General features: G+C 56.4%; 102 protein-coding genes, 6 tRNA genes and 1 other RNA gene (1 of these 109 only partly in view). 64 read left to right on the top strand and 45 right to left on the bottom strand.

Translation table 11 applies throughout. The features are described from left to right. Positions 1–751, top strand: the 3' portion of a protein-coding gene (gene pepB / locus ACMGGP_RS12935) for an aminopeptidase PepB (RefSeq protein WP_010257585.1). The gene continues 536 nt to the left of window position 1, outside the view; the window shows 751 of its 1,287 coding nt (coding positions 537–1,287); its start codon lies beyond the left edge, outside the window; its stop codon occupies positions 749–751. 46 nt (positions 752–797) lie between these two features. Continuing rightward, on the top strand, positions 798–1,562 hold the full coding sequence (sseB, locus tag ACMGGP_RS12930; protein WP_010257582.1) for an enhanced serine sensitivity protein SseB: 765 nt from the start codon (positions 798–800) through the stop codon (positions 1,560–1,562). Positions 1,563–1,602: 40 nt separating this feature from the next. Here the strand turns inward: sseB and sseA are convergent, their stop codons facing one another. Beyond that, positions 1,603–2,445 carry a 3-mercaptopyruvate sulfurtransferase gene (gene sseA, locus ACMGGP_RS12925; protein WP_010257579.1) on the bottom strand — a complete coding sequence of 281 codons (843 nt, stop codon included), beginning with the start codon at positions 2,443–2,445 and terminating at the stop codon, positions 1,603–1,605. Positions 2,446–2,591: 146 nt separating this feature from the next. On the opposite strand from sseA, the gene ACMGGP_RS12920 reads away from it, so the two are divergent. From ACMGGP_RS12920 to ACMGGP_RS12860, 13 genes are all read left to right on the top strand, one after another. Then, complete coding sequence (locus tag ACMGGP_RS12920) at positions 2,592–7,487, top strand: alpha-2-macroglobulin family protein (protein ID WP_498798504.1); 4,896 nt, start codon at positions 2,592–2,594, stop codon at positions 7,485–7,487. Between the two features lie 38 nt (positions 7,488–7,525). Next, positions 7,526–9,826, top strand: a complete 2,301-nt coding sequence (gene pbpC, locus ACMGGP_RS12915; protein ID WP_498798503.1) for a peptidoglycan glycosyltransferase PbpC — start codon at positions 7,526–7,528, stop codon at positions 9,824–9,826. Positions 9,827–10,001: 175 nt separating this feature from the next. Then, on the top strand, positions 10,002–10,433 hold the full coding sequence (ndk, locus tag ACMGGP_RS12910; protein ID WP_003848684.1) for a nucleoside-diphosphate kinase: 432 nt from the start codon (positions 10,002–10,004) through the stop codon (positions 10,431–10,433). Positions 10,434–10,620: 187 nt separating this feature from the next. Next, on the top strand, positions 10,621–11,790 hold the full coding sequence (gene rlmN, locus ACMGGP_RS12905) for a dual-specificity RNA methyltransferase RlmN (protein WP_010257560.1): 1,170 nt from the start codon (positions 10,621–10,623) through the stop codon (positions 11,788–11,790). 80 nt (positions 11,791–11,870) lie between these two features. After that, positions 11,871–12,605 (top strand): type IV pilus biogenesis/stability protein PilW, encoded by a 735-nt coding sequence (gene pilW / locus ACMGGP_RS12900; RefSeq protein ID WP_029519436.1) that lies wholly within the window; start codon positions 11,871–11,873, stop codon positions 12,603–12,605. Further along, a complete protein-coding gene (gene rodZ, locus ACMGGP_RS12895) occupies positions 12,595–13,614 on the top strand; it encodes a cytoskeleton protein RodZ (protein WP_498798502.1) in 1,020 nt (339 codons plus the stop codon). The genes pilW and rodZ overlap by 11 nt, the downstream gene beginning before the upstream one ends. A gap of 37 nt (positions 13,615–13,651) precedes the next feature. Beyond that, the gene (gene ispG / locus ACMGGP_RS12890; RefSeq protein ID WP_498798501.1) at positions 13,652–14,773 is read left to right on the top strand and encodes a flavodoxin-dependent (E)-4-hydroxy-3-methylbut-2-enyl-diphosphate synthase; all 1,122 of its coding nucleotides are present in this window, start codon (positions 13,652–13,654) and stop codon (positions 14,771–14,773) included. Positions 14,774–14,878: 105 nt separating this feature from the next. Then, on the top strand, positions 14,879–16,153 hold the full coding sequence (gene hisS / locus ACMGGP_RS12885; RefSeq protein WP_010257545.1) for a histidine--tRNA ligase: 1,275 nt from the start codon (positions 14,879–14,881) through the stop codon (positions 16,151–16,153). Between the two features lie 39 nt (positions 16,154–16,192). Further along, a complete protein-coding gene (locus tag ACMGGP_RS12880; RefSeq protein WP_010257542.1) occupies positions 16,193–16,810 on the top strand; it encodes a YfgM family protein in 618 nt (205 codons plus the stop codon). Positions 16,811–16,829: 19 nt separating this feature from the next. Then, positions 16,830–18,011 (top strand): outer membrane protein assembly factor BamB, encoded by a 1,182-nt coding sequence (gene bamB, locus ACMGGP_RS12875; protein WP_033769690.1) that lies wholly within the window; start codon positions 16,830–16,832, stop codon positions 18,009–18,011. 174 nt (positions 18,012–18,185) lie between these two features. After that, complete coding sequence (gene der, locus ACMGGP_RS12870) at positions 18,186–19,676, top strand: ribosome biogenesis GTPase Der (protein WP_010257536.1); 1,491 nt, start codon at positions 18,186–18,188, stop codon at positions 19,674–19,676. A 62-nt stretch (positions 19,677–19,738) separates the two neighbouring features. After that, on the top strand, positions 19,739–19,960 hold the full coding sequence (locus tag ACMGGP_RS12865) for a zinc ribbon domain-containing protein (protein WP_010257531.1): 222 nt from the start codon (positions 19,739–19,741) through the stop codon (positions 19,958–19,960). Positions 19,961–20,273: 313 nt separating this feature from the next. After that, a complete protein-coding gene (locus ACMGGP_RS12860) occupies positions 20,274–22,715 on the top strand; it encodes a glucose/quinate/shikimate family membrane-bound PQQ-dependent dehydrogenase (RefSeq protein WP_498798500.1) in 2,442 nt (813 codons plus the stop codon). Positions 22,716–22,986: 271 nt separating this feature from the next. Here ACMGGP_RS12860 and ACMGGP_RS12855 read toward each other — a convergent pair whose 3' ends face one another. The 3 genes from ACMGGP_RS12855 to xseA all read right to left on the bottom strand — a co-directional run bounded on the left by ACMGGP_RS12855 (position 22,987) and on the right by xseA (position 26,170). Then, a complete protein-coding gene (locus ACMGGP_RS12855; RefSeq protein WP_010671321.1) occupies positions 22,987–23,319 on the bottom strand; it encodes a protealysin inhibitor emfourin in 333 nt (110 codons plus the stop codon). Further along, entirely contained in the window at positions 23,316–24,329 is a 1,014-nt protein-coding gene (locus tag ACMGGP_RS12850) for a M4 family metallopeptidase (RefSeq protein ID WP_498798499.1), read from the bottom strand. The genes ACMGGP_RS12855 and ACMGGP_RS12850 overlap by 4 nt, the downstream gene beginning before the upstream one ends. 446 nt (positions 24,330–24,775) lie before the next feature. Then, positions 24,776–26,170: an exodeoxyribonuclease VII large subunit gene (gene xseA, locus ACMGGP_RS12845; protein WP_498798498.1), complete on the bottom strand. Its 1,395-nt coding sequence runs from the start codon at positions 26,168–26,170 to the stop codon at positions 24,776–24,778. 147 nt (positions 26,171–26,317) lie between these two features. On the opposite strand from xseA, the gene guaB reads away from it, so the two are divergent. The 3 genes from guaB (at position 26,318) to ACMGGP_RS12830 (ending at position 30,517) form a co-directional block, all read left to right on the top strand. After that, entirely contained in the window at positions 26,318–27,784 is a 1,467-nt protein-coding gene (guaB, locus tag ACMGGP_RS12840) for an IMP dehydrogenase (RefSeq protein ID WP_010671324.1), read from the top strand. Between the two features lie 68 nt (positions 27,785–27,852). Next, positions 27,853–29,433: a glutamine-hydrolyzing GMP synthase gene (guaA, locus tag ACMGGP_RS12835; protein WP_022624130.1), complete on the top strand. Its 1,581-nt coding sequence runs from the start codon at positions 27,853–27,855 to the stop codon at positions 29,431–29,433. A 310-nt stretch (positions 29,434–29,743) separates the two neighbouring features. After that, positions 29,744–30,517, top strand: a complete 774-nt coding sequence (locus tag ACMGGP_RS12830; RefSeq protein ID WP_163798867.1) for a DUF3750 domain-containing protein — start codon at positions 29,744–29,746, stop codon at positions 30,515–30,517. Between the two features lie 30 nt (positions 30,518–30,547). On the opposite strand, the gene ACMGGP_RS12825 is transcribed toward ACMGGP_RS12830, so the two are convergent. Further along, positions 30,548–30,727, bottom strand: coding sequence for a GDFGVC terminal motif YodC-like protein (locus tag ACMGGP_RS12825; protein ID WP_498798497.1), 180 nt, complete (start codon positions 30,725–30,727; stop codon positions 30,548–30,550). A 193-nt stretch (positions 30,728–30,920) separates the two neighbouring features. Between ACMGGP_RS12825 and ACMGGP_RS12820 the strand changes: the two genes are divergently transcribed. Both ACMGGP_RS12820 and ACMGGP_RS12815 read left to right on the top strand, forming a co-directional pair. Then, the gene (locus ACMGGP_RS12820) at positions 30,921–31,166 is read left to right on the top strand and encodes a hypothetical protein (protein ID WP_010671328.1); all 246 of its coding nucleotides are present in this window, start codon (positions 30,921–30,923) and stop codon (positions 31,164–31,166) included. 20 nt (positions 31,167–31,186) lie between these two features. Continuing rightward, entirely contained in the window at positions 31,187–31,684 is a 498-nt protein-coding gene (locus ACMGGP_RS12815) for a helix-turn-helix transcriptional regulator (RefSeq protein ID WP_022624132.1), read from the top strand. Between the two features lie 3 nt (positions 31,685–31,687). Here ACMGGP_RS12815 and mgtE read toward each other — a convergent pair whose 3' ends face one another. The 5 genes from mgtE to ppk1 all read right to left on the bottom strand — a co-directional run bounded on the left by mgtE (position 31,688) and on the right by ppk1 (position 37,797). Continuing rightward, positions 31,688–33,121, bottom strand: coding sequence for a magnesium transporter (mgtE, locus tag ACMGGP_RS12810; RefSeq protein ID WP_010260086.1), 1,434 nt, complete (start codon positions 33,119–33,121; stop codon positions 31,688–31,690). A 140-nt stretch (positions 33,122–33,261) separates the two neighbouring features. Continuing rightward, positions 33,262–33,447: a YfgG family protein gene (locus ACMGGP_RS12805; RefSeq protein WP_340278655.1), complete on the bottom strand. Its 186-nt coding sequence runs from the start codon at positions 33,445–33,447 to the stop codon at positions 33,262–33,264. A gap of 101 nt (positions 33,448–33,548) precedes the next feature. After that, positions 33,549–34,163 (bottom strand): tellurite resistance methyltransferase TehB, encoded by a 615-nt coding sequence (tehB, locus tag ACMGGP_RS12800; RefSeq protein ID WP_010671332.1) that lies wholly within the window; start codon positions 34,161–34,163, stop codon positions 33,549–33,551. A gap of 41 nt (positions 34,164–34,204) precedes the next feature. Then, positions 34,205–35,731 (bottom strand): exopolyphosphatase, encoded by a 1,527-nt coding sequence (gene ppx, locus ACMGGP_RS12795; protein WP_010260078.1) that lies wholly within the window; start codon positions 35,729–35,731, stop codon positions 34,205–34,207. A gap of 5 nt (positions 35,732–35,736) precedes the next feature. Then, complete coding sequence (ppk1, locus tag ACMGGP_RS12790) at positions 35,737–37,797, bottom strand: polyphosphate kinase 1 (RefSeq protein ID WP_010260075.1); 2,061 nt, start codon at positions 37,795–37,797, stop codon at positions 35,737–35,739. Positions 37,798–37,947: 150 nt separating this feature from the next. Here ppk1 and ACMGGP_RS12785 point away from each other — a divergent pair, with 150 nt between their 5' ends. Genes ACMGGP_RS12785 through pstB form a run of 3 tightly spaced genes read left to right on the top strand, consistent with a single transcriptional unit; the run spans position 37,948 to position 42,446 of the window. Next, positions 37,948–40,035 (top strand): ABC transporter permease subunit, encoded by a 2,088-nt coding sequence (locus ACMGGP_RS12785; RefSeq protein WP_498798496.1) that lies wholly within the window; start codon positions 37,948–37,950, stop codon positions 40,033–40,035. Then, positions 40,032–41,666, top strand: coding sequence for a phosphate ABC transporter permease PstA (pstA, locus tag ACMGGP_RS12780; protein WP_498798495.1), 1,635 nt, complete (start codon positions 40,032–40,034; stop codon positions 41,664–41,666). The genes ACMGGP_RS12785 and pstA overlap by 4 nt, the downstream gene beginning before the upstream one ends. A 12-nt stretch (positions 41,667–41,678) precedes the next feature. After that, on the top strand, positions 41,679–42,446 hold the full coding sequence (gene pstB, locus ACMGGP_RS12775) for a phosphate ABC transporter ATP-binding protein PstB (protein WP_010260068.1): 768 nt from the start codon (positions 41,679–41,681) through the stop codon (positions 42,444–42,446). A gap of 109 nt (positions 42,447–42,555) precedes the next feature. Here the strand turns inward: pstB and purN are convergent, their stop codons facing one another. Together purN and purM are read right to left on the bottom strand one after the other, a co-directional pair. After that, positions 42,556–43,194, bottom strand: a complete 639-nt coding sequence (gene purN, locus ACMGGP_RS12770) for a phosphoribosylglycinamide formyltransferase (protein WP_498798494.1) — start codon at positions 43,192–43,194, stop codon at positions 42,556–42,558. Further along, entirely contained in the window at positions 43,191–44,231 is a 1,041-nt protein-coding gene (purM, locus tag ACMGGP_RS12765; protein ID WP_010671337.1) for a phosphoribosylformylglycinamidine cyclo-ligase, read from the bottom strand. The genes purN and purM overlap by 4 nt, the downstream gene beginning before the upstream one ends. 230 nt (positions 44,232–44,461) lie before the next feature. On the opposite strand from purM, the gene upp reads away from it, so the two are divergent. The 3 genes from upp (at position 44,462) to hda (ending at position 47,328) form a co-directional block, all read left to right on the top strand. Further along, positions 44,462–45,088 (top strand): uracil phosphoribosyltransferase, encoded by a 627-nt coding sequence (gene upp, locus ACMGGP_RS12760; RefSeq protein ID WP_009088774.1) that lies wholly within the window; start codon positions 44,462–44,464, stop codon positions 45,086–45,088. 144 nt (positions 45,089–45,232) lie between these two features. Next, positions 45,233–46,519 (top strand): uracil permease, encoded by a 1,287-nt coding sequence (gene uraA / locus ACMGGP_RS12755; protein WP_498798493.1) that lies wholly within the window; start codon positions 45,233–45,235, stop codon positions 46,517–46,519. 107 nt (positions 46,520–46,626) lie between these two features. Further along, positions 46,627–47,328: a DnaA inactivator Hda gene (hda, locus tag ACMGGP_RS12750; RefSeq protein WP_195719715.1), complete on the top strand. Its 702-nt coding sequence runs from the start codon at positions 46,627–46,629 to the stop codon at positions 47,326–47,328. On the opposite strand, the gene arsC is transcribed toward hda, so the two are convergent. Both arsC and bepA read right to left on the bottom strand, forming a co-directional pair. After that, positions 47,325–47,666 (bottom strand): arsenate reductase (glutaredoxin), encoded by a 342-nt coding sequence (gene arsC, locus ACMGGP_RS12745; protein ID WP_498798492.1) that lies wholly within the window; start codon positions 47,664–47,666, stop codon positions 47,325–47,327. The two genes, hda and arsC, sit on opposite strands and share 4 nt — an antisense overlap. A gap of 32 nt (positions 47,667–47,698) precedes the next feature. Further along, positions 47,699–49,162 carry a beta-barrel assembly-enhancing protease gene (bepA, locus tag ACMGGP_RS12740; RefSeq protein ID WP_010260049.1) on the bottom strand — a complete coding sequence of 488 codons (1,464 nt, stop codon included), beginning with the start codon at positions 49,160–49,162 and terminating at the stop codon, positions 47,699–47,701. Between the two features lie 754 nt (positions 49,163–49,916). On the opposite strand from bepA, the gene ACMGGP_RS12735 reads away from it, so the two are divergent. From ACMGGP_RS12735 to ACMGGP_RS12695, 9 genes are all read left to right on the top strand, one after another. Then, positions 49,917–50,522: a DsrE family protein gene (locus ACMGGP_RS12735; RefSeq protein ID WP_010671340.1), complete on the top strand. Its 606-nt coding sequence runs from the start codon at positions 49,917–49,919 to the stop codon at positions 50,520–50,522. A gap of 31 nt (positions 50,523–50,553) precedes the next feature. After that, a complete protein-coding gene (locus tag ACMGGP_RS12730) occupies positions 50,554–51,162 on the top strand; it encodes a DsrE family protein (RefSeq protein WP_010671341.1) in 609 nt (202 codons plus the stop codon). Between the two features lie 124 nt (positions 51,163–51,286). Beyond that, positions 51,287–52,312 carry a LacI family DNA-binding transcriptional regulator gene (locus ACMGGP_RS12725; RefSeq protein ID WP_371006823.1) on the top strand — a complete coding sequence of 342 codons (1,026 nt, stop codon included), beginning with the start codon at positions 51,287–51,289 and terminating at the stop codon, positions 52,310–52,312. Continuing rightward, positions 52,296–53,318, top strand: coding sequence for an ABC transporter substrate-binding protein (locus ACMGGP_RS12720; protein WP_033769710.1), 1,023 nt, complete (start codon positions 52,296–52,298; stop codon positions 53,316–53,318). The genes ACMGGP_RS12725 and ACMGGP_RS12720 overlap by 17 nt, the downstream gene beginning before the upstream one ends. After that, complete coding sequence (locus ACMGGP_RS12715; protein ID WP_498798491.1) at positions 53,318–54,193, top strand: ABC transporter permease; 876 nt, start codon at positions 53,318–53,320, stop codon at positions 54,191–54,193. The genes ACMGGP_RS12720 and ACMGGP_RS12715 overlap by 1 nt, the downstream gene beginning before the upstream one ends. Beyond that, positions 54,190–55,005, top strand: coding sequence for an ABC transporter permease (locus ACMGGP_RS12710; RefSeq protein WP_022624145.1), 816 nt, complete (start codon positions 54,190–54,192; stop codon positions 55,003–55,005). The genes ACMGGP_RS12715 and ACMGGP_RS12710 overlap by 4 nt, the downstream gene beginning before the upstream one ends. Beyond that, positions 55,002–55,985, top strand: a complete 984-nt coding sequence (locus ACMGGP_RS12705) for an ABC transporter ATP-binding protein (RefSeq protein ID WP_062758785.1) — start codon at positions 55,002–55,004, stop codon at positions 55,983–55,985. Before ACMGGP_RS12710 ends, ACMGGP_RS12705 begins: the two co-directional genes overlap by 4 nt. Before the next feature lie 10 nt (positions 55,986–55,995). After that, positions 55,996–56,826 carry a phosphodiesterase gene (locus ACMGGP_RS12700; RefSeq protein WP_022624147.1) on the top strand — a complete coding sequence of 277 codons (831 nt, stop codon included), beginning with the start codon at positions 55,996–55,998 and terminating at the stop codon, positions 56,824–56,826. A 161-nt stretch (positions 56,827–56,987) separates the two neighbouring features. Then, complete coding sequence (locus ACMGGP_RS12695) at positions 56,988–58,553, top strand: sensor domain-containing diguanylate cyclase (RefSeq protein WP_010260020.1); 1,566 nt, start codon at positions 56,988–56,990, stop codon at positions 58,551–58,553. Positions 58,554–58,652: 99 nt separating this feature from the next. Here ACMGGP_RS12695 and bcp read toward each other — a convergent pair whose 3' ends face one another. Further along, complete coding sequence (bcp, locus tag ACMGGP_RS12690; protein ID WP_010260016.1) at positions 58,653–59,120, bottom strand: thioredoxin-dependent thiol peroxidase; 468 nt, start codon at positions 59,118–59,120, stop codon at positions 58,653–58,655. Between the two features lie 157 nt (positions 59,121–59,277). Continuing rightward, positions 59,278–59,859 (bottom strand): glycine cleavage system transcriptional repressor, encoded by a 582-nt coding sequence (locus tag ACMGGP_RS12685; protein WP_010260011.1) that lies wholly within the window; start codon positions 59,857–59,859, stop codon positions 59,278–59,280. Between the two features lie 143 nt (positions 59,860–60,002). On the opposite strand from ACMGGP_RS12685, the gene dapA reads away from it, so the two are divergent. The 6 genes from dapA (at position 60,003) to ypfH (ending at position 66,540) form a co-directional block, all read left to right on the top strand. Continuing rightward, the gene (dapA, locus tag ACMGGP_RS12680) at positions 60,003–60,881 is read left to right on the top strand and encodes a 4-hydroxy-tetrahydrodipicolinate synthase (protein WP_010260008.1); all 879 of its coding nucleotides are present in this window, start codon (positions 60,003–60,005) and stop codon (positions 60,879–60,881) included. Between the two features lie 14 nt (positions 60,882–60,895). Continuing rightward, on the top strand, positions 60,896–61,927 hold the full coding sequence (gene bamC / locus ACMGGP_RS12675) for an outer membrane protein assembly factor BamC (protein ID WP_010260005.1): 1,032 nt from the start codon (positions 60,896–60,898) through the stop codon (positions 61,925–61,927). A gap of 145 nt (positions 61,928–62,072) precedes the next feature. Continuing rightward, positions 62,073–62,786 carry a phosphoribosylaminoimidazolesuccinocarboxamide synthase gene (purC, locus tag ACMGGP_RS12670; RefSeq protein ID WP_010260002.1) on the top strand — a complete coding sequence of 238 codons (714 nt, stop codon included), beginning with the start codon at positions 62,073–62,075 and terminating at the stop codon, positions 62,784–62,786. A gap of 130 nt (positions 62,787–62,916) precedes the next feature. Next, positions 62,917–63,786: a KPN_02809 family neutral zinc metallopeptidase gene (gene ypfJ, locus ACMGGP_RS12665; RefSeq protein WP_498798490.1), complete on the top strand. Its 870-nt coding sequence runs from the start codon at positions 62,917–62,919 to the stop codon at positions 63,784–63,786. Then, complete coding sequence (locus tag ACMGGP_RS12660; RefSeq protein ID WP_122889735.1) at positions 63,786–65,786, top strand: tRNA(Met) cytidine acetyltransferase TmcA; 2,001 nt, start codon at positions 63,786–63,788, stop codon at positions 65,784–65,786. The genes ypfJ and ACMGGP_RS12660 overlap by 1 nt, the downstream gene beginning before the upstream one ends. 73 nt (positions 65,787–65,859) lie before the next feature. Next, a complete protein-coding gene (gene ypfH, locus ACMGGP_RS12655; protein ID WP_064690306.1) occupies positions 65,860–66,540 on the top strand; it encodes an esterase in 681 nt (226 codons plus the stop codon). Positions 66,541–66,632: 92 nt separating this feature from the next. Here ypfH and ACMGGP_RS12650 read toward each other — a convergent pair whose 3' ends face one another. From ACMGGP_RS12650 to ACMGGP_RS12640, 3 genes are read right to left on the bottom strand one after another with little or no spacing between them, the layout of a single operon-like run. Continuing rightward, the gene (locus tag ACMGGP_RS12650; protein WP_003848800.1) at positions 66,633–66,821 is read right to left on the bottom strand and encodes a YpfN family protein; all 189 of its coding nucleotides are present in this window, start codon (positions 66,819–66,821) and stop codon (positions 66,633–66,635) included. A 22-nt stretch (positions 66,822–66,843) separates the two neighbouring features. Continuing rightward, positions 66,844–67,971 carry a succinyl-diaminopimelate desuccinylase gene (gene dapE / locus ACMGGP_RS12645; RefSeq protein ID WP_010671351.1) on the bottom strand — a complete coding sequence of 376 codons (1,128 nt, stop codon included), beginning with the start codon at positions 67,969–67,971 and terminating at the stop codon, positions 66,844–66,846. Position 67,972: 1 nt separating this feature from the next. Further along, positions 67,973–68,341, bottom strand: a complete 369-nt coding sequence (locus ACMGGP_RS12640; RefSeq protein WP_187492419.1) for an ArsC family reductase — start codon at positions 68,339–68,341, stop codon at positions 67,973–67,975. Positions 68,342–68,625: 284 nt separating this feature from the next. On the opposite strand from ACMGGP_RS12640, the gene ACMGGP_RS12635 reads away from it, so the two are divergent. Further along, on the top strand, positions 68,626–68,817 hold the full coding sequence (locus ACMGGP_RS12635) for a hypothetical protein (protein WP_498798489.1): 192 nt from the start codon (positions 68,626–68,628) through the stop codon (positions 68,815–68,817). Positions 68,818–68,921: 104 nt separating this feature from the next. Here ACMGGP_RS12635 and acrD read toward each other — a convergent pair whose 3' ends face one another. The 3 genes from acrD to narQ all read right to left on the bottom strand — a co-directional run bounded on the left by acrD (position 68,922) and on the right by narQ (position 74,661). After that, positions 68,922–72,038 (bottom strand): multidrug efflux RND transporter permease AcrD, encoded by a 3,117-nt coding sequence (gene acrD, locus ACMGGP_RS12630; protein ID WP_498798488.1) that lies wholly within the window; start codon positions 72,036–72,038, stop codon positions 68,922–68,924. 167 nt (positions 72,039–72,205) lie between these two features. Then, the gene (gene narL, locus ACMGGP_RS12625; RefSeq protein WP_010259976.1) at positions 72,206–72,835 is read right to left on the bottom strand and encodes a two-component system response regulator NarL; all 630 of its coding nucleotides are present in this window, start codon (positions 72,833–72,835) and stop codon (positions 72,206–72,208) included. Between the two features lie 137 nt (positions 72,836–72,972). Beyond that, the gene (narQ, locus tag ACMGGP_RS12620; protein WP_498798487.1) at positions 72,973–74,661 is read right to left on the bottom strand and encodes a nitrate/nitrite two-component system sensor histidine kinase NarQ; all 1,689 of its coding nucleotides are present in this window, start codon (positions 74,659–74,661) and stop codon (positions 72,973–72,975) included. Positions 74,662–74,915: 254 nt separating this feature from the next. Here narQ and ACMGGP_RS12615 point away from each other — a divergent pair, with 254 nt between their 5' ends. From ACMGGP_RS12615 to ACMGGP_RS12600, 4 genes are all read left to right on the top strand, one after another. Then, complete coding sequence (locus ACMGGP_RS12615; RefSeq protein ID WP_010671356.1) at positions 74,916–75,188, top strand: YdgH/BhsA/McbA family protein; 273 nt, start codon at positions 74,916–74,918, stop codon at positions 75,186–75,188. Positions 75,189–75,466: 278 nt separating this feature from the next. Beyond that, positions 75,467–76,963 carry an L-asparagine permease gene (gene ansP / locus ACMGGP_RS12610; protein WP_010259970.1) on the top strand — a complete coding sequence of 499 codons (1,497 nt, stop codon included), beginning with the start codon at positions 75,467–75,469 and terminating at the stop codon, positions 76,961–76,963. A gap of 142 nt (positions 76,964–77,105) precedes the next feature. After that, positions 77,106–77,684 carry a GDP-mannose pyrophosphatase NudK gene (gene nudK / locus ACMGGP_RS12605; protein WP_089415051.1) on the top strand — a complete coding sequence of 193 codons (579 nt, stop codon included), beginning with the start codon at positions 77,106–77,108 and terminating at the stop codon, positions 77,682–77,684. A gap of 189 nt (positions 77,685–77,873) precedes the next feature. Then, the gene (locus tag ACMGGP_RS12600; RefSeq protein ID WP_010259965.1) at positions 77,874–78,947 is read left to right on the top strand and encodes a DUF1176 domain-containing protein; all 1,074 of its coding nucleotides are present in this window, start codon (positions 77,874–77,876) and stop codon (positions 78,945–78,947) included. Here ACMGGP_RS12600 and ampH read toward each other — a convergent pair. The 5 genes from ampH to amiA form a co-directional block, all read right to left on the bottom strand. Beyond that, a complete protein-coding gene (ampH, locus tag ACMGGP_RS12595; protein WP_010259962.1) occupies positions 78,944–80,107 on the bottom strand; it encodes a D-alanyl-D-alanine-carboxypeptidase/endopeptidase AmpH in 1,164 nt (387 codons plus the stop codon). The genes ACMGGP_RS12600 and ampH overlap by 4 nt on opposite strands. A 256-nt stretch (positions 80,108–80,363) precedes the next feature. Further along, entirely contained in the window at positions 80,364–82,364 is a 2,001-nt protein-coding gene (gene tkt / locus ACMGGP_RS12590; RefSeq protein WP_010259958.1) for a transketolase, read from the bottom strand. A 57-nt stretch (positions 82,365–82,421) separates the two neighbouring features. Next, complete coding sequence (tal, locus tag ACMGGP_RS12585) at positions 82,422–83,372, bottom strand: transaldolase (protein ID WP_010259954.1); 951 nt, start codon at positions 83,370–83,372, stop codon at positions 82,422–82,424. 346 nt (positions 83,373–83,718) lie between these two features. Next, positions 83,719–84,633, bottom strand: a complete 915-nt coding sequence (gene hemF / locus ACMGGP_RS12580; protein WP_010671360.1) for an oxygen-dependent coproporphyrinogen oxidase — start codon at positions 84,631–84,633, stop codon at positions 83,719–83,721. 100 nt (positions 84,634–84,733) lie between these two features. Then, positions 84,734–85,579, bottom strand: a complete 846-nt coding sequence (gene amiA / locus ACMGGP_RS12575) for an N-acetylmuramoyl-L-alanine amidase AmiA (protein ID WP_086906227.1) — start codon at positions 85,577–85,579, stop codon at positions 84,734–84,736. A gap of 207 nt (positions 85,580–85,786) precedes the next feature. Here amiA and ACMGGP_RS12570 point away from each other — a divergent pair, with 207 nt between their 5' ends. The 10 genes from ACMGGP_RS12570 to ACMGGP_RS12525 all read left to right on the top strand — a co-directional run bounded on the left by ACMGGP_RS12570 (position 85,787) and on the right by ACMGGP_RS12525 (position 94,559). Then, complete coding sequence (locus tag ACMGGP_RS12570; protein WP_003848834.1) at positions 85,787–86,212, top strand: GNAT family acetyltransferase; 426 nt, start codon at positions 85,787–85,789, stop codon at positions 86,210–86,212. Next, positions 86,202–86,669, top strand: a complete 468-nt coding sequence (locus tag ACMGGP_RS12565; protein WP_010259942.1) for a DUF2919 family protein — start codon at positions 86,202–86,204, stop codon at positions 86,667–86,669. The genes ACMGGP_RS12570 and ACMGGP_RS12565 overlap by 11 nt, the downstream gene beginning before the upstream one ends. A 65-nt stretch (positions 86,670–86,734) precedes the next feature. After that, the gene (locus tag ACMGGP_RS12560) at positions 86,735–87,352 is read left to right on the top strand and encodes an RpoE-regulated lipoprotein (RefSeq protein ID WP_022624157.1); all 618 of its coding nucleotides are present in this window, start codon (positions 86,735–86,737) and stop codon (positions 87,350–87,352) included. A 253-nt stretch (positions 87,353–87,605) separates the two neighbouring features. Continuing rightward, positions 87,606–88,622, top strand: a complete 1,017-nt coding sequence (locus ACMGGP_RS12555; RefSeq protein ID WP_406548986.1) for a sulfate ABC transporter substrate-binding protein — start codon at positions 87,606–87,608, stop codon at positions 88,620–88,622. Then, positions 88,622–89,455 carry a sulfate/thiosulfate ABC transporter permease CysT gene (cysT, locus tag ACMGGP_RS12550; protein ID WP_010259932.1) on the top strand — a complete coding sequence of 278 codons (834 nt, stop codon included), beginning with the start codon at positions 88,622–88,624 and terminating at the stop codon, positions 89,453–89,455. The genes ACMGGP_RS12555 and cysT overlap by 1 nt, the downstream gene beginning before the upstream one ends. Beyond that, positions 89,455–90,330 (top strand): sulfate/thiosulfate ABC transporter permease CysW, encoded by an 876-nt coding sequence (gene cysW / locus ACMGGP_RS12545; RefSeq protein WP_010259929.1) that lies wholly within the window; start codon positions 89,455–89,457, stop codon positions 90,328–90,330. The genes cysT and cysW overlap by 1 nt, the downstream gene beginning before the upstream one ends. After that, on the top strand, positions 90,320–91,408 hold the full coding sequence (gene cysA, locus ACMGGP_RS12540) for a sulfate/thiosulfate ABC transporter ATP-binding protein CysA (protein ID WP_010259925.1): 1,089 nt from the start codon (positions 90,320–90,322) through the stop codon (positions 91,406–91,408). The genes cysW and cysA overlap by 11 nt, the downstream gene beginning before the upstream one ends. Positions 91,409–91,489: 81 nt before the next feature. Next, positions 91,490–92,374 carry a cysteine synthase CysM gene (cysM, locus tag ACMGGP_RS12535; RefSeq protein WP_498798486.1) on the top strand — a complete coding sequence of 295 codons (885 nt, stop codon included), beginning with the start codon at positions 91,490–91,492 and terminating at the stop codon, positions 92,372–92,374. A 167-nt stretch (positions 92,375–92,541) separates the two neighbouring features. Further along, positions 92,542–93,222 (top strand): response regulator transcription factor, encoded by a 681-nt coding sequence (locus tag ACMGGP_RS12530; protein ID WP_480276742.1) that lies wholly within the window; start codon positions 92,542–92,544, stop codon positions 93,220–93,222. After that, positions 93,219–94,559 carry an ATP-binding protein gene (locus ACMGGP_RS12525; RefSeq protein WP_064690299.1) on the top strand — a complete coding sequence of 447 codons (1,341 nt, stop codon included), beginning with the start codon at positions 93,219–93,221 and terminating at the stop codon, positions 94,557–94,559. The genes ACMGGP_RS12530 and ACMGGP_RS12525 overlap by 4 nt, the downstream gene beginning before the upstream one ends. 61 nt (positions 94,560–94,620) lie before the next feature. On the opposite strand, the gene crr is transcribed toward ACMGGP_RS12525, so the two are convergent. The 5 genes from crr to cysZ form a co-directional block, all read right to left on the bottom strand. Beyond that, entirely contained in the window at positions 94,621–95,121 is a 501-nt protein-coding gene (gene crr / locus ACMGGP_RS12520) for a PTS glucose transporter subunit IIA (RefSeq protein ID WP_010259911.1), read from the bottom strand. A gap of 42 nt (positions 95,122–95,163) precedes the next feature. Next, complete coding sequence (ptsI, locus tag ACMGGP_RS12515) at positions 95,164–96,891, bottom strand: phosphoenolpyruvate-protein phosphotransferase PtsI (protein WP_010259908.1); 1,728 nt, start codon at positions 96,889–96,891, stop codon at positions 95,164–95,166. 161 nt (positions 96,892–97,052) lie between these two features. Next, positions 97,053–97,310, bottom strand: coding sequence for a phosphocarrier protein Hpr (gene ptsH / locus ACMGGP_RS12510; RefSeq protein WP_003848868.1), 258 nt, complete (start codon positions 97,308–97,310; stop codon positions 97,053–97,055). Between the two features lie 387 nt (positions 97,311–97,697). Further along, positions 97,698–98,666, bottom strand: coding sequence for a cysteine synthase A (cysK, locus tag ACMGGP_RS12505; RefSeq protein WP_010671366.1), 969 nt, complete (start codon positions 98,664–98,666; stop codon positions 97,698–97,700). A gap of 141 nt (positions 98,667–98,807) precedes the next feature. After that, complete coding sequence (gene cysZ / locus ACMGGP_RS12500; RefSeq protein WP_498798485.1) at positions 98,808–99,575, bottom strand: sulfate transporter CysZ; 768 nt, start codon at positions 99,573–99,575, stop codon at positions 98,808–98,810. 218 nt (positions 99,576–99,793) lie between these two features. Here cysZ and zipA point away from each other — a divergent pair, with 218 nt between their 5' ends. From zipA to ACMGGP_RS12485, 3 genes are all read left to right on the top strand, one after another. Continuing rightward, positions 99,794–100,792: a cell division protein ZipA gene (gene zipA / locus ACMGGP_RS12495; protein ID WP_022624162.1), complete on the top strand. Its 999-nt coding sequence runs from the start codon at positions 99,794–99,796 to the stop codon at positions 100,790–100,792. A gap of 76 nt (positions 100,793–100,868) precedes the next feature. Further along, entirely contained in the window at positions 100,869–102,896 is a 2,028-nt protein-coding gene (gene ligA / locus ACMGGP_RS12490; RefSeq protein WP_010259887.1) for an NAD-dependent DNA ligase LigA, read from the top strand. Continuing rightward, complete coding sequence (locus ACMGGP_RS12485) at positions 102,889–103,107, top strand: DUF3820 family protein (protein WP_003848878.1); 219 nt, start codon at positions 102,889–102,891, stop codon at positions 103,105–103,107. The genes ligA and ACMGGP_RS12485 overlap by 8 nt, the downstream gene beginning before the upstream one ends. Positions 103,108–103,134: 27 nt before the next feature. Here ACMGGP_RS12485 and ACMGGP_RS12480 read toward each other — a convergent pair whose 3' ends face one another. After that, positions 103,135–104,145: a bile acid:sodium symporter family protein gene (locus ACMGGP_RS12480; protein ID WP_010259885.1), complete on the bottom strand. Its 1,011-nt coding sequence runs from the start codon at positions 104,143–104,145 to the stop codon at positions 103,135–103,137. A gap of 95 nt (positions 104,146–104,240) precedes the next feature. Here ACMGGP_RS12480 and ACMGGP_RS12475 point away from each other — a divergent pair, with 95 nt between their 5' ends. Continuing rightward, positions 104,241–105,161, top strand: a complete 921-nt coding sequence (locus tag ACMGGP_RS12475) for a LysR family transcriptional regulator (RefSeq protein WP_010259882.1) — start codon at positions 104,241–104,243, stop codon at positions 105,159–105,161. Here the strand turns inward: ACMGGP_RS12475 and ACMGGP_RS12470 are convergent. The 6 genes from ACMGGP_RS12470 to ACMGGP_RS12445 all read right to left on the bottom strand — a co-directional run bounded on the left by ACMGGP_RS12470 (position 105,158) and on the right by ACMGGP_RS12445 (position 106,301). Continuing rightward, positions 105,158–105,502: a FlxA-like family protein gene (locus tag ACMGGP_RS12470; protein WP_022624164.1), complete on the bottom strand. Its 345-nt coding sequence runs from the start codon at positions 105,500–105,502 to the stop codon at positions 105,158–105,160. The genes ACMGGP_RS12475 and ACMGGP_RS12470 overlap by 4 nt on opposite strands. A gap of 237 nt (positions 105,503–105,739) precedes the next feature. Continuing rightward, positions 105,740–105,875, bottom strand: a non-coding RNA gene (locus ACMGGP_RS12465) — RtT sRNA. 43 nt (positions 105,876–105,918) lie between these two features. Next, positions 105,919–105,994, bottom strand: a tRNA-Lys gene (locus tag ACMGGP_RS12460). Between the two features lie 4 nt (positions 105,995–105,998). Beyond that, positions 105,999–106,074, bottom strand: a tRNA-Val gene (locus ACMGGP_RS12455). Between the two features lie 34 nt (positions 106,075–106,108). Continuing rightward, positions 106,109–106,184, bottom strand: a tRNA-Val gene (locus tag ACMGGP_RS12450). Between the two features lie 41 nt (positions 106,185–106,225). After that, a tRNA-Val gene (locus ACMGGP_RS12445) sits at positions 106,226–106,301 on the bottom strand. A gap of 272 nt (positions 106,302–106,573) precedes the next feature. On the opposite strand from ACMGGP_RS12445, the gene gltX reads away from it, so the two are divergent. Then, positions 106,574–107,989 carry a glutamate--tRNA ligase gene (gene gltX / locus ACMGGP_RS12440; RefSeq protein WP_010257834.1) on the top strand — a complete coding sequence of 472 codons (1,416 nt, stop codon included), beginning with the start codon at positions 106,574–106,576 and terminating at the stop codon, positions 107,987–107,989. 33 nt (positions 107,990–108,022) lie between these two features. Here gltX and ACMGGP_RS12435 read toward each other — a convergent pair whose 3' ends face one another. The 3 genes from ACMGGP_RS12435 to ACMGGP_RS12425 form a co-directional block, all read right to left on the bottom strand. Then, positions 108,023–108,379, bottom strand: coding sequence for a YfeC-like transcriptional regulator (locus ACMGGP_RS12435; RefSeq protein ID WP_250488662.1), 357 nt, complete (start codon positions 108,377–108,379; stop codon positions 108,023–108,025). A gap of 21 nt (positions 108,380–108,400) precedes the next feature. Then, positions 108,401–108,754, bottom strand: a complete 354-nt coding sequence (locus ACMGGP_RS12430) for a YfeC-like transcriptional regulator (protein WP_010257838.1) — start codon at positions 108,752–108,754, stop codon at positions 108,401–108,403. A gap of 111 nt (positions 108,755–108,865) precedes the next feature. Then, positions 108,866–109,654: a formate/nitrite transporter family protein gene (locus ACMGGP_RS12425; RefSeq protein WP_010257841.1), complete on the bottom strand. Its 789-nt coding sequence runs from the start codon at positions 109,652–109,654 to the stop codon at positions 108,866–108,868. A 359-nt stretch (positions 109,655–110,013) separates the two neighbouring features. On the opposite strand from ACMGGP_RS12425, the gene ACMGGP_RS12420 reads away from it, so the two are divergent. Together ACMGGP_RS12420 and ACMGGP_RS12415 are read left to right on the top strand one after the other, a co-directional pair. Next, positions 110,014–110,089, top strand: a tRNA-Ala gene (locus tag ACMGGP_RS12420). A 44-nt stretch (positions 110,090–110,133) separates the two neighbouring features. Continuing rightward, positions 110,134–110,209 (top strand) — tRNA-Ala (locus tag ACMGGP_RS12415). A 326-nt stretch (positions 110,210–110,535) separates the two neighbouring features. Here ACMGGP_RS12415 and ACMGGP_RS12410 read toward each other — a convergent pair. After that, the gene (locus ACMGGP_RS12410) at positions 110,536–111,726 is read right to left on the bottom strand and encodes a NupC/NupG family nucleoside CNT transporter (protein WP_010671371.1); all 1,191 of its coding nucleotides are present in this window, start codon (positions 111,724–111,726) and stop codon (positions 110,536–110,538) included. 369 nt (positions 111,727–112,095) lie between these two features. Here ACMGGP_RS12410 and ACMGGP_RS12405 point away from each other — a divergent pair, with 369 nt between their 5' ends. Next, entirely contained in the window at positions 112,096–113,337 is a 1,242-nt protein-coding gene (locus tag ACMGGP_RS12405) for an Nramp family divalent metal transporter (RefSeq protein WP_010257845.1), read from the top strand. Between the two features lie 362 nt (positions 113,338–113,699). Here the strand turns inward: ACMGGP_RS12405 and ACMGGP_RS12400 are convergent, their stop codons facing one another. Then, the gene (locus tag ACMGGP_RS12400) at positions 113,700–114,080 is read right to left on the bottom strand and encodes a DUF2502 domain-containing protein (RefSeq protein ID WP_249654717.1); all 381 of its coding nucleotides are present in this window, start codon (positions 114,078–114,080) and stop codon (positions 113,700–113,702) included. A gap of 172 nt (positions 114,081–114,252) precedes the next feature. Further along, positions 114,253–115,242, bottom strand: a complete 990-nt coding sequence (gene mgrA, locus ACMGGP_RS12395; RefSeq protein WP_010257851.1) for an L-glyceraldehyde 3-phosphate reductase — start codon at positions 115,240–115,242, stop codon at positions 114,253–114,255. Positions 115,243–115,343 lie beyond the last annotated feature (101 nt).

Here is a 115,343-nt window from a genome sequence, read left to right as displayed (position 1 = left end):
CAACCCGACCGGCGACGACGATGCCCCGGTCTACGCCTGTCTGGTCGGTAAAGGCATCACCTTTGATACCGGTGGCTACAGCCTGAAGCAGAGCAGCTTCATGGACTCAATGAAATCTGACATGGGCGGCGCGGCGACCGTCACCGGCGCGCTGGCCATGGCGATTTCGCGCGGTCTTAACAAGCGCGTCAAACTCTACCTCTGCTGTGCCGATAATATGGTCAGCAGCAACGCCTTTAAACTGGGCGACATCATTCGCTATCGCAACGGTAAATCGGTGGAAGTGATGAACACCGATGCGGAAGGGCGTCTGGTCCTGGCCGACGGTTTAATCGACGCCAGCGAGCAGAACCCGACGATGATCATCGATGCTGCGACGCTGACCGGTGCGGCTAAGACGGCGCTGGGCAACGATTACCATGCGCTGTTTACCTTTGATGATGTGATGGCACAGTCGCTGATGGGCAGCGCGGTGAGTGAGAACGAACCTTTCTGGCGTCTGCCGCTGGCCGAATTCCATCGCAGCCATCTGCCGTCTAACTTCGCCGATCTCAATAATATCGCCAGCCCGTCACATGCGGCGGGTGCCAGTAGCGCGGCAGCGTTCCTGTCACACTTCGTCAGTAACTATCAGCAGGGCTGGCTGCACATCGACTGCTCCGCGACCTATCGCAAAGGCGCAGTTGACCAGTGGGCGGCGGGTGCAACAGGTCTTGGCGTGCGTACCCTCGCCAATCTGTTACTGAAATAAGCCGATCTCAGCGGTGGCTGATGCTGCCGCTGTTCAGAGGGAAACTATGAATCGTCTTGAAGAGGTGCTGAAGCTGGCGGCCACTGAGCCTGCCCATCGGCCCGAATTTTTTCAGCTGCTGCTGGAATCTGATGCCTGGGTGCCAGGTGAAAGCACCACGCAACAGCTTGATGCCAGCACGCCCGTTGATCTGCAGCACTGGGAAAAAGAGGATGGCAGCAGCATCATTCCTTTTTTCACGTCAGAAGAGGCGATGAGTGAAGCGGTGAGCGGTGAGCAGTCCTGGCTGCGTCTGCCGGTACGAACGCTGTTTGAGATTACGCGCGGCGAGACGCTGTTTCTCAATCCCAAACTGCCTTCCGGTAAAGAGTTTACTGCGGCCGAGATCACCCATCTGCTGGCTGAAGAGGGCAGTGCACTAAGCCAGCAAACCGTGCTGGAAGGCGGACAGTCACTCTTGCTGTCTGAGGTGGCTGAACCCCCTGCGCAGATGATCGACTCACTGACTCAGCTCTTCAGTAAGCATAAGCAGGTGCGTCGCGCGTTTATCGCCAGTATCCGTGAGCGGGCTGACGAAGCGCCCAATCTGCTGATTGGCATTGAAGCGGACAGCAACATTGAGACGATCATTCAGGCGGCGGGCAGCGTGGCAACCGATACGCTGCCGGACGATGCGCCGGTTGATATCTGTGAGGTGACGCTAAACGATCGCGGCATCAGCCACTTCTTTACCGCCCACATCACGCCATTCTATGAGCGTCGCTGGGGCAGTTTCCTGCGCGACTTCAAGGGCAGTGAGCGGATTATCTGAGACAACAAAGTAAACAGGCGGCTCATGGGCCGCCTGTTTTTTATTTCGCGATAGGTAAGTCGTCGCGACTGCCCCATTCGCCCCAGGATCCGTCATACAGCGTGACATCCCGTGCGCCCAGCGCCGTCAGCGCCAGAATCACCACCACCGCCGTCACGCCTGAGCCACAGCTGGCGACCACCGGTTGGGTAATATCGACGCCCGCATCGGCAAACAGCGTCTGAAGTTCCGCCTCCGGCTTGAGTTTTCCCTGTTCAACCAGGCTGTTCCACGGCACGTTCAGGCTGTTGGGAATGTGTCCGCGATGCAATCCGGGACGCGGCTCATCCACTTCGGCGTTAAAGCGATTGGCAGGACGCGCATCAATAATCTGTGCGCCGCCTTCATGGCTGATCAGCAGTACGTCCGTCAGGCGTTTCACCCGGCTTTCATCTGCGTGGGCCTCAAACTCACCTTCCGGCAGATTCACTTCGCCGGTTGCCAGCGCAAAACCAGCTTCTTTCCAGCCCTGCAAGCCCCCGGCCAGAATCGACACCTGAGCCACACCAAAGGTTTTCAGCATCCACCAGGCGCGTGGCGCAGAAAAGAGATTACCCTCGTCATACACCACCAGGTGCTTATCACTGCTGACACCCAGTTCACGCATCGCGACGGCAAAACTTTCGGCGCGGGGCAGCATATGGGGGTAAGGGCTGGTGTGATCGGAAAGCGCTTCAATATCGAAGTAAGGGGCGTCGGGTAAATGACCCGCCAGATATTCGGCCTGGATATCGCGAACCGCTTCCATACCGGGTGGCAACAACCGTGCATCCAGCACCTGAAGCCGCTCATCGTTGTAGTGCTCTTGTAACCAGTCGGCGGACACAAACAGTGGCGTCGTCATAACAACCTCATCTCAGCAATCTGTCATACCAGTGTCAGGGAATGTGCGCACCATCTCAAGAGAAGCGTTGATTAAATGCGAGCATTGATATGAAATTGCGCTGCGTAATCAAACGACACTCCCTGCGTCCCGGTGAAGGAACTACCATGAAGAAACGCAATACCCGGCTGCTGCTCAGCATGCTGATCGGTGGCTCGCTGCTGTCAGCGACCCTGTTACCTGTTTTGCCTCTCCAGGCGGCAGAAGCACCCGCAACCTCCCAGGTCAGCAAACCGCTGACGATTATCGATCTCTCGGAACTGCAGATCGATAATGCCGCTGCGCTGGTCTTAACCTTCAGTCAGCCGCTTGATGATAAACAGGATATCGCGCAAAAAGTCAGGCTGACCGACGATAAACAGGGCCGGGTGGATGGCGGCTGGGAGCTTTCTGCTAACCGCAAAACGTTGCGCTTCCGCCATCCCGAGCCGTCGCGTCACTTCACCGTCACGGTGGATGCGGGACTGCGCGCGGCCAGCGGAGAGACGCTTGCCGCCGATTACAGTCAGAAAATCGCCACCCGTGATATCCAGCCGATGGTGGGCTTTGCCAGTCGCGGTTCACTGCTGCCGCTGCGTATCACCCAGGGACTGCCGGTGCTGGCGCTGAATGTTGACCAGGTCGATGTCGATTTCTTCCGGATAAAGAATGCCGGCCTGGCGGAATTTCTCTCGCAGTGGAATTACGGCAACAACCTCTCAAGCTGGCAGTCGCAGGAGCTGCTGAAAAGCAGCCAGCTGGTTTATAGCGGACGCTTTGAGCTCAACCCGGCGCGTAACACGCGTGAAAAATTGCAGCTGCCGATGCGTGACATTACCGCACTTCAGCAGCCGGGCGTCTATCTGGCGGTGATGAAGCAGGCCGGTACTTATCGCTACAGCCAGCCCGCCACGCTTTTCACCCTCAGCGATATTGGCCTGTCACTGCATCGCTTCCCGACCCGGTTCGAACTGTTCGCCCAGAGTCTGGCAGACGGTCAGCCGCTTTCCGGGGTCAGCGTCAGGTTACTGGATGAGAAGGGGCAGGTGCTGCAAAGCGGTACCAGTGACAGCACCGGTCATCTGAGCCTCAAGGCGGATGAAAAAGGCAAGCTCCTGCTGGCAATTCAGGGAGAACAGACCTCAATGATCGACCTGGCGCGTCCGGCGCTGGATCTCGCTGAATTCCCGGTCGCGGGGCCGCAGGGCTATGACAAACAGCTGTTTGTTTTTAGTCCGCGCGATATCTATCGTCCTGGCGAAACGGTCATCGTGAATGCGCTGCTTCGCGATGCCGACGGACACCCCTTGCCCGCGCAGCCGATCAAAGCGGAGCTGGTGCAGCCCGATGGCCAGGTGATGCGGACTTTTGTCTGGCAGCCTGAAGCGGGATTCTACCAGCAGCGACTGGCGCTGTCCGCGTCGGCCATGACCGGCGACTGGATGTTGCGACTGAATACCGGCGATAACCTCAAGCGAGAGTGGAAGTTTCACGTCGAAGATTTTCTGCCAGAGCGTATGGCGTTAACCCTGAAAAATGACCCTCAGCCACAGGCCGCTGATGCCAGTGTTGAGTTCGGTATTGAGGGGCGCTATCTCTATGGCGCCCCAGCAGCAGGTAACACGCTACAGGGGCAACTCTATCTGCGACCGGCACGCGAGGCGGTGACTGCACTGCCAGGCTACCAGTTTGGTGACATCACCGAAGAGGGGTTAAAGCGGACGCTGGATGAGGTGGATCTCAAGCTCGATGCCAGCGGTAAAGCACAACTCACGGTAGAAAATCAGTGGGATCAGCTCCACTCTCCGCTCAATCTGATCCTGCAGGCCAGCCTGCTGGAAACCGGCGGACGTCCGGTCACCCGTCGTGCCACCCAGGCCATCTGGCCCGCTGAAGCGCTGCCAGGTATCCGGCCGCTGTTTGGTAACAAGGCGGTTTATGACTACCGCAGTGACAGCTATCACGATGAGCCGACTGTGCCGGAACAGAGCCTGGCCGAATTCGACATTGTCTATGCCAACAGTCAGGGCAAAAAACTGGCGGCAGAGAAGCTGGATGTTCGCCTGATCCGTGAACGCCATGATTACTACTGGAGCTTCTCTGACAGCGAAGGCTGGCAGTCGCAGTATAGCGACAAGGATCTGCAGGAAGATGAACGCGCCATCTCTGTCCCGGCTGATGGCAGCACCAAAGTCAGCTTCCCGGTCGAGTGGGGCCACTACCGGCTGGAAGTGCAGGCGGGCGAGAAGATCGTCAGCAGCGTCCGGTTCCAGGCGGGTTATGACTGGCAGGATAACACCAACGGCACGGGTGCATTGCGCCCGGATCAGGTCAGACTGAAGCTGGATAAAGCGGCTTACCAGCCGGGCGATACCGTGCATCTGCAGGTTGAGTCACCGGCGGCCGGTAAAGGTTACCTGATGGTGGAGTCGAGCAGCGGCACGCTCTGGTGGCAGCCACTGACCGTACCTAAGGGCGGCACAACGGTGGATGTCCCTGTTGCTGAGAGCTGGCAGCGTCACGATCTCTACTTCAGCGCCATCGTGGTGCGAGACGGCGATAAGGTCAGTGGCGCAACGCCAAAACGCGCGGTGGGGCTGTTGCATCTGCCGATGGCGACGGAGGCGCGCCGCTTAAATCTGACGCTGGATGCGCCCGATAAAATCCGTCCTGAGCAACGCCTGACGGTAAAAGTCCACGCCAGTCGTGACGGCGGCCCGCTGCCTGAAAAAGTGAATGTACTGCTGTCAGCAGTGGACAGCGGCGTTCTGAGCGTCACGGATTATAAAACCCCCGATCCGTGGCAGGCGTTTTTTGGCCGTAAACGCTATAACGTCGATCAGTACGACGTCTTTGGCCAGCTGATCGAAGGCGGTGGCCGGCTCGCGGCGCTGCGTTTTGGTGGTGATGGCGAAGATGAATCGATGACGCGCGGCGGCAAAAAGCCGGTGACGCACGTCAATATCGTGGCGCAGCAGTTACAGGCAGTCACGCTGGATAAAGAGGGCAACGGGTCGATTACGCTGCCGATCCCGACCTTTAACGGTGAACTGCGGCTGATGACCCAGGCATGGAGCGACGACAGCTTCGGCGCGGCCGAACGTAAACTGGTGGTCGCGGCGCCGCTGATCAGCGAACTGGCCACCCCGCGCTTCCTTGCCAGCGGCGATACAGCCTCACTGGCGCTGGATCTCACTAACCTGACCGATCTGCCGCAAACTCTGAAGGTGGATCTGAGCAGCAGTGGCTTAGTGGATCTGGCCGGGGCTGCCAGCCAGAGTGTGACGCTGGCCAAAGGCGCGCGTACCACACTTCAGATTCCGGTCATGGCGAAAACCGGCTTTGGTGATGGTGAGGTCGCCGTGCAGATTTCCGGTCTGAACCTGCCGGGCGAGCAGGTGAAGCCCAGCAAACAGCAGTGGAAAATCGGCGTCAGACCACCTTATCCGGCCCGGACGCTGAATTTCGATGCCGTCATCAATTCCGATCAGCCCTGGCAGGTCGCGGCAACCGCGTTTACCGGCCTTGATGCTCAGACCCTGAGTGGACAGCTGACGCTGAGCAATCGTCCGCCGCTCAATATCGCCAGTTATATCAGTGCGCTTTACGCCTATCCCTACGGCTGTCTGGAACAGACCACCAGCGGCCTCTGGCCGTCGCTCTACACCAGCCATGCCGAGCTGACCGCGATGGGGATAAAAACCAGCAGTGATGAGGCGCGCCGGGCCGCCGTCGACACCGGCGTTGCCCGTCTGGCAGGCATGCAGCGGGCCAACGGTAGCTTCGGGCTGTGGGACAAACAGAGTGAGGAGGAGTTCTGGCTGACGCCTTACGTGACCGATTTCCTGCTTCGCGCCAGCGAGGCGGGCTATGCGCTGCCGGATAATGTAGTTGATCGCGCTAACGCACGGCTGCTGCGCTATCTGCAGGATCCCGCGCAGATCAGCGGCGGCGGCAGTGATAACAACGCCGCGCTGCAGTTCAGCGTGCAGGCTTACGCCGGACTGGTGCTGGCGCGTCAGCAGCGTGCGCCGCTGGGTGCGCTGCGCGCATTGTATGAAAAGCGTGAGAAGGCCCGCTCCGGCCTGGCGCTGATGCAGCTTGGCGTGGCGCTGAAGCTGATGGGTGACGGGCAGCGCGCATCGCTTGCGATCATGCAGGGTGCCAGTCTGACGCGCTCAGATAAAGAGTGGTATGGCGACTATGGCAGCACGGTGCGCGATGAGGGGATGATGATATCCCTGTTAGCAGAGAATAAGCTGCAGCCCGATCTACAGAATAGTCTGCTGCTGTCGCTGTCAAAAGAGGTCAACGGCAAGCGCTGGTTCTCGACTCAGGAGAATAACGCGCTCTATTTAGCGGCGCATACGCTGCAGCGTGCGCAGGGCGGAAGCTGGCAGGCGCAACTGTCGGGCAATGCACAGCCTCTGCAGGGCGATGCGCCACTGAATAAAGGGCTGGGGGCTGAACGACTGTTGCAGGGCTTAGCCATCAGTAATCCGGGCAGTGCGCCGCTGTATGGTCGTCTGGATGTCACCGGTTATCCGCTGGCCGCGCCACAGCCGGAGAGCAATGTGCTCGGGATAAAACGTGAATACTTTACGCTGGATGGCAAAGCCGCCGATCTCAGCAATCTGCGCAGCGGCGAGTTGCTGGTGGTGCGTCTGACCGTTTCGTCGAAGCGCAGCATCACCGATGCGCTGGTGGTGGATCTGCTGCCTGCCGGTCTGGAGCTGGAAAACCAGAACCTGGCTGACAGCAGCGCCAGCCTCGGCGACAGTGCGGATGCGCTGAAGGAGAGCATGGGTGACATGCAGCAGGCTGACATCAGACACATTGAGTTCCGTGACGATCGCTTTGTGGCGGCACTGGCGGTGGATACTTATCGTCCCGCGACGCTGGTCTACCTGGCGCGGGCGGTCACACCGGGTCGCTATCTGATGCCACCACCGCAGGTCGAGTCGATGTATGTGCCGGAGTGGCGCGCCACCGGCAGCACGCCGTCACAGCTGCATATTCAGTAAGTGACGCGACGCGTGGTAAACGTCAGCAGCATCAAAAAGTGGTGGCTCGCGCTGCCGCTTTTTTTCTGGCGCTGTGGCTGGCGATATGGGGGCTGGATCGGCTTTTCCCGTTGCCGCTTAAACAGGTGCAGCCTGCGCGGATGGTTGTTGCCAGCGACGGTACACCATTGTGGCGCTTTGCTGACAGCAAGGGGATCTGGCGCTATCCGGTCACGCCAGAGGAGGTGGCTCCGGCCTATCTGCAGGCGCTGCTGACCTATGAAGATCGCTGGTTCTGGTATCATCCCGGCATCAATCCCCTGGCTCTGCTGCGTGCCGCCTGGCAGGATCTGCGCCATCAGAGCGTGATTTCCGGAGGCAGCACGCTGACCATGCAGGTGGCACGCCTTATCGACCCGCAACCCCGAACGCTGCGCGGCAAGCTGATTCAGGCGTGGCGGGCGCTGCAGCTGGAGTGGCATCTTTCCAAACGAGACATCCTGACGCTCTACCTTAACCGTGCGCCCTTTGGCGGCACGCTGGAAGGGGTGGGCGCGGCAAGCTGGAGCTGGCTGGGAAAAGCCCCGTCACAGCTGACGCCGGGCGAGGCGGCGCTGCTGGCCGTTTTGCCGCAGGCACCCAGCCGTCTGCGGCCCGATCGCTGGCCTGAGCGGGCAGAAGCCGCACGCAACAAAGTGCTGGATCGGCTGGCGGAATACCGCATCTGGTCTGCTGAACAGGTGGCGGAAATCCGTCAGGAGCCGGTGTGGCTGCCGCCGCGCCAGATGCCACAGATGGCGCCGCTGCTGGCCCGGCGACTGCTGTCGATCAGCCACAGCGATAAGATTGTCTCTACGCTTGACCCCTCACTGCAGCGCGAACTGGAAAGTCTGGCGCTGAATGTTAAAAATCAGCTTCCTCCACGCACTTCGCTGGCGATGCTGGTGGTGGATCACACCACCATGGCGGTTCGCGGCTACGTCGGCTCGGCTGATTTTACCGATGACAGCCGTTTTGGCCATGTGGATATGATCGCCAGCGTGCGTTCGCCAGGCTCAGTGTTAAAACCCTTTATTTACGGCATGGCGCTGGATGAGGGGCTGATTCATGCTGAATCACTGCTGCAGGATGTGCCGCGTCGCTTTGGTGATTACCGGCCAGGCAACTTCGATACCGGATTTCACGGGCCGGTCAGCGCCAGTGACGCACTGGTGCGGTCGCTGAATCTGCCTGCGGTGCAGCTTCTGGAGGCGCTGGGACCGAAAAACGTTGCAGCGCGCCTGCGCAATGTCGGTCTGAACTTACGTTTTCCCCCCGGCGCTGAACCTAATCTTTCCCTGATTCTCGGCGGCACCGGAGCGCGCATGGATGAGATCGTGGCTGCCTACAGCGCCTTTGCCCGCCACGGCAACGCCGGCCAGCTGCGCTGGATGCCCGATCAACCTTTACAGCAGCGGCCGCTGCTTTCGCCTGAGTCGGCGTGGATCATCCGGCGTATCCTGGCCGGGGAAGCGCAGCCCGCGGGCAATGGCAGCGTACCCGATGTGGTGCCACTGGCCTGGAAAACCGGCACCAGTTATGGCTACCGCGACGCCTGGTCGGTGGGGATCAATCCCCGTTATCTGATTGGCGTCTGGGTCGGAAGACCGGATGCGACGCCGGTTGCCGGGCAGTTTGGTTTTGCCTCTGCCGTGCCCGTCATGAATCAGATCAACAGCCTGCTGATGAGTCGCCTTGGCAGACGTGATGTTCCGGGCGATCCGCGGCCGGCCTCGGTGACGGTGGCGAGCATTTGCTGGCCTGGCGGTCAGCCGTTGCCCGCCGGAGACGAAAACTGTCGCCAGCGGCGGCAAAGCTGGGTCGCCGCCGACACGCTGCCGCCTACACTGCTGGCACCCGGCCAGGAGAGCCTCAGCGGATTACGCCTGGGCTACTGGCAGAATGCGCAGGGACTGCGCGTCGCAGCAGACTGCCCCGGCGCCACCCGCCATGAACGGCTGGTCTGGCCGCTGCCGCTGGAGGCCTGGCTGCCGCCTCAGGAGCGGCGGGCGCAACGTCTGCCCCCTGTCGATGCCCGGTGTCCGCCGTTACAGCAGGGCAGCAGCGCTCCGCTGATCGTTACCGGCGTGATTGAGGGGCAAATTGTCAGACCGCTGCCGGGCAGGAGCGCGCTGACAATGCCGGTCGCGGTGCAGGGAGGGCAGGGCGCGCAGCGCTGGTGGTTCCTGAATGGTGAGCCTCTGATGACGCAGAACGCCGCAGACAGCCTGTCTCTGCAGCTCGATCATCCGGGCGAGTATCAGCTGGTGGTGATGGATGAAGAGGGGCAACTTGTCTCGGTCACCTTCAGCCGGGGCTGACGCTTTTTTGCGCTAAATCATAACTATGGCGCGTCTGCTTCGACTCAGATCAAGATTTTTCATCAAATTAGGGATCTCTGATAGGCAATGCCGGACTCAGCCCCTATAATCGGCGCCGTTTCTTAACCGGGGCGGACGCCACCGGTTTCTTCAGAACGTCAAGACAGAGGTCATCATGGCAATCGAACGTACTTTTTCTATCATCAAGCCAAACGCCGTCGCTAAAAATGTGATTGGTGCTATCTACAACCGTTTTGAAAGCGCTGGCTTCAAAATCGTTGGCGCAAAAATGCTGCAGCTGAGCAAAGAGCAGGCTGAAGGTTTTTACGCTGAGCACCAGGGCAAGCCATTCTTCGATGGTCTGGTTGAATTCATGACCTCTGGCCCGGTTGTTGTTTCCGTGCTGGAAGGTGAAAATGCCGTTCAGCGTCACCGTGACCTGATGGGTGCCACTAACCCGGCAAACGCACTGGCTGGCACACTGCGTGCTGACTACGCTGACAGCTTCACCGAAAACGCCACGCACGGTTCAGATTCTGCTGAATCCGCTGCCCGCGAAATCGCTTATTTCTTTGGCGAAAACGAAATCTGCCCACGTACCCGTTAATCGCCTGGCGATAAACGTTACGTCGGCTTTACAAAAATCTGCGTAGGGGAGGTCACTCCCGCCTGTTATCAGGCTGCAGATGTTGTACAATATTGCGCCTTCATTGACTCAGCTTAATGAAGGCGCAATTTTTTTCACCTATCCCTGAACAGCGCCATAACGTGTAACAACGAGGCCAGAGAATATTATGTCCGAACAGATTGTGACGTCCGCGTCCGCATCCCCTATTGTCGTCTCCCCCAAAAGCCAGAAAATAAACCTGCTGGATCTCAACCGTCAGCAGATGCGCGAATTCTTCCTGTCGCTGGGCGAAAAGCCTTTCCGCGCCGATCAGGTCATGAAGTGGATTTATCACTACTGCTGCGATGACTTCGAGCAGATGACCGACATCAACAAAAAGCTGCGTAACCGGCTGATGGAGCTGACGGAGATCCGTGCGCCAGAAGTGGCAGAAGAGATGCGCTCTACCGACGGCACCATCAAATGGGCCATTCGCGTGGGCGACCAACTGGTGGAAACGGTCTATATCCCGGAAGGGGACCGCGCCACGCTCTGTGTCTCTTCACAGGTGGGTTGTGCGCTGGAGTGTAAATTCTGTTCGACCGCACAGCAGGGCTTTAACCGTAACCTGCGGGTGTCAGAAATTATTGGTCAGGTGTGGCGCGCGGCGAAAATTGTCGGCGCAGCCAAAATCACCGGCCAGCGTCCTATCACCAACGTGGTGATGATGGGCATGGGCGAGCCGCTGCTCAACCTCAATAACGTGGTCCCGGCGATGGAGATCATGCTGGATGACTTCGGTTTTGGTCTGTCGAAGCGTCGCGTGACCCTCTCTACCTCGGGTGTGGTGCCTGCGCTGGATAAACTGGGCGATATGATCGACGTCGCGCTGGCGATTTCCCTGCACGCGCCTAACGATAAGCTGCGTGATGATATTGTCCCGATCAACAAAAAGTACAATATCGAAACCTTCCTGGCGGCGGTGAAACGCTACATTGGCAAATCCAACGCCAATCAGGGACGCGTGACCATCGAGTACGTGTTGCTGGATCACGTCAATGACAGCACAGATGATGCGCATGAACTCGCCGCATTACTGAAAGAAACACCGTGTAAAATCAACCTGATCCCCTGGAACCCCTTCCCGGGCGCGCCTTATGGCCGTAGCTCCAACAGCCGCATCGATCGTTTCTCCAAAGTCCTGATGGACTATGGTTTTACGACCATCGTGCGTAAAACCCGTGGCGACGATATCGATGCCGCCTGTGGTCAGTTAGCCGGTGAGGTGATCGACCGTACCAAGCGTACGATGCGTAAAAAAATGGCGGGTGAAGCCATCTCTGTGAAGGCTCTCTAGAAGAGTGACTCAGAGCGTTTCCTGAAGTGATGACGCGTGGCAGGCTGCAGCCTGTCAACGTCAACCGGATGGAAACGATTATGCGTAACGGATTACCTGCAGTTTTACTGGCGCTGTTTGTTGTAAGCGGGTGTGTCAGCCAGCATCACGAACCCGGAGCAGAAGAGGTGCGTCTGCAGTTAGGGATGCACTATCTGGCGGGTGGCGACTATGCCGCAGCTGAGCGAAACTTTCTGCGGGCACAGGCCGCCGCGCCAGAGGATTACCGGGTCTCGCTTGCGCTGGCTCGACTGGCGCAGAAGCAGGGTAATCAGACAGCGGCGCAGGCACGGTTTATACTGGCACAGCAGCAGGCCCCGGATAATGGTTTTGTTGCTAACAATTACGGTGCGTTTCTCTGCGCTTTAAGGCAGTATGGCGAAGCGCATCAACAGTTTAGTCGGGCAAGCGCAGCACCGCAGTTTGATGCACGCAATGACGCGCTTGAACTGGCAGGGTTTTGTTATCTGCAGGCTGGCGATATTGCCGCTGCCCGCAGGACACTACGCCAGGCCATTGAGGCTGACAGACGCAAAGCTGATTCGCTGCTGTCGGAAGCTGAAAAGCAGATGGCAGATAACCATCTGGCGAAGGTGCAGGTTTTGCTTGATGTTTACCAGCAACAGCTGCCCGCAACGGCACGAAGTCTGGCGTTACACTTACGTTTCGCCGCGCTACAGGGAGATGCCGCTGACGTTTCACGTTATGGCGACCAGTTAGCGCGACGTTTTCCGCAATCGATACAGTACCAGCGTTATTTAGCTAATGAATACTGAAGCCACTCAAGAAAACTCTGCATTACATTCAACAGGTGAACGCCTGCGTCTGGCCCGTGAGCAGATGGGGCTGACGCAGCAGAACGTCGCTGAACGCCTGTGCCTGAAACTTTCTACCGTGCGTGATATCGAGGAAGACAAATCGCCTGCCGATCTGGCCTCCACGTTCCTGCGCGGATACATTCGCTCCTACGCGCGTCTGGTGCACATTCCTGAAGAGGAACTGCTGCCGATGATGGCGAAACAGACACCGATTCGGGCTTCAAAGATCGAGCCGATGCAAAGTTACTCGCTGGGCAAACGCCGCAAGAAACGCGACGGCTGGTTGATGATTTTCACCTGGCTGGTGGTGTTTGTGGTGGTGGGCCTGACCGGTGCCTGGTGGTGGCAGAATCATAAAGAGTCGCAGGATGATCTGGTGCCGATGACCGATCAGAACAGCAGCAGCGGTGATAGCGGCCAGTCCATTCCGCTGGGTGAATCCAGCGGTGACAGCGCGGCACCTGCCGCACCTGACGAAAGCAATACCACCAGTGACAACAGCGCAGCCAGTGCGCCAGCGAGTGCGGCTCCGGCCGCCACTGGCAGCAATAGCGCGACCACCGCACAGCCGGATACCACCAGCAATGCCGTGGTTTCACCGAGCCAGGTGCCCGTGGACAACTCAGCGGCTGCACCTGCGGCCGCTAACACGAATACCAATAACAGCACGGCACCTCAGATGCCAGTAGGTGCAGCGGCGGTCAGTGAACCGGCTGCTGACCCTAATGCGGTGGTGATGACCTTTAACGCCGACTGCTGGCTGGAAGTGAGCGATGCCACCGGCAAAAAACTGTTCAGCGGCATTCAGCGCAGTGGTGGTAAACTCAGCCTCGCAGGAACGCCTCCGTATCGTCTGAAAATTGGCGCGCCTTCCGCTGTTCAGGTGCAATATCAGAATCAGCCCGTTGATTTAAGTCGTTTTATCCGTAATAACCAGGTTGCTCGCCTGACGTTGGGTGCGCAATAACAGCGTATCGCGTACCGGGCAATTGTGGAGAAGAAATATGCATAACGAAGCACCCATTATCCGTCGTAAATCCAAACGCATTTACGTCGGCAAGGTGCCGGTCGGTGACGGCGCACCCATCGCTGTCCAGTCGATGACCAACACCCGCACCACTGACGTGGAGGCGACGGTAAATCAGATCAAAGCCCTTGAGCGAGTCGGTGTCGATATCGTTCGTATCTCGGTGCCTACCATGGATGCCGCAGAAGCATTCAGACTGATCAAACAGCAGGTAAACGTCCCGCTGGTTGCAGATATTCATTTTGACTACCGCATCGCCCTGAAAGTCGCCGAGTATGGCGTCGACTGCCTGCGCATCAATCCCGGTAATATCGGGAACAATGAGCGCATCCGTATGGTGGTCGACTGCGCGCGCGACAACAATATTCCGATTCGAATTGGCGTGAACGCCGGTTCGCTGGAGAAAGATCTGCAGGAAAAGTATGGCGAGCCGACGCCGAAGGCGTTGCTGGAATCTGCCATGCGCCATGTCGATCATCTCGACCGTCTTAACTTCGATCAATTCAAAGTCAGCGTTAAAGCCTCTGACGTTTTCCTCGCGGTTGAATCTTATCGTCTGCTGGCGAAACAGATTGAACAGCCACTGCATCTCGGTATCACCGAAGCGGGCGGCGCGCGGGCTGGCGCAGTGAAATCGGCGATTGGACTGGGTCTGCTGCTGTCAGAAGGGATCGGCGATACGCTGCGTATCTCGCTGGCCGCCGATCCGGTAGAAGAAGTCAAAGTCGGTTTCGATATCCTCAAGTCACTGCGCATCCGTTCTCGTGGCATCAACTTCATCGCCTGTCCGACCTGCTCACGTCAGGAGTTCGACGTTATCGGCACGGTCAACGCGCTGGAGCAGCGTCTGGAAGACCTCATCACCCCGATGGATGTCTCCATTATCGGCTGCGTGGTCAACGGACCCGGCGAGGCGACTCTCTCTACGCTGGGCGTGACCGGCGGCAGCAAGAAGAGTGGTTTCTACGAAGATGGTGTGCGTCAGCGCGATCGTCTCGACAACAATGACATGATCGATCAGCTGGAAGCGCGCATTCGTGCTAAAGCGTCGATGCTGGATGCCAGTCGCCGTATTGATGTGCAGCATCTGGAAAAATAATGGCGTACGCGGTTTGCGTGCGTGACTTTTTTGACTGAACCTGTGCGGTTTCATCCTCATAAGGTATGATGCCGGACAGGTTTTTTTGCATTAAGAGATTCTAACGTGGCGAAGAATATTCAGGCGATTCGCGGGATGAACGACTACCTGCCTGCGGATACCGCCCTCTGGCAACGGATTGAAGGCGTTCTCAAGCAGACGCTGGCGAGCTACGGTTACAGCGAAATTCGCTTACCGCTGGTGGAGCAAACCCCACTGTTTAAACGCGCCATCGGTGAAGTCACCGACGTGGTTGAAAAAGAGATGTATACCTTCGAAGACCGCAACGGTGAAAGCCTGACGCTGCGTCCGGAAGGCACTGCAGGTTGCGTGCGAGCCGGTATTGAACACGGTTTACTCTACAACCAGGAGCAGCGCCTGTGGTATATGGGCCCGATGTTCCGCTATGAGCGTCCGCAGAAAGGCCGCTATCGTCAGTTCTACCAGATTGGCGTGGAAGTGTTTGGTCTGCAGGGACCGGACATCGATGCTGAACTGATCATGCTGAACGCCCGCTGGTGGAAAGCCCTGGGTATCTCTGAGCACGTTCGTCTGGAACTCAACTCTATCGGTTCGCTGGAAGCACGCGCGCATTACCGCGACGCGCTGGTCGCCTTCCTTGAACAGCATAAAGAGGTGCTGGATGAGGATTGTAAACGCCGCATGTACACCAATCCGATGCGCGTTCTCGACACTAAAAATCCCGATATTCAGCAGCTACTGAATGATGCGCCACAGCTTGGCGACTATCTTGATGACGAATCACGCGAACATTTCAGCGGCCTGTGTGCCCTGCTGGATGACGCCGGGATCAGCTACACCGTCAATCAGCGTCTGGTACGCGGTCTTGATTATTACAATCGCACCGTGATTGAGTGGGTCACCGATAGCCTGGGTTCACAGGGCACGGTATGTGGTGGCGGTCGCTATGATGGCCTGGTTGAGCAGCTCGGTGGGCGCGCAACACCTGCCGTTGGCTTTGCCATGGGCATGGAGCGTCTGGTGCTGCTGGTTCAGGCGGTTAATCCTGAATTTGAACCGACGAGCAATGTGGATGTCTATGTTATCGCTTCAGGTCAGGGCGTGCAGTCTGCAGCAATGCAGCTGGCTGAGAAATTGCGTGATGAAGCGCCAGAACTGAGGCTGATGACCAACTTTGGCGGCGGCAACTTCAAGAAACAGTTTGCCCGTGCTGACAAGTGGGGCGCTCGCGTCGCACTGGTGTTAGGCGAGGACGAGGTCAAAGCCGGTCAGGTCGTGATTAAAGATCTGCGCCGTGGCGAGCAGCAAACGCTGGATCAGGCAGAGGCTGCTGCTGTCTTGCGCTCGCTGTTACAGTAAGCGTGACACAGCACCAACCATAGAAAGGAGAGGGATTGCGTGGAAGTGTATAGCAATGAGAACGAGCAGACCGACGCGCTGCGCAACTTTTTTGCCAACAATGGCAAAGCGTTAGCTATTGGCGTGGTGATCGGCATTGCTGCGCTGGGCGGCTGGCGTTACTGGAGCAGTCATCAGGACGATACGGCGAAGACAGTATCAGCGCAGTATCAGCAGCTCACCAGCGCCATGCAGGCGGGCAAACCGGAGACGCTGGAAGCGGTAAACCGTTTTGCCAGTGAAAACAGCAACACCTACGGTGCGCTGGCTGCGATGGATCTGGCGAAGCAGTATGTTGACGCCGGTCAGCTTGATAAAGCCGCGACGCTGCTGCAAAACGGACTGAAAGATACCAAAGATGCCAATCTGCAGGCGGTGATTAACCTGCGCCTGGCACGCATTCAACTGCAACAGAATCAAGCGGATGCGGCGCTTAAAACCCTTGACGGTGTGAAGGGTGATGGCTGGACAGCCATTGTGGCCGATATTCGCGGCGAAGCGCTGCTGACCAAAGGCGACAAGCAGGGCGCGCGCGATGCCTGGAGTAAAGGGGTTGAATCTGACGCCTCTCCGGCATTGAAGCAAATGATGCAGATGAAGATGAATAACTTAAGCTAAGCCAGTCAAGAGAGAGCGCATGGAATTACGTAAATACCTGCTGCCGGGACTGATTTCAGTCACTTTGCTCAGCGGTTGTTCGCTGTTTAGCGGCGAAGAAGATGTAGTAAAAATGGCCCCGTTACCGAAGGTGGAAAATCAGTTCACGCCACAGAAAGTGTGGAGCACCTCGGTAGGCGATGGTGTCGGTGATTTCTACTCAAATCTGCATCCTGCCTGGCAGGATAATACGGTTTATGCTGCCGACCGCTTTGGTATCGTCAAAGCGCTCGATGCCGCAGACGGTAAAGAAAAATGGAAAGTCGATCTCTCTGAGAAAACCGGCTTCTTCTCTAAAAATCGCTCAGCCATGTTATCAGGTGGCCTGACGGCTGATGGCGATCGGGTCTATGTTGGCAGCGAGCGCGGCCAGGTTTATGCCCTCAACAGCAGTGATGGTAGCCTGGCGTGGCAGACGAAAGTCGCCGGTGAAGCCCTGTCACGTCCGGTAGTCAGCGATGGTCTGGTGCTGGTTCATACCAGCAACGGCATGTTGCAGGGCCTGGATCAGAGCAGCGGTGCCGTGAAGTGGAGCGTTAACCTGGATATGCCAGCGTTGTCTCTGCGCGGTGAATCTGCTCCGGCTGTCGCTTTTGGTGGCGCGATTGTCGGTGGCGACAATGGTCGTGTCAGTGCCGTGGTGCTGAACCAGGGACAACTGGTCTGGCAGCAGCGTATTTCCCAGGTCAGCGGTGCCACTGAGATCGATCGTCTTAACGATGTCGATACCACACCGGTTATCGTCAATGGCGTGGTTTACGCGCTGGCGTATAACGGCAATCTGACAGCACTGGATCTGCGTTCCGGCCAGATTTTGTGGAAACGCGAAATTGGCGGTGTGAAAGATCTGATTGTAGATGCCGGCCGCATTTATCTGGTCGATCAGGACGATCGTGTGATTGCGCTCAACGCTGACGGCGGTGTCGCCATCTGGCGTCAAAGCGATCTGCTGCATCGCAACCTGACTTCGCCGGTGCTCTACAACGGCTATCTGGTTGTCGGCGACAGCGAAGGTTATCTGCACTGGCTGAACACCACGGATGGTCGTTTTGTTGCGCAGCAGAAACTGGATAGCTCAGGCTTCCAGACCGAGCCGGTGGTCGCCAGCGATAAGCTGCTGATCCAGTCGAAAGATGGTGAGGTTTATGCGATTACCCGTTAACGGGTACACGTCTGGCAGGTGAAATCCTCCGTTCCGACGGCTCCTGATTTAATCAGGGGCCGTTTCGTTTTTAGTCAGGCATGGTATTCTTTGCGCCTTAAGCCTGAACTTGACGGCCAGAGCCGTTATAATCACGCCATTCGGGCGATTAATTATTTATTGAGGCATTTTGTTATGGTACCTGTGGTCGCGCTGGTTGGGCGTCCCAATGTGGGAAAATCTACGCTATTTAACCGCTTAACCCGCACACGTGATGCGCTGGTAGCGGATTTTCCTGGACTGACTCGCGATCGCAAATATGGTCGCGCCGAAGTGGAAGGGCGCGAATTTATTGTTATTGATACCGGTGGTATCGACGGCACCGAAGAGGGTGTTGAAACGCGGATGGCCGAGCAGTCACTGCTGGCGATTGAAGAAGCGGATGTCGTGCTGTTTATGGTCGATGCGCGTGCGGGCATGATGGCCGCCGATCAGCAAATCGCTAAGCATCTCCGTTCCCGCCAGAAAGCGACTTTCCTGGTGGCCAACAAAACTGACGGGATGGATCCTGATCAGGCGGTTGTGGACTTCTATTCACTGGGCCTGGGCGAGATCCACGCCATTGCGGCATCGCATGGTCGTGGTGTGAGCAGCCTGATAGAAGAGGCACTGCTGCCATGGATGGACAAAGTTGAGACGGTCGAGCTCACGGAAGAAGAAGAGAACCAGGCGTACTGGGCTGCGCTTGAAGCTGACGAGATTGCTGAGCAGGAAGCCGCCGAGGAAGAAGAAAACTTCGACCCGACGGGCCTGCCGATCAAACTGGCGATTGTTGGCCGTCCTAACGTAGGTAAGTCAACGCTTACCAACCGTATTCTCGGTGAAGACCGCGTAGTGGTCTACGATATGCCGGGTACCACCCGCGACAGCATCTATATTCCGATGGAGCGTGATGGACGTGAATACGTTCTGATCGACACGGCGGGCGTGCGTAAGCGTGCCAAAATCTCTGACACTGTAGAGAAATTCTCGGTGATCAAGACGCTGCAGGCGATTGAAGATGCCAACGTGGTGATGCTGGTGATTGATGCCCATGCCGGTATTTCCGATCAGGATCTGTCGCTGCTTGGCTTCATTCTCAACAGTGGTCGTTCGCTGGTGATTGTGGTCAACAAATGGGATGGCCTGTCGCAGGAAGTGCGTGATGAAGTGAAAGAGACACTGGACTACCGTCTGGGCTTTATCGACTTCGCCCGCATCCACTTTATCTCTGCGCTGCACGGCAGCGGCGTCGGCAATCTGTTTGAGTCGATCACTGAAGCCTATGACTGTTCGACGAAGCGTGTAAACACCTCGCTGCTGACCCGTATCATGAACATGGCGGCAGACGATCACCAGCCACCGCTGGTACGCAGTCGTCGCGTTAAGCTCAAATACGCGCACGCGGGGGGCTATAACCCGCCTATCGTGGTAATCCACGGTAATCAGGTTAAGGATCTGCCCGATTCTTACAAACGCTACCTGATGAACTATTTCCGTAAATCACTCAACGTGATGGGAACGCCAATTCGTATTCAGTTCAAAGAGGGTGATAACCCTTATGAAGGCAAACGTAACCTGCTGACACCAACGCAGCAGCGTAAACGTAAGCGTCTGCTGGCGCATATGAAAAAGAACAAGCGTTAAGAATAGAGGGCCATCTGGCCCTCTTTTTTTTGCCCTGAATAAACCGGAGCAGGGAGAAAATAGTGACTATTATTTGCGAAAAATGTCAGCAACCGCTATCGCTCAGCGACGGTGAATTTATCTGTAATACCTGCGGTACGCATTACCCCGCACAACCCTGCTGTCCGGCGTGTCATCAGCCGCTTGAGGTGCTCAAAGCCTGCGGCGCGGTGGACTATTTTTGCCGGAACGGACATGGCCTTATCTCCCGCAAGCGCGTCCTTTTCCAGCCGCCAGGTCACTGACGCCGCTTTCAGCTACGCTTAAAACGTCTGAGAATTCAGAGCGACGACTGGCTCATTTTGTAGCAAAAATGCTATTGCGCCGTAACAAATGAGTTGTAGATGTTCACTCTGTAATGTACCAGGTGGTACAATCCTGCCGCGTCGTGGGAGGGGCAAGCCACATCCGTGTTCTTCCGGCCCCTCGATCTCACGGACGCGGGTCTGTTTATATTCGATTTGAAACCGAGCGGTGCCTGGCGCGGACTGCCTTATCGCGCCGGCGTCCGGAAGGCCATCTGTCCGGGCGCTCTGTTTATTCAGGAGAGTAAGTATTATGGCTGAAACATCCTCCCGCTCCGGAAAGGGGCTGGGAATAGCATCCGTGCTGCTCGGACTGGTGCTGCTTGCCACCGGTCTGTTTTTTGCAATTGGCGGCGGCAAACTGGTTGCACTTGGTGGCAGCGGGTACTTTTTAATTGCGGGTATCGTCACTGTACTCTCCGCAATTCAGTTCTTCCGTCGCAAATCCTCGGCAGTGATTCTGTTCCTGCTGGTCTTTGTCGGCACCCTGATCTGGTCGCTGTTCGACGCGGGCCTGGAGTTCTGGCCGCTGGTATCACGCCTGATGGTGCCTGCCGGACTGATGCTGCTTGCCTTCCTGATCTGGCCTTCACTGCGTAAGCATGAAGGTAAGCACTCACTGGCAAAACCCTCTTATGCGTTCTCTGCGCTGCTGGCGGCAGGCATGGTTGTTACGCTGGTGCAGATGTTCCAGCCACATCCTACCGTTGCAGGCACGGGCGAAGAGCTGCCGCTGATCCCGGTAGATAAAGCGAAACAGCAGAAAGACTGGGATAACTACGGTAATACTCCGCAGGGCAGCCGCTTTGTGGCGCTGGATCAAATCACCCGCGACAACGTGAAAGATCTGCAGGTGGCCTGGACTTTCCGCACCGGTGATACCCCTGTCAGCCCGACCGGCAACGGCGCAGAAGATCAGCAGACACCGTTGCAGATTGGCAACACCCTTTATCTCTGCACACCGCACAACAACGTCATCGCCGTTGAAGCCAACAGCGGTAAGCAGATCTGGAAACGTGAAATCAATGCCAAAGCGGAAGTCTGGCCGCGCTGTCGTGGTCTGGCTTACTTTGACGCCACAAAACCGCTGCAGCAGCCAGATAAGCCGGGGTCTTCACCTGTGACTGCCGCAGTGTTGCCAGCCGGTGACAGCTGTCAGCGTCGTATTCTGATGAACACCATCGACGCGCGTCTGATTGCGATCAATGCTGACAACGGTGAGTTCTGTGAAAACTTTGGCGATCACGGCATCGTTGATCTCAAAGCGGGCATGGGCAAGGCACCGGATCCGCAATATCAGCTGACCTCAGCGCCAACCCTGGCTGGCACCACTGTGGTGGTCGGCGGTCGCGTAGCGGATAACGTGCAGACGGATATGCCGGGTGGCGTGTTGCGTGGCTTTGACGTTATCACCGGCCAGATGCGCTGGGCGTTTGACCCAGGCAATGTTGACCCGAATGCGATATTGATGCCGGGTAAAGATTATACCCGCAGTACGCCGAACTCATGGGCGCCGATGTCTTACGACCCGGCAATGAACACCGTGTTCATTCCAATGGGCAGTTCGTCGGTTGACCTCTGGGGTGCGAACCGTACTGAACTGGATCACAAATATGGCGCATCGGTTCTGGCGCTGGATGCCACGACCGGTAAAGAGAAGTGGGTCTATCAGACCGTGCATAACGATCTGTGGGACTTTGACCTGCCGATGCAGCCAAGCCTGATCGACTTCCCGCAAAAAGATGGCACTACCACACCTGCGGTAGTGATTGGCGGCAAAACCGGCATGATCTTCGTACTTGACCGTATGACCGGCACGCCGCTGACCAAAGTCGAAGAACTGCCGATGCCGCAGGGTCATATCCCGAACGAGCAGTACACCAAAACGCAGCCACACTCGACCGGGATGCCGCAGATTGGCAACCAGACGCTGAAAGAGTCTGACATGTGGGGTGCCACGCCGTTTGATCAGCTGGCCTGCCGCATCGGCTTCAAATCCATGCGCTATGATGGCCTGTTCACCGTGCCGGACACCGACAAGTCTCTGAGCTTCCCGGGTTCGCTGGGCGGTATGAACTGGGGCAGCATGTCGGTCGATCCGAACAACCACCTGTTGTTCGTCAATGATATGCGTCTGGGTCTGTGGGTTCAGATGATCCCGGCTGATACCAGCAATATTGCGCGTGGCAGCAACGGCGGCGAAGCGATCAACACCGGTATGGGTGCCGTTCCGCTGAAAGGCACGCCATATGCTGTGAATAAAAATCGCTTTATGTCACCGCTGGGTATCCCATGTCAGAAACCGCCATTTGGTACGCTGTCGGCGATTGACATGAAAACGCAGAAAATCGTCTGGCAGGTGCCGGTCGGCACGGTGCAGGATACCGGACCATTCGGTATCAAGATGCGCGTGAAAATGCCGGTTGGCATGCCAACGCTGGGCGGTACGCTGGCCACGCAGGGCGGCCTGGTGTTCATCGCGGGTACGCAGGATTACTATCTGCGCGCCTTTGACTCTTCAACCGGGAAAGAGGTGTGGAAAGCACGTCTGCCGGTAGGCAGTCAGGGTGGCCCGATGAGCTACGTCTCACCGAAAGATGGTAAGCAGTACATCCTGATCTCGGCAGGTGGCGCACGTCAGTCACCGGACCGTGGTGATTATGTAATTGCTTACGCGCTGCCAGACAGCAAGTAACAACACTTAATGAAAAGGGCCGACATTGTCGGCCCTTTTTTACGGAAAAGTCTTGCCTGGTTCGCTGTAAGACCGAGCATGCTCAGGGAACACGGTCAGATCGGAAAGTCGCAAAATCGTCATCCATGACTGCTCGGCCCGCGCCGTCCATGGCGCGGGACGCTTTCCTCCTCTGAACGTGTTACCTTCGCTTTAAGCTCATTTGTCGCTAACAGATGCACATCGGATTATCAGCAGTCTGCGGGCCGACATTGTCGGCCCTTTTTTTTGCTTATTTGCCGTCGCGCCACAGCGCCTGCAACTCAGGCGGCGCCACCTGTTCCGGAATCAACAGCACTATCGTCCCGACCTCGCGGTGGGTTGCATACTGAATCTGGATGCGAAAATAGCGTTGATCGCCACTGCCCACCTGCGCGGCTTTCTCCTCCGGTTCGCCCAGCGGCATCGCCTGCTGCAGCGCATGGCAGACGCGCTCTCTTTCTGGCGGCGGCAGATCGCCCAGCATAAAGCGTCGTTCGGCGCGTAGCCCCGGAATAAAGGCCATGCCGCCTTCACGCGCGACGATGATGGTGGCGTCATCAGTGAGTTCGGGCAGGTCACTCATAGCACGCCAACCTCCTTCCACGCCTGTTCAATGGCACTGCCGACCGATTCGTTGAACCGTTTTTTACCATGCTGAACGGTGAAGCGGGCAAAGGTCTTAAAGTCAGCATCCTGTGGCAGTACGTCGTCACACACCGTATCGTACCAGGCATATCCCGCCTGTTCCCACGCATAACCACCCAGCGCTGTTGCTGCCAGATAAAAAGCCCGGTTAGGGATGCCGGAGTTGATATGAACCCCGCCATTATCTTCACGTGTCTTCACGTAGTGATCCATGTGTGCCGGTTGCGGATCTTTGCCCAGCATCGGGTCATCATAGGCCGAGCCAGGTTCAGACATCGATCGCAGACCACGCCCATTGATGCCGCTTGCCAGCAGGCCTTCGCCGATAATCCAGTCCGCCTCATCGGCGCGCTGTTTTTTACTGAACTGTTTCACCAGCGAGCCAAACACATCTGACAGCGACTCGTTCAGTGCACCAGCCTGCTCGAAGTAGATCAAGCCGGCTTCATTTTCCGTCACGCCATGCGCCAGTTCATGCGCCACAACGTCAATCGCAATGGTGAAGCGATTAAAGATTTCGCCGTCACCATCACCAAATACCATTTGCTGACCGTTCCAGAAGGCGTTCTGGTATTTGTCACCGTAGTGCACGGTACCGAGCAATTTCAGCCCCTGATTATCCAGCGAATTACGCTGATAAGCCTGCCAGAAGAAGTCATAGGTTACGCCAAGATAGTCCCATGCTTCCTCAGCCGCCACGTCGTCATTGCCGGGCTGGCCCTCCTGACGAATCAACTTACCTGGCAGGGTCTGCTGACTTTGCGCATCATAAATTTCACGATCCACGTGGCCGCCTGCCGCGGATTTTGCCACCGGCTGCTTTTGCCAGTGTTCCGCCATCAGGTGCTGGACGTGTGTCAGGGTGCGACGCGCCTGCTCCTGCTGGTGGCCGGAACCGTGCGCGATGATTTTGCGAAGGATATAGGGAGGAATAACGCAATAAGCCATCTGAAACTCCTTGGCGACAGGGAATGTGCCAGAAAGTATAGACCCGTCAGGCTGGTTAGACCTCATTAGTGAGGCCAGCGTTAAGTGTTAAAGTGTGAGCTGACGGGCAGAGTCAGGAGGCAGTTTTGCAGCGGCGCTTTTCTGAGGCAACAACGTTGGCAAGCCATCTGAAACGCCCTGGCGACAGGGAATGTGCCAGAAAGTATAGACCCGTCAGGCGGGTTAGACCTCATTAGTAAGGCCAGCGTTAAGTGTAAAAGTGTGAGCTGACGGGCAGAGTCAGGAGGCAGTTTTGCGGCGGCGCTTTTCTGAGGCAACAACGTTGGCAAGCCATCTGAAACGCCCTGGCGACAGGGAATGTGCCAGAAAGTATAGACCCTTCAGGCTGGTTAAACCTCATTAGTCAGGCCAGCGTTAAGTGTAAAAGTGTGAGCTGACGGGCAGAGTCAGGAGGCGGTTTTGCGGCGGCGCTTTTTCTCAGGCAGTAACTGCGTCACCTGGCTTTCAACCCAGCCATCATCAAGACGGGTACGGAGCAGGTCGCCGCTCTGGAGCTGTGCGGTTTTCTTCACCACCTGTCCGGCAGTGTCGGTGGTCACGCTAAAACCGCGCGCCAGCGTCGCCAGCGGGCTGACGCCTTCCAGCTGCGCCACCAACTGACCAAAGTGCTGTTTGCTGGTGCTCAGCTGTTTTGTCATGCTCTGCTGCAGGCGGTAGTGCCAGCTTTGCAGCTGTTTTTGCGCATCGAACAGCCGCTGCTGAGGCTGCTGGGCATTGAGTCGATGCGACAGGCGATCCTGCTGACGCGTGGCCTGACGCAGGCGGTTTTCCATCGCTTCTCCCAGTCGCTGCTGCAGGCGGAACAGGGCGGTCTGCTGACGGGCCAGACGCAGCTGCGGATGCTGCTGTTGCAGACGATGTTCAAGGCGGGAGTAAAGCCGCTGCTGACGTGCCAGGTAGTAATCCATCGCCATCTCCAGCCGCTGTTGCTGTGACTGCAACTGACGCAGTAACTCCAGCTGGTTACGGCTGACAATTTCAGCCGCGGCGGAAGGGGTGGGTGCACGTAAATCGGCAACGAAGTCGGCAATGGTGACATCGGTTTCATGACCCACCGCGCTGACGATGGGAATGCGGCTGGCAAAAATGGCGCGCGCCACGCGTTCATCGTTAAAGCCCCACAAATCTTCCAGCGAACCGCCGCCGCGTCCGACAATTAAGACGTCGCACTCGTTGCGCAGGTTGGCGATTTCTATTGCGCGGACGATAGCCGCTGGCGCATCGACGCCCTGAACTACGGTCGGGTAGATGACCACGGGCAGGGAGGGATCACGGCGATGCAGCACGCGTAACACATCGTGCAGCGCCGCGCCGGTGGAAGAGGTGATTACCCCGACCTGACGCGCCGGTTCCGGCAGCGGTTGCTTATGCTGCGGATCAAACAGTCCTTCGGTGGCCAGTTTTGCTTTCAGCAGTTCAAACTGCTGCTGCAGCAAGCCTTCACCCGCCGGATGCATACTTTCGGCAATCAGCTGATAGTCACCGCGTGGCTCATAGAGAGTGATGTTGGCGCGAACCAGCACCTGCTGACCATGCTGCGGACGAAAGGTAACGCGTCGGTTACTGTTGCGGAACATAGCACAGCGAACCTGAGCGCCATCATCTTTCAGCGTGAAGTACCAGTGACCGGATGCCGGTTGCGTGAAGTTGGAGATCTCGGCGCTGATCCAGACCAGGCCCATCTCTTTCTCCAGCAGCTGACGCACTGTCGTATTGAGACGGCTGACGGTAAAAATATTGGCGATGGGTGGCAGCGACATGTGACGAAGATCAAATTCCAAATCAGCAGGTTAATTCATCGATACTACAGGGCTGTCAGTTCGGATCAAGAGTTTTTCGTAAATAATGCTGGAGGCAATCGATTACGGCCTGTATAATGCCGCGGCAATATTTTATCTATTCTCAATCACCCGAGGTGGAGTATTGCCATGTTAAGAATCGCTAAAGAAGCACTCACTTTTGACGACGTTCTGCTCGTCCCTGCACACTCCACCGTCCTGCCGAATACGGCCGATCTCAGCACTCAGCTGACCAAAAATATCCGTTTAAATATTCCTATGCTCTCCGCTGCCATGGACACCGTGACCGAGTCGGGTCTGGCGATTGCGCTGGCACAGGAAGGCGGCCTTGGCTTCATCCATAAAAATATGTCAATCGAACGCCAGGCGGACGAAGTGCGCAAGGTGAAGAAACATGAAAGCGGCGTGGTGACTGAACCACAGACCGTCCTGCCAACCACCCCACTGGCTGACGTTAAAGCGCTGACCGAGCGCAACGGCTTTGCGGGTTATCCGGTGGTTAACCGCGACAACGAACTGGTGGGTATCATCACCGGTCGTGACGTGCGCTTTGTCACTGACCTTTCACAGCCTGTCTCTGCAGTCATGACCCCGAAAGATCGTCTGGTGACGGTGAAAGAGGGCGAAGCGCGCGATGTGGTGCTGCACAGGATGCATGAAAAGCGCGTTGAGAAAGCGCTGGTGGTGGATGACAGCTTCCATCTGCTGGGCATGATCACCGTTAAAGATTTCCAGAAAGCCGAACGTAAACCTAACGCCTGTAAAGATGAGCAGGGCCGTCTGCGTGTCGGTGCGGCAGTTGGCGCAGGTGCAGGTAACGAAGAGCGTATCGATGCGCTGGTTGCAGCGGGCGTTGACGTGCTGCTGATTGACTCTTCACACGGCCATTCTGAAGGCGTGCTGTCACGTATCCGTGAAACCCGTGCCAAATACCCGGACCTTGAAATCGTCGGCGGCAACGTAGCCACCGGTGCCGGCGCACTGGCGCTGGTTGCGGCAGGCGTCAGCGCCGTTAAAGTGGGTATCGGCCCGGGCTCTATCTGTACTACCCGTATCGTAACCGGCGTGGGCGTTCCGCAGATCACTGCTGTCTCTGACGCAGTCACTGCGCTGGAAGGCACCGGTATTCCGGTGATTGCCGATGGCGGTATCCGTTTCTCCGGCGACATCGCGAAAGCGATCGCCGCCGGTGCGTCCTGTGTCATGGTCGGTTCGATGCTGGCGGGGACCGAAGAGTCACCGGGCGAGATCGAACTCTATCAGGGCCGTTCGTTCAAATCCTATCGCGGTATGGGTTCACTGGGCGCGATGTCTAAAGGCTCTTCTGACCGCTACTTCCAGACCGATAACGCCGCTGACAAACTGGTGCCGGAAGGTATCGAAGGTCGCGTGGCCTATAAAGGCCGTCTGAAAGAGATCGTGCATCAGCAGATGGGCGGACTGCGCTCGTGCATGGGCCTGACCGGTTGCCCGACCATTGATGACCTGCGCACTAAGGCGGAGTTTGTCCGCATCAGCGGCGCCGGCATCAATGAGAGCCACGTGCATGATGTGACCATCACCAAAGAGTCACCGAACTACCGCATGGGTTCATAATCCCGATTTCCCGCCCGGCTTCAGCCGGGCGCTTTTATTGATTAAGTCACCGTTCTGGAAAACCCTCAATGACGACGGAAAATATCCATAAGCATCGCATTCTGATTCTCGATTTCGGCTCACAATATACTCAGCTGGTTGCACGTCGCGTGCGCGAGCTGGGCGTTTACTGTGAACTCTGGGCATGGGATGTCACCGAAGAGCAGATTCGCCAGTTCAATCCAAGCGGCATCATCCTTTCCGGTGGCCCGGAGAGCACCACCGAACTGAACAGCCCGCGTGCGCCTGAATATGTCTTCAGCGCTGGCGTGCCGGTGCTGGGTGTCTGCTACGGTATGCAGACGATGGCGATGCAGCTGGGCGGCACCGTTGCTGGCTCAACCGAGCGCGAGTTTGGTTATGCGCAGGTTGAAGTGACGACGCCAAGCGCCCTGGTTCGCGATATTGAAGATGCGATCAGCGCCGCTGGCAAACCGCTGCTGGATGTCTGGATGAGCCACGGCGACAAAGTCACGGCGATCCCGGCTGACTTCGTGACCGTTGCCAGCACAGAAACCTGTCCGTTCGCCATCATGGCTAACGAAGAGAAGCGTTTCTACGGCGTGCAGTTCCACCCGGAAGTGACCCATACCCGCCAGGGGCTGCGGATGCTTGAGCGCTTCGTTATCGACATCTGTGAATGTGAAGCCCTGTGGACGCCAGCCAAAATCATTGAAGATGCGGTTGAACGCCTGCGTGTGCAGGTCGGCAACGACAAAGTGATCCTCGGCCTGTCTGGTGGTGTTGACTCCTCCGTGACGGCAATGCTGCTGCATCGCGCCATTGGCGACCGTCTGACCTGCGTGTTCGTGGATAACGGCCTGCTGCGCCTGAACGAAGCACAACAGGTTATGGATATGTTTGGCGACCACTTCGGCCTCAACATTATTCACGTTGAAGGCGAAGCGCGCTTCCTCGACGCGCTGGCAGGTGAGAATGAGCCGGAAGCGAAACGTAAAATTATCGGTCGCGTCTTTGTGGAAGTCTTCGACGAAGAAGCGCTGAAGCTGCAGGACGTTAAGTGGCTGGCACAGGGCACCATCTATCCGGATGTGATTGAGTCTGCGGCCTCTGCAACCGGTAAGGCGCACGTCATCAAATCGCATCACAACGTCGGCGGCCTGCCGAAAGAGATGAAGATGGGCCTGGTTGAGCCGCTGCGTGAGCTGTTCAAAGATGAAGTGCGTAAGATTGGTCTGGAGCTGGGCCTGCCTTACGACATGCTCTACCGCCATCCGTTCCCGGGTCCAGGTCTGGGCGTGCGCGTGCTGGGCGAAGTGAAGAAAGAGTATTGCGACCTGCTGCGCCGTGCCGATGCCATCTTCATTGAAGAGCTGCATAAAGCGGATCTCTATAACAAAGTCAGCCAGGCGTTCACCGTCTTCCTGCCGGTACGTTCAGTCGGCGTGATGGGCGATGGCCGTAAATATGACTGGGTTGTCTCGCTGCGTGCGGTGGAAACCATCGACTTTATGACCGCACACTGGGCACACCTGCCGTATGAGTTCCTGGGCCGTGTCTCTAACCGCATCATCAATGAAGTCGACGGCATCTCCCGCGTGGTGTATGACATCAGCGGTAAGCCACCAGCGACAATAGAGTGGGAATAACCTGGCCTCAGCCAGTTAATCCCTGATAAGTCTGCAGCCCGCTCCTCAGCGGGTTTTTTTTATTGCTCTGACCGTGCGCAGACTCGCTGTTTTAACCTTTCAGCACATCCAGGTCCGTCGCTGGTGTTTTCCTGTTCACTTTGCCGGAAATTACGCTATCCTCCATGCAGTAAAAGCCCGCAACTGACGTCAGTTGTGTCCCGCTCTTAACCGCCGCTTTCACCGATCGTCCGTATCCCAAAGCCGCCGCTTACTGAAACCGCCTGCTGAACAGGCGATTCGCGATTCTTACGTCACCAGGAATGTTGTCATGCTCTCACTTAAAGTGTTCAGCCTGTTTTTTGTTGCCGTACTGCTGCTATCGCTGGGAGCCAGCATTGCGCAGGCGACGCGTCACAGCGAAACCGCAGAGCCGGGCGGCTGGGCGACCGCCCGACGTGATTCGTCCGGGATAGCACCCGACCCGCGCGCTTTATATAGCCTGGCTATTGTACAGGTCTATGCTGCGCCGACCTATGGCTGGAAAGGGGCGGTGGCGGTGCATCCGTGGATCATCTTCAAGCGCGCAGGTGAAACTCGATTCACTCGCTACGAAGTGATTAGCTGGGGCAGCGGCGATAAAGTCCGGCGCAACACCAACCTGCCTGATGGCTACTGGTATGGCGCAAAACCGCGGCTGCTGGTGGAACATCGCGGACCGGAAGCAGAAGCGATGATCCCGCAGATTGAAGCCGCCATTAAATCCTATCCGTGGCCGACAACCTATCGCGCCTGGCCTGGACCAAACAGCAACACCTTCCTGGCGCATATTGGCCGCGAAGTACCCGCTTTAAGGCTTGATCTGCCCGCTAACGCGCTGGGTAAAGATTACCGGCCACTGTGGCGTCCGGTCGGGCTGCCGCCATCCGGGCGCGGCCTGCAGGTGTCGATTCTGGGCGTGGCGGGAGTGACGCTGGGTGCAGAAGAGGGACTTGAAGTCAATCTGCTGGGTCTGAACATGGGAGTCGATTTCACACCGTTCCGGCTGCGTCTGCCGTTTATTGGCGGTCTGGGAAATGACAACCTTCAGCAGGATAAGCCCTGACAGTCTGGCCCCGTCAGGGGCCGTTTCACCTCAGCACACGCCAAAGTCACCCTCTTCGTGATAGAGATTGACGCTCTCTGCTTTCACTTCGAGCTCTTTTTTCGCCGCATCATCAACGCGTGCACACCATAAGGTGTCGCCTTCTACGCGCAGCACCTGCATTTTCGGGCCGCCGGTTTTCGACTGAACAAAATCCTCTGCTTTAAACATATTGCCTCCGTTGATTATCGCTTCTGCTGCCAGATGACTTCTGGCGCTGATCGTTTTTTGTGTGACGTTTTCCAGTTTATACCCTGACTGTTTTACTGCGAGAAAAAGTCTGCGCATGCTGAGCCGCACTAAGATAATTTCATCAGGTTGTCAGTTGACAACTTATCAATTCGGCGTCAGGATAGGGAAAAACATGGCAAGGAAGCGGCATCCCAACAAAGAGATCGAAACGGCGTTACGTTACGCCGAATCCCATGGCTGGCTGGTCGTCACGGGAGGCCATCACGCCTGGGGCAAAATGTACTGTCCGAAAAATCTGTTGATGTGCCGATGTGGGGAGTTTTGTCTGACCTGTATCTGGAGCACACCAAAAAACGCACATCAGCATGCCCGCGCGCTGCGACGCGTGGTCGACAACTGTCACTATCTGAAGTCCTGATGCAGCACAAGGAGAAGCATATGGAATATTGTTTCACATTACGGTTCAGCCTGCCGGAAGGGCATGCGCCGGTGGATGAACTGCTGGAAACGCTGGCAGCGGCAGGCTGTGATGATGCGCTAATCGGCCTGGGCATGCCGGGCAGAATTGCACTGGAGTTCACCCGGGAGTCCGACTCTGCAACGGATGTATTAAAGCAGGCAGAAGAGGATGTGCTGCGTGCGATACCGGGGGCCACGCTGGTGGAAGCCGCACCCGATTTTGTGGGATTGACGGATGTGGCGGAGATCATCGGCATGACGCGTCAGAATATGCGTAAGCTGATGCTCAGCCACCGCCCGCCGTTTCCGCTGCCGGTGCATGACGGTAAAACCGCCATCTGGCACTTAGCGGATGTGCTGGAGTGGCTGAGTCAGCGAGGTAACTATACGCTGCCTGCGGCGACCCGAGAGCTGGCACAGGTAACGCGGCAGCGCAATCTTAACGGGTCGCTGCAACGTTACGGCCTGCAAGCCTGACGATCAGTGCGGCAGCAGGAAAATCGTCGCCAGCCCCAGGAAAATAAAGAAGCCGCCGGTGTCGGTAAGGGCGGTGATCAATACGCTGGAGCCGACGGCGGGATCGCGATTCATTTTAGTCATGACCAGCGGCACCAGCACGCCCATCAGCGCGGCCAGCAGCAGATTAAGCGCCATGGCCAGCATCATAACGCCGCCCAGCGCCATATTGTCATACATCAGCCAGGTGATGCCGCCCATGATGCCGCCCCAGAACAGGCCGTTGATCAGCGCCACGCCAAGCTCGCGGACGATCAAAAACGAAAAGTTGCCCGGTTCAACCTGATGTAAGGCCAGCGCCCGCACAATCATGGTGATGGTCTGATTACCGGTATTGCCGCCGATACCCGCGACGATCGGCATCAGCGTGGCCAGCGCCACGATTTGCGAAATCGTCCCTTCAAACAGCCCGATAACCCGGGAGGCGACAAAGGCAGTGCAGAGATTAATCGCCAGCCAGGCCCAGCGTTTACGTACCGATTTACGCACCGGCGCGAACACATCCTCTTCCTGACTGATACCCCCCATTTTACGAATGTTGCTTTCGTTTTCGGCATTCACCAGGTCGATGATGTCTTCAATGGTCACGCGGCCAATCAGCTTGCCCCTGGCGTCGGTAACGGCGGCTGAAATGAGGTTATAACGTTCAAAGGCGCTGGCAGCGTCTTCGGCCTTATCATTGAGCTGGAAGGTGGTAGGGCGGGCGTTCATCACGTCGCTCACCAGGGTTTTGGGTTTGTTAAGCAGGATGTCCGTCAGCAGCAGTTCGCCCAGCAGCTGATTATCTTTATTGGTGATAAAGAGTTTATCGGTACCGCCCGGCATGCTTTTGCGCTTGCGCAGAAAGCGTTGCACCGTTGCAAGCGTGACATCTTCACGCACCGTCAGGATATTGAAATCCATCACCCGGCCTACGCGGTCACGGTCAAGCTGCACCATATCGAGCATGCGGGCGCGCAGGGCGGGCTCCACCGTTGCCAGCAGGCGTCCGGTCAGGTCACGTGGCAGATAACGCGCCAGCCAGACCTGATCGTCGATATCCAGCGGCTGGATAGCGCGCAGGATATCGCGGTCGCTCATCTCTTCGGTGAGGCTGGCCCAGACCGTTTCAGACGCTTCAACCAGCACATGGCCGCGCCGCTCGTTCGGCACCAGCCGCCACAGCGCCTGACGTTCTTCTTCGGGCAGGGCTTCGAGAATATCCGCAAGGTCAGCGGCATGCAGTTGCAGAATGTCCTGCTCCAGCGCGTCACGCTGGGCCGCATTTTCACGTTGCTGTTCAGGATTGAGATCGCCCGATTTCTCCAGCAGGGCATCAACCAGATCGTGCTCGCTGAGCAGCAGCGTCAGAATGCGATGACGTATTTCACTTAAACGTTGAGAGTGAGAGGCAGACACATTGGATCCCTTAAGTCTGAAAGCACCAGCACGAAGTGTAGCGTTTCGCCTGAAAAAGGGATGCAAAAAAGAGTCCAGTTAGCTGGATAACATTTACGTATCAGGTGCGTTTCAGGCGAAAGGTCGTTATTCGTTATTCGTTATCGCGTATCGCCTGATGTTATGGCAACCGGTTCAGGAATAGCTTTCTGTTTCTGATGATGCTCGAAGGCAGCAGGCAGGATAAAAATCAGGCGACTAAAAAGAATGATAAAACTAATCAGCAGCACAATGCGGGTCATGGTGCCGGTTTTTTGACGTCTTCGGGGAGAAATAGCGCTGTTCACGCGGGGTGGTTCCTGTAATGACCCCATCTGGGGCGACTGCAATATTTAGTCACAGTCGCCTGATGAAATCAATCGCTGTTGAAAAAAACAGCAGATAAAAATCAGTAACTCGCTTTTTGCGCCAGCAGCGTCGCAAAACGACAGGTGATGCGGTTGCCATTTTCATCTGTGCGATGCAACTGACCGGGGTGCTCGTTGTACTTCACGATGTGCCAGTTGCGGTAGTAGTGGCTGAGCTCGCCTGATTTAAACGCAAAGGAGAAATCAGCCGGGCAGGGCATATCGTCCGTGTTCATCGCCGCCACGATCAGGTTAAAACCGTCTCTGACCGTACAGGCCTGCATGTCGGCAATCAGCTGCGGAATAGTCTGCGGCTGAAGGAACATCATCACCACGGTCGACAGCACAAAGTTGAAGCCGCCATTAAAGCGCGTGTTGTTCAGGTCGCGCTGCTCGGTATGAATGCCGCTGAGATTTTCCTGCGCAATAATCTCCTGCAGGCGCGCCAGGCTTTGCGGATTATGATCCCACGCCGTGACGTCAAAACCGTGCTGATTCAGAAACAGCGTATTGCGTCCCACGCCACAGCCAAGGTCAAGCGCCTTGCCGACGTTGAGCTGGGGCAGCGCCGCAACCACTTCGGAGTGGGGCGGCGTTAAACCATAGGTTTCGGCAAAATAGTTTTCGCCTGAAAGTGGTGCGGTTGGTTGTGTCATATTCATCATTTCAGTTAAACGGGCGCCAGGCGCCCGTGTTGTCAGACTTCTTCTTCGAGGATCAGTTTCCATCCCGTGACGTCATTCCAGTAAACCTGCTCCCGTTCAAGATCGAGCTGAACCAGGTTGTTCTGCGTGAAGTAGCCCGCCGGGAAGGTCAGCGTCCAGTGGCCATCATCGCATTTCAGGGTTAACGCCTCCGGACGCGTGGTGGCCTGTCGCTGATTATTCAACAGGGTACCCAGGCGCAGCAGGAAGATCAGCGGTACAAACTGCTTTTTCTTGAACAGCGTCACGCGCGGCAGCTCATCAAGCTTTATCGCTTTACGATGGAATCTGACCAGCGCCGCCAGCAGCATCTGCTGATCCTGATTGAAGCCCGGCAGGTTGGTGTTTTGAAGAATATAGGCTGAATGGCGTTGCAGGCCGCTGTGATTAATGGTCAGGCCCACTTCGTGCAGCATCGCCGCCCATTTCAGCAGTGCGGCCAGTTGTGGATTCGCCAGTTTCTGATTCTGCTCGCGCCACTGCAGATAAAGCTGCTCGGTAGTGTCGAGCACGCGTCGTGCCTGGTCGCTGTCGATAGCGTAATGGTTCGCCAGACTCTGTGCCGTACGGCTGCGAATATCCTGATGGCGGAAACGGCCCTCCATCTCATAGAGCACGCCTTCACGCAGCGCACCGTCGGAGAGGCGCAATTCGCGAATGGCCAGCGCATCAAATACGCCGCAAAGAATCGCCAGCCCGGGTACAAACACGCCTTTACGCTCTTCCGACAGACCCGGCAGGCTGAGTGCAGCAAAGGATTTGTGTTTCATCACCTCGTCATAGAGCTTTTCGAGGCGCTCAGGCGTAATCAGCTTCTCTTTTTCATCCATCGCCAGCAGCACTTCGCAGGCGGCTTTGATGGTGCCGGACGCGCCCAGCGCATATTGCCAGCCATGCAGACGATATTGCCACGCCAGCGTTTCCAGCTTCTGCGCGGCCGCTAAACGGGCGCGACGGAAGTTTTCACGGCTGATTTCACCTTTCGGGAAATAGAGCTGGGCGAAACTGACGCAACCCATGCGTCGGCTCTCAACCAGTTGCGGTTCAAAATCCTCGCCAATGACCAGCTCAGTTGATCCGCCGCCGATATCGATCACCAGCTTGCGGCCTTTCTCCGGCTGGGTATGTTCAACGCCCATAAAGATCAGGCGAGCCTCTTCATGGCCCGAAATCACCTCGATCGGATAGGGGATCACCTCGGCCGCACGTTGCAGGAAGGTTTCGGCGTTGACCGCCTCGCGCAGCGTATGGGTACCGACAATCGTCACGTTGCTTGGACTGAACCCCTGCAGGCGCTCGGCGAACAGGGCCAGGCAGGCTAACCCTCGCTCCATCGCTTCCTCGCTGAGGTTGTGCCGGGCATCCAGTCCGTCAGCCAGATGGACGCGCTGCTTAAGGCGGCCCAGTACCTGCATCGCACCATCGACAACCCGCGCAATCACCATATGGAAACTGTTCGAGCCCAGGTCAATCGCCGCAAACTCCTGGGGTTTTGGCGTACTTTTATGAGAAATTGGCATAGGATTTATTCAGGTTGTTCCAGTTTCTTGATGTAATCATAAATGGCCAGCTGCGATCGCACTTTACGACGATTGCCGCGCTGGACGTAATGGTTACTCAACTCTTTATCGACGATGCGGGCTTTCACCGTATCACTCAACTGAATAGCAATAATGTCGAGTATGCGCTGCCGGATGTGGGGATCGAGAATCGCCACTGCCACTTCGATACGGTAATCAATGTTACGTGTCATCCAGTCAGCGGAGGAGAGGAACACCTTCTTATCGCCGCCATTCTCAAAAATATAGACGCGATCGTGTTCCAGATAACGGTCAACAATACTGATGACACGAATATTTTCACTGATCCCGGGCAAGTCAGGGATTAATGAGCACATTCCGCGCACCAGAAGATTGACCTTCACCCCTACGCTGGAGGCTGTATAAAGCCGATCAACCAGACCTTTGTCCACCAGATTGTTGATTTTCAGAGTAATGCCGCAGGGCTTATTCTGCTGCGCATTAGCAATTTCGGTGTCGATTAGCTCATACAGCATCCGGCGCGAGTTCTGCGGCGAGACCATCAGATGATCGAACGTCACGGGCCGGTAGGGATTCTCAATAAAGTTGAACACCCGACGTACTTCATTGGTGATGCGCGCATCCGCGGTCAGCAACGAGTAATCCGTATAGAGACGCGCGGTTTTCTCGTTAAAGTTGCCGGTACCGATATGCGCGTAGCGCACAATTTCTTCGCCTTCGCGGCGTGAAATCAGGAACAGCTTGGCGTGGATCTTCAGGCCTGGTGCGGAGAAAATGACATGCACGCCCGCTTCAGTCAGGCGTTTCGCCCAGTAAATATTGGCTTCTTCATCAAAGCGCGCCTGCAGCTCCACCACCACCGTGACTTTTTTACCGTTATAGGCGGCATGGATCATCGCATCCATGATGCGGGAATGCTTAGCAACGCGGTAGATGTTGATTTTTATCGCCAGCACGCTGGGGTCGAACGACGCCTGACGCAGCAGCTCCAGCACATGCTCAAAGGTGTGGTACGGGTAGTAGAGCAGCACGTCGCGATTGCGAATCGCATCAAAGCCGTTGCGGAAGCCATCAAAGCCGATGTGGCGAATCTGCGGCAGCGGGCGGTTCACCAGGTTATTTTTGCCGACGTTAGGGAAGCCGATAAAGTCTTTGAAGTTGTGGTAGCGGCCGCCTGGCAGGATGGAGTCCAGGTTTGAGATGGAAAGCTTGTGGCACAGCAGCGACACCATCGTGTCTGGCATATCGCGCTGGTAGACGAAACGCACCGGTTCCGCCGTCAGTCGCTGCTTCAGGCTGGAGGACATCAGCTCCAGCAGGCTGGACTCCATCTCCGTGACCAGGTCGTACTCGGCGTCACGCGTCATTTTCATTGAATAGGCGTTGAGCGCGTCGTAGTCGTAGAAACCTTTAAAAATGTCATCCAGGCAGTAGCGCAGAATGTTATCCAGCAGGATCATTGGCTTACGGCGGCGCGGTGGCTCAGCCGGTAAATTGATGAAACGCGGGACTTTGTCGGACGGAATTTCCAGCAGCGCATACTGAATATTGTCACCGCGAATGATCTCTACCGCCAGATAGGTGTAGTCATCTTTAAGGAATTCGGTCAGATCCGTTTCATGGGTGATCAGAATCGGCGAGATATGCTGACGCAGTTCGTGCTTGAAGTAGTGGCGCAGCCACGCCTGCTGATTGGATGAGAGCTGACGTTCGTTGATCAGGAAGATCTGGTTACGTGCCATCTCCAGCAGCAGATCGTTATATAACGCATCAAACTCCTGATCGGACTTCATTACCCGCTGCTGAATTTTCTTAAACAGATGGCGTGGCGTACTGGCGGAACCCTGCTCTTCACCAATCAGAATGCGGCGTTTGAGGTCGGCGAAACGCACTTTATAGAATTCGTCGAGATTGTTGGAGTAGATACCCAGAAAGCGCATCCGCTCAATCAGTGGATTGCTTTTGTCTGCTGCTTCCTGCAAAACCCGTTCATTAAAGGATAACCAGCTTAATTCTTTTTCAATATAAAGCTTTACCTGACCCATTCTCACTCCATTTAGCGGTTGCAGGACTGAAGATCCAGTATCCACCAACATTATGGCGAGAGTATGGCAGCGTTGTCCAACGCCAGGAGTTGTCTTATCAATCGGCTACGGGCAACATAGCGGCTTATTTTGGCCTGCTAGCGGAACCGCATGAGCGCAAACCACATTCCTGTCCAATTCAGCGATCGTAAGCGTCGTGCCGTTGACCGTCTGACACGGCGACTGGTCACCTGCTGTGGCGTGGCGATCCTGCTATTGATGCTGCTGCTCTTCTGCTGGCTGATTGGCGTGGTATTACCGCTGTTTAATGCGCCGGGCCTGCAGATTGCGGCCAGCCAGCAACTCTGGGATCGTGCGCCAGCCTTAGCGATTGGCAATCAGGGGAAGGTCGGCTGGCGCATCAGCGAGCGCGGTGCGGCGCGTTTTATTCCGCTGGATGGTCAGCCTGCGGAACCGGCACTGGCCCTGACCCCGCCGCCCGGGGAGATAGTGCGGAGTGCCGATGAGCAGACGTTACTGCTGAATATGCAGGGTGCGCTGACTCTGATTCAGCCAACCGCCGACCAGCAGTGGCGTTTTCCGCTGGGCGATAAACCGTTTCATCTGCCCGATGGCGCAGTGACGAAGATGGCGCTGGCGACGCGCCATGCGGGTCAGTGGCGTATAGCCGCACTCACTGAGGCCGGACTCCGGGTGCTGACGCTCGGCACCGATCGCCAGGCCTCGGTTATCCCGCTGCCGCAACGCCAGCTGGATCTGCTGGCGCTCTCGCCGTCCGGCGATCTGCTCTACACCACCGAAGGCAATCTGCTGCGGGTCTGGCAACTTGACGATGACCGTGCACTATTGCGCGAAACGCACGCCCTGCCGCAGCGGCCAAAAAGTCTGCATCTGCTGGTGGGCGGCACAAGCCTGCTGATCCAGGATGGCAGCGGCGTCACGCAGTGGTTTGCTATCGCCAGCGAACAGGGGCCGCGCCTGCAGCGCATTCGTACTTTTGCCAGCAGCGACGGTGAGACCATTCTGGTGACGGAATCACAACGCCGCGTGTTTGCGACGCTCAGTAAACAGGGGATGCTGCGGCTGTTTGCCAGCAAGCAGAATGGCCCGATACTGCAGCGTCAGCTGGAACCTGGCATTGTGCTGGCGCAGTTTTCGCCACGTGGCGACAGTCTGCTGATTGAACGGGCGGGAAGCTGGCAGACTCTGCGGCTTGATAATCCGTGGCCGGACGTCACCTGGCGCAATTTCTGGCAAAAAATCTGGTATGAAAATTACCCCGGACCGGACTGGATCTGGCAATCGACCGCGGCGGGTGACAGTTATCAGGCCAAGTTCAGCCTGATGCCGATGGTGATGGGTACGCTGAAAGCGGCGAGTTTAGCGCTGCTGTTTGCCACACCGCTGGCGCTGGCGGCGGCGATGTACACCGCCTGGTTTATGGCGCCAGGCCTGCGACGCTGGGTCAAACCGGCCATTGAGATGATGGGTGCGCTGCCAAGCGTGGTCGTGGGGCTGATTGCCGGGATCTGGCTCGCGCCGCATATTGGTCAGGCGCTGGTAGGTGTGCTGCTGCTGCCGCTGACGCTGGCGGGCACGCTGCTGCTGTGCGGCGTATTCATCGCGCGTTTACCGCCGCGCTGGCGTCAGCCGGGTCGTGAAGTGCTGATTCTGCTGCCGCTGTTGCTGCTGGTCACGCTGCTGACGCTGTGGCTGCCCACGCTGTTGATACCGGATGCGGGCGACTGGCTGCCGCATTACGAACAGCGCAATCTGCTGGTGGCCGCGCTGGCGATGGGCTTTGCGCTGGTACCGCTGATCTTTACCCTCTCTGAGGATGCGCTGTTCAGCGTGCCCGCAGCGTTAGGGCAGGGCTCGCTGGCACTGGGCGCGACGCCGTGGCAAACCCTGACCCGCGTCGTGCTGCCGGGTGCTTCCGCCGGTATTTTTGCCGCCCTGATGATTGGTCTGGGGCGTGCCGTAGGAGAAACCATGATTTTGCTGATGGCGACCGGCAACACGCCGCAAAGTGAAGGTGGCCTGTTCAGCGGCCTGCGCGCGCTGTCCGCCAATATCGCCATTGAGATGCCGGAAGCGGCGGCGGGGAGTGCCCATTATCGCGTGCTGTTTCTTAGCGCCCTGATGCTGCTGCTGTTTACGCTGGTGATCAACACGGTTGCCGAGCTGATCCGTCAGCGGCTGCGCCAGCGCTACAGCCAGCACGAGGAGCAGGCATGAAAGCGATGCGACAGAACGATCGCTGGCGCTGGCTAACCGCCGGTGCCGTAGCCGTCTGCCTGCTGGCCTTTACGCTGCTGATTGGGTTACTGGCCTGGCAGGGCGTGCGCGCTTTCTGGCCGCAGCGCGTCGATCTCTACACGTTTAGCCAGCCTGAAGGGGGCGAGACGCGGCTGCTGGGTGAAACCCTGGAACATCAGTGGCGCTTTCCGGCCCCGGCAGATGAGCAGGGCAACAGCGGCGGACAGGTTAATCGCTATCTGATTAAAACCGGTAACCGTGACTGGGACGCACCCGATTTCCGGGTGGTTTACAGTCGCACGGCGGCGCAGGTCAGCCAGCCAGCGGACATCATGGTGCTGCAGCGCCGCAGCCACGGTCAGGCATACGGCTGGTTTGTCGGCCTGCGTGAGGATAATGAAGAGCTGACTGCGCAGGATCCCGATGCACTGCTGCATCAGCGGCTCGGACAGGTGCAGATGCTGGTGCGGCAGGCTAATCAGATTCGCCGGGTCGATATGGCGCGCCTCAACAGCCAGCGTGAGCAGCTTGATGAGCAGGCGGCCACAAACCGTGCTGCCGGGCGCTTTGATCTGCAGGCCGAGTCAGAATATCAGGCCAATCAGGCCGCTTTGCAGCGCCGGTTTAATCAGCTGAGCGAGACACTGGCTTCGCTGCAACAGCAGAGTCAGCGCGATCTGTTAATCCTGCGGGATGTGCATGGCACCGAACATGCGATCCCGCTGACCGAAATCGTTGACAGCTGGAAGCCGAACGCGATGACGCTGACCGGCAAAACGCTGCATTTTCTGCATCAACTGTGGCGTTTCGTCAGTGATTCACCCGCTGAAGGCGAGAGTGAATCCGGGGCGTTCCCGGCGATCTTTGGCACCGTGCTGATGGTGCTGCTGATGTCGGTGGTCGTGATGCCGCTGGGTGTCATCGCCGCCATCTGGCTGCATGAATATGCCGGGCGCAATGCGCTGACCAGACTGGTACGCATTGCGGTGGTCAATCTGGCAGGTGTTCCTTCAATCGTCTATGGCGTATTTGGTCTGGGCTTCTTTGTCTGGCTGGTGGGCGGCACGATAGACCAGCTCTTCTTCGCCAGCGCGCTGCCCAATCCCACCTTCGGGACACCTGGTTTGCTGTGGGCGTCGCTGACTCTGGCGTTACTAACGCTGCCGGTGGTGATTGTGGCGACCGAAGAGGGACTATCCCGCATTCCCAACAGCCTGCGGCAGGGGTCGCTGGCGCTGGGCGCGACTCAGGCGGAAACCCTGTGGAACGTGGTGCTGCCGATGGCGGTGCCTGCCATGCTGACCGGCCTGATTCTGGCGGTGGCGCGTGCCGCTGGTGAAACCGCGCCGCTGATGCTGGTTGGCGTGGTAAAAATGGTGCCGGAACTGCCCGTCGACGCGGTGTTTCCTTATCTGCATCTGGATCGCAAATTTATGCATCTGGGCTTCCAGATTTACGATCTGGCGTTTCAGAGTCCGAATATTGAAGCTGACCGGCCGCTGGTGTTCGCCACCGCGCTCCTGCTGGTGCTGATTATTCTGTCGCTTAATCTGCTGGCGATGGGCCTGCGTCACCGTCTGCGTGAACGCTATCGCCTTATGACTCAATAACAGGCTATGACTATGACGTCCGACACGGATATCGCGCTGACCGTTAACCAGCTGTCGCTGTGGTATGGCGAGCGCCAGGCGCTGCAGGCTATTTCGCTGCAGGTGCCGAAAAACAAGATTACCGCACTGATTGGTCCCTCCGGCTGTGGCAAATCGACGCTGCTGCGCTGCTTTAATCGCATGAATGATGTGATTGATCATTGCCGGGTCGAGGGTGAGGTATTGCTGGGATCGCAGCCGATCCTGCGACCCGAGCAGGATCTCTCGGCGCTGCGTCGTCGGGTCGGCATGGTGTTTCAGCGGCCCAATCCTTTTCCAAAATCGATCTATGAAAATGTGGTCTACGGGCTGCGTTTACAGGGTGTACGCGACCGGCGGGTGCTGAACGAAGCCTGTGAACGTGCGCTGCGCGCGGCGGCGCTGTGGAGTGAGGTCAAAGATCAGCTGTCACAGAATGCGCTGACGCTCTCTACCGGACAGCAGCAGCGGCTGGTGATTGCCCGCGCCATTGCGATTGAACCGGAAGTTCTGCTGCTGGATGAGCCGACCTCCGCGCTCGATCCCATCTCCACGCTGGTGATTGAAGAGCTGATGACCACGCTCAAGCAGCATTTCACGCTGGTGCTGGTGACGCACAACATGCAGCAGGCTTCTCGCGTGTCAGATTACACCGCGTTTATGCATCAGGGCGCGTTAGTGGAGTTTGATGAGACTGACCGTATCTTTACCGCGCCAAAACAGCGACGGACCGAAGATTATATTACGGGGCGCTACGGTTAAGTCAGTAACGGGAGCAGAGCAGGTTGTTATGTCAGACGGCTCAATGGTTCCCTGAGCCTTTACCCCGACCGCCAGCACTTCAGGGGAAGCCCCGGCTTCCCCTGTCGGGTCAGTCGTTAGCATAACCCCGCGGCGGCAGCGGTTCGCCATCCAGCCAGGCCTTGCCGTCACGCATCGCCAGACGACCCTCAACAAACCAGCCGATTACCATCGGATAGATGGCATGCTCCTGATGCTGCACCCGCTCCGTAATCTCCGCTTCGCTGTCGCCGGGAAAAACCGGGACTTTGGCCTGCAGGATCACCGGACCCCCATCCAGCTCATCAGTGACGAAATGCACGGAGGTGCCATGTTCGCTATCGCCATTTTCCAGCGCCTGACGATGCGTATGCAGACCCGGATATTTCGGCAACAGGGAAGGGTGGATATTCAGCAGGCGATCGTGAAAATGGGCTACGAACGCGCTGCTGAGAATGCGCATATATCCTGCCAGCACAATCAGGTCTGGACTGTAGGCTTCGATTTCAGCGATGAGCTGGCGATCGAAGGCTTCGCGGTCAGTGAAGTCGCTGGCGGCAAGCGAGTGGGCAGGAATGCCTGCTTCCTGCGCCCGCGTCAGGCCATAAGCGGCGGCGCGGTTGCTGAACACGGCAGCCACGCTGCCGTGAATCCGCCCGCTTGCACAGGCGTCAAGGATGGACTGAAGGTTACTTCCGTTGCCGGAAATCAGTACAACCAGCTTTTTCATCCGTTAATGACCACACGCTCTTCGGCATCAGACGCTTTAATTACGCCGAGCTTCCAGGCTTTCTCGCCCGCAGCCTGCATCAGCGCAATCGCGTTGTCCGCGTCTGCCGGACTCAGGGCGATGATCATGCCGACGCCGCAGTTAAAGGTGCGGTACATCTCGAAACGGCTGACGTTGCCTGCCTGCTGTAACCAGCTGAAGACGGCCGGCCATTGCCAGCTCTTCTCGTCGATGACGGCCTGAGTGTTGTCGGGCAGCACGCGCGGAATATTCTCCCAGAAGCCGCCGCCGGTCAGGTGTGCGATAGCGTGCACATCGACCTGCTCAATCAGGCTCAGGATATTTTTCACGTAGATGCGGGTCGGTTCCAGCAGATGATCGGCCAGCGGTTTGCCTTCCAGCTGTTCAGCCAGCGGATCGGTGTTGCTGACTTCCAGAATCTTACGCACCAGCGAATAGCCGTTGGAGTGCGGGCCGCTGGAGCCGAGAGCGATAAGTACATCGCCATCCTGCACCTTGCTGCCATCAATGATCTCTGACTTTTCCACCACGCCAACACAGAAACCGGCCACATCGTAATCTTCACCGTGATACATGCCTGGCATCTCAGCGGTTTCACCGCCCACCAGCGCACAACCCGACTGCAGACAACCTTCGGCGATGCCGGTGATCACCGCAGAGGCGGTATCCACATCCAGTTTGCCGGTAGCGTAGTAGTCGAGGAAGAAGAGGGGCTCGGCGCCCTGTACTACCAGGTCGTTGACGCACATCGCCACCAGGTCAACACCAATGGCATCGTGACGTTTGAGATCCATCGCCAGACGCAGCTTGGTGCCAACGCCATCGGTGCCGGAGACCAGCACCGGTTCACGGTATTTTTGCGGCAGCGCGCAAAGCGCACCAAAACCGCCCAGTCCACCCATCACTTCCGGGCGACGCGTCTTTTTCACTACGCCTTTAATACGGTCAACCAGAGCGTTACCAGCATCAATATCAACACCGGCGTCTTTGTAACTGAGAGAGGTTTTGTCGGTCACTGCGAGGTCCCCACGCGAGTTGCGGTTGGTGGTTTAAAATAAAGCGCGGCAATTCTATCAGTGCAGGCAAACGTTTGCGAGTCCGGGATTGCGCATCGGGCGATTTTCATTAATCCTCTATTTGTCCCGGTAAAACCCGCGGCTTTGCGCAAGAGCAGGTGGCGCGGAGCGTAAAAGGCGGTATAATCCCGCGATTTTTTTTTAGCTCAACTCATTCCGGGAGAACACCAATGAAGATCGTGGAAGTCAGACACCCGCTGGTCAAACATAAACTGGGCTTGATGCGTGAGCATGATATCAGTACAAAGCGTTTTCGCGAGCTGGCGTCTGAAGTGGGCAGCCTGCTGACCTACGAAGCGACCGCCGATCTGGAAACAGAGCGCGTAACCATTGAGGGCTGGAATGGCCCGGTAGAGATCGATCAGATCAAAGGCAAAAAAATCACGGTGGTGCCGATTCTGCGTGCCGGTCTTGGCATGATGGAAGGGGTGCTGGAGCACGTTCCCAGCGCCCGTATCAGCGTGGTAGGTGTTTACCGTGATGAAGAGACACTGGAGCCGGTTCCCTATTTCCAGAAGCTGGTCTCTAACATCGAAGAGCGCCTGGCGCTGGTCGTCGATCCTATGCTGGCGACTGGCGGTTCCATGATTGCCACCATCGACCTGCTGAAGAAAGCGGGCTGCACCAGCATTAAAGTGCTGGTACTGGTTGCCGCACCAGAAGGGATTGCCGCGCTGGAGAAAGCGCATCCTGACGTTGAGCTTTACACCGCGTCAGTGGATCAGGGACTGAATGAGAAGGGTTACATCATTCCCGGGCTCGGCGATGCCGGGGACAAGATTTTCGGAACCAAATAAATCGCATAGCCGACCAGAGAGTCGGCTTTTTTTTGGCAAAAAAAAGATCCCCGAACGGGTTTGGTGTGGCTGCGAGGCTCACCGGCGTGCCTGCTGCTGTGCCAGAGGCGCGCGCCATGGGGGATAAATAACACAAGGGGATAAATGATGACTCGTCGCGCCATTGGCGTCAGTGAACGACCGCCGTTACTGCAAACCATTCCACTCAGCCTGCAACACCTGTTCGCCATGTTTGGTGCCACGGTACTGGTACCGATTCTGTTCCACATCAACCCGGCGACGGTGCTGTTATTTAACGGCGTAGGGACGCTGATCTACCTCTTTATCTGTAAAGGCAAAATTCCCGCTTACCTCGGTTCCAGTTTTGCCTTTATCTCGCCAGTACTGCTATTGCTGCCGCTGGGGTATGAGGTCGCGCTGGGCGGATTTATCCTGTGCGGCGTGCTGTTCTGTCTGGTGGCGCTGATTGTCAAACGCGCGGGCACCGGCTGGCTCGATGTGATGTTTCCCCCGGCGGCGATGGGCGCGATTGTCGCCGTCATCGGTCTGGAGCTGGCGGGTGTTGCCGCAAATATGGCAGGTCTGCTGCCCGCGGAAGGCAGTGCGCCCGACAGTACAACCGTGCTGATTTCGCTGGTCACGCTGGCAGTGACGGTATTCGGTTCCGTGCTGTTTCGTGGCTTCCTGGCGATCATCCCGATTCTGGTCGGGGTGGTAGCGGGTTATCTGCTCTCTGCATTTATGGGCATCGTTGACTGGAGCGGCGTGGTTAAAGCACCCTGGTTTGCGCTGCCAACTTTCTATACCCCGCGCTTTGAGTGGGTGGCGATGCTGACGATCCTGCCTGCGGCGCTGGTGGTGATTGCCGAGCATATCGGTCATCTGGTGGTCACCGCCAACATCGTAAAGAAAGATCTGATTCGCGACCCTGGCCTGCATCGTTCGATGTTCGCCAACGGCTTATCAACGGTCATCTCCGGCTTCTTTGGTTCAACGCCTAACACCACCTACGGCGAAAACATCGGGGTGATGGCAATTACCCGCGTCTACAGTACCTGGGTGATTGGCGGCGCGGCGATTCTGGCGATCCTGCTCTCCTGTGTCGGCAAACTGGCGGCGGTGATCCAGGCGATCCCGGTACCGGTAATGGGCGGCGTGTCGCTGCTGCTGTATGGCGTGATCGGCGCATCCGGTATCCGGGTGTTGATCGAATCCAAAGTCGATTACAACAAAGCGCAAAATCTGATCCTGACCTCGGTGATCCTGATCATCGGCGTCAGCGGTGCGAAGGTGCATATCGGTGCTGCAGAGCTGAAAGGCATGGCGCTGGCGACAATCGTAGGGGTTGGATTAGCGTTGATCTTCCGTATGATCTCACTGCTGCGCCCGGAAGAAGTGGTGCTGGAGGCTGAAGAATCGCGCGAGCCGTGATCGCAGCAAGCCTGACAGGATCGGGGCAGGGACGCCCCATTCATCTCTTTCTGAAAACTGTGTTAGACTTCCCCCGATTTTTTGCTTGTTCTCTTGCTGAGGTGCTTCTGAACACGCCGGCACAATTGTCATTGCCACTCTATTTACCTGACGATGAAACCTTCTCCAGCTTCTGGCCGGGGGAAAACCCGTCGCTGATTGCCGCGCTGAAAGGCGCTCTCAACCAACAACATGGCAGCTATCTCTACTTCTGGTCACGCGAAGGCGGAGGGCGGAGCCATTTGCTGCACGCCGCGTGCGCCGAGATGTCAGCGCGCAGCGAAGCGGTCGGTTACGTTCCGCTGGATAAACGCACCTGGTTTGTACCGGAAGTACTGGAAGGGATGGAGCAGCTGTCACTGGTCTGCATCGATAACATCGAGTGCATTGCAGGCGAGCCTGAATGGGAAATGGCGATCTTCGATCTCTATAACCGTATTCTGGAAACCGGCAATACGCGCCTGTTTATTACCGGCGATCGTCCGCCACGCCAGCTTAATCTGCAACTGCCCGATCTCGCCTCGCGGCTGGACTGGGGGCAGATCTATCGCCTGCAGCCTCTCTCCGACGAAGATAAATTACAGGCGCTGCAACTGCGCGCCGGGTTACGCGGATTTGAGCTGCCGGAAGATGTGGGGCGCTTCCTGCTGAAGCGACTGGATCGTGAAATGCGCACCCTGTTTGATACGCTGGATCGGCTTGATCGCGCCTCGATCAGCGCCCAGCGTAAACTCACCATTCCGTTTGTGAAAGAGACACTCGGCCTTTAAAACAGGTCGAGCACCGCTTCGGGCGGACGCCCGATCCGCGCCTTGTCGCCATTGATCACTATCGGCCTTTCAATCAGCACCGGATGTTCCACCAGCGCATCCAGCAGCGCACTTTCGCTTTTGTCGCTGAGTGCCAGTTCGCTATAGATCGCCTCTTTAGTCCGTATCAACTGCTGTGCGCTCTGCATTCCCAGTTTCTGTAACAGGATTTGCAGCGTCTCGCGATCGGGCGGCGCTTGCAGATAGAGCACCACGTCCGGCTCTATCCCGCGGGCGTTCAGCAGCGCCAGCGTCTCGCGGCTCTTGCTGCAGCGCGGGTTGTGGTAAATCGTCACCATCTCAGACTCTCCTTTATTCGCAGCGTGAATGCTCAACCTTTCTGATATTGCTTAAAGCGCTGTTGTAACTGGCGCAGCTGATCGATACGGGCATCGTAGCGCGCCTGTTTCAGGCTGCCGAGCGGCACCTGTGCGCTGGCGCTGCCAAGCGCGGTGATCGCCTGATCGAGCTGGCCATTCAGCGCCAGACTCTCTGCCCGCGCCGATAACTCTTCATCATTCAGTCCCTGCTGTGCAGACGCCTGGGCCAGCAAATCCCAGCCGTTGGGATCATCTTTATTAGCCCAGGTGTAGCGATTCAGAATACGGCTGGCGTTGGCATACTGTTTCGCTTCAACGTAGGCGTTGGCCAGGTTGAGCTGCACCACCGGGCTGTTTTTTGCACTGGTGGCGGCGCTGAGCAGGGCGATCGCCTGTTGTGGCTGATTCAGGCCGATATCGATGTCTGACATAAGATCCAGGAACCAGACGTTATTCGGCTGTTTCGCCAGCAGCGGCGTCATAATCCGCTTCGCATCGGCAAAGCTTTTCGCCTGCAAAAACTGTATGGCTTTGCCATATTGTGACGCCAGCTGCTCACGAGAATTGCCGCTGGCATACTGGCTCAGCAGTTCGTCGGTGAGCTGATTACGCCCGGTGGAGTACATGCCCAGTGAACGCACCTTTGCCAGATAGAAATCTTCTGTAGATTGCACCACCACCGGCCGCATCTGGTTAGCGCGGTTGCGGGCATCCGCCAGACGGCTGTCAGGCAGGGGATGCGTCAGCAGAATTTCAGGAGGCTTCGAAGAGAAGCGGCTCTGATCGGCCAGCTTCTGTAAAAAGTTCGGCATCGCCTGAGGATCAAACCCGGCGCGCTGCAGTACCTGAATTCCGATGCGGTCAGCTTCCTGCTCATTACCCTGGGTAAAACTGATAATCCCCTGCTGAGTTCCCGCCAGAGTGCCGGTCAGTGCTGCCATGCCCGCCTGCGGATTGGCCATCGCCAGCAGAATAGAGCCCAGCGCACCGACCCATGTCAGTGGCGCATTGCGCTTCTGATCTTCCATTGCGCGCGCCAGATGGCGCTGGGTAACGTGTGAGATCTCATGCGCCATTACTGACGCCAGCTGGCTTTCATTTTCGGTATAGCGGAACAGCGCTGAGTGCAGCACCACGTTGCCACCAAAAAAGGCAAAGGCGTTGAGCTCATCGTTCTGAATCAGAAAGAAGTGGAACGGGGTTTTCACTGAGTCGGCGTGCGATACCAGTCGCTGACCCAGCTGATTAATATACTGATTAAGCAGCGGATCGTTGATCAGCGGCGCACTGGCACGCAGCTGGCGTACATAAAAGTCGCCCATCTGCAGTTCCTGATTAATCGACAGCGTCGAACCGGCCGTAGTGCCAATATCGGGAAGTGAATCACTGACATCGGCGTAAGCAGGTGACAGAGTAGTGAAAATGAGCGTCGGAAGGAGCGCGGCGATCAGCGTTTTCTTTAACCGGTTCAACATGCCTTAATCCTGTAGAGAGGCCCTGAAAATGGACAGGTGCGCAGCGGGAATGTTCCATTTTTCGCAGATAACGACGGTTCGTGACTATCTTAACCAGAGCATCAAAAGAATGAAATGTCGTTTTCTGGCAAGCGACCGACGTAATTTGTGCAAGATCGCCCATTTTGACGAAAAAAACTGAACATCCTGCCAACTTAAACCGCGCTTAAACGAATAAAAACCGGCGGAGTATCGCCGGGTTTGTGAGCGGTTAAGTAACGCCTTATTCATTTATTCCCAATGCGCTTCGGCAGAATAAAGCAGAATCTGCTGCCGCGCAGATTTAGCCTGTGAGCGGATTTTTTTAAAGTTATGTAAATTCACTCAAAAAAACTGACTATGGCATGAGTTTTTCCAGGTCTACTCTGAAAAAATAGCCCTCTCTGAGCCGTGAATCTCCTCTTCGCCATTGATAAATTAAATCGTAGCTCCCGCCTTTATCCTGCTTATTCCAGCTACGCCTGGCTGTTATTTATTGCTGTTAATGTCACAGGAAGTGAAAAGAGCACAAAGAGTCAGGTCCATTCTGATTAAGACCTTTTTTTCCTCATAATGAAACTTTTCGATTAATACGGAAGGTGAATAATTTCAGCAGTTATCAGCCGCGCGCTGACCTGAATTTACGCAGGCGAGAATTATGCCTGCGCTGTGATATAGATAGCCGACCTGATTCAGTCCTGAATCTGCCAGACATTATTTGCCGGAGAGAAGTGTTATGCGTTCAGTTGTTTCATACGCGTTAATCGCCATTATTGGCGGAGTCGTTGGCGCGGCTGTCACACAGAGTGGCGAGATTTATGACAAAGTGACACGCCATTTTGCAACCGAGCCACAGGAAGCCCCGGGATTCTGGAGCACACCAGCGATTGAAGGTTACGGCAAAATTCATTATGAGCCCGACGCCGCGTTTAAACCGGTGGCGGGCCTGAGCAATAAAATTGTTTTCCAGATTACCCGAAGCGATGGCGCGATGACCGCGCCCAATCTGGGACTGGAGCGTGTGGCGCGCGTGGTGAATTTATATATCGCCTCCGGCATTCCGGCCGATCAGCTGAAGTTTGTCGTTTCGGTCACCGGCGATGCGACGCCCGCCATGCTGGATAACGCCCATTTTAAAAAGTTTTATGGCATCGAAAATCCAAACCTGAAGCTGATTAATGAGCTGAATCAGGCGGGAGTGAAAGTCTCGGTCTGCGATCAGTCCGTGGCATTCCATCACTATCCTAATAACTGGATTGATAAATCTGTAGTCCATGCGCTTTCCAGTCCGACCACCGTATCAACCCTGCAAAACCAGGGATACGCGTGGCTGGCAATGTAATTAATGTTTTAAACGATCGGGAGAAGAGTTAATGCGTCCAGCAGCTTTAGTGGTGATGGCAGCCGTAGCGGGATTTATCGGAGGCAATGTTTTACAGTTGCCGGAATTATTCGATAAGGTCAGCGGAAAAATGGCGGATAATAAATCCGAACCTGCTGATTTCTGGAGTACGCCAGCGATTGAAGGCTACGGCAAAATACATTATGTCGATACGCCTGCATTTAAACCCGGCACGACAGCGGGCCTGAGTAATAAAATAGTATTTCAGATCAACCGCAGTGAAGGGGATATTCGTAAGCCGAATCTCGGTCTGGAGCGCGTAGCGCGCGTCACCAACCTCTATTATGCGGCAGGTGTGCCACTCGACCAGCTGAAATTTGTGGTATCAATTAACGGCGACGCGGTTTCATCAGCGCTGAATAATGACCAGTTCAGCAAAGCCTACGGCGTCGATAACCCGAACCTGAAGCTGATCAGCGAACTGAAAAAAGCGGGCGTTCAGGTCACTATCTGCGATCAGTCAGTGGCGTTTCATCAGCTTGAGCGCAACTGGATCGACCCGATGGTCACTCATACCATCTCCAGCGGCACCACCGTTGCGACCCTGGAAAACAGCGGTTACGCCTTCCTGATGCTTTAATTCCCCCACAGCGGCGTCACTGCCGCTGTCACCTTCCCGTCAAATTGCTGTGATGTCCCTGTCATAGAACGCCGCTAGTGTTGTCGCAATGAGATCGATCTCATCGACAATAAACGAGGCAGTCATGACCGATTTAATCAGCGTAGCCAGACTGGCAGGGGTCTCCCGCGCAACCGCTGCGCGCGCCTTTTCTGACCCTCATCTGCTAAAACCGGGCACGCTGCAAAAGGTGCTTGCCGCCTCGGAACAGATCGGTTTCCGTCCGAATCATATTGCCCGTCAGCTCCGCACCCAGCACTCCACCACGCTTGGCGTCCTGTTGCCTTCACTGCTCAATCCGGTTTTTGCCATGCAGTTACAGGCGATGGAGCAGCAGGCTTGTCTGGCGGGATATGGGCTGCTGGTAGCAACCAGTGATTATCAGGCTGAGCGGGAAGCGGCCATTGTCGAACATATGCTGCACCAGCGTGTCGCCGGTCTGGTACTGACGGTGGCAGATGCCGACAGCAGTGCGCTGCTGCCGACACTGGCAGCGGCGAAGATGCCCTTCGTGCTGACCCACAACGTTCCGCAACAGCACGAATGGCCCGCGCTGTGCGTAGATAACCGCAAAGCCATTGCCGAAGCGACCGCCCATCTGGTGTCACTGGGCCACCGCCACATCGTGATGGCTGCGGGTCCTATGCAGCAATCTGACCGCGCCCGTCTGCGCTATCTCGGCTACTGCGATGCCATGCAGCAGGCCGGTCTGACGCCGCAGGCGATGATTGAGATGCCCAGCCATATCCAGTCCGATTTCCATCCGCTGCTGCCGCTGATTAATTCACCTTCGCCGCTGACGGCGGTGATTTGCAGTAACGATCTGCTGGCTATCAGCCTGCTGGGCGCCGCTGCGCGTGCCGGCGTCAGCGTTCCGAATCAGCTCTCCGTGGTCGGCTTCGATGGCATTGAGCTGGGCGAACAGCTTTCACCTTCACTGGCCAGCGTGGTGCAGCCGATTGCGCTAATGGGCGCGCGCGCCATTGACCTGCTTCTGAATCCCGTCGGCGGTAAAACCCATCTGCTGGCTCATCATTTACGTTTCGGGGAGAGTGTCGCCCCGGCATTTCATGGCTCTTTTTCAGGGGAACATCATGTCACTCACCGTTAACTTCAAACCTATCGCCAGCGCTGCGCTGCTGGCCGGATGCACGCTTGCCTCATCGTGGGCGCAGGCGGCTGAAAATGCTATCTGCTACAACTGCCCGCCAGAGTGGGCCGACTGGGCGACACAGCTCCAGGCGATCGAAAAAACGACGGGCATTCATGTGCCGCAGGATAATAAAAATTCGGGTCAGGCGCTGGCGCAGCTGGTCGCCGAGAAAAGCAATCCGGTCGCCGACGTGGTCTATTACGGCGTCAGCTTCGGCATTCAGGCAGTCAGTGCAGACGTGGTCAGCGCTTACAAACCGGCAAACTGGGATCAGATCCCGGCAGGCATGAAAGATCCTGCTGGCAAGTGGGTAGCGCTGCACTCCGGTACCATGGGTTTTATGGTCAATGTTGATGCGCTGGGTGGCGCGCCGGTGCCGCGTTCCTGGGATGATCTGCTGAAGCCGGAATATAAAGGCATGGTGGGTTATCTTGATCCGGCCAGCGCCTTTGTGGGCTACGTTGCAGCCGTCGCGGTGAACCAGGCGAAAGGCGGCAGTCTTCATGACTTCACCCCGGCCATCAACTGGTTCAAAGCACTGCAACGCAACCAGCCGATTGTGCCTAAGCAGACCGCCTATGCCCGGCTGATTTCAGGCGAAATCCCGATTCTGATCGACTACGACTTCAATGCCTATCGCGCCCGCTACAAAGATCACGCCAATGTGGAATTTGTGATCCCCAGCGAGGGGACGGTCACGGTGCCTTACGTCATCAGCCTGGTGAAAAATGCGCCGCATCCGGCCAACGGTAAGAAAGTGATCGATTTCGTGCTGTCAGATGCCGGTCAGGCGATCTGGGCTAATGCCTGGCTGCGTCCGGTCCGGGCGGGGGCGATGTCACCCGAAGCGAAGAAATATTTTCTGCCTGACAGCGACTATGCGCGCGCTCACACGGTGGATTATCAGCAGATGGCCGACGCGCAGAAGAGCTTCTCCGCCCGTTATCTGAGCGAGATCCGCTGATGTCACTCTCAGAGATCAATCCGTTTGCTGCTGGCGACTCAGTTCGCCACCGCCTTCGGCCGCTGGGGGCAAACTGGCCGTGGATGCTGCTGCCTGCGCTGCTGTTCTTTGCTGCCTTCTGGCTGTTGCCGTTTGCTCGTCTGTTGCAGATCGGTATGACGGAAGATCGTACAACTCACCACAGCGGCTACTGGACGGTAATCAGCCAGCCGCAATATCTGCAAAGCCTGCTGAATACCGTGCTGCTCTCGGCGGCGGTCACGCTGGTGACGCTGCTGATTGCTGCGGTGGTCGGCTGCTTTCTGGCACGGCAGCGCTTTACCGGGCGAGGCACGCTGCTGGCGCTGCTGACCTTTCCGCTGGCCTTTCCGGGCGTGGTGGTGGGATTTCTGATGGTCATGCTGGCGGGGCGTCAGGGTGTTCTGGCGCAACTCAGTCTCAGTCTGTTTCATGAGCGCTGGGTCCTTGCTTATTCGCTCAGCGGTTTATTTATTGGCTATCTCTATTTTTCGCTGCCGCGCGCCATCGTGACGCTGGTGGCGGCCAGTGAAAAGCTGGACCGTTCGCTGGAAGAGGCCGCCCGATCGCTGGGTGCCAGCCAGTGGCGCATCATCAATGACGTCATCATTCCTGGCCTGAAACCGGCGCTGCTCTCCTGCGGCGCGCTCTGTTTCGCCACCAGCATGGGCGCCTTTGGCACCGCATTTACCCTTGGCACAGAGCTCGCGGTGCTGCCGCTGACCATTTATGGTGAGTTCACTAATTACGCCAACTTTGCCACCGCAGCGGCGCTTTCGGTGGTGATGGGGGCGGTGGCCTGGCTGGCGCTGATGCTGGCGAACGGACTGGCTGCCCGCCGTAAGGAGAAGACATGAAACGCCGGGGGCTGTTCTGGCTGCAGGTGGTGATCACCAGCCTCACCGCGCTGTTTATGATTGTGCCGGTTGTGCTCTCGATGCTGGCGGGCGTCACGCAGAACTATTTCACTGGCCTGCGCAGCGGCCTGACGCTGAAGTGGGTGGAACAGGTGTGGCAGATGTATGCCGACACCTTCTGGCTGTCGCTGCTGATCGCTCTGAGTTGTCTGGCGGTGACGGTTATCGCTGGCGTGCCGGCCGCCTGGGGCTTACTGAAATCACCGTCACGCTGGGCCAGCCGCATTGAGGAGTGCCTGATGCTGCCAGTCGCATTGCCGGGCCTGGCCACCGCACTGGGCATCATTCTGCTCTATGGTCAGTTCAGCGCGTTGCGCGACAGCTGGCTCTTCATCCTGATCGGCCATGTGCTCTTTACCTTGCCCTTTATGATCCGACCGGTGCTGTCGGTGATGCAGGCGATTGATCTGCCGCGCCTTGAAGAAGCCGCCGCCAGCCTGGGGGCGGGCTTCTGGCGCCGCTTCTTTACCGTGGTCGTCCCGAACTGCCGCAACGGCATTCTGGCGGGCGCATTTATGGTGATCACCCTGTCGGTGGGGGAGTTCAACATTACCTGGATGCTGCACACGCCACTGACCAAAACCCTGCCGGTCGGTCTGGCCGACAGCTACACCTCGATGCGGCTGGAAGTCGGGTCCGCCTATACCCTGATCTTTATTATGATGATTTTACCGCTGCTGCTGTTGCTCAACGCCTGTAATCACTGGCTGGAACGGCAATCTTCGCGGCAGCAGAGAGAGGAAACCGTATGAATGAGGCCGTCAACGTGACGCTGAGCCACTGCTCGCGTCGCTTTAATCAGCAGGTCGCGCTGCATCCGCTCGACCTGCGGGTTCACGCCGGTGAAACACTGGTATTGCTGGGGCCGTCAGGCTGTGGCAAAACCACGCTGCTGCGTATTATCAGCGGTCTGGATAGCAGCGATCCCCCGGGAGAGATCTGGTTTGACAAGCGTAACGTCACCGCGCTGCCGATTGAGAAACGCAATGTTGGCATGGTGTTTCAGAACTACGCGCTGTTCCCGACGCTCAACGTGGCGCAGAACGTCGCCTATGGTCTGAAGGTGCAGGGCGTGCCACGTGCCGAGCGTGATGCGCGGGTCGCGGAGATGCTGGCACTGGTTGACCTGACACATCTGTCCCACCGGGCGATTGATAAATTGTCCGGCGGGCAGAAGCAGCGGGTGGCGCTGGCACGTGCGCTGGCCGCCCGGCCTAAAGTCCTGTTGTTCGATGAGCCGCTGGCGGCGCTTGACGCCAGGCTGCGCGATCGACTACGGCTGGAGATCGGCGCGCTGCTCAAGCGGCTGGCGATCACCGCGGTTTACGTCACCCACGATCAGCAGGAGGCGATGGCGCTGGGCGATCGCATCGCGGTGATGGAGCAGGGCCGTCTGGTGCAGCTCGATACTCCGCAGGGAATTTATCAGCGCCCGGCCTCCCGCTTTGTAGCGGATTTTGTGGGCGCCATAAACTGCATTGCGCACGATCCCGACGGTCATCCCCTGCGTTTTTGCCGCCCGGAAGATGTGCTGCTGGCCGACGACACCCGCTATGCCCAGCGCGGTGTGGTGGTGGGCAGTACATTTCTTGGCGCCTCGCAGCGCTTACTGATCGATATCGGGCTGGATAACCCCATTCAGGTCGAGCGTCATGCCCGCGAAATCTGGCAGGCGGGACAGCGCATCAGCTGGTCGCTGACCCGCCAGGCCGCGCTGGAATTTAGTTGCTAAGGAGTCTGTTGTGTCTGTTCAACCCACGGTCATCGCGCAAATCAGCGATCTGCATATCAAGGCTTTTGGTCGTCTCTCTTATAAACAGGTCGATACCCATGCCGCTTTACTGCAGGTTATCGATACCCTTAACGCGCTGCAGCCGCGCCCCGATGTGGTGGTGATTACCGGCGACCTGGTCGATTTTGGCAGGCCGGAAGAGTATCAGACGCTGCGCGAAGCCCTGCAGCGCCTCCAGTTGCCCTTTTATCTGATGGCGGGCAATCACGACGATCGCGAGGCACTGCGTGCTGCCTTCCCGGATCACACCTACCTGCAAGCGGGGCCGACCCTGAACTGGCAGCTTAGCGTGGGCGGCGTCAGGCTGCTGGCCCTGGACTCCAGCGTACCGCAACAGCCGTGGGGGGAGGTGGATGAGCAGCAGTTGCAATGGCTGGATCAGGCACTGCGCGAGGCCGCGGATCAGCCCACGCTGGTGATGCTGCATCATCCCCCTTTTGCCTGTGGCATTGCGCATATGGATCGGCAACGGTTACGCCATCCTGAGGCACTTGAGGCGATCATTGTCCGCCATCCGCAGGTTGAGCGGGTGCTTTGTGGTCATCTGCATCGCAGCCTGCAGACCCGCTTTGCCGGAACCCTGGCCTGTGTCGCACCCGGCGTGTCGCATCAGGTGGCTCTGGATCTGCATCCGGAGGGGCCGGCTCACTTTATTCTGGAGCCGCCCGGCTTTTTGCTCCATTGCTGGCAGCCAGTGCAGGGAATGGTCACGCATCAGTGCGCGATTGGCCACTTTTCGGGACCCTGGCCATTTTACGATAGTCAGGGGTTAATCGATTAGTGCCAGCTAAATCTGTATTAAGCGGGGTGATATTTGTCTTAATGCTGCTCAAAAATGCCGACACAGTGTAGACTTAAGCCCGGCTATCAGGGCTTCTGGCACACATTAAAAAAATAATCAGGCATTCACGACATGACACTCTTCTCCGGGGCGGCGACGCCATGTTAAAGCTCTTTCGGCCCAAGGCCGACTTGCGCAATCTGATCGCCCTGCTGGTGATTGTCAGCATTGTTATCACGCTCGCGAATACGCTCTACGCCACCTGGCGGGTGCAGCGCCAGGTGCTGATTGACACCACGCTTGAGGCTAACCGGGCCTATGCCGCCAAGCTGGCTTCAACCAGTGAAATCTTTTTTCAGCTGGCGCAGTCACAGTTGCACTACAGCGCCAATCAGCTAAGCCGTGACTTTAATAATGAAGGACTGCTGAATAGCGAAGTCAATCGTCTGCGTGAGCAGACCACCAGTTTCAACTCGGTAGCCGTGGTGGATGAGCAGGGCGCGATCAAAGCGATCTCGCCTGAATCCCTGACGCTGAAAGGGATGCGTGTCACCAGCGACGCCTCCCGCGAAGCGCTGACGCTGCGGCAGCCGATCATCAGTAAACCGACCCTTTCTGCAGCCAATAATCTGCTGGTATTTGTCTCCTGGCCAATCTGGAGTCCCGATGGCGACTATCTGGGCTACATCGGCGGCACGATCTATCTGAAGAAAAAAAGCATTCTGAATGCGCTACTGGGTGAACAATTCTACCGCGATGGCACCACGGTCTATGTGCTCGACAGTAATAATGAGGTGTTGTATCACCAGAATCGTCAGCTGATTGGTAAAGTTCTGCCCGCCATCGTCAGTCCGCGTGACGAGCAGACCAATGGCTCGCTGATGCTTGCGGGTGCAGGTGAGTCGACGCAGCTGGCGGGCTATGCCGTCGTCCCGACCACCGGCTGGACGGTGGTGGCGCTGAAGCCGATTAACGTCACGCTGAACCCGCTTTCAGGCCTGTTAATGAAAGTCCTGAAGAACTCGGTGCCGTTCGCACTGCTGACCCTGCTGGTTGCGTTAGGGCTGGCACGGCTGATTGCCCGACCACTGTTCCAGCTGGCCCGCAAAGCCAGCCGGATGGATGCGCAGGGCGTATCAAAAGAGATTGGCGGCATCAGTGCCTGGTATTTTGAGGCGGCGCAGGTCAAGCGCGCGCTGCTCACCGGCATCGGACTGGTGCAGGACAAAATCGGTCGTCTGAGTTCGGAAGCCCAGACCGACCCCCTGACTCAGTTGCTGAATCGCCGTGGTCTTAATGCGGTACTGGAGTACTACCGCACGCTACGCCAGCCTTTCTCGGTGCTGGCGCTGGATATCGATCACTTTAAAAACGTCAACGATAGCTGGGGCCACGATGTGGGCGACCGGGTGATTCAGCAGGTGGCGAGCACGCTGCGTGCCAGCGCCCGTCAGTCTGATGTGGTGTGCCGCAACGGCGGAGAGGAGTTTCTGATGCTGCTGCCGGGAACGGCGCTGGATGAGGCGCAGATTATCGCCGAGCGCGTGCGACTGGGTATTGCAGAAGCCTGGCTCACCGACGTGGGACGCATTACCTTGTCTATCGGCGTCGCGGCCTGGAATGGTTCGCAGGATGTCGGGCTGGAAGGCAGTTTAAAACAGGCGGATGCGGCACTCTATGAGGCGAAAAATGCCGGGCGCAACTGCGTTATCGTGGCCGCCGCGTAATCGCGTTAACTCACAGTGTTTCGCAACGGCAGGATAAAAATGGGTGGGGAAGGGGAAGTTAAGCAGGGCGCGGCGTTAAGGCTACCGCGCCCCTCAACATCAGGCTGACTTGACGTAATCCAGCACCATGTCGTGGTGATTCGAGGTCTTGAAGTTATCAAACACTTTTTCGATCCTGCCCTCAGCATCTATCAGGAAGCTGATGCGATGAATGCCGTCATAGGTTTTCCCCATAAACGTTTTTTCACCCCAGACGCCAAACGCCTGGCAGACTTCATGGTTTTCATCGGAGAGCAGGGTAAAGTTCAGCAGCTCTTTTTCGACAAACTTTGACAGTTTTTCCGGTTTGTCGGTGCTGATGCCCAGCACTTCCACGCCCGCTTTTTTCAACTCATCCATGTTGTCACGCAGACCGCACGCCTGCACGGTGCAGCCTGGTGTCATCGCTTTCGGGTAAAAGTACACCAGAACGCGCTGTCCCTGGAAGTCGGTCAGATTCACGTGTTCGCCGTCCTGATCGGGCAGGCTAAATGCGGGTGCAGTATCTCCGGCTTTCAGTGGATTCATTACATCTCTCCATTTTCTTATTCAGGCTGTGGGTAATACACCATCCGGTCAGAAACGGCCAGAGGGAAAATTACCATCAGGGGGTATTTCACCACATAGCCGGTCACCTTTCAGTGGCAGTAATGTGGAGAAATAACTCCGGTTAATTGACCAAAGCTTAGCGTACCGCGCTGACAGATTCGCTGCTGTCGGCATCTGACACACTGTAAAGGCGCAGCGTTCCCTGAGCATTCAGCTCCTGACACAGGGTATTAAACGCCTGCTCAAACGGGGTGCCACTGGTTCGCGTCGGACTGTGAGCGGTCATTTGAATATAGAGCGTAGGGGGCAAATTGTGTTGCGCTGGTGTAATGCGCGACACCAGTTCGGCCACATTCATCTGATGCTTATCGATAAGATCGGTAAAGCGTTCAATAATATGCGGCGAATCAGCCACCTCAACCTGAATGAACGCGGTGTCGGGCATCGGCGGACGGAGCCGGGCATTGGTGCGCTTCATGACGATCAGCAGTTCCAGCTCTGCCCCTTTCAGTGGCAGGGTCGATTCAATCAGTGTGATCGCGTTCCAGCTGCCCGACAGCAGCATGATAAAGGTGAACTCATCCCCAAGCATGGCAAGACGGCTATCTTCAATATTGCAACCGCAGCTGCTGACGTGTCGGGTAATGGTGTTGACGATACCCGGACGGTCAACACCGAGCGCGGTGATCACCAGATGATGGGGCTGAGATTGCGGCAAAATGGCTTTTCCTCTGCTTTCGCTAATAACCATAAGGTAAACATAAAAAAAACTGCTGACAAGCGCGGGAATGGCGTGGCTGGCTTGCTTTTCCCTAAGTGTAAAACGTACCATGAAGCACTTGTTTGTCGAGGGGATCGCCAATGTTTACGGGAAGTATTGTTGCACTCGTTACGCCAATGGATGACAGCGGTAATGTCTGCCGGTCGAGTCTGAAAAAACTGATTGATTATCACGTCGCCAGCGGCACCGCGGCGATCGTTTCCGTCGGCACCACAGGCGAATCTGCTACCCTGAGCCATGAAGAACATGGTGATGTGGTGATGCTGACCCTGGAGCTGGCCGATGGCCGTATTCCGGTGATTGCCGGAACCGGGGCAAACGCCACCGCTGAAGGCATCTCTCTGACTAAGCGTTTTGAAAATTCCGGCGTTGTGGGTTGCCTGACCGTGACCCCATATTACAACCGTCCGACGCAGGAAGGGCTGTTCCAGCACTTTAAAGCGATTGCGAATAGCACCAGCCTGCCACAGATGCTGTATAACGTTCCCTCGCGTACCGGTTGTGACATGCTGCCGGAAACCGTTGCCCGCCTGGCCGAAATCAAAAATATTATCGGAATCAAAGAGGCAACCGGGAACTTATCGCGGGTTAGTCAGATCCAAGAGCTGGTTAATGAAGATTTCATTCTGGTGAGTGGCGATGACGCGACTGCGCTGGACTTTATGCAACTGGGCGGCAAAGGCGTTATTTCGGTGACGGCCAACGTGGCTGCGCGCGAAATGGTCGAACTGTGTCAACTCGCACAGCAGGGCAATTTCGTCGAGGCACGCCGCCTGAATCAGCGTCTGATGCATCTGCACCAGACGCTTTTCTGTGAACCCAATCCTATCCCGGTGAAATGGGCTGCGAAACAGCTAGGATTAATCGCTAACGACACGCTGCGTCTGCCAATGACGCCACTGACTGCAGCCGGCCAGCCGAAAGTGGAGCAGGCGCTGGTGAAAGCGGGTTTGCGATAATTTAGGGAGTTTGAATGAATTACTCAGTAAAGCGGTCAACAGTAGCCACAGTGGTGGGGCTTTCTACCCTGATGCTGTTGTCGGCCTGTTCAAGCGATCAGCGTTATAAGCGCCAGGTCAGCGGTGACGAATCTTATCTTGAAGCCAGTCAGTTAAATGAACTGAAAGCGCCTGCCGGAATGATCCTGCCGGTGCAGCGTGGTGATTTCGACGTGCCGCGCACGACCAGTCAGGCACCCACCGGCAAGCAGCTCGACATCCGTCCGCCAGCCCAGCCGCTGGCGCTGATGAACGGCACCCGCGCACAGTTCAGCAACAATACCGGCGCGCTGATGATTGATAACAGCCGCGGCTCAGTCTGGTCGCAGGTCGTCAACGTGGTGCAGTCTTACAAATTCCCGATTGCTTCCCGTAATGACGCAGGCCAGCAGCTGACGACGGACTGGGTGCAGTGGAACCGTGCTGATGAAGATCAGCAGTATCGTGGCCGCTACCAGATCAGCGTGCAGTCGCAGAGCTATCAGCAGCAGTTAACCGTTCGTCTGCTGGAGCTGCAGCAGGATGGTAAAACCATTACCTCACCTGTGCAGATCCAGCGTTACACCGCGCAGATGCTGAATGACATCAGCACCGGTATGGACAAGATTGATACGGCGAGTGAAAACGCGGCCTCTGGTCGGGTGAATGGGGCCATTGATGTGCAGAGCGGTGCAGATGATACCGGCCTGCCACTGCTGATCCTGCGTACGCCATACAACGTGGCATGGCAGCGTCTGCCTGATGCAATGAAACGCGTCGGGATGGAAGTGACCGACACGACCCGCTCAACCGGCAGCATGAAGGTGACCTACAAGTCACTGAGCAGCAGCGACTGGGATTCAGTCGGTGCGAAAGATCCGGAATTACCAAACGGTGATTACAAAGTGCAGGTCGGCGATCTCGACAACCGCACCAGTCTGCAATTCATCGACCCGAAAGGGCATGTGCTGACCCAGTCGCAGAACGATGCGCTGGTGGCCGTGTTCCAGGCGGCGCTGAACAAATAAAGTTGCCCCAGGCCGGAGATTCTCCGGCCTTTTTATTTTGTTTTTGGCATAATAGCGCGCGGCGAAGTAAACGATTGCGTCAAGGCAATCGCCGCAGCGGCACTGGCCGCTGAACACCCGTTATTTCAAGTCTGGAGTGAACAAGATGCAAAAGCGAGCTGAGTTGTATCGCGGTAAAGCGAAAACCGTATACAGCACCGATAACCCGGATCTGCTGATACTCGAATTCCGCAACGATACGTCAGCAGGTGATGGCGCCCGAATCGAGCAATTTGATCGCAAGGGAATGGTTAACAACAAGTTTAACCATTTTATCATGACTAAGTTGCAGGAAGCGGGTATCCCGACCCAGATGGAAGCGCTGCTGTCAGATACTGAAGCGCTGGTGAAGAAGCTGGAGATGGTGCCGGTAGAGTGCGTGGTACGTAACCGCGCCGCAGGCTCGCTGGTAAAACGTCTGGGCGTGGAAGAGGGCATTGTGCTCAATCCGCCGCTGTTTGATCTTTTCCTGAAAGATGATGCAAAGCATGACCCGATGGTCAATGAATCCTACTGCGAAACCTTTGGCTGGGTCAGCAAACAGAACCTGGCGCGGATGCAGGAGCTGACCTTTAAAGCCAACGAGGTGCTGAGCAAACTGTTCGACGATGCGGGCCTGATTCTGGTCGACTTCAAACTGGAGTTTGGTCTGTTTAACGGCGAAGTGACGCTGGGCGATGAGTTTTCGCCAGACGGTGCGCGCCTGTGGGATAAAGAGACGCTGGATAAAATGGATAAAGACCGTTTCCGCCAGAGTCTGGGCGGCGTGGTGGAAGCCTATGAAGCGGTTGCACAGCGGCTGGGCGTGAAGCTCGACTGAGTTTGCCTGCCGCGCAGAAAGAAAAAGGAGAGCCCCGGCTCTCCTTTTTTCATTTCAGGGTAAAGCTGGTGATTGCTGCCTCACACAACTAAAATCATGCCATCTGAAAAAATGACTGAGGGAATACAGCATGCGCTGGCAAGGGCGTCGCGAAAGCGACAATGTAGAGGACCGTCGCGATCAGTCGTCCGGTTCATTAGGCGGCGGAGGCCGCCAGATTCGTCTGCCGCGCGGTAAAGGCGGTATTGTGCTGCTGATTGTCGTGGCCATCGCGGGTTATTATGGTTACGACCTGACCGCACTGCTGACAGGCGGCGAAGTTGCACCGACCAGCCAGCAGCAACAGCGCAGCGTCAGCGCCAATGATGATGAGGCTGCGAAATTTACGAAGGTGATCCTGGCCACCACGGAAGACACCTGGGGCAAACTGTTCCAGCAGATGAACAAACAGTATGTGGCACCGAAGCTGGTGATGTATCGCGGCGCAACCCGCACTGGCTGTGGTACCGGACAGTCAGTCATGGGGCCGTTCTACTGTCCTGCCGATCAGACCGTCTACATCGACCTCTCTTTTTATGACGAGATGAAAACCAAACTTGGCGCGGACGGTGACTTCGCCCAGGGCTACGTCGTCGCGCATGAAGTTGGCCACCATGTCCAGAAACTACTGGGTATTGAACCGAAAGTGCGTGAAATGCAGCAGGGTGCCAGCCAGACGCAGGTTAATCAGCTCTCCGTCAAAATGGAACTGCAGGCGGACTGTTTTGCCGGTGTCTGGGGACACTATATGCAGCAGGAAAATATCCTTGAAGCGGGCGATCTGCAGGAAGCGCTGAATGCCGCCGAGGCAATTGGCGATGACCGCCTGCAGCAGAAAGGTCAGGGCCGCGTAGTGCCGGACAGCTTCACCCACGGCACGTCTGAGCAGCGCTACACCTGGTTCAAGCGCGGGTTTGATGGTGGCAATCCAGGACAGTGCAACACCTTCGCCAGCAACTGATGAGTCTGCAGCCTCTTACGCAGCTTATGCAGCAGGCCGGTGTGCGTCGTCTGGCGGTGATCAGCGGCGACCCGGCCTGGTGTTTACTACGGGCTGCGGCGTGGCGTGAAACGCTGACCGGCGACTGGCTGGCGTTGAGCCCGGAACCGCTGTTCTCTGCTTCGGATAAAGGGCCGGGTCAGTATAAAACGCCGGTCCTGCACAAACAGCCTGCTGCGGTGCGCACGCTGCTTGGCCGTGAATTTCGTCATGCTCTGTTTGACGCTCGTCAGGGCTTTCATGCCGACGCTTTCGCTGCGCTGGCTGGCACGCTCACCGCCGGTAGCTGGCTGTTACTGCTGGTGCCGCCCTGGGAACAGTGGGCGCAGCAGCCTGACAGCGACAGCCTGCGCTGGGCCGATGTCGCTGAACCCATCGCCACCCCTTATTTTGTTCACCACCTGCAACAGCTGATATTAGCGGATGACCAGGTGCTGCTGGAGCGGCAGCATCAGCCATGCCGGTTTCCGGCGCAGCCGGACTGGCCGCAGTGGCACTGTCAGGCACCGCAGCAGCAGCAGGCGATACTCGATCAGCTGATGAGGCTGCCATCGGGGGTTGCCGTGCTGACCGCGCCCCGCGGACGCGGTAAATCGGCGCTGGCGGGTATGCTGGCGCGATTGAACGGACATTGTCTGGTGACGGCTCCGGCCAAAGCCTCAACGGAGGTGCTGAGCACCTTCGCCGCTGACGCTTTTCACTTTATGGCACCCGATGCGCTGCTGGCGCTGGAGACGCTGCCGCAGGCGGAATGGCTGATTGTGGATGAAGCGGCGGCGATCCCGGCACCGCTGCTGCAGGCGCTGGTCAGTCGATATCCCCGCGTATTGCTCACCACCACCGTACAGGGCTACGAAGGAAGCGGGCGCGGGTTTATCCTTAAATTCTGCGCCGGGCTTCCTGATGCACACTATTTTACGCTCGATGAGCCGCTGCGCTGGTCGCGTTTCGATCCGCTGGAGCAGTGGCTGAACCGGGCGCTGCTGTTTGAAGATACCGCCGCAACCGCACCCGATTCTCCTGTAACGCCTCATCGTGTTGAGCGCCACGATTTCAGCGCGCTGGAGGCCGCGTATCGTCTGCTGACGAGTGCACACTATCGTACCTCACCGCTTGATCTGCGCCGCCTGCTGGATGCCCCGGGCATGCAGCTGTGGCGGGCCGGCGACGCGTCGGCGTTACAGGGCGCGCTCTGGCTGGTGGAAGAGGGCGGTCTTGAACCTGCACTGGCACAGGCGGTCTGGGCGGGCACCCGGCGACCCCGCGGGAATCTGGTGGCTCAGTCGCTGGCAGCCCACGCTGGTCTGGCTGAGGCGGCGACATTGCGCTCGCTGCGCATCAGCCGTATTGCCGTGGCGGCGGAGCGGCGTCGTCTGGGAACCGGACAGCAGCTGGTTGCGGCAGCGGCCAGTGCGGCCGTCGGATATGACTACCTCTCCGTCAGCTTCGGCTACACTGAATCTCTCTGGGCCTTCTGGCGCGCCTGTGGCTTTAGCCTGGTGCGGATTGGCAGTCAGCGCGAAGCCAGCAGCGGCTGCTACGCGGCGATGGCCATGTTGCCCTGTTCTGCTGCGGGTGAGGCATTGCAGCACCGCGCGGCAGAACAGCTGGCGCGAGACTGGCCGCTGTTGCGCCAGCATATCGCACTGGAACTGCAGTTTGATCAGGTAACTGACGACGGATTGACCGCGCAGGATATTCGTCTGGCGGCGGGTTTTGCCTGGGCGCAGCGGCCACTGGAAGCGAGCCTGCCGGTGTTGCAGCGTCTGGTGCAGGCCAGTTCAGCCTCTTTACCGCTGCTGGCTGCGGCGGTTGCCACACCCACAGCCCTGGGCGAACTGGCCCAGCAGGCGGGAGTGAGTGGGCGCAAAGCGCTAGTCGCAGCGCTGCGTCAGCAGGCGGCAGCGGCCCTCCAGACACTGGGCGTTGATGCAGCCTTGCTGCACCTGCCGTTGAAATAATTCGACCAGCTGGTTCAAATTATCCTCATATGATTTTATGCCAGGCGGCGTAGAGTGAACACAGGAGGTCAACATGACACTGAAATATGTAATCGTTCAACAGCCTGCCACCACAGCACAGCTGTTTCTGCTCTACCATGGCGTTGGCGATAACCCGGATTCAATGGGCGAGATTGGCAACTGGTTTGCCCGAACGTTTCCCGACGCGCTGGTGGTGTCCGTCGGCTCGCCTGGTGCGAGTCGTCAGTGGTTCGGCGAAACCGACCTGCACGATCAGACCGTCCAGCAGCGGGTTGATGCGGCCATGCCGCAGTTTGTTGGGTCTGTGCGTCACTGGCAAAAAAAGAGCAGCGTGCGGCCGGAAGCGACAGCCTTAATCGGCTTTTCGCAGGGCGGCAGTATGGTGCTGGAAGGGGTTAAGGCGCATCCGGATCTGGCGGGCCGCGCGGTGGTGTTTAATGGCCGGTTTATTACCCTGCCGGAGAAGGCCAGTACCCGCACCACCATCCACCTGATCCACGGTGATTATGATGAGCAGGTCCCGCTGCACCATGCGCAGCAGGCGGAGCATCGGCTGACCGCCTGCGGTGGCGATGTTACCCTGGATATCGTTGACGATCTGGCGCACGCCATCGATCACCGCAGCATGGAGCTGGCGCTGAATCATCTGCGTTATACGGTGCCAAAACGCTACTTTGATGAGGCGTTAAGCGGCGCAAAACCGGGTGACGATGATGTTATCGTGATGATGTAAAAAGCCCCTGCGCAAGCTCGATCTTAACGCTGATGAGAGCTGATTTTGTGAAGAACCATAAAAAAGCCCCTGCATAGCAGGGGCTTTTTCGTTTACTTCTTCTTCGGCCAGTTGTCGTCGTCATCCCATTTATCGTTGAAATCACGATGCGGCGGCAGGTCAGGTTTGTTATCCATAAATTTTTTATGATCGATGCGTTTCAGATCTTTATAAACGTTCATCAGCACGCCAACCATCAGCAGGATCACCAGGATCCACCAGTAATCTTTAATAAATTCCATTTGCTGCTCCTTAGAACCGCCGTCAGGCGATCAGTTGTTCCATGATGCGTTGGTACATCCGGCTCAGCATCTGCAGGTCGGAGGCTTTCACACACTCATTGATTTTATGAATGGTGGCATTCACTGGCCCCAGTTCCACCACCTGTGCACCCATCCGGGCAATAAAGCGGCCATCGGAGGTTCCGCCCGTGGTCAGCAGCTGCGGCTTAATTTCATTATAGTGCGCTACAGCTTTCACGACGGCATCAACCAGCTTACCGCGCGTGGTCAGGAAGGGCTGGCCAGAGAGTTTCCACTCAATGGTGTAACGCAACTGGTGACGATCCAGCAGCTCTGCGACCCGCTGACGAATCATCTCATCGGTGAGTTCGGTGCTGAAGCGGAAGTTAAACTGCACAAACAGCTCGCCGGGGATCACATTGTTACTGCCGGTGCCCGCCTGGACGTTGGCAATCTGCATGCTGGTCGCCGGAAAGAACTCATTCCCCTGATCCCACTCGGTCGCGACCAGCTCGTTCAGCGCGGGCATCGCCCGGTGAACCGGGTTATCCGCCAGATGCGGATAGGCGACGTGGCCCTGCACGCCATGCACCATCAGGTTAGCGGTGATTGAGCCGCGACGGCCATTTTTCACCACATCACCTACCACTTCCGTGCTGGAGGGCTCGCCGACCAGGCAATAGTCGAGCCGTTCGCGGCGCGCCATCAGCCGCTCAACCACTTTAACCGTGCCGTTGGCCCCGCTGGCCTCTTCATCAGAGGTAATCATAAAGGCGAGTCGCCCTCGGTGATTGGGACGCACTGCAACAAAACGTTCGGCAGCCACCACCATTGCCGCCAGCGATCCTTTCATGTCGGCCGCGCCGCGACCGAACAGCATGCCGTCGCGGATGGTGGGTTCAAACGGCGGATTAATCCAGCGGCTGGCATCGCCAGGCGGCACCACATCGGTGTGACCGGCAAACGCCAGCGTTTCACCTTCGCCACGGGTGGCCCAGAAATTCAGGGTGTCGTCGATGTTCATCGTTTCAATCTTAAAGCCAATGGCTTCAAGACGGGCGATCAGCAGAGCCTGACATCCGGCATCATCGGGGCTGAGAGAGGGGCGACGAATAAGCTGCTGCGTCAGCTCAATGACCGGGCAAAACATATTATGACTTCTCCTGGATAGCATTCTGATAGGTGGCTTCGCTGAAACCGGCGAGCAGGGCGCCATCCGGGGCGCGCAACAGCGGACGCTTAATCATGGCGGGATGCGCCAGCATCAGCGCTTTGGCGCTGCTGGCATCGGTAACCGCGTCGCGATCACTCTCAGGCAATTTACGCCAGGTGGTGCCCCGGGTGTTAAGCAGAGCCTGATAACCCAGTGCATCGATAAACTCCTGCAGCAGGACATCGTTCAGGCCATCCGCACGGTAGTCGTGGAAGTGATAGTCAACGCCTGCGTCTGTTAAAAAGCGCCGGGCTTTTTTTATGGTGTCGCAATTTTTAATCCCGAACATCACCCACTGCGTGCTCATTGCCCGATCCTTATTGTCCTGTAAGAAGTGAAAGCTGAAAAAAGCAGCCAAAGTGCGAGTTTACCATAGTGTGATCCGTTGCGGCATCTGCACAGGCGCGGGAATCGGGCCACAGAGCACGGCAACAAGGTCATCGTCCGGCATCGGGTAAACGCTATCAATTTCGCAGCTAACCATTACCCTGCTTATCAATAAGAGCTTAGGAATTTCGCCATGTTGATAAAATAGTCTACCGCTGGGTTTAAAATAAATTATTTTCAACGGGGTTAAGGAGTTGCTGAAGTGTGCGTCAGCTTGCAAAACCATCAACATTCATGTTTTTATGGCGTATGCCGATAGATATAACAGGTGTAAACGTATTCACCTGTATAAAAAAAGAGCGTAACATTGCCAGCACAATAAGAGAGGGCATTATGATTGACACCGAAATGGGAACCTGGAAAGAATTTATCGAAGCGATGTTACGCAACAAGTAACGCGCGAAGAAAAAGCAGGTTAATCCCGCTTGCTGGAATTCTTACCACACACAGAAATAAGGCGGCCACTGATATCAGTGACCGCTTTTTATTTGCGCCTCTACTTAGTCGAGCGGCTTCTCTTTGAGCGGGAAGCGGCGGCGTACCAGCACAAAGAACAGCGGCACAAAAAAGATCGCCAGCAGTGTGGCAGAGATCATTCCGCCCATCACACCGGTTCCTACGGCATGCTGGCTGCCGGAGCCCGCTCCGCTGCTGATCGCCATGGGCAGTACACCAAAGATAAAGGCCAGCGAGGTCATCAGAATCGGCCGCAGGCGCTGACGCGATGCCTCCAGCGTAGATTCCACCAGCTCGCGTCCACGGCTGTTGATCTCATTAGCAAATTCTACAATCAGGATGGCGTTTTTGGCGGATAACCCCACTACCGTCAGCAGGCCAACCTGGAAATAGACGTCATTTTCCAGCCCACGCATCCAGGTGGCGATCAGCGCCCCGACCACGCCCAGCGGCACTACCAGCATCACCGAGAACGGGATCGACCAGCTTTCATACAGCGCGGCCAGGCAGAGAAAGACCACCAGCAGCGAAATCGCATAAAGTGCCGGTGCCTGCGAACCGGAGAGCCGCTCCTGATAAGAGGCACCGGTCCACTGGAACCCGACGCCCAGGGGCAGGGCATTAACCAGTTTTTCCATCTCATTCATCGCCGTGCCACTGCTGACGCCACTGGCCGCTTCGCCGACAATCTCCAGCGACGAATAGCCATTGTAGCGTTCAAGACGTGGGGAACCGGTCTCCCAGCGGCTGGTGGCAAACGCGGAGAAGGGCACCATTTTGCCGCTGCTATTGCGCACGTACCATTTGTTGATGTCGTCTGGCAGCATGCGGAATTCAGCGGCAGCCTGCACATAGACCTTCTTCACCCGGCCACGATCCAGGAAGTCATTCACGTAGCTGGAACCCCACGCGGTGGTCAGGGTGTCGTTGATGGTATCCAGCGACACGCCCAGCGCCTGCGCTTTACGTGCATCAACATCGATCTGCAGCTGCGGGCTGTCATCCAGTCCATTGTGCCGTACCCGCGACAGCGCGTTGTCATTGCCCGCCATCTCCAGCAGTTTGTCACGCATCGCCATCAGTTGGGTATGACCGACGCCCGCGTGATCCTGCAGTTGCAGGTCAAAGCCGGAGCTGCTGCCCATGCCGGTGATGGCTGGCGGGCTGCTGGCAATCACCCGGCCCTCTTTGATCTTCTGGAATGCCTTCGTCGCGCGCTCGATAATCGCGAACGAGGTGCGATCGGCACCGGGCCGCGCTTCCCAGTCTTTAAGCCGCACAAACAGACGCGCCACGTTTTGTCCATTGCCGCCCGGACCTGCGCCGATGGTGGAGAAGACCGACAGCACATTGGCTTTCTCCTCGGTGAGATAATAGTTTTCAACTTTGGCGACGACGCTGGCAGTTTGCTCAAGCGTCGCGCCTGCCGGAAGCTGAACCTGCGTCAGGAATACGCCGCGATCTTCCAGCGGCAGAAACGACGTCGGCAGACGCAGAAACAGAAAGGCCATCAGGCCGATGATGCCGAGATAGAGCAGCAGCCAGCGACCGCCCTTGCGCAGGATACCCGCGACCCCGCGCTCGTAGCGTTCAGCATTGCGATTAAAGTGACGATTGAACCAGCCGAAGAAGCCGCGACGCTCAGGCTGCTCGCCCTGTGAAACGGGTTTGAGCAGCGTGGCACAGAGCGCCGGTGTCAGGATCATCGCCACCAGCACCGACAGCACCATCGCCGACACAATGGTAATTGAGAACTGACGGTAGATGGCGCCGACGGTGCCGCCGAAAAACGCCATCGGCACAAACACCGCAGAGAGCACCAGCGCGATACCCACCAGCGCGCCCTGAATCTGGCCCATCGATTTTCGGGTGGCGGCACGCGGCGAGAGTCCCTCTTCATGCATGATACGTTCAACGTTTTCCACCACCACGATGGCATCATCCACCAGCAGCCCGATTGCCAGCACCATGGCAAACATGGTCAGGGTATTGATGCTGAACCCGCAGGCATAGAGCACGCTGAAGGTGCCGAACAGTACCACCGGCACTGCAATAGTAGGAATTAAGGTGGCGCGGAAGTTCTGCATAAACAGGTACATCACGCCAAATACCAGCACAATCGCCTCCAGCAGCGTCTTCACCACATCGGTGATTGACGCTTTAACGAAAGGGGAGGTTTCATAGGCGATTTTTGCTTCCAGACCGTGCGGGAAGTAGTGGGACAGCTCCTCAATGCGCGCCCGCACCAGCTTATCGGTGTTCATCTCGTTGGCACCGGACGCCAGCTTCACCCCCAGGCCTGACGCGGGCTGGCCGTTGTAACGACTCAGATAATCATACTTCTCAGCGCCCAGCGCCACGCTGGCGACATCGCCCAGCGTCACCACCGAACCATCGGGATTGTTCTTCAGGGTAATCGCCCGGAACTGCTCAGGGGTCTGCAGCATCGACTGGGCGTTGACCGTAGCGTTAAGCGCCTGTTTCTCTACCGACGGCAGGCCACCCACCTGTCCCACGGCAACCTGGGTGTTCTGCGACTGGATCGCACTGACCACATCTTCCGTGGTCAGCGAATAGGCGATCAGTTTATTGGGATCGAGCCAGATACGCATCGCATATTGCGAGCCGTAAGCGTCAACCTGGCCGACGCCATCAATACGGCTTAGCGGATCCTGAATATTACTGGCGACATAGTCTGAAATATCCTGCTTATCCATGCTGCCGTCGGTTGAAACGAATGCCACCATCAGAATATTACTGTCACCGGTTTTATTGACGGTCACACCCTGCGACTGCACCGCCTGTGGCAATTTGCGCAGTGCGGATTGCAGCTGGTTCTGTACCTGCTGACGGGCTTCATCGGGATTGGTCCCGGCGGTAAAGGTGAGGGTGATCTGTGCCTGGCCGGTGTTGCTGCTGTTAGAGGACATGTACATCAGATTATCGATGCCGGTCATGTTCTGCTCGATCACCTGGGTAACGGTGTTTTCCAGCGTCTGGGCGGATGCGCCCGGATAGTTAGCGGTGATGCGCACGTTGGGCGGTGCCAGATCGGGGTACTGTTCAATAGGCAGCGAAATAATCGAAAGCGTGCCACACAGGCACAGCAGAATCGCCAGAACCCAGGCAAAGATAGGGCGGTCGATAAAGAAATTCGACATTAAATCGACACTCCTCACTACTTTTATCGTTGGTCAGGCCCACCAGCAACGGGCGCTCTGGCAGGAAACTCGGCGGGTCTTTGCCATGATTCTCCGCCGCCGTTTACTCTACGTGCGGCAGCGGGGGAAATCGTGGAGAAATTGAGGAGAAAATGTAAATTCGTTGGCTATTTGCGGCTTTCAAGCCACATCACCGTGGCGGCGACGCGTGAGCGGACATCCAGTTTCCGCAGCAGGTTACGAATGTGCACTTTTACCGTCTCTTCAGAGATATGCAGAATAGCGGCAACCTCTTTATTCGACAGGCCACGCGCCACCTCCTGCAGCACATCCCGTTCGCGCTCGGTGAGCTGACGCAGAGGATCGGCACTGTGCTGGCGATTAGCCAGATAGCGGGTGACGCCCTCGCTGAAGACCTTTTCGCCCCGTGATGCCTGCAGGATATGCGCCAGCAGGACCTCCGGCTCGCTGTCCTTGAGCAGATAGCCGTCAGCACCGGCATCCACCATGGCAAAAATATCGCTGCGGGCGTCAGAAACGGTCAGCACCAGAATGCGCGAACTGATCCCTTCATGGCGCAGCGCCTTCAGCGTATCCAGTCCGGACATGCCTTTCATATTCAGGTCCAGCAGAATGATGTCCGGTTCCTGATGGCGGGCCTCCGCCAGCGCTTCAGTGCCGTTGCTGGCTTCGGCGATCACCTCCAGCCGGGGATCCAGCGCCAGCAGCTGACGGACACCGCGGCGCATCAGCGGGTGGTCATCCACAATCATCAATGTTAATGCGGGCTGTTGCATATTTTCTCCGTTTCATAGGTTTCAGACTGCGGCAGATCAGACGGTATTGTTCAGGGACAACACCCTGTTCTGTATCGAATAGCCCGCGGTCGCAAACCGATAGATTATTTTAATGAATTAAGATTAGGTCTGGCCTGCTATTCCAGCGGGCGCGCCGGTTGCGGTGGAAAGCGCAACTCCACCCTGGTACCCCGTGGCTGTGCGTGGAGGGTCAGATGGCCGCTCAGGCGCTGAGCGCGCTCCGCCATAATAGTCAGGCCGTAATGGCCCGGCGGTTCTTCAGTGCTGTTCATCCCCACGCCATCATCGGTAATTGTCAGTAAGTGCTCACATTTTTCACTGTGCTGATAATCCACCCGGATAACCTGCGCACTGGCGTGACGAATCGCATTCAGCAGCGCCTCACGGACGATCTGCAACACGTGCACCTGCTGTTGTGCTTCCAGACTCTGCAGGCCGGTCTGATAGTTAAAGTGTATCTCTGCGCTGCTCTTCTCCTGCAGCGAGGCGATCATCGCCTGCATGGCCGCCACCAGATCCGCCTGCTCAATGGTCAGACGGAAGGTGGTCAGCAGCTCACGCAGCTGACGATAGGCCTCGGCCAGCGCCTGATCGAAGTCCGCGATAATGGTATGGGCGGCGCTATCGTCTTTATCAACGGCGCGGCGCAGCAGGGTCAGCTGAATGCGTAAAAAAGAGAGCGACTGCGCCAGCGAGTCATGTAATTCCCGGGCAATGGTCGTGCGCTCTTCAATCAGCAGCATCTGCTGATACTGCTGCTGTGCCTGCCAGATCCAGATAGCCCGTCCCAGCATCGCCGCCAGGCTGCGCATCAGTTCATCCGGAGGCGAGGCACCAGCTGTCTGCCAGCGCAGCTCGCCAATCTGCTGCTCGTCCTGCTGTAACGGCAGACGTTGCCACTGACCGGCTGCCTGATCATCACCGGCACGAAACTGAAACTGGTCGCTGTCGAGCCGGATCGCCGTCAGTTTCTCGCGCGTCAGTACATTGGTTAACACGGCTTCAAACAGTGCCGGATGCAGCGGGCTGGCGGTCAGCATTTGTGAGCTGTCATAGAGTAGCGACAGCGTGCGATTCGCCTGGGTTAAATCTTCTGTTTTGGCGCGCACCGTGCTTTCCAGCAGCTGGTAGTGCGAATGCAGCCGTGCCGCCATGCCGCTGAAGGCATGCGACAGCACCCGCAGTTCATTCTGCTGCTCAACGTGCAGCGGCGGAAAAGCAAAGTTGCCGCTCTCAACATAGCGACTGGCGGTGACCAGCGCATTAAGCGGGCGCACCACCTGCAGTCGGGTAAAGCGAATCGTCATCAGTGCCAGCGCCACAATCGCAATGACCCCCACCAGGCTGCTGGCGGCCACCAGATGCATTTTCAACTCGGTATAGCGTTGCAGACCCAGCACAAAGCGATCGATTTCACCGACGTAGATCGGCACCTGCTGCTGATAAGCCACGGTATCGCCCTGTTGCAACTGTTGCTGCAGCGAGGGCCAGGCGGCACGCAGCCGTTGATAGCGAATACTTACTTCACGGGGTACCCAGGGCCGATCAAGTTTTTGCAGCACCGGGGCATCCAGCGTTTGCTGATAGCGCGCCAGATGATGAGCCAGATTTTGCGGCTGACGGCTGGCATCCCAGGCCATGCGATAGCTCTGCATGCGCAGTGAACCCGCCAGATTGATCGCCTCCGCGTCGCGCTGGCTGCTCAGGAGCGTGACTAATGCCAGACCGGTGGTGAGCAGCGACAGCAGGACAATGGCGCTGAGCGCCTGAGCGATGCTTTGAGTTACGGAACGTTTAACAATCACATGAATGGCCCTGTTGAGAGTGCGGGAATTATAAGAGCGCATTAACGTAACGCAAATGATCCATTCCCTGTTTATCGCACAGGACGTTACACATAGCACATAAAATGACCGCAACTGACAGTTCCCAGGACGTGCTGCTGTTCAACGCTTAAAAAAGGAACAGGTTTACATCGTCCCGATGTTGCTTTTCATTGCAGCGCTAATAATTCATCCAGTCATCAACTCAACCCCGATCACAGATTAAGGAGCATCCAATGAAAAAGCTGAATGCTGTCCTGGCGGGCGCATTACTGGCTACCGCCTCATTTGCCACTTTCGCCGCCGCGCCGGTCGATCAGTCGCAGGCGCAGAGTATGCAGAGCATCGGTAGCGTTTCGGTCTCCGGCGTTCGCGGCTCGCTGGACGATGCGAATCGCCAGCTGTCGCAAAAAGCGGAAGAGATGGGCGCCAGCCATTACCGCGTTATCGGTGTCGATAACCCAGGCGACTCCAGCCTGTGGAGCGGCACCGCAGAGATTTATCGCTAACCCAACCCTCCTGTTTCCATCCCTGTAGCTTTTACCGGCCTGAAAATGGCCGGTTTTTTTGTTTTTGTGCATCAGGATGGATTCTTACAAATCAGCCTGTGCATCTGCCCGGTATATTTTGCTTCGTTCTTGCAGAACGGGTAGGATTCATCGCCGTAAATTCCCGCGCTGCCTGGCACTCACTCACAGGCAAACGCACAGAGGAAAATACCCCATTTCACAGGGCATTACGCCTGAAATGGGGGCGACGACTGATAGTCAGGACAAACAGGAATGCTATGAAATCTAAAAACAAAACCCCAGGCGAGATGCGCGCTGCGAAACGACGCTGGCTCAACTCTCATGACGCCGGCTACCAGAAGGCGATGGGTAACCGTCACGTACAGATGATTGCGATCGGCGGTGCCATCGGTACCGGTTTGTTCCTGGGCGCAGGTGGCCGTTTGCAAGCTGCTGGCCCCGCCTTAGCCATCATCTATCTGGTGTGTGGCATCTTCTCCTTCTTTATTCTGCGTGCGCTGGGCGAACTGGTGTTACACCGTCCCAGCAGCGGCAGCTTCGTCTCCTACGCCCGTGAATTCCTGGGTGAGAAAGCCTCCTACGTGGCGGGCTGGATGTACTTCGTCAACTGGGCAATGACCGGCATCGTCGATATCACCGCCGTCGCGCTCTACATGCACTACTGGGGCGCATTTGGTGATGTGCCACAGTGGGTGTTCGCCCTGGGCGCGCTGGCGATTGTCGGCACCATGAACATGATCGGCGTAAAGTGGTTTGCCGAGATGGAGTTCTGGTTCGCGCTGGTGAAAGTGCTGGCAATTGTGATCTTCCTGGTGGTGGGCGTGGTGTTCCTTGGCACCGGCAAACCGCTGGATGGCAACAGCACCGGCTTCCATCTGATCACCGATAACGGTGGCATGTTCCCGCACGGCTTACTGCCTGCGCTGGTGCTGATTCAGGGTGTGGTGTTCGCCTTTGCCTCTATCGAACTGGTAGGTACGGCGGCGGGAGAATGTAAAGACCCGAAAACCATGCTGCCGAAAGCGATCAACAGCGTGATCTGGCGTATCGGCCTGTTCTACGTTGGCTCCGTGGTCCTGCTGGTGCTGCTGCTGCCGTGGAACGCCTATCAGGCGGGTCAGAGTCCGTTTGTTACCTTCTTCTCGAAGCTGGGCGTGCCTTACGTTGGCAGCATCATGAATATCGTGGTGCTGAGTGCGGCGCTCTCCAGCCTGAACTCGGGCCTCTACTCAACCGGGCGTATTCTGCGCTCCATGTCGATGGGTGGCTCTGCACCGAAATTCATGTCTAAGATGAACGGTCAGCAGGTGCCTTATGCCGGTATTCTGGTGACCATCGCCGTCTATGTGATTGGTGTGGTGCTTAACTACTATGTGCCTTCTCAGGTGTTTGAGATCGTCCTGAACGTCGCCTCGCTGGGGATTATCTCCTCCTGGGCCTTTATCGTGGTTTGTCAGCTGCGTCTGCGCAAAGCGATTAAAGAGGGCAAGGCGGATGATGTCAGCTTCAAGCTGCCAGGCGCGCCGTTTACCTCATGGCTGACGCTGCTGTTCCTGTTCAGCGTGCTGGTGCTGATGGCGTTTGACTACCCGAACGGGACTTACACCATCGCCTCCATTCCGCTGATCGCGGTATTGCTGGTGCTGGGATGGTTTGGCGTGCGTAAGCGTGTTCACGCCATAGCTGAGACCGAACAGGATCATCACGAAGAGGAGCCTCAGCCGACCCGACTGGCTGACGACACCTCGCGCTGATAAGCGCTGCAGCAATCAGGCCAGCCTTCGGGCTGGTTTTTTTTTGGCGTAAACCGCCTCATTCACCGCGAGAATTAAGATAGTTTTCCCGCAAGCTTGCCCCTATGATGAAAGGCTCCCTTTATGCGGTAGCGGAGTCCTCATGTCGTTTAAGATCAACATCATCAAAGATAAGCTCCTGTCCGAAAACTGGTTTGTGCTGCGTAACTACACCTATGAGATCACCGATCGTCGTGGCGAGGTTATCCGCCATAAACGTGAAGTCTACGATCGCGGAAACGGGGCGACCATCCTGCTCTATAACCGTGAAAAGAACAGCGTGGTCCTGACGCGCCAGTTCCGTATCGCCACTTACGTCAACGGTAACGAGGGCGGCATGTTGATTGAAGCCTGTGCCGGCTTGCTGGACGACGACTCTCCGGAAGATTGCATTCGCAAAGAGGCGATTGAAGAGACCGGTTATGCGGTGGGCGAGGTGGAGAAACTCTATGCCTGCTATATGTCGCCGGGCGGCGTCACTGAATTGATCCACTTTTTCGCAGCGGAATATAATGAATCGCTGCGCGACAATGCGGGCGGCGGCGTTGAAGATGAGTCGATCGACGTACTGGAACTGCCTTTCCCTGATGCGCTGGCGATGGTCGCCGATGGCCGCATTCGCGACGGCAAAACCGTCATGCTGTTGCAGCATGCGCAGATTGCTGGCTTGCTGATACCATAAAAAATCATGCAGTTAGCCTGTTGCAGCGTGACGGCGTTGAGCGTAGAAAGTGAAGCATAATCCACTTTTCATGCACGCTTTTTAAGCAGTTAACTGCGCTTTTTGCACAGGTTCACAGAATGGGAACCCTGGCAGGCCCTTTGATGCGCTATCCTCTCCACTCTGGGTATTCGGGGATCGATTTTCTTAATGTCGTATTGGATGAAATCGCTGTGGCTGTTGCCGTCTCTGTGGGTTGCCTGTGTTCAGGCGGAACCGTTGCAAAAGTCATTCAACGACTGGCAAATCACCTGCAACAATGAAGCCTTTTGCGTGGCGCGCAATATTCCGGGCGACAAAGGGTTAGTGATGACGATTTCGCGGCATGCGGGCGTCAACGATCGCCCCTTGCTGCGAATCGACTACGGCAGTGCCTACAGTGGCGCGCTGCCTGGCGGTTCGCTTCAGGACAACTTGCTACTGGATCAGCGCCGTCTGAAACCCGACCTCAAACACTGGACGGTTGAACCGCATCATCTCGCCACCAGCAATGCCATCGCAATTGATGAGTTTCTTGATCTGGTGATGGAGGCGAAAACCCTTCAGCTCACTTTCGATCCCAATGCGCTGATCTCCCTGCGCGGCATGAAGGCCGCGCTGTTGCTGATGGATGACACCCAGGGGCGGGTCAACAGCATGAGCGCATGGGTCAAACGTGGCGATCGCGCCAGCTGGGATGTCCCACCACCGCCTGCGCTGCCGCCCTTGCCGCCTGCTGTCGAGCCACCCGCGGCATTGACGCGCGACGAGACCAGCGGATTGATTGATTACGGCACCTGGCGGGTCAATACCGACTCCTGCTCACTCGATCCACTGCGCCGTGAAGTCAGCGTGGCGCCACTCACCGATCAGCGCGCGCTGCTGCTGGTGAGTTGTGAAATGGGTGCTTATAACGTGATCGATCTGGCGTTTGAAGTGACGCGCAGCCAGCCGTATGTCGCGCGCGGCATCACCTTAACTCTGCCGTTTACCCCACCAGGTGCCAGTGATCGACAGCTTGAGCTGATTAACGCCGAATATGATGCGGCCAGCGGCCAGCTCTACACCTTTGGTAAAGGACGTGGATTGGGTGACTGCGGCAGTGCCACACGCTGGCAGTTTGATGGCACGCGTTTTGTGTTAGCGGAGTATGCGGAGGAGTCGACCTGTGATGCCTGGCACAGCAGTGATGACTGGCCAACCCTGTGGGTCAGCCAGTCTGACGGTGGCGTACAGCAGCGTTAACGAATCGCCTGCACCATCATCGGTGAGCCAAGCTGATTACCGACCAGTTCGGCCAGCATATTATTCACGCCGTCGCTCATTGGCGTAAAGCGGGTCAGCGGCGAGCGTGTCACCACCACAAATACCCCTACGTTATGCTGCGGCACCATCGCCATATAGGTGATGAAACCGCCGCCGCCGCCGGTTTTCTGAATAATGCCAGGGCGACCATTTTTCGGCCCCATAAAGACCCAGCCCATCCCCAGCGCATCCGCTTTACCCGGCACATCCATGCCTTCTACTTTGCTCAGCTGATCGCGACGATAGATCAGCGTCTGCAGTCGATCGATCTGCGGCGTGCGGTGGTTAACCGAAGAGTTAAGGAACTGCTGCATCCAGCGGCCCATATCATCCGGCGTGGAGTAAACACCGCCGCTGCCAATCGCCGCCAGGGTGTTATTGCACGGACTGGCCCCTTTTTCCGCCACCATCAGGCGTCCGCACTGCTCTGGCGAAGGCGTAAACGTCGTGTCCTTCATGCCGAGCGGGCGGGTAATCAGCTGCTGAAACAGCGCCGGATAGGGTTTGCCGGTGGCGCGCGACAGTGCATCACCCAGCAGATCGTAGCCCAGGTTGGAGTAGGCGGCACTGCTGCCTGGCGCCGCTTTGAGGTTAGCGCGCGACAGCCACGCCCAGCGTTCACCACGGGTCGGCCAGACAAATACCGGACGCTGCGCTTTGCCGCCTGGCTGTTCGCGCGGCAGTCCGCTGGTGTGGGTCGAGAGATTGATCAGGCGAATGGGCTGACCATTGTAGGTGGGCACGCGTGAACCCGGCGGCGCATATTTACTCAGGGGATCGTCGAGGCGGATCTGTCCGCGCTCAGCCAGCTTCACCATCACTTCACTGGTCATCAGCTTACTCAGCGAGGCGATGCGAATCAGCGAATCTTTCTGCGGACGGACATTGTTGCCGGGACGAGTTTCACCAAAGCTGGCGAACACCCGCTGATTGCCATCAATCGCCACCAGTGCCATGCCGGTTGCACCGCTGCCGTAAAAGATATGTTCCGCATAGCGATCAACAATCTGAGAGGCCAGCAGCGGATCGGGCGCGACCTGCGCCATGCTTTTTAATGGAAGCAGTGAAACCATCAGGGCCAGTAAATAGGGTGTGCGCATGTTCAACGGAAGTGGCTTCGCTATAAAATCGGAGGAAATCTGCCTTCACTCATCGGGATGCATCAGGACAGAACCGCGTTATCCCGGCAGAACGACAGCGGGAACAGACGGACAGCCAGCGCACAGGCAGCATTAAGTATGACGGCTCTATAGTAATGAGTTTGCGCAGGGCGGGAAGAGGGGAATAGAGTTTTTTTTATGTATCAGGCTATAAGTGGAAATGGCCCTTCCCGGTGAGCCGGGAAGGGCATAAGCATTAAACTGGCTTGAGTAATGCTTCAGCGTGGCTGACGATATTCTCAACCGTGAAGCCAAACTCCGGGAACAGCTGACTGGCCGGGGCGGATTCACCAAAGGTGGTCATACCGACAATCGCACCGTCCAGACCGACATACTTGAACCAGTAGTCAGCAATACCCGCTTCTACCGCCACACGCGCTTTCACGCCGCTTGGCAGTACGGATTCGCGGTAAGCGGCATCCTGCGCATCAAACAGGTCAGTAGAAGGCAGTGAAACCACCCGCACCTTGTGACCGCCTGAAGTGAGCTTATCCGCTGCACCCAGGGTGATCTCAATCTCTGAACCGGTCGCGATCAGAATCACTTCTGGTGTGCCGTCGCAATCCTTCAGCACGTAGCCGCCGCGTTTGATGTTTTCGATCTGCTCCGGGGTACGTTCCGGCTGCAGCAGATTCTGACGCGAAAGGATCAGCGCAGTCGGGCCGTGATGACGTTCGACGGCGGCTTTCCACGCTACGGCCGTTTCGACCTGATCGCACGGACGCCATACGCTCATATTTGGCGTCAGACGCAGGCTGGCGATCTGCTCTACCGGCTGGTGCGTCGGGCCATCTTCGCCCAGACCGATGGAGTCATGGGTGTAGACCAGAATCTGTCGTGCCTTCATCAGCGCAGCCATACGCGCGGCGTTTCGCGCATATTCGACAAACATCAGGAAGGTTGCGGTGTAGGGAACGAAACCGCCATGGTGCGCGATACCGTTACCAATCGCCGTCATACCAAATTCACGCACGCCGTAGTGAATATAGTTACCGGCCGGATCCTCTTTGATCGATTTAGAACCTGACCAGATGGTGAGGTTACTCGGTGCCAGGTCAGCAGAACCGCCGAGGAACTCCGGCAGCATTTTGCCGTAGGCTTCCAGCGAGTTTTGTGACGCTTTACGGCTGGCGATTTTCTGCGGGTTAGCCTGCAACTCCTGAATGAACCGGGTCGCTTCGGTTTCCCAGTTGGCGGGCATTTCGCCATTCATCCGGCGCTCATACTCTTTCGCCAGCTCTGGATGGGCTTCTTTGTAAGCCGCAAATTTTGCATCCCAGGCTTTTTCACGTTCAGCACCCGCCGCTTTGGCATCCCACTGCTGGTAGATTTCAGCCGGGATCTCAAACGCCGGATAGTTCCAGCCAAGCTGTTTGCGGGTCAGGGCAACTTCTGCCTCACCCAGCGCCGCGCCGTGCGACTCCTCTTTACCGGCTTTGTTCGGCGAACCGAAACCGATAATGGTGCGGCAGATAATCAGTGAAGGCTTATCGGTGACACTCTGCGCTTCTTTGATCGCCTCACGAATGGCATCAGCGTCATGGCCGTCGATATCGCCAATCACATGCCAGTTGTAGGACTCAAAACGTTTATGGGTGTCGTCAGTAAACCAGCCTTCGGTCTCGCCATCGATCGAGATACCGTTATGGTCATAGAAGCCGATCAGTTTGCCGAGACCCAGGGTCCCCGCCAGTGAACAGACTTCGTGCGAGATGCCTTCCATCAGACAGCCATCGCCCATAAACACATAGGTGTGGTGATCGACAATCTCATGATCCGGACGGTTAAACTGCGCGGCCAGTGTGCGTTCTGCAATCGCTAAGCCCACGGCGTTAGCCAGTCCCTGACCCAGCGGGCCGGTGGTGGTTTCAACGCCTGGGGTGTAGCCGATTTCCGGGTGACCTGGCGTTTTAGAGTGCAGCTGACGGAAATTTTTCAGCTCTTCAATCGGCAGGTCATAACCGCTCAGGTGCAGCAGGCTATAAAGCAGCATCGAGCCGTGGCCGTTGGAGAGGATAAAGCGGTCGCGATCAAGCCAGGCGGGATTGGTCGGATTATGCTGGAGGAAGTCGCGCCACAACACTTCGGCGATATCGGCCATTCCCATTGGCGCTCCGGGGTGGCCTGAATTTGCCTTCTGTACCGCATCCATGCTCAGTGCACGAATCGCGTTTGCCAACTCTCTGCGTGAGGACATAAAGTTCTCCCTTGTTATGCATCAGGGCGGGAAAGTCCCGCCCGACTAAAATAAAGACTACAGGCGTGCGGCGAGCACATCTTCCAGCTTCTGCTGGTCAACCGCGAACTGGCGGATGCCGTCAGAGAGTTTTTCAACTGCCATCGGATCCTGATTATGTTCCCAACGGAACTCCGCTTCGGAGAGCGGCGACGGCTGGTGGAAACCTTCAGTTGAAGGCTCCAGTTTGCGCTCAAGCGGCGCATCACTGTTCTGCAACTCTTCCAGCAGGTTAGGTGACAGGGTCAGGCGGTCACAGCCTGCCAGCGCGATAATCTGCTCCACTTTACGGAAGCTGGCGCCCATGATGATGGTGCTGTAACGATGCTTCTTGTAGTAATCGTAGATGCGACGCACGGATTTCACGCCCGGATCTTCATCTGCCACGTAGGGGTCCATGGGTTTGCGCGAGTTATACCAGTCGTAGATGCGGCCAACGAACGGGGAGATCAGGAACACGCCCGCTTCGGCACAGGCACGCGCCTGAGCAAAGGAGAAGAGCAGTGTCAGGTTGCACTGGATGCCGTTTTTCTCCAGCTCTTCCGCAGCGCGGATGCCTTCCCAGGTCGAGGCCAGCTTAATCAGTACGCGTGAGCGATCGATACCGTGCTCTTCATACATCCGAATCAGTTTTTCTGCTTTGGTCACACACATGCCACGATCGAAGGAGAGGCGCGCATCCACTTCGGTCGAAACACGGCCCGGTATGCTTTTCAGGATTTCCATACCAAGGTTGATCGCCACTTTGTCGCTGGCGTTGATAATCTGCGTCTCTTTGCTGCCGCCCTGTTTTTTGGCGTACTCAATCGCGTCATCCATCAGGTGCTTATACCCTTCGAGACCGGACGCTTTCAGAATGAGTGAGGGGTTGGTGGTGGCGTCTTCCGGATGGTAATTACGAATCGATTCGATATCACCACTGTCCGCCACCACGGTGGTGAACTGTTTTAGGGCTTCTAGCTGGTTCATCTCTAAACTCCTTGAAAAGAAAAATGAAAGCGAACAGGGGGCACCTCAGGCCTCGCAGCCGGTCTGTGGCATGTTCTGCTACCGGGAACGCGAACCCATAACATTGCAACAGAGAGTTTCTGATGAACATGCGGTTTCTCTGATTGTTGCGCTGCGAGGCGGTGCGAAGGAGCCGTCATGCGGTGTTAACCGTGGGGTGCGCCATATTCCACCCATAAGCATAGCAGTCAGGAGGAATGACGCAGGCCACACTGTAGCAATCTGTGCCCTGTAAAAAAGAAGAGGCCGATCAGGCGAGAGGTAAGCGCAGCGCGGGTTGAGACCCGCGCTGCAGCGGCAGAAACGATCAGACTGGCAGGTTCAGCCAGTTCTTCACCGGCAGGAAATCGCGATAGAGGGCGGCTTCAGGTGAGTCGGCATCGGGCTGATAATCATATTCCCAGCGCACCAGCGGGGGCATCGACATCAGGATCGATTCAGTGCGACCGCCGGTCTGCAGACCAAACAGCGTGCCGCGGTCCCACACCAGATTAAACTCCACATAGCGACCACGGCGGTAGAGCTGGAACTGACGCTCACGATCGCCCCACGGGTGATCTTTACGGCGCGCCACAATCGGTCGATAGGCATCCATAAAGCCGCGGCCTACCGCCTGCATAAAGCTGAAGCTCTGCTCAAAGTCGGGCGTGTTGAGATCGTCAAAAAACAGGCCGCCAATGCCGCGCTGCTCATCACGATGCTTCAGATAGAAATAGTCATCACACCACTTTTTATAGCGCGGATAGACATCCTCGCCAAAAGGCTGGCAGAGGTCAGCGGCGGTCTGGTGCCAGTGCAGCGCATCTTCTTCGAAGCCATAAAAAGGGGTCAGGTCAAATCCGCCACCAAACCACCAGACGGGATCGGCACCCGGTTTCTCCGCGATAAAAAAGCGCACGTTGGCGTGGCTGGTAGGTACATAAGGGTTGTTCGGGTGGATCACCAGCGACACGCCCATCGCTTCAAAGCTGCGACCCGCCAGCTCCGGCCGGTGTGCAGTGGCGGATGCCGGCATCTGATCGCCATGCACGTGCGAAAAGTTGACGCCCGCCTGCTCAAACACCGCGCCGTTGCGCAGGACGCGGCTCTGACCGCCGCCGCCGCCAGGGCGCTGCCAGCTATCTTCAGCAAACGCTGCGCCGCCATCTTCAGCCGCCAGCTGGTTACAAATCTCATCCTGCAATGCGAGCAGGAACGCTTTTACGCGGGAAATATCAGCCATTTTTTCGCTTATGGTTTGTCAAAGTCTGACGCGATTATACGCAAAACCGCGCCGCTTGCATGAGTGCGGCGAGTCGCACGGCCTGAACCGACGACATGCATCAGGCGTTGCGGCGATCAAACTCATCAAAGTAATTGACGATGCCGCTGGCAATAGCCGAGGCGATTTTCTGACGAAACGCGGTGGTGCCGAGCAGCTGCTCTTCACGCGGATTAGTAATAAAGGAGGTTTCGACCAGCACCGAGGGGATCGACGGTGACTTGAGTACTGCGAAGGCCGCCTGCTCGGTGTGCTGGCTGTGAAGATGATGAACCGGGCGGATCTGATCCAGTACATGCTTGCCCAGCGTCAGGCTGTTTTTGATGGTGTCCGTCTGCACCAGATCGAACAGAATCTGCTGCAGATAGTGATCCTGCTGCTGCGCTTTCACGCCACCCAGCTTGTCCGCATCGTTCTCCCGCTGTGACAGATAGCGCGCCATCGAGCTGCTGGCACCGCGATTAGAGAGCGCAAACACCGAGGCACCGCTGGCATCGGGACTGGTAAAACCGTCGGCATGAATCGACATAAAGAGATCGGCGCCGTGCTGGTGGGCAATCTCCACCCGCTGATAGAGCGGAATAAAGTGGTCGCTGTCGCGGGTCAGACGCACTTCTATGCGCGGATGGCTCTGTAACTGACGCTGCACGTTGCCGGCAATCTCCAGCACGATGTGTTTCTCTTCGGAACCCTCTTCGCCAACGGCACCAGAGTCGATGCCGCCGTGACCGGGGTCGATCATCACGATACGTTTACCGTTCTTTGCGGGCGGGGCAGGGCGCGAGTGACGATTGGCACCAGTAAGGGCTTGTTCTTTAGCCTGAACCGCGCGCGGCGATAAAATGGCCAGAGCCAGCCCGGAAAGCAGTAACTGACGGCGATGAATCAAACGTTTAAGCAGGTGCATGTGCGGGTCCGGTAACAGGAATCTTGCCGGTGTTATAGCCTAAGGGGCTGCTGCCTGCGATCACAGAACCATTTCAGGGCATTACTTTGTATTGCAGGTCGCGAACAGTAAATTTGCGCTTTTTTATTTGTCGCCCGTCATGGAGGGTTGCGTGCGGCAGAGAATGCGTGATAATCAGCAAATTGTGCTTATTTGCAGGTAAAGAAGATGGAAATCCGCGCCTTCCGCCAGGAAGATTTTGAAGAAGTGATCACCTTATGGGAACGTTGCGATTTGTTACGGCCATGGAACGATCCGGAGCTGGATATCGAACGCAAAATGAATCACGACCCCGATCTCTTTCTGGTCGCTGAAGTGGGCGGCGTGGTCGTGGGCACACTGATGGGCGGCTATGATGGCCATCGCGGCGCGGCTTACTATCTGGCCGTGCATCCCGACTATCAGGGACGCGGCTTTGCGAATGCGCTGATGAACCGTCTGGAGAAGAAGCTTATCGCGCGCGGCTGTCCGAAACTGCATCTGATGATCCGCGAAGAGAATGATCAGGTAGTGGCGTTCTATGAGAAGCTCGATTATGAGCCGGTCGATGCGCTGCTGTTTGGTAAACGTCTGATCGAAGATCGTGAATACTAAGCCGTCACCGGGCTATCTGCCGGACGAGTATGACGCCAGAGGGCAGCTGCGGCTGCCGTTTCTTTTTTGGCTGATCCTGTTACTCCAGGCGCGGACCTGGCTGCTGCTGGTGATGGCCGGTGCGTCACGGCAGCAGGGCAACGATCTGCTGGCGCTGTTCTATCCGGATCGTCAGGCGTTCTGGATCGGTCTTGCGCTGGGTTTACCGGCGCTGGCGGGCCTGCTGCTGACCGGGTATCGCACCCGCCTGCCGCGACTCTGGCAGCACTGGCGCAGCGTGCTGGCGCTGTCGCTGCTGGTGAATCTGCTCTGGCAGGGAATGCAGTTTGTGCAGGGCGATCTGCTCACCTCACCGCTGCCATTGCTGCTGACGCTCTTTGACCTGCTGGCGTTGATCTGGCTGCAATCCAGCCGCCGCTGTCGCGACTGCTTTCTGCCCGAACATCATCTTCACTAAACTTTTTGTCGCTTTGCGACTCCAATCAGTTCCGCCTTTCCGGCATCGCATTTACAGGAGTTCTCATGAAAGCTGTTCGTTCCACGCTACTGATCGCCGCGGTTGTACTGAGCGGCTGTGCCAGTTCGGGTTCCGGCGCTGACAGCAGCCAGCAGGCAAGCTGGTGGAATCCGCTGACGTATCACTGGTCTTCGGCGCTGCCGTGGAACTGGTTCGGTTCCTCGCTGACCGCGACAGAACAGGGTGTGGGTGGGTTAACTGCCTCGACCGCCATGAAAGAGGACGCGATTAATGCCGGACTGAACGGTGATTATAGCCTGCGTCAGGGCATGCGCAGCCAGAATGGTCAGGTGGTCTCTTTCTGGCAGGCGCTGGATGATGGCAACGTTAAGCTGGTGATTTACGGGCAGTCGCAGGTCGAACGTATTGAGGTCATGGACAGCGCAATCGCCAGCAGCGATGGCAGCAAAGTGGGTGATCTCTTCAGTAATAAGTTCAGCAAAGCCTTCGACAACTGCACCTTAGCCAGCGGCACCGATGCACGTGACGTGGCATGCCGTGCGCCTGGCAGTCAGCATCTGACCTATGTTTATCAGGGTGACTGGCATGGACCGGAGGGATTAATGCCCTCGGACGATACGCTGAAAAGCTGGAAAATCAGCAAGATTGTCTGGCAGCGTTAATTCCTCGTCTTCAGCGCGCCGCCCGTCAGGCGGCCGCTGAGCCTCTCAAAACCCTTGCCGCTGCCCGCGGCACGGGGTTCCTCCTCCCCATCGGCTTTTGCTGATTTCTGCATAAACAGTGCCGTCGTCTTATGCTTTTTTCGACTTTGAAATCATCAAACGATATATAAAACCGTTACTGGTTTTCACTGAGTTATAAATAAACTGGTGCCTCAGCGGGTGAGATCCGCATCAAACTTTTTCAGGGTGCCAAATGACATTACAAGCGATGAAAAAAATCGTGAGCGGTATCGCGTTGTCGCTGAGCCTGGCCGGCGCAGCCAATGCCACTGAACTTCTTAATAGCTCTTACGATGTTTCGCGGGAGCTGTTTGTCGCCCTGAATGCTCCCTTCGTTAAACAGTGGGATGCCAGCCATCCCGGCGATCCACTGACCATTAAGATGTCGCACGCCGGTTCATCGAAGCAGGCGCTGGCTATCCTGCAGGGACTGCGCGCGGATGTCGTCACGTACAATCAGGTTACGGATGTGCAGGTGCTGCACGATAAAGGCAACCTGATTGCCGCAGACTGGAAAAGCCGTCTGCCGAATAACAGCTCGCCTTTCTACTCCACCATGGCGTTTCTGGTGCGCAAAGGAAATCCAAAACAGATTCACGACTGGTCAGATTTGACCCGAAGTGATGTGAAGCTGATTTTCCCGAATCCGAAAACCTCCGGGAATGGCCGCTACACCTATCTGGCCGCCTGGGGCGCAGCGGAGAAAGCGGACGGGGGCGATCAGGCCAAAACCCGTGCCTTTATGACGCAATTCCTGAAAAACGTTGAAGTGTTCGACACCGGCGGTCGCGGTGCGACCACGACCTTTGCTGAGCGTGGCCTGGGCGACGTATTAATTAGCTTTGAGTCCGAAGTGAATAACATTCGCAACCAGTACGGCAAAGATGAGTATGAAGTGGTGGTGCCGAAAACCAACATTCTGGCGGAGTTTCCGGTGGCATGGGTGGATAAAAACGTCACCACCAATAAAACCGCTGATGCGGCCAGCGCTTATCTGAACTATCTCTATACACCTGAAGCGCAGAATATTATTACTCACTACTACTATCGCGTGAACAATGCACAGCTGATGGCGGAGCAGAAAGATCGCTTCCCGCAGACCAGCCTGTTCCGGGTGGAAGAGGCGTTTGGCGGCTGGGATAAGGTGATGAAGACGCACTTCGTCAGCGGCGGTGAGCTTGATAAGTTGTTAGCGGCGGGGCGCGGATAATGTTTGCAGCCAGCCAGAAACGCGTGTTGCCCGGCTTTGGTCTCAGCCTCGGCACCAGTCTGCTCTTTACCTGTCTGATTCTGCTGCTGCCTATCAGCGCGGTGATCATGCAGCTGTCGCAGATGACGCTGCAACAGTACTGGGATGTGGTGACCAATCCGCAGCTGATTGCCGCCTATAAAGTAACGCTGCTCTCTGCAGGCGTCGCCTCACTGTTTAATGCGGTGTTCGGCATGCTGATGGCATGGATCCTGACCCGTTACCGTTTTCCGGGCCGGACGCTGCTGGATGGCCTGATGGATCTGCCGTTTGCACTGCCTACGGCGGTGGCGGGTCTGACCCTGGCCGGACTCTTTTCGGTCAACGGCTGGTATGGACAGTGGTTCGCTCAGTTCGACATCAAAATCTCTTACACCTGGATTGGTATCGCCATCGCCATGGCCTTTACCAGCATTCCGTTTGTGGTGCGTACCGTACAGCCGGTGCTGGAAGAGTTAGGCCCGGAGTATGAAGAGGCGGCCGAAACGCTGGGTGCCACGCCATGGCAGAGCTTCCGCCGCGTCGTGTTGCCGGAAGTGGCTCCGGCGCTGCTGGCCGGGACTGCGCTCTCCTTTACCCGCAGCCTGGGTGAATTTGGTGCGGTGATCTTTATTGCCGGTAACATCGCCTGGAAAACGGAAGTCACCTCACTGATGATTTTTGTCCGGCTGCAGGAGTTCGACTATCCGGCGGCCAGCGCCATCGCCTCGGTGATCCTGGCGGCATCGCTGATTCTGTTATTTGCGATTAACACATTACAGAGCCGCTTTGGCCGTCGTCTGGGAGGTCACTAATGGCTGAGGTTTCACAGATTAATCACGCTGCACGTCAGCCAGTGAACTGGGGCAAGTGGCTGCTGATTAGTATCGGCGCGCTGATCTCGATTCTGCTGCTGGTGGTGCCGATGGCCTCCATCTTCTGGGAAGCGCTGAATCAGGGGCTCATTGTCGCTCTCAGCAATCTGGCGGATCCGGACATGCTGCACGCCATCTGGCTGACCGTAATGGTGGCGCTGATCACCGTACCGGTTAACCTGGTGTTCGGCACGCTGCTCGCCTGGCTGGTGACGCGCTTTACCTTTCCGGGGCGTCAGTTGCTGCTGACCCTGTTCGATATTCCTTTTGCCGTGTCGCCGGTCGTGGCCGGTCTGATGTATCTGCTGTTCTGGGGCGTTAATGGCCCGGCAGGCGGCTGGCTGGATGCGCATAACATCCAGATTATGTTTGCCTGGCCTGGCATGGTGCTGGCGACGGTGTTTGTGACCTGTCCGTTTGTGGTGCGCGAACTGGTCCCGGTGATGCTGAGTCAGGGCAGTCATGAAGATGAAGCGGCGGTGCTGCTGGGCGCCTCTGGCTGGCAGATGTTCCGCCGCGTAACGCTGCCGAACATTCGCTGGGCGCTGCTGTATGGCATCGTGCTGACTAACGCCCGTGCGATTGGTGAATTTGGTGCGGTCTCGGTGGTATCGGGATCGATTCGCGGTGAGACCTACACATTACCGCTTCAGGTTGAATTATTGCATCAGGACTACAACACCGTTGGCGCATTCACCGCGGCCGCCCTGTTAACCCTGATGGCAATTGTGACGCTGTTTCTGAAAAGCATTGTGCAGTGGCGTTTAGAGCAACAGCACAAACGCCTGCAACAGGAGGGAAATCATGAGCATTGAGATTAACAAGATCAACAAATCCTTTGGTCGCACATCGGTGCTGAACGATATCTCTCTGGATATTGCCTCGGGTGAAATGGTGGCGCTGCTTGGCCCATCAGGCTCGGGTAAAACCACGCTGCTGCGCATTATTGCCGGGCTGGAGCATCAGAACAGCGGTCATATCCGTTTTCATGGCAACGATGTCAGCCGCCTGCATGCGCGCGATCGTCAGGTCGGTTTTGTCTTCCAGCACTACGCGCTGTTCCGTCATATGACGGTATTCGACAACATCGCCTTTGGCCTGACCGTGCTGCCGCGTCGTGAGCGTCCTTCAACGGCGGAGATCAAACAGCGTGTTACCCGTCTGCTGGAGATGGTGCAGCTGGCTCATCTGGCGAATCGCTTCCCGGCACAGCTGTCGGGCGGCCAGAAACAGCGTGTGGCGCTGGCGCGTGCGTTAGCGGTTGAACCGCAGATTCTGCTGCTGGATGAACCCTTTGGCGCGCTGGATGCTCAGGTGCGTAAAGAGCTGCGCCGCTGGCTGCGTCAGCTGCATGAAGAGCTGAAATTCACCAGCGTGTTTGTCACCCACGACCAGGAAGAGGCGATGGAAGTCGCGGATCGCGTGGTGGTGATGAGTCAGGGCAATATTGAACAGGTCGGCACGCCAGATGATGTGTGGCGCGATCCGGCGACCCGTTTTGTGCTGGAATTCCTGGGTGAAGTGAACCGCTTTGATGGCGAGATTCAGGGATCACAGTTCCACGTCGGCGCGCACCACTGGCCGCTGGGCTATACCTCGGCCCACCAGGGCGCGGTTGAGCTGTTCCTGCGTCCGTGGGAAATCGACGTGTCACGCCGCAGCAGTCTGGAAACTCCGCTGCCGGTACAGGTACTGGAAGTGAGCCCGCGTGGACACTTCTGGCAGCTGGTCGTCCAGCCTGCCGGCTGGCAGAGCGAGCCGGTTTCGGTGGTGTTTGAAGGTGAGCAGACAGCGCCGATTCGCGGCGAGCGTCTGTTTGTTGGCTTACAGCAGGCGCGTCTCTATAAGGGCGATACGCCACTGCGCGCAGTTGCCTTTGCACAAAGCGCCTGATATTTTCTCATCAACACCGGGCGGGAGTGTCACTCCCGCCTTTTTTTCGCATCTGGTTTGTAAGATGCCAGGAACCGCACCGTGACGACTCTCGAAAATACCATCGGCAATACCCCGCTGATCAAGTTGCAGCGCCTGACGCCCGCCAACGGCAGCGAGGTCTGGCTCAAGCTGGAAGGCAATAATCCGGCAGGTTCGGTAAAAGATCGCGCGGCCTGGTCGATGATCAATCAGGCGGAGCTGCGTGGTGATATTTCACACGGCGATCAGCTGATTGAAGCTACCAGCGGCAACACCGGGATTGCGCTGGCGATGATCGCGGCGATGAAAGGCTACCGACTTCGCCTGCTGATGCCCGACAACATGAGTCAGGAGCGGCAGGACGCGATGCGCGCCTATGGCGCAGAGTTAATCCTGGTGCCCCGTGAACAGGGCATGGAGGGCGCACGCGATCTGGCCCAGGCGATGGCGGCGCGCGGTGAAGGCCGGGTGCTGGACCAGTTTAATAATCCCGATAATCCGCTGGGTCACTATCAGACCACTGGCCCGGAATTGTGGCAGCAGTCGAACCAGCGCATGACTCATTTTGTCTCCAGCATGGGCACCACCGGCACCATTACCGGCGTGGGGCGTTATCTGAAAGAGCTTAATACGGGCGTGCAGGTGATCGGTTTGCAGCCCAGCGAAGGCAGCAGTATTCCAGGCATTCGTCGCTGGCCGCTGGCCTATCTGCCGGGGATCTACCGTCCCGATCTGGTGGATGATGTGATGGATATGACGCAAAAGGAAGCGGAAGAGACGATGCGCGCGCTGGCACGCCGTGAAGGCATTTTCTGTGGCGTCAGTTCAGGCGGCGCGGTGGCGGGTGCGCTGCGCATTGCGCAGGCCAATCCTGGCAGCGTGGTGGTGGCGATCGCCTGCGATCGCGGTGACCGTTATCTCTCTACCGGACTCTATCATCAGTAACCTCTGCCAATACGGAATCAGGCCTGTGCGCGCATTAACTGCCCACAGGCCTTTTTTAACCCCAATTTTCGGCGCCAGACAGACTGAATCTGTAAGGATCGCGTAAATCAGGCTGCGCGAATGTTCAGCACAGGACAAAATAGCGGCAATTCTCCAGAGAGATAACCATGAAAATTTTGCTTGTTGATGATGATGCTGAATTAGGCACGATGTTAAGCCAGTACCTGATCGGGGAAGGGTTTGATGCCCAGCTGGTTCTGACCGGCAGCGCCGGCGTGCAGGGCGCGTTATCGGGAGAGTTCACCGCCATGATTCTGGACATTATGCTGCCCGACATGAGCGGCATTGATGTGTTGCGTCAGGTGCGCCAGAACAGCCGGATACCGGTGATTATGCTGACCGCCAAAGGCGATAATATTGATCGCGTGATAGGTCTGGAGATGGGCGCGGATGACTATATGCCCAAGCCCTGCTATCCCCGTGAACTGGTGGCGCGTCTGCGCGCCGTATTACGCCGTTTCGAAGAGCAGGCGCCACAGCCAGACGCCAGAGAGCCGCTGCGCTGGGGAGAGCTGATGCTTAATCCCGCCACCCGCATAAGCGAATGGCAGGGTAAAACCTTTGATCTGACGGCGTCGGAATTTAATCTGCTGGATCTGCTGCTGCGTGCGCCGGACAGAGTGGTGTCAAAAGATGAGCTCTCCGAAAAGGGACTCGGTCGTCCGCGTGAAGCCTATGATCGCAGCGTCGATGTGCATATCAGTAACATTCGTCAGAAGCTCAGTGCATTAACCGCTGACAGCATCAACATCGAAACCGTTCGCAGCATCGGCTACCGTATTCGATGAAGCAGAGTTACCGTGGACGCATGTTCTGGAAGATCTTTATCGGCTTCTGGATCGTTTTCGTCATTATGAGCCAGCTTATCTGGCTCGGCTTTACGCTCTCCGGTAAACGGCATGAACCGCCTGAACTCGTGGCTATCCGTCGTATTGTGGATCTGCAGATGACCTCCGCCGCGTCAGTGCTGGAGCGGGGCGGGCCTGATGCGCTGAATGCGATGCTGTCGGACTGGGATAACAGCGACCGGCAGTTCTTCCACGTCACCCAACAGACAAAACCGTCACAATCAGAAAACAGCGGCAACCTGGATATCAGAGGGCGCTTTCCTGAAGAGGTGGTGCGCTGGGTTCGCGGCGCGGATGGCAAAGCCTATCAGCTGCGCTACGACCTGGATGGCATGCGTAAAGACAGCACGCTGAACATGATGCCGCGCAAATTTCTGAATATTCCTGAGCCGATGTTTGTCTTCGCCGGCTCGGTGGGATTGCTGTTCAGTCTGCTGCTGGCCTGGAATCTGACGCGACCTATGCGTCAGCTGCGGGAAGGATTTTCCCGCGTGGCTGAGGGCGATTTAAGCGTGCGGCTGTTTCCGATCATGCGTAAGCGCCACGACGAGATCTCAAACGTCGCTGAAGCCTTTGACGCTATGGTCGAGCGGCTCGATACCCTGGTGCGCGCCCGTGAAGAACTGTTGCATGATATCTCACATGAGCTTCGTTCACCGCTGGCGCGACTGCAGCTGGCGACCGGGCTGGCCAGACAGACGCCAGAAAGTGTGAACAGTTCGCTTGATCGCATTGATGAAGAGGCGCGTCGGCTGGACAAGATGATCGGTGAACTGCTGACACTGTCGCGGGCTGAGCATGAAAGCATCCCGGATGAGCAATATTTTGATCTGACCGGCTTGCTGCAGGCGGTTATTACCGATGTCCGTTATGAAGCGCAGATCCCAGGCGTGCAGGTAGAGTTGCAGGTCGACGATCGGGCTGATTACACCGTGCGGGGCAATGCAGAGCTGATACGGCGCGGAGCAGAGAATGTATTACGCAATGCGCTGCGCTTCTCTCTGCCAGGGCAGCGGATTGATGTTCATCTGCGCGCAGAACAGCAGTGGCTGGTGATTCAGGTGCGCGATCAGGGGCCGGGTGTCGATGAGGATAAACTCTCCAGCATCTTTGACCCGTTTGTGCGGGTGAATTCGCCGCTGATGGGCAAAGGTTATGGGCTGGGACTGGCTATCGTGCGCAAGGTGGTACTGGCGCATCATGGTGAGGTCGAGGCAAGAAACCGGCCAGAAGGCGGACTGGAACTGACGCTGCGTCTGCCGCACTGGCAGCCCTGAACAGGCATACAGCAGAAACGATAACGGCACCCGCGGGTGCCGTTATGTTATGAACGAATGCTTACTTTCTGATGCGAATCACCGGCGTTTCGCCGACGGTGACCTGGCCAGTCAGCTTAATCAATTCCTTGATTTCATCCATGTTGGAGATGACAACCGGTGTCAGGGTTGATTTCGCTTTCTCTTCCAGCAACGGCAGGTCAAACTCGATAACCACGTCGCCTTTTTTGACCTTCTGGCCTTCTTCAGCGATGCGTTTGAAGCCTTCACCTTTCAGTTCTACCGTATCGATACCGAAGTGGACGAACAGCTCAATGCCATTGTCTGATTCGATCGAAAAAGCGTGATTGGTTTCAAAAATCTTACCGATAGTGCCATCAACAGGAGCAACCATTTTGTTGCCGCTGGGCTTGATCGCAATACCGTCGCCCACGATTTTTTCTGCAAACACCACATCTGGTACGTCTTCAATGTTCACGATTTCGCCTGACAGAGGCGCTACGATGTCAATTGTCCCAGCGCTATCCGTTTTTTCGCCAAAAAGTTTAGAAAACAAACCCATGATCTTCTCCTAAGCAGTAATTTGGGGCCAGCATCATGCGGATTAGCAGAGCGTTTTTTCCTTAATGAACTTGTTTACCAGGTTCATTAAATCTTCCGCTGTCGGTTGAGCCAGTGCCTGCTCCGCCAATGCCTTCGCATCTTCAAAATTAGTATTACGAATGATTTTCTTGATGCCAGGGATAGAAATGGCACTCATGCTGAACTCGTCCAGCCCCATTCCCAGTAACAGTAGTGTAGCACGTTCATCACCTGCCAGCTCACCACACATGCCGGTCCATTTACCTTCAGCGTGAGATGCATCAATGACTTGCTTGATTAAGTTAAGCACAGACGGCGCCATTGGGTTGTACAGGTGCGAGATCAAATCATTACCACGATCGACCGCCAGAGTATACTGCGTCAGATCGTTTGTCCCAATACTGAAGAAGTCGACTTCCTTCGCCAGATGATGAGCAATCACGGCTGAAGCCGGGGTTTCCACCATGATGCCGACTTCGATGCTCTCATCAAAGGCTTTACCTTCTTCACGCAACTGCGCTTTCAGCAGTTCCAGCTCCGCTTTCAGGCTGCGTACTTCTTCAACCGAAATAATCATCGGGAACATGATGCGCAGTTTACCGAAAGAGGAGGCGCGCAGAATGGCACGCAGCTGCGCATGCAGAATCTCTTTGCGGTCCATGGCGATACGGATAGCGCGCCAGCCGAGGAACGGGTTCTCTTCTTTTGGCAGGTTCATGTAAGGCAGATCTTTGTCGCCGCCGATGTCCATGGTACGCACGATAACGGCCTGTGAACCCATGGCTTCAGCGACGGCTTTGTACGCCTGGAACTGCTCTTCTTCGCTTGGCAGTGAGTCACGATCCATAAACAGGAATTCGGTGCGGTAGAGACCCACGCCTTCAGCGCCGTTACGTTCAGCACCGGCGATATCGCGCACAGTACCGATGTTGGCGCAGACTTCAACCTGATGACCATCCAGCGTAACGGCTGGCAGATCTTTCAGCTTAGCTAATTCATGTTTTTCCGACAGATACTGGTTCTGTACGGCTTTCAGCTCTTCCTGAATCGCTTCTGAAGGATTGACGTGAATCGCATTGTTAACGCCATCCAGAATCAGGAAATCGCCATTTTTAACCGTGACGGTCACATTGCCGGTACCGACAATGGCTGGGATCTCCAGCGAGCGCGCCATGATTGAGGTATGTGAGGTACGGCCACCCAGATCGGTGATAAAGCCCAGCACCTTCTTCAGGTTCAGCTGTGCGGTTTCTGACGGCGTTAAATCTTTTGCCACCAGAATGGATTCGTCCGGAATAGCGCTCAGGTCAACGATATGCAGACCGAGGATGTTTTGCAGCAGACGCTTACCGATGTCACGTACGTCAGCCGCACGCTCTTTCAGATATTCGTCATCTAACTCCTCCAGTGCTTTCGCCTGGCCATCGATGACCGAGTAAGCAGCAGCATCGGCAGAAGCGTGATCTTTTTTGATCAGGTCGATGATTTCCTGCTCCAGCTCTTCATCTTCCAGCAACATAATGTGGCCTTCGAAGATTGCTGCTTTCTCTTCACCGAGGGTTTCACCCGCTTTGACGCGAATCGCTTCCAGTTGTAATGCCGCTTTGCTGCGGCCATCGAGGAAGCGCTGAACTTCCTGCTCAACCTGGTCATCAGAAATTTTCTTGCGGTTGATGACGATCTCGTCTTCTTTCAGCAGCAGTGCTTTGCCGAAAGCGATACCTGGTGATGCTAAAATGCCTGAAATCATAACGCTACCTTTTAATCACGATGGCTGATGGGACTCTGTGCGGTGCCATTGTCGCGGGACACGTACTCTACGAAAGCAATAACGCGGACAGGTTGTCCGCGATCAAGATGTTTGCACTCAATGGCGCAGAGGAGTCGATTTGCTGGAGAGCTGAGCGGAGATTACTCCAGTTCAGCCATCAGTTTGACCAGATGCTCAACTGCTTTCTGCTCGTCTTCACCTTCCGCGGAAAGGGTCACAACCGTTCCCTGGGTTAAACCCAGTGTCTGCAGCTTGAACAGGCTCTTCGCGCTCGCTGATTTACCGTTAGAGGTCACGGTAATTTCTGACTGGAAAGCTTTGGCTTCTTTAACGAATTGCGCAGCTGGGCGAGTGTGCAGACCGTTTGGTGCAGTAATGGTAACTTCTTGCTGGAACATTCTATTTCCCCAACGTTATCAGGATGAGTGTTATGGATCTAAAGTCTAGCCTGGAGCCTTTACTTTAGCCTGTGTAGGTGCGCGGGTATAGCTTCATGCTGACCAAAGACGCGCATGCGTCAAATCTACAGTCCGTTGCGTCTCAAAACCGATTCTACACGTCACCGGTTAATTATGCCGTGATTCGCCGTTTCACTGAATCCGTAAATCGATTCAGCTTGATCCACTTCAAACGCGGATTAATTTCAGGCATCGAAATAATTGGCAGTCTAAATACCAGAGCGGCGTCACTGAAATCAATCTGCCGGGTGATGAAAGTGAGATCTGCACCACAAAAAAGCACCCGATTGGGTGCTTTTTTCTCCATTTTCGGACTATCGGCCTCTGCTACTGAAGCTCTTTTTCAGTGAAGAGATCGGCAAACAAGGCGGTACTCAGATAGCGTTCACCGGAGGAGGGGAGGATCACCACAATATTTTTGTTGGCGAAGGCTTCATCTTCCTGCAGCTTCAGCGCCGCGGCAACGGCAGCACCGGATGAGATACCGGCCAGAATACCTTCCTCTTCCATCAGCCGACGCGCCGTACTGATCGCCTCTTCATTGGTGATGGCCACGACGCGGTCCACCAGATTCAGCTCAAGGTTGCCCGGGATAAAGCCTGCGCCGATACCCTGAATTTTGTGTGGGCCAGGTTTGATCTCATCGCCCGCCAGCGCCTGAGCAATCACCGGGGAATCGGTCGGCTCAACCGCGACGGTAATCAGATCTTTTTTGCCTTTGGTGTTTTTAATGTAGCGGCTCACGCCGGTCAGCGTACCGCCAGTGCCGACACCGGCAATAAAGACATCCACTTCGCCGTCCGTGTCTTCCCAGATTTCCGGGCCGGTGGTCTTTTCATGGATTTCCGGGTTGGCCGGGTTGCTGAACTGCTGCAGCAGCACATATTTATCCGGATTACTGGCAACAACCTCTTCAGCTTTGCTGATGGCACCTTTCATGCCTTTGGTGCCTTCGGTCAGTATCAGCGTCGCGCCCAGCGCCTTCAGCAACTTACGGCGCTCAACTGACATGGTTTCTGGCATCGTCAGCGTTAATTTATAACCGCGCGCTGCGGCGACATAGGCCAGAGCAATACCGGTGTTGCCGCTGGTCGGTTCAACCAGTTCAACACCCGGTTTCAGAATACCGCGTTTTTCTGCGTCCCAAATCATATTGGCACCGATACGGCATTTTACGCTGAAGCTCGGGTTACGGGATTCAACTTTCGCAAGGATGCGGCCGTTACCGATGCGGTTCAGTCGAACCAATGGCGTATGACCAATTGTCAAAGAGTTGTCTTCATAGATCTTACTCATAGCCTGTCCTTAACTGTATGAATTATTGGGAACCCTATGAGCATACCTTTTCTGCCTGGTGGCGGAAGGAAAGAAATCGTATATCTATATGTCGCCCGGCAATAAGCCCTGCTAAAAAGAGCATAAGGCGCGCTGATGAATTTAACGCAACTCATGACGTGCCAGCGTTGACCGGTAGCGATCGACCCACATGGCGGTGGCACCGCAGACGGCAACCGGCATGATCACCAGGTTCAGAACCGGGATCATGGTGAACAGACTGATTAGCGCGCCAAACTGCATATTGGCCGTTTTGTGCTGACGCAGGGCGTTGCGCATCTGCTGAAACGGCACTTTATGGTTATCAAACGGATAGTCGCAATACTGGATGGACAACATCCAGGCGCTGAACAGGAACCACAGCACCGGCGCAACGGTCTGGCCAAAGCCAGGAATAAAGTAGAGCAGCAGCAGTCCCAGCGCGCGGGGCAGGTAATAACCCAGTTTTTGCAGCTCGCGCTTCATAATGCGCGGCACATCCTTAATCATTCCAGCCCAGCCGCAGTCCGGCAGGGGCTTGCCTGTCAGGCGGCCTTCCAGTTGCTCGGCCAGCAGGCCGCAAAACGGAGCGGCAATTAAGTTTGCCAGGGTCGAAAAGAAGTAGCTAAACACCAGCACAATCGCAATCACCGACAGCGGCCATAACAGATAGCTCAGCCACTGCAGCCAGTCCGGAATATGGGCCATCAGACGCGGGATCCAGTCACCGAGGCGATAGAAAAGCCAGATGAAAGCGCCACCCAGCATCACGATATTGATCAGCAACGGCATCACCACAAAGCGGCGAATGCCAGGCAGACGTACCAGTTTCCAGCCCTGGCTAAAGTAGTGCATGCCGTTAAAATTTGAGACGGAATTCTCAATGGCCATAAAGCCAGTTCTCCTGAAGATGTTAAGGCGCGCCCACTATAACCTGGCTTTTTCGCCAGGCCAGGTGCCGTTTGGGTAAAAAAACAGCGAAAAAGCGTGGGTTGCCTATCTTATTTGTCAGAAAATAGTGCACAGACTTGCACTTGTGTAGCAGGGCAAATACAGTTAGAGGATAAAGTTTGCCGCGGTGGCAAGGTATTGGAACAACAGAGAATACAATGATGCAGGATTTGCGTCTGATATTAATCGTTGTTGGCGCGATCGCCATTATAGCGCTCCTTCTTCACGGGCTGTGGACCAGCCGTAAAGAGCGTTCGTCAGTGTTCCGCGATCGCCCGCACAAACGTCTAAAACAACGTGATGAAAATGATGAGCAGGACCTGATTGACGACGAGGATGATGGCGTCGGCGAGGTTCGCGTTCGTTCTGATCGCAACGTACATCAGGAACCGCGTTTCGATGAGATTCGCGAGCCACAGCCAGAAGCGCCGCGTAAGCCTGCGCCCGCTGAGCCTGTGCGTCAGCCTGCGCCACGACCCGCACCGCAACCCGAACCTGAAAGCGACCCGCTTTTTAACACGGCACCGCAGCCTGCTCCGCAGTCGCGCCCTGAACCGGTTCGTCAGCAGCCCGCACCCACTTTTGTCGCGCCGCCCGTTCAGGCCGACCCGCTGCTGGATCTCGATCCGCTGGAATCTGTACAGCCAGCACCACAGTACCAGGCAGAACCTGAGCCGCAGCCTGAAGTGACACCGGCGCCCGCGCCAGCACAGCCTGCTGCTAAAGCGCCAGCGGAAAAACCGAAAGAAGCGGTACTGGTGCTGCATGTTGCCGCACACTCGGGCGGTGAACTGAACGGTGAGGCACTACTGCAGGGTATTCTTCAGGCGGGCTTCCAGTTTGGTGAAATGAACATTTTCCATCGTCATCTCAGTCCGGCTGGCAGCGGCCCGGTATTGTTCAGTCTGGCCAATATGGTTAAGCCGGGCTCGTTCAATCCTGACCTGATGACCGATTTCAGCACGCCTGGCATCTCTATCTTTATGATGGTGCCTTCTTACGGCGATGCGAATCAGAACTTCAAGCTGATGCTGCAGTCGGCTCAGCGTATCGCTGATGATGTAGGTGGCGTGGTGCTGGATGATGAGCGTCGCATGATGACACCACAGAAGCTGGAAACTTACAAAGCGCGTATCCGCGATGTGGTTGGCGTCTGAGACCTGCGCTAAACGCTATCTGAATTGTTAAAAACAAACCCCCGCCTGTCGGGGGTTTTTTATCTGATGGGGCTTTATGAAATCCGTCCAGGATCACATCACCGAACTGCGCACCACGTTGCGCCATCATGAATATCTCTATCACGTTATGGATGCGCCGGAAGTGCCGGATGCTGAATACGATCGTCTGATGCGCGAACTGCGTCAGCTGGAAGAGGAACACCCGGATCTGATTACGCCGGACTCGCCGACACAACGCGTGGGTGCCGCGCCGCTGACGGTCTTCGAGCAGGTGCGCCATGAAGTCCCGATGCTGTCGCTGGATAACGCCTTTGATGAAGCCACGTTTATGGCTTTCAACAAGCGGGTGCAGGATCGGCTGAAAAGCAGTGACGACATAACCTACTGCTGTGAACTCAAGCTCGATGGCGCTGCGGTCAGCCTGATGTATGAAAATGGTCTGCTGGTCCAGGCCGCAACGCGCGGTGACGGCACTACCGGCGAGAACATTACCGCCAATGTCCGCACCATTCGCGCTATCCCGCTGCGGCTTAAAGGCGACAACATTCCGGCACGGCTGGAAGTGCGTGGCGAAATATTTATGACGCAGCGCGGCTTTGAAAAGCTTAATGAGGAAGCACGCCGGACTGATGGCAAAGTCTTTGCTAATCCGCGCAATGCAGCAGCCGGTTCTCTGCGTCAGCTGGATCCGCGCATTACCGCCAAACGTCCGCTGACCTTCTTCTGCTACGGTTTTGGCCTGCTGGAAGGCGGTGAGATGCCGCACAGTCACATGGGGCGTCTGCAACAGTTTAAAGCCTGGGGCCTGCCTGTCAGCGACCGCATTAAGCTGGTGCACAACGCAGAAGAAGCCCTGGCCTTCTATCGTGATATTGAGCAACAGCGTCCGAATCTGGGTTTTGATATTGATGGCGTCGTGATCAAAGTCGATTCACAGGAACTGCAGGAAAAGCTGGGCTTTGTGGCGCGCGCGCCGCGCTGGGCGATTGCCTTTAAATTCCCGGCACAGGAACAACTGACCTGGGTGCGGGACGTCGAATTTCAGGTTGGCCGCACCGGGGCTATCACACCGGTGGCTCGCCTTGAGCCGGTGCAGGTCGCGGGCGTGATCGTCAGCAATGCCACGCTGCATAATGCGGATGAAATCGAGCGGCTGGGATTACGCATCGGCGATCGGGTGGTCATTCGCCGCGCCGGTGATGTGATCCCGCAGGTGGTCAACGTGGTGATGGCCGAGCGACCTGAACAGACGCGTGAAGTCCTGTTCCCGGCACACTGTCCGGTCTGTGGTTCCGAGGTTGAACGGGTCGAAGGGGAATCGGTCACGCGCTGCACGGGCGGTTTAATCTGCGGTGCTCAGCGCAAAGAGGCACTGAAGCATTTTGTCTCGCGCCGGGCGCTGGATGTTGATGGCATGGGCGATAAGATTATCGACCAGCTGGTGGAGAAAGAGTACGTCAACACACCAGCGGATCTGTTCCGTCTCACGGCGGGCAAACTGACCGGACTGGATCGCATGGGGCCGAAATCGGCGCAAAACGTTGTCGACGCGCTGGAGAAAGCGAAATCGACTACGCTGGCGCGTTTCCTCTATGCACTGGGCATTCGTGAAGTGGGTGAAGCCACCGCTGCCAATCTGGCTAACCATTTTGGTGAGTTGCAGAAGGTCATGGATGCCGATCTTGAGGCGCTGATTGCGGTGCCGGATGTCGGCAAAGTCGTTGCGGCACACGTGCGCAACTTCATGGAAGAGGAAAGCAACCGTGAGGTTATCCGCCAGCTGGTCGAGGATATCGGTATTCACTGGCCGCAGGTGGTGGTGGTGAGAGCCGAAGAGATCGACAGTCCGTTCGCGGGTAAAACGGTGGTGCTGACTGGCTCACTGTCGCAGATGAACCGCGATGATGCCAAAGCGCAGCTGATCGCGCTGGGCGCAAAAGTCAGCGGCAGTGTCTCAAAGAAAACTGATTTGCTGATTGCCGGTGAAGCGGCTGGTTCAAAGCTGGCGAAAGCAGCGGAGCTTGGCATTGAAGTGATTGATGAAGCGGAAATGATCCGCCTGCTGGGAGCCTCAGATGGATGAACATCAGCTGGTGGCGATAGCCAATACGCCTATGCCGTTTGGCAAATATAAGGGGCGGATGCTGATCGATCTGCCTGAGCCTTATCTGCTGTGGTTTGCCCGCAGTGGGGACTTTCCGTCTGGTCTGCTGGGTGATCTCATGCAACTCACCCTGACAATAAAAATTGAGGGTCTGGAAGGGTTAGTTAAACCGCTTCAGACCCGCAAGTAACGCTGCCCGCACTGGCGGGCAGCCGATCTATTTCTGAGACTCCATCACCGAATCTTTGACCTGCACAGCCTGCTGCTTCTCATTGGTCTTCTTATAACGTCCGGCAATAAATGAGCAGACCATCAGCTGTACCTGATGGAAAATCATCAGCGGCAGCACAATAATCCCCACGGTACTGGCCGGGAACAGGATATTCGCCATCGGCACGCCATTCGCCAGACTCTTCTTCGAACCACAAAACAGCACCACAATCTCATCGGCGCGTTTAAAGCGGAACAGACGCGAGGCCAGCAGGTTGATAATCAGCACGGCGGTCAGCAGAATGATTGAGCCTGCCACAATCCACAGCAGCGTAATCAACCCAACGCGATGCCAGATGCCATTAACCACCGCTTCACTGAAGGCGGAGTAGACCACCAGCAGAATCGAGGTCTGGTCGGTTTTGCCAATCAGGCTGCGGTGCTTCTCAACCCAGCCACCGATCCAGCGCCGTGAGAGGTGTCCCAGTACGAAAGGCACCATCAGTTGCAGCATAATCTTCCCGATCTGCTCCAGTCCATCGCTGGGCGCGCTGCTGTGAATATCCATCACCAGGTTCACCAGCAACGGCGAAATAAACACACCCAGCAGGCTTGATGCAGAGGCGCTGCATACCGCTGCCGCAACGTTACCGCCCGCCATGGAGGTAAACGCGATAGCGGATTGCACGGTCGCAGGCAGGATACAGAGGTAGATAAAGCCGGTATAAATTTCCGGGCCGACATTAACCGGATGCCACCAGACCAGCAACAGACCCAGCACCGGAAACAGCACAAAGGTGCTGAACATAATCCACAGATGCAACCGCCAGTGACTGCTGCCTGAGATGATCTTTTCACGCGACAGCTTGGCACCATGCATAAAGAACAGCAGTGCTATCGCTGCCGTCGCGAGATAGCTGAATATATCAACGTAGATCCCTCTGGCTGGCAGGAAAGAGGCCAGCAGCACGGTGATGATGAGTTTAACCATCATCGGATCGAGTTTTAAAAATCCCATTGTTAAATTCCGGTAAATTTTTCAATAGCGCGATTGTGCGTGAAACCTGTTTAGAAATAAAATTGATTTATTGAATTAATCTATGAGAAGAATCGATGAATTACACCCTGCGTCAGCTACGAACCTTTATTGCGGTGGCTCACTATGGCGGATTCAGCCAGGCGGGGCAGGCGATAGGTCTGAGTCAGTCGGCGGTCAGCCACAGTATTAAAGAGCTGGAAGCGGAAACCGGTGTGCGATTGCTGGATCGAACCACCCGGGAGGTGATGCTGACTGAAGCGGGAAAACAGCTGGCGTCACGCATGGAGCGCCTGCTGGAGGAGATTCATACCACGCTGCTGGATATCCGCAGTTTTGGCGAACAGCGCAGTGGTACCGTCAGGGTGGCAGCCAGCCAGACCATTTCCGCTCATCTGATGCCGCAATGTCTGGCCGCCAGCCAGCAACACTTTCCTGACATCAAAGTGATACTGCACGATCGCGCCCAGCAGTGGGTGCTGCAAAGTGTGCGTAACGCCGAAGTCGATTTCGGGATTGTGATTGGGCCACTCAGCGACAGCGATTTTGACAGCATCGCGATTCTGGATGAGCCTTTCCTGCTGCTATGCCGTGATGATGATCCGCTGGCGCAGGTGGAAAGGGCAGAATGGTCAATGCTGGATGGCCGCACCATGGTGCTTCAGGACTACGCTTCGGGCAGTCGGGTCCTCATTGATGCGGCGATGCAGCAGCAGAATATCAGGGCTGAAGTCGTTCAGGAGATTGGTCATCCCGCTACGCTGTTTCCGATGGTACAGGTGGGGATCGGCATCAGTATTCTGCCCGCGCTGGCGTTACCGTTACCGGCGGATCGCGCATTAACGGTGCGGCGTCTATATCCTGAAATCAATCGCAGCCTTACGCTGATCAAGCGTAAAAACCGCTCGCTGACGCCTGCTGCCGAAGCGATCTGGCAGGAGGTGCGCCAGCAGGCGACGCTGCTGGCGCAACAACGCGAGGCCAGGCCCGCATTTTAGATGTAGACATCAATTTTGTTGGTGTCGGTAGGGCGGTTAATCCCGTCTGCTTTGCTCTCACTGACGGACGAGCTGTCACTCTTTGGCTGATCCTGCTCGGCCTGCTTCTGTTCCAGCTGAGCAATCTGCGCCTGCAGCATGGTGATTTGTGACTGATACATCTGCTGCATTTCAGACTTCTGTTCGTCAGTCAGTTCTTTGTTGTCGGCCAGCTCTTTGACTTGCGTTAAGACGTTCTGAATCTGTTTATTCAGCGCCGCGACCTGCGAGGCAACACTACCGCCACCGCTGTCACCGCCACTGACTGCACTGCTTAGAATTCCGGAAATTGAAGACATCATTTTTCTCCCTGTAAGTTGTCAGATACGTTATCGGCACGCTGTGAAACGACTTGAGAGCTGAAATTGTTAAGGTTGCGAAAAGGCGAGAGCTTATCTGTTAAGCCAATGTCAGTGCTCCCTGATCCAGCACGCTTTTTAAAGCCTGAAGTCGCAGAAAAGGGCAGTTCAGATTTAAGTCATGCTTAAGTCAGTGCAGCAGAAACGAAAAAAGCGCCTTAAAGGCGCTTTATTCTGAATTGGTGGGTCGTGCAGGATAGCCTCGGCCCGTCGTGGGCCTCGCCCTGCGGGTGATGCTGTCGCATCAGCCTGAATCGCTCCCGGCGATTCAGTCGAACCTGCGGCAGGTTCTCATCCTGCACGGTAAAGTCCGTGCCCCGGAAACGAAAAAAGCGCCTTAAAGGCGCTTTATTCTGAATTGGTGGGTCGTGCAGGATTCGAACCTGCGACCAATTGATTAAAAGTCAACTGCTCTACCAACTGAGCTAACGACCCGAAGTGGTGGGTGATGACGGGTTCGAACCGCCGACCCCCTCCTTGTAAGGGAGATGCTCTACCAACTGAGCTAATCACCCACTTCGTACTTCAGTACTACTAACAGGCAAGATATGGTGGGTGATGACGGGTTCGAACCGCCGACCCCCTCCTTGTAAGGGAGATGCTCTACCAACTGAGCTAATCACCCATATCTTCATACCTGTTCACTGCGGGCCACGCTGTTAAGAGTGGTGGGTGATGACGGGTTCGAACCGCCGACCCCCTCCTTGTAAGGGAGATGCTCTACCAACTGAGCTAATCACCCCCGCTGTGTGGAGTCGCATTATAGGGATAGTTGATTTTGAGTCAACGCTTTTTAAAACATAAATGTGCGTTCGGTTTATTTTTAAACACCCTGTCGCGCTTTTAGCCAATGTGCTGGTTTTACTGGCAGAAAAGCCCCTTTTCCCGGGCGGCAACCGGCGGGCATGCATTGAGGATTCACCGTCAGATGCTAGAATGTGCCCACTGTTTTTTCGCGTCTAACCTGTTTTTTGTCATCCAGACAGAGAACCCGCGCATCTAAGGCAATACTCAATGAAAATCAAAACACGCTTCGCGCCCAGCCCGACTGGCTATCTGCATGTAGGTGGCGCCCGTACCGCACTTTACTCCTGGCTCTTTGCCCGTCACAACCAGGGCGAGTTCGTGCTGCGCATTGAAGACACCGATCTGGAGCGCTCCACGCCGGAAGCTATCGAAGCCATCATGGATGGCATGAACTGGCTGAGCCTCGACTGGAATGAAGGCCCTTACTACCAGACAAAACGTTTTGATCGTTACAACGCGGTCATTGATGAAATGCTGGAAGCGGGTACAGCCTATAAATGCTACTGCTCTAAAGAACGTCTGGAAGCGCTGCGTGAAGAGCAGATGGCCAACAACGAAAAGCCGCGTTACGACGGCCGCTGCCGTGACAGCCATGAACATCATGCAGATGATGAGCCGTGCGTTGTGCGTTTCCGCAATCCGCAGGAAGGTTCGGTCATCTTTGACGACCAGATCCGTGGCCCGATTGAGTTCAGCAACCAGGAGCTGGATGATCTGATCATCCGCCGCACCGATGGTTCGCCAACCTACAACTTCTGCGTCGTCGTGGATGACTGGGATATGGGCATCACCCATGTGATTCGCGGTGAAGACCACATTAACAACACGCCACGTCAGATCAACATTCTCAAAGCAATTGGCGCGCAGGTTCCGGTCTATGCCCACGTCTCAATGATCCTTGGCGATGACGGCAAAAAGCTCTCCAAGCGTCATGGCGCGGTAGGGGTGATGCAGTATCGTGATGATGGCTACCTGCCAGAAGCGCTGCTCAACTACCTGGTTCGTCTGGGCTGGTCACATGGCGATCAGGAAATCTTCAGCGTGGCCGAAATGGCTGAGCTCTTTACCCTGGATGCAGTCAGTAAGTCTGCCAGTGCGTTCAACACTGAGAAACTGCAGTGGCTGAACCATCACTACATCAATACGCTGCCGCCAGAATATGTGGCGACACATCTGCAGTGGCATATTGAAGAGCAGAAAATTGATACCCGCACGGGTCCGGAACTGGCGAAGCTGGTTGGTCTGTTAGGCGAGCGCTGCAAAACATTGAAAGAGATGGCTGCATCCTGCCGCTACTTCTATGAAGACTTTGCAGAATTTGATGCCGATGCCGCGAAGAAACATCTTCGTCCGGTAGCGCGTCAGCCGCTGGAAGTGGTACGCGATAAGCTGGCCGCGATCGAAGAGTGGACGGCTGAAAACGTACATCAGGCTATTCAGAGCACCGCAGATGAGCTGGAAGTCGGGATGGGGAAAGTGGGCATGCCGCTGCGCGTGGCCGTAACCGGTGCCGGTCAGTCACCCGGACTGGATGTGACCGTGGAAGCGATAGGCCGCAGCCGCAGCGTTGCACGTATTGAGCAGGCGCTGGCCTTTATCAGTGAGCGGGAAGCGCAGGCTTAATAAACAGAACCGGAAGCTACGCGCTTCCGGTTTTTACTCTTCAGTGATATCCAGACGCTGCAACATGCCTTTAATTCCTATCCGTAATATCAGCGCTGACAGCTGCTCCTGTTCAGCCTGACTCATTTGCGGAACCGCATTCACCAACAGTGCCGTCAGTGAATCTGCCGGAACCCTATACATTGCGGCGGGTTCGTGCAGGCTACGCGTCGAATGGATAAATTTTTCTACGCGATCATCCACATGAATCAATCGCGCCTTGCCGCCCTGAATGCCGGGTCTGGGCAGGGTGGTCCAGTTTTCGCGCTTAATCCATTTGTTCACTGTCTGTCGGCTCAGGCCCGTCTCTGAGGCAAGTTCTTCGGGTGTTAACCATTCCTTTTTCATCATACCTTCCCTGATAAATACACCTTACTCTTCGCTGATTCCCAGTCGCTGCAAAACGCCCTTGATACCTTCGCGTAAGATTAGTGCAGTGAATTGATCCTGCTCGTCCTGAGTCATTTGCTGGACGGAACTTATTAATAACGCAGGTAATGAATTGGATGGAGTGCCATAAGTTGCCGTCGGCTCGTTAAGGTTACGGGTCGACTGAATAAAACTTTTCACGCGCTCATCAATGTGAATCAATCGGGCTTTACCGCCTTGCACACCGGGCTTCGGCGTGGTCGTCCAGTTTTCCCGCTTGATCCATTTATTCACCGTTTGCCGACTGTAACCCGTCTCTGCAGCCAGCTCTTCGGGGGTAAGCCATTCCTTTTTCACGATGCAGTCCCTGATTAATACATTAGCAGGACATATTACAGCAAAACGTAACGGGTGAAAGTAACTGAAGCTGAAATTGCCTTTTGTCTCTCGACAAAAGGCAAAACCTCATTACTGAGGATTACTGGCGGGTTCAGCGGCAGGGCGGAATGCAAGGAAATAGGCCAGACCAACGAACACGGCACCACCCACGGCATTGCCTGAGAAGACGGCAATAAAATTAGGGAAGTACTCTGCCCAGCTCATCTGACCGGCAAAAATGGCGGCCGGAATAATAAACATGTTAGCGACAACGTGCTGGAAGCCAATGGCCACAAATGCCATCACCGGGAACCACATGCCGAAGATCTTGCCGACCACATCTTTACTGGCAAAAGCCAGCCATACCGCCAGGCAAACCAGCCAGTTACAGCCGATGCCGGAAATAAAGGCGTGCAGGAAATCAGCGTGGACTTTTGCAGAAGCGATAGCAACGGTCTTCTTCAGGTAATCGCCCTCGGTCATACCTAGCATGTGACCAAAGAACCAGGCGACAGCCACGCTGCCGAGAAAGTTAGCCAGGGTAACCCAGAACCAGTTGCGCGCCACGCTCATAAAGCTGATGCGACGGGCGAACCAGGCCACCGGTAATGTCATCATATTACCGGTCAGCAGTTCACCACCCGCCAGCACGGTCATGATGATCCCCACCGGGAAGACCGCGGCACCTAACAGGCCACCAAAAGAGCCCCATTCAGCGGGAAGGGTGTTGATCACGTGAAGATCCAGCAGGAAGCCGGTCGCAATAAATGCGCCCGCCATAAAGCCGAGAATCAGAAGGATGCTGACAGGTGCACGGCTTTTAGCCACGCCTGACTGGATCGCCAGTTGTGCGATTTCTTTAGGTGTATGCAGCGACATAGTATCTCAGTAGTTTTTTTATGATTAATGGGACGATAACGCCTGGTGGACGCGTGGTGCGCGGGAGAGGGTCCCGGGTACCACTAAATTAGCGGGCTAAGTTTTGCATGCGAAAAAGCCGAAGACAAGAAAATTCCTATAACATATTTAACCGTGAATTAACCTGACGGCAGACTGAATAACAGTTAAAAAACGGTCCTGTGTGAACAGACACGATTTTCCCCTGCAGCATGCTGCTGAAACTTCGCAGGTTGCCGCCTTTTTCAGCGATCAAACAGAGAATGTCATTTTGCCGTTGACACCCCGGAGGGGGTTTCATATTATGCCGTCCGTCGCTTAACGCGACAGTTTTTCGGTTCGGGGCTATAGCTCAGCTGGGAGAGCGCCTGCATGGCATGCAGGAGGTCAGCGGTTCGATCCCGCTTAGCTCCACCAAACTTCTTCCCAAAAGTTTGGCACTGAAAAACAATTCCAGATGTGGGGGTATAGCTCAGCTGGGAGAGCGCTTGCATGGCATGCAAGAGGTCAGCGGTTCGATCCCGCTTATCTCCACCATTTTCTGACACGCCGTTGTCAAAATCCTTTCTGATTAATCTCTTATTCGCCAGTTGCTGCGGATCCCAACGCTATTGCTTTGCCATTCACGCTGCTGCGCACGCTTAATTGCGTTATTAACCGGCATAACCTGCTATGACATCCGATGCTGTTTGCGGGACGCTGTGCCGCCTGTTGTGCACTATCTGAATGCAGATGTGACATGTGCAATGAAAGAGTTAACGCAGGAAAGTGGAATCAGCGGGAAGCAGAGCAAGGATAGAGCAGAAAGAGAAGGGCGAGACCTGCTCGCCCTTTGATGCTTAGAGTAGTGCGCAGAACCGTGCTTAGAACGCCAGAACCAGACCGGCGATAGCGGCGGAAAGCACGCTGACCAGCGTAGAGCCGTACAGCAGCTTCAGACCAAAGCGGGAAACCACGTTGCCCTGTTCTTCGTTCAGACCTTTAATCGCACCGGCCACGATGCCGATAGAAGAGAAGTTAGCGAACGAGACCAGGAACACAGAAAGAATACCTTCTGAATGTGGCGACAGCTGACCCGCGATTTTCTGCAGATCCATCATGGCAACAAACTCATTCGACACCAGCTTGGTCGCCATAATACTGCCGACCTGCAACGCTTCGCCAGCAGGCACGCCCATCACCCAGGCAAACGGATAGAAGACAAAGCCGAGAACGCCCTGGAAGGAGATGCCGAAGATCAGATCAAACAGCGCATTCAGACCTGAAATCAGCGCGATAAAACCAATCAGCATGGCGGCAACGATAATCGCGACACGGAAACCGGCCAGGATATACTCGCCCAGCATCTCAAAGAAGCTCTGGCCTTTGTGCAGATCCTGCAACTGCAGATCTTCTTCGTTTTCTACACGATAAGGGTTGATCAGCGACAGCACGATAAAGGTGCTGAACATGTTGAGCACCAGCGCGGCGACTACATACTTCGGCTGCAGCATGGTCATGTAGGCGCCGACAATCGACATCGATACGGTCGACATCGCGGTCGCGGCCATGGTGTACATGCGGCGCTGTGACATTTGGCCCAGGATATCTTTATAGGCGATGAAGTTTTCTGATTGTCCCAGTATCAGAGAACTCACGGCGTTGAAAGATTCCAGTTTTCCCATGCCATTCACTTTCGACAGTACGGTACCAATACCGCGAATCACCCATGGCAGGATACGGAAATGCTGCAGAATACCGATCAGCGCAGAGATAAAGACGATAGGGCACAATACGTTAAGGAAGAAGAAGGCCAGGCCTTTGTCGCTCATGTTGCCGAAGACGAAGTTGGTACCCTCAGCGGCATACTTCAGCAGATGGTCAAAGAAGCCCGCGAATCCTTTGACGAAACCGAGTCCCGCTTCTGAGTTCAGGAAGAACCAGGCGAGCACAATTTCAATCACCAGTAGCTGTATAATGTAGCGAATGCGAATGCTTTTACGATCGTGACTAACCAGCAAGGCGAGTATCCCGACCACCACCAGTGCTAAAAGAAATTGCAAAATATGGGACATGGTTGCTCCAAATTTGAGGAGGGTTGTATTTTGTTGCGTATTCTATGTAACGCGTTACTTAAAAACGAGATCTGAACCACAATATAAGTATTCGCTATCGTTATATTTTCCAGAAAAGTTCCAGAGATCACGTCCTGTTTACAAATACTTCACTTCAGATAACCACATAATTATTGTCTGAATTTTACACCGGGCGTAAAGTGACACTATTGCTCACATTTTTAGCAATCACATCCTTTACTGTAATGTATAGCAATGGCTATACTTTATAGCAGCATCTATTACACCGATAACAACAAACGAATTTCACTTGCACCTGCTAACCCCTAAGCTGCCGGGGCAGGCAAATGTTCAGACAGGGTACCGGATATGTTTGAAAGTCGTACCGCCGAGCGCGCCGCTCGCGGAGTCAGAAAAGTCAAACTCGCACTACTGGGGCCCGCTTTTATCGCCGCTATCGGCTATATCGATCCGGGCAACTTTGCGACCAACATTCAGGCGGGCGCTGCTTACGGCTACAAATTGCTGTGGGTGGTGGTATGGGCCAACATCATGGCCATGCTTATTCAGCTGATGTCAGCCAAGCTGGGTATCGCTACCGGCAAAAACCTCGCTGAACACATCCGCGATCGTTTTCCCCGGCCTGCCGTCTGGTTTTACTGGGTGCAGGCGGAAATTATCGCCATGGCCACTGACCTGGCGGAATTTATCGGTGCCGCGCTGGGGTTCAAACTGCTGCTCGGCATTTCTTTGATGCAGGGCGCGGTGCTGACAGGCATCGCCACGTTCCTGATATTGATGTTACAGAGCCGTGGGCAAAAGCCGCTGGAGCTGGTGATTGGCGGACTGCTGCTGTTTGTGGCGGCGGCCTATATCGTCGAACTCTTCTTCTCTCAGCCCAGTGTCAAAGAGCTGGTGATCGGTATGGCGCTGCCCGCGTTACCAACGTCGGATGCCGTATTCCTGGCGGCGGGTGTGCTGGGTGCGACCATTATGCCGCACGTGATTTACCTGCACTCCGCGCTGACGCAGGGCAAAAGTGAGGACAGCAAAGGTCAGCGGTACTCCTCAACTAAACTGGATGTGGCGATTGCCATGACCATCGCCGGATTTGTTAACCTGGCAATGATGGCGACTGCCGCAGCGGCGTTTCACTTCAGCGGGCACAGTAAAATCGCTGAACTCGATCAGGCCTATCTGACGTTGCAACCGCTGTTAGGTCAGGCGGCGGCGACGGTGTTTGGTCTGAGCCTGGTGGCCGCCGGATTATCTTCAACGGTGGTCGGTACGCTGGCGGGGCAGGTGGTGATGCAGGGCTTTATCCACTTCCATATTCCCCTGTGGGTGCGCCGAACCGTCACCATGCTGCCCTCTTTTATTGTCATCTGGGCCGGCTGGGACCCGACAAGGGTTCTGGTAATGAGTCAGGTGCTGCTGAGTTTTGGTATTGCGCTGGCGTTGATTCCGCTGCTCTCCTTTACCGGCAACCGCGAGCTGATGGGCGATGATATGGTTAACTCGCGTCTGATGCAGAACACCGGGCGACTGATCGTGCTGCTGGTGATTACGCTAAATCTTTACCTGCTGGTGGGTGAAGCGCTGGGGCTGTAGCGGTTATGGTAAACAAGAAAACGCCCGGCTATGCCGGGCATTTTCTTGTTGGCAACGTCTGGCCAGGTTCGCAGTGATACCGAGCCAGCGCAGGAAACACGGTCAGATCGGAAAGACGCAAAATCCGTCATCCATGACATGCTCGGCCCGCGCGATTACGCACCTCATCCCTGAGGTGCGCCCGTAGCCGGGCCAACGCGTTGCGTTGTTCAAAAACGCTCCCGGCGTTTTTGTCCATGGCGCGGGACGCTTTCCTCTTCTGACCGTGTTCCCTGCGCGTTGAGTTTATGCGTTGCGGCCAGAATCACACTGATTGAAGTCTTTGTGTTGTCTGAAACGCCCGGTTCTGCCGGGCGTTTTTATTAATGGCGATCGTGTCCGTGATGGTCAGGCCCACGACGGTCATGATGATCCCAGCCACGATCACGATCGCGGCGATACTGATGTTCCCAGCGACGCTCACGGTCGCGCTCATGCCAGCGGCGTTCGCGCTCCCACTGCTGCTGACGACGCCACTCTTCGTGTCGCCACCAGCGGCGTTCGTTGTAAGAATAGCGGTCGTTCCACCAGCGCGGTTCACGCCAGCGACCACCATCCCAGTAATAGCCACGGCGATCGCGATCGCCAAGATTCAGGGTGACGCCGGGGGCCAGAGTAATAGAGGCACTGGAGGCCCGGGCTGTGTGGTGTGCCAGCGGCGACAACAGGGCCAGCAGGGCAGCAAAAATAAGGGCTCTTTTCATTTTCTTCTCCTCATCAACAGTCTGACGCTGTTGCGGCGCAGCGATTATGCCTGCGTATTGCTGTTGTTACCGCATCATTGTGTCGGAAGATTGTGAGGAAATTGGGGAGAGAAAGGGGTTTGAGACTATTCTGGCGCAGAAAACGCCCGGCCTCAGCCGGGCGCTAAAACCGTTACAGCAGCGCCGCGTCAATCGCAGCTAACTCGCTGTCGCTGAACTGACGGCGAGCGAGCATCGCCACCGCGTCATCGATCTGGGCTGTTTTGCTGGCTCCGATCAGTACTGAAGTCACACGCTCATCGCGCAGCACCCACGCCAGCGCCATCTGCGCCAGCTTCTGTTCGCGCTGCTGCGCAATAGCATTAAGCTTGCGGACTTTCTCCATCTTCTCATCCGTCAGCTGGTTCTCATTCAGGAACTTGCTGCCGCTGGCCGCGCGCGAATCTTCCGGAATGCCCTGCAGATAGCGATCGGTGAGCACGCCGCCTGCCAGCGGAGAGAAGGCGATACAGCCGACGCCCGCATCGCCCAGCGTCTGAATCAATCCCTGCTCAGGTGTGCGTTCAAACATCGAATAGCGCGGCTGGTGAATCAGACAAGGGGTGCCGAGATCGCGCAGGATAGCTATCGCTTCGGCGGCGAGATCGGCCGGATAGTTAGAAAGGGCAGCGTAAAGCGCTTTGCCCTGGCGCACCACATGATCCAGCGCGCGCATCGTCTCTTCCAGCGGGGTTTCCGGATCGGGACGGTGATGATAGAAAATATCCACATACTCCAGCCCCATTCGCTTCAGGCTCTGATCCAGACTGGCGACCAGATATTTACGCGAACCCCAATCCCCATAAGGCCCCTGCCACATGGTATAGCCCGCTTTAGTGGAGATGATCAGCTCATCACGATGGGCACGAAAATCTTCCCGCAGAATACGCCCGAAGTTCTCTTCGGCTGAGCCAGGGGGTGGACCGTAATTGTTGGCTAAGTCGAAGTGCGTGATGCCAAGGTCAAACGCATGACGCAGCAGCTCACGGCTGTTATCGACCCGGGTACTGTCACCAAAGTTATGCCACAGTCCCAGCGAAATGGCGGGCAGTTTGATTCCGCTGCGGCCGCTGCGGCGATATTCCATCTGTTGATAGCGATCGGGATGAGGGAAAAGGGACATTCAGCGCTCCTGGGTAAAAACGGGGATATGTGCCAAAAGTCTATCAGTGTATACGGTTACACTCAGTGACAGCGCGCTGCAATTCGCATTTTTACAGAATA

This window comes from Curtobacterium sp. BNK-1 (assembly GCF_048685235.1).
In the GTDB taxonomy this organism is placed as follows: domain Bacteria; phylum Pseudomonadota; class Gammaproteobacteria; order Enterobacterales; family Enterobacteriaceae; genus Pantoea; species Pantoea agglomerans.
Note: the sequence above shows the minus strand (reverse complement) of the source record. Positions and strands in the feature narration are given on the sequence as shown.

Bases quoted from the DNA above. Each gene is read 5' to 3' on its own strand.
- ACMGGP_RS12640 (WP_187492419.1), bottom strand. From the start codon at position 68,341: ATGAGCACGCAGTGGGTGATGTTCGGGATTAAAAATTGCGACACCATA.
- ACMGGP_RS12485 (WP_003848878.1), top strand. From the start codon at position 102,889: ATGGATGAACATCAGCTGGTGGCGATAGCCAATACGCCTATGCCGTTT.
- narL (WP_010259976.1), bottom strand. From the start codon at position 72,835: ATGCAACAGCCCGCATTAACATTGATGATTGTGGATGACCACCCGCTG.
- tal (WP_010259954.1), bottom strand. From the start codon at position 83,372: ATGAACCAGCTAGAAGCCCTAAAACAGTTCACCACCGTGGTGGCGGAC.
- cysK (WP_010671366.1), bottom strand. From the start codon at position 98,666: ATGAGTAAGATCTATGAAGACAACTCTTTGACAATTGGTCATACGCCA.
- ACMGGP_RS12705 (WP_062758785.1), top strand. From the start codon at position 55,002: ATGAATGAGGCCGTCAACGTGACGCTGAGCCACTGCTCGCGTCGCTTT.
- ACMGGP_RS12410 (WP_010671371.1), bottom strand. From the start codon at position 111,726: ATGTCCCATATTTTGCAATTTCTTTTAGCACTGGTGGTGGTCGGGATA.
- ACMGGP_RS12525 (WP_064690299.1), top strand. From the start codon at position 93,219: ATGAAGCAGAGTTACCGTGGACGCATGTTCTGGAAGATCTTTATCGGC.
- purN (WP_498798494.1), bottom strand. From the start codon at position 43,194: ATGAAAAAGCTGGTTGTACTGATTTCCGGCAACGGAAGTAACCTTCAG.
- guaA (WP_022624130.1), top strand. From the start codon at position 27,853: ATGACGACGGAAAATATCCATAAGCATCGCATTCTGATTCTCGATTTC.
- ACMGGP_RS12820 (WP_010671328.1), top strand. From the start codon at position 30,921: ATGGCAAGGAAGCGGCATCCCAACAAAGAGATCGAAACGGCGTTACGT.
- ACMGGP_RS12725 (WP_371006823.1), top strand. From the start codon at position 51,287: ATGACCGATTTAATCAGCGTAGCCAGACTGGCAGGGGTCTCCCGCGCA.
- cysW (WP_010259929.1), top strand. From the start codon at position 89,455: ATGGCTGAGGTTTCACAGATTAATCACGCTGCACGTCAGCCAGTGAAC.
- gltX (WP_010257834.1), top strand. From the start codon at position 106,574: ATGAAAATCAAAACACGCTTCGCGCCCAGCCCGACTGGCTATCTGCAT.
- pilW (WP_029519436.1), top strand. From the start codon at position 11,871: ATGCGTAACGGATTACCTGCAGTTTTACTGGCGCTGTTTGTTGTAAGC.
- ypfJ (WP_498798490.1), top strand. From the start codon at position 62,917: ATGCGCTGGCAAGGGCGTCGCGAAAGCGACAATGTAGAGGACCGTCGC.
- bepA (WP_010260049.1), bottom strand. From the start codon at position 49,162: ATGTTGAACCGGTTAAAGAAAACGCTGATCGCCGCGCTCCTTCCGACG.
- ACMGGP_RS12435 (WP_250488662.1), bottom strand. From the start codon at position 108,379: ATGATGAAAAAGGAATGGTTAACACCCGAAGAACTTGCCTCAGAGACG.
- ACMGGP_RS12830 (WP_163798867.1), top strand. From the start codon at position 29,744: ATGCTCTCACTTAAAGTGTTCAGCCTGTTTTTTGTTGCCGTACTGCTG.
- ACMGGP_RS12735 (WP_010671340.1), top strand. From the start codon at position 49,917: ATGCGTTCAGTTGTTTCATACGCGTTAATCGCCATTATTGGCGGAGTC.
- ACMGGP_RS12475 (WP_010259882.1), top strand. From the start codon at position 104,241: ATGAATTACACCCTGCGTCAGCTACGAACCTTTATTGCGGTGGCTCAC.
- nudK (WP_089415051.1), top strand. From the start codon at position 77,106: ATGTCGTTTAAGATCAACATCATCAAAGATAAGCTCCTGTCCGAAAAC.
- bamB (WP_033769690.1), top strand. From the start codon at position 16,830: ATGGAATTACGTAAATACCTGCTGCCGGGACTGATTTCAGTCACTTTG.
- ypfH (WP_064690306.1), top strand. From the start codon at position 65,860: ATGACACTGAAATATGTAATCGTTCAACAGCCTGCCACCACAGCACAG.
- ACMGGP_RS12615 (WP_010671356.1), top strand. From the start codon at position 74,916: ATGAAAAAGCTGAATGCTGTCCTGGCGGGCGCATTACTGGCTACCGCC.
- rlmN (WP_010257560.1), top strand. From the start codon at position 10,621: ATGTCCGAACAGATTGTGACGTCCGCGTCCGCATCCCCTATTGTCGTC.
- tkt (WP_010259958.1), bottom strand. From the start codon at position 82,364: ATGTCCTCACGCAGAGAGTTGGCAAACGCGATTCGTGCACTGAGCATG.
- ACMGGP_RS12920 (WP_498798504.1), top strand. From the start codon at position 2,592: ATGAAGAAACGCAATACCCGGCTGCTGCTCAGCATGCTGATCGGTGGC.
- crr (WP_010259911.1), bottom strand. From the start codon at position 95,121: ATGGGTTTGTTTTCTAAACTTTTTGGCGAAAAAACGGATAGCGCTGGG.
- ACMGGP_RS12560 (WP_022624157.1), top strand. From the start codon at position 86,735: ATGAAAGCTGTTCGTTCCACGCTACTGATCGCCGCGGTTGTACTGAGC.
- upp (WP_009088774.1), top strand. From the start codon at position 44,462: ATGAAGATCGTGGAAGTCAGACACCCGCTGGTCAAACATAAACTGGGC.
- arsC (WP_498798492.1), bottom strand. From the start codon at position 47,666: ATGGTGACGATTTACCACAACCCGCGCTGCAGCAAGAGCCGCGAGACG.
- sseB (WP_010257582.1), top strand. From the start codon at position 798: ATGAATCGTCTTGAAGAGGTGCTGAAGCTGGCGGCCACTGAGCCTGCC.
- acrD (WP_498798488.1), bottom strand. From the start codon at position 72,038: ATGTCGAATTTCTTTATCGACCGCCCTATCTTTGCCTGGGTTCTGGCG.
- ACMGGP_RS12730 (WP_010671341.1), top strand. From the start codon at position 50,554: ATGCGTCCAGCAGCTTTAGTGGTGATGGCAGCCGTAGCGGGATTTATC.
- zipA (WP_022624162.1), top strand. From the start codon at position 99,794: ATGATGCAGGATTTGCGTCTGATATTAATCGTTGTTGGCGCGATCGCC.
- pstA (WP_498798495.1), top strand. From the start codon at position 40,032: ATGAAAGCGATGCGACAGAACGATCGCTGGCGCTGGCTAACCGCCGGT.
- ACMGGP_RS12480 (WP_010259885.1), bottom strand. From the start codon at position 104,145: ATGGGATTTTTAAAACTCGATCCGATGATGGTTAAACTCATCATCACC.
- guaB (WP_010671324.1), top strand. From the start codon at position 26,318: ATGTTAAGAATCGCTAAAGAAGCACTCACTTTTGACGACGTTCTGCTC.
- ACMGGP_RS12570 (WP_003848834.1), top strand. From the start codon at position 85,787: ATGGAAATCCGCGCCTTCCGCCAGGAAGATTTTGAAGAAGTGATCACC.
- ptsI (WP_010259908.1), bottom strand. From the start codon at position 96,891: ATGATTTCAGGCATTTTAGCATCACCAGGTATCGCTTTCGGCAAAGCA.
- ACMGGP_RS12470 (WP_022624164.1), bottom strand. From the start codon at position 105,502: ATGATGTCTTCAATTTCCGGAATTCTAAGCAGTGCAGTCAGTGGCGGT.
- cysA (WP_010259925.1), top strand. From the start codon at position 90,320: ATGAGCATTGAGATTAACAAGATCAACAAATCCTTTGGTCGCACATCG.
- sseA (WP_010257579.1), bottom strand. From the start codon at position 2,445: ATGACGACGCCACTGTTTGTGTCCGCCGACTGGTTACAAGAGCACTAC.
- tehB (WP_010671332.1), bottom strand. From the start codon at position 34,163: ATGACACAACCAACCGCACCACTTTCAGGCGAAAACTATTTTGCCGAA.
- ACMGGP_RS12815 (WP_022624132.1), top strand. From the start codon at position 31,187: ATGGAATATTGTTTCACATTACGGTTCAGCCTGCCGGAAGGGCATGCG.
- ampH (WP_010259962.1), bottom strand. From the start codon at position 80,107: ATGCGCACACCCTATTTACTGGCCCTGATGGTTTCACTGCTTCCATTA.
- bamC (WP_010260005.1), top strand. From the start codon at position 60,896: ATGAATTACTCAGTAAAGCGGTCAACAGTAGCCACAGTGGTGGGGCTT.
- dapA (WP_010260008.1), top strand. From the start codon at position 60,003: ATGTTTACGGGAAGTATTGTTGCACTCGTTACGCCAATGGATGACAGC.
- dapE (WP_010671351.1), bottom strand. From the start codon at position 67,971: ATGTTTTGCCCGGTCATTGAGCTGACGCAGCAGCTTATTCGTCGCCCC.
- ansP (WP_010259970.1), top strand. From the start codon at position 75,467: ATGAAATCTAAAAACAAAACCCCAGGCGAGATGCGCGCTGCGAAACGA.
- ACMGGP_RS12825 (WP_498798497.1), bottom strand. From the start codon at position 30,727: ATGTTTAAAGCAGAGGATTTTGTTCAGTCGAAAACCGGCGGCCCGAAA.
- ndk (WP_003848684.1), top strand. From the start codon at position 10,002: ATGGCAATCGAACGTACTTTTTCTATCATCAAGCCAAACGCCGTCGCT.
- der (WP_010257536.1), top strand. From the start codon at position 18,186: ATGGTACCTGTGGTCGCGCTGGTTGGGCGTCCCAATGTGGGAAAATCT.
- ligA (WP_010259887.1), top strand. From the start codon at position 100,869: ATGAAATCCGTCCAGGATCACATCACCGAACTGCGCACCACGTTGCGC.
- bcp (WP_010260016.1), bottom strand. From the start codon at position 59,120: ATGAATCCACTGAAAGCCGGAGATACTGCACCCGCATTTAGCCTGCCC.
- ACMGGP_RS12850 (WP_498798499.1), bottom strand. From the start codon at position 24,329: ATGGCTTATTGCGTTATTCCTCCCTATATCCTTCGCAAAATCATCGCG.
- mgrA (WP_010257851.1), bottom strand. From the start codon at position 115,242: ATGTCCCTTTTCCCTCATCCCGATCGCTATCAACAGATGGAATATCGC.
- ACMGGP_RS12600 (WP_010259965.1), top strand. From the start codon at position 77,874: ATGTCGTATTGGATGAAATCGCTGTGGCTGTTGCCGTCTCTGTGGGTT.
- ACMGGP_RS12785 (WP_498798496.1), top strand. From the start codon at position 37,948: ATGAGCGCAAACCACATTCCTGTCCAATTCAGCGATCGTAAGCGTCGT.
- purC (WP_010260002.1), top strand. From the start codon at position 62,073: ATGCAAAAGCGAGCTGAGTTGTATCGCGGTAAAGCGAAAACCGTATAC.
- ACMGGP_RS12695 (WP_010260020.1), top strand. From the start codon at position 56,988: ATGTTAAAGCTCTTTCGGCCCAAGGCCGACTTGCGCAATCTGATCGCC.
- ACMGGP_RS12425 (WP_010257841.1), bottom strand. From the start codon at position 109,654: ATGTCGCTGCATACACCTAAAGAAATCGCACAACTGGCGATCCAGTCA.
- ACMGGP_RS12720 (WP_033769710.1), top strand. From the start codon at position 52,296: ATGTCACTCACCGTTAACTTCAAACCTATCGCCAGCGCTGCGCTGCTG.
- ACMGGP_RS12660 (WP_122889735.1), top strand. From the start codon at position 63,786: ATGAGTCTGCAGCCTCTTACGCAGCTTATGCAGCAGGCCGGTGTGCGT.
- amiA (WP_086906227.1), bottom strand. From the start codon at position 85,579: ATGCACCTGCTTAAACGTTTGATTCATCGCCGTCAGTTACTGCTTTCC.
- hemF (WP_010671360.1), bottom strand. From the start codon at position 84,633: ATGGCTGATATTTCCCGCGTAAAAGCGTTCCTGCTCGCATTGCAGGAT.
- pstB (WP_010260068.1), top strand. From the start codon at position 41,679: ATGACGTCCGACACGGATATCGCGCTGACCGTTAACCAGCTGTCGCTG.
- ACMGGP_RS12710 (WP_022624145.1), top strand. From the start codon at position 54,190: ATGAAACGCCGGGGGCTGTTCTGGCTGCAGGTGGTGATCACCAGCCTC.
- ACMGGP_RS12555 (WP_406548986.1), top strand. From the start codon at position 87,606: ATGACATTACAAGCGATGAAAAAAATCGTGAGCGGTATCGCGTTGTCG.
- ispG (WP_498798501.1), top strand. From the start codon at position 13,652: ATGCATAACGAAGCACCCATTATCCGTCGTAAATCCAAACGCATTTAC.
- ACMGGP_RS12405 (WP_010257845.1), top strand. From the start codon at position 112,096: ATGTTTGAAAGTCGTACCGCCGAGCGCGCCGCTCGCGGAGTCAGAAAA.
- ACMGGP_RS12650 (WP_003848800.1), bottom strand. From the start codon at position 66,821: ATGGAATTTATTAAAGATTACTGGTGGATCCTGGTGATCCTGCTGATG.
- rodZ (WP_498798502.1), top strand. From the start codon at position 12,595: ATGAATACTGAAGCCACTCAAGAAAACTCTGCATTACATTCAACAGGT.
- ACMGGP_RS12855 (WP_010671321.1), bottom strand. From the start codon at position 23,319: ATGAGTGACCTGCCCGAACTCACTGATGACGCCACCATCATCGTCGCG.
- ptsH (WP_003848868.1), bottom strand. From the start codon at position 97,310: ATGTTCCAGCAAGAAGTTACCATTACTGCACCAAACGGTCTGCACACT.
- ppk1 (WP_010260075.1), bottom strand. From the start codon at position 37,797: ATGGGTCAGGTAAAGCTTTATATTGAAAAAGAATTAAGCTGGTTATCC.
- ppx (WP_010260078.1), bottom strand. From the start codon at position 35,731: ATGCCAATTTCTCATAAAAGTACGCCAAAACCCCAGGAGTTTGCGGCG.
- cysZ (WP_498798485.1), bottom strand. From the start codon at position 99,575: ATGGCCATTGAGAATTCCGTCTCAAATTTTAACGGCATGCACTACTTT.
- ACMGGP_RS12715 (WP_498798491.1), top strand. From the start codon at position 53,318: ATGTCACTCTCAGAGATCAATCCGTTTGCTGCTGGCGACTCAGTTCGC.
- ACMGGP_RS12400 (WP_249654717.1), bottom strand. From the start codon at position 114,080: ATGAAAAGAGCCCTTATTTTTGCTGCCCTGCTGGCCCTGTTGTCGCCG.
- ACMGGP_RS12530 (WP_480276742.1), top strand. From the start codon at position 92,542: ATGAAAATTTTGCTTGTTGATGATGATGCTGAATTAGGCACGATGTTA.
- cysT (WP_010259932.1), top strand. From the start codon at position 88,622: ATGTTTGCAGCCAGCCAGAAACGCGTGTTGCCCGGCTTTGGTCTCAGC.
- ACMGGP_RS12860 (WP_498798500.1), top strand. From the start codon at position 20,274: ATGGCTGAAACATCCTCCCGCTCCGGAAAGGGGCTGGGAATAGCATCC.
- uraA (WP_498798493.1), top strand. From the start codon at position 45,233: ATGATGACTCGTCGCGCCATTGGCGTCAGTGAACGACCGCCGTTACTG.